The sequence below is a fragment of the Prochlorococcus marinus str. MIT 9515 genome (assembly GCF_000015665.1).
Taxonomy (GTDB): domain Bacteria; phylum Cyanobacteriota; class Cyanobacteriia; order PCC-6307; family Cyanobiaceae; genus Prochlorococcus_A; species Prochlorococcus_A marinus_P.
Map to the genome: position 1 here is coordinate 1147871 of NC_008817.1, position 115343 is coordinate 1263213.

Below are 115343 nucleotides of genomic sequence, written 5' to 3' on the forward strand. Positions count from 1 at the left end.
CCATGAAAATGAGATTGCACAATCTGAATCAGCTAATAATAAAAAGCTTGCAAACTATTGGCTTCATAATGGGATGGTCAATGTAAATGGGCAAAAGATGAGCAAATCTTTGAAAAACTTTACGACCATTAGAGATTTATTAGATTCAGGGACAAGTCCAATGACCTTAAGATATTTTGTTTTAACCGTGAACTATAGAAAGCCACTCGATTTCACTGATGAGGCTTTGAAAAGTGCCTCCGAAGCATGGAAAACAATTAATGTCGCACTTTCTTTTTTCGATATTACTAAAAAAGAAAATCTATCGATTGAGGTAAACGAAACGAATGAATTTGTTGAAGAAAAATATAAAGAAAAAATCAATTATGAAATATCTCAAAAAAAGATAAAATTTACTAATGCTTTAAATAACGACCTCAATACAGCAGGAGCAATTGCAATTATTTATGAATTAGCTAAGCCACTAAAAAACTTTATAAACCAATTCCAAAGAATTAAAAATCTTGACATTAATACTAATGAAAAATTTCATCTTAGAGAAACATTAAAAACATTAGAAGAACTTACCCAAGTGCTTGGATTAAAAAAAGAAGAAATAATAATCGAAAACAAAATCACCGAAGAACAAATAATATCGCTTATTAATAAAAGATTGATCGCAAAAAAGGGAAGAGATTATGCAGAAGCCGATAAAATAAGAAATTCATTAAAGGAAAAAGGCATAGAACTTATAGATCAATCCACTGAGCTAACAACATGGGTTAGGCTCTAAATTTTAAGAAAAAACCCAATTTAAAATTTTTATTTTTTAAATTCACCTTTAAGTGGGAAAATATTATAAATATTAGAGAAAATTGAAATACATCACTGTACTTGGTTCAACAGGTTCAATAGGAACACAAACTCTGGAAATAGTAAGAGAACTTCCCAACAAATTCAAAGTGGTGGCTCTTTCAGCAGGGAGAAATATAGACTTATTGACGGAGCAAGTTAGTCAGCATAAACCAGAAGTAATTGCTATCGACGATGAAAATCTTTTAACAGATTTAAAAAATAATATTAACAATTTAGGAATAAGTAATCCTCCAATAGTTTTAGGTGGCCGAGAGGCAATTAATTCAGTCGCAGCATGGGATTCTGCTGATACCGTAATTACTGGGATAGTAGGATGTGCTGGACTTATTCCGACGATGTCAGCAATTAAGGCCAGTAAAAATATTGCTCTTGCCAATAAAGAAACATTAATTGCAGCGGGCTCAGTTGTTATTCCTGCTTTAAAGGAAAACAAAAGTAGACTTTTGCCTGCAGACTCTGAGCATTCAGCTATATTTCAATGCATACAAGGATTACCTAATTATGAAAATGCCGATTTTGTAACAGGTCAAATCCCAAATGGTTTAAAAGCTATTCATTTAACAGCCTCAGGAGGTGCTTTTAGAGATTGGGCAGTAGAAGATTTAAAAAATGTCACAGTAGAAGATGCAACTTCTCATCCAAATTGGAGTATGGGGAGAAAAATAACTGTAGATTCTGCCACTCTTATGAACAAAGGATTAGAAGTTATTGAAGCACATTATCTATTTGGTACACCCTACCAAAATATTGAAATTGTCATACATCCTCAGAGTATCATTCATTCAATGATTGAGATGGAAGATTCTTCTGTCTTAGCTCAATTAGGATGGCCTGATATGAAACTCCCAATTCTATATGCAATGAGTTGGCCAGAAAGATTCAGAACCAATTGGAAAAGATTTAATTTAACTGAGATTGGCCAACTTACATTTAAAAAACCAGATGAAGTAAAATATCCATGTATGGGACTTGCCTACTCAGCTGGAAAATGTTCAGGAACTATGCCTGCAGTTCTAAATGCTGCAAATGAAATGGCTGTAGATCAATTTCTTAAAGAAAAAATTTCTTTTCAAGAAATCCCTACTTTTATAAATAAGACTTGTGAAGCACATATTAATAAACTCAACTTAAATCCAAATTTAGAAGATATTCTAGAGGTCGATAATTGGGCAAGGATTTTTGTTCAAGAAGAAATCAAAAAAGGTAAAAAATATATAAATGTAGAATAAATCAAAATCTAATGATGGATACAAAAACAGCTATTTTTGGTAGAAGAACTATTCATGCCTTTAATTCCAACAAAGTACCCGAGAAATTAATTTTTGATGCTATAAATGCTGCAAATCAAGCTCCCTGTCATAAATTAACTTTTCCTTGGAGATTTTATTCCATTAGTAAAAGTAAAAGAAAAGAAATTTTAAAACTCGCAATTGATATTAAATCTTCACAAAAATCATTAAATGAAAATTCCAAAAAAATTATTAGAGATAAATTCCTAAATCCCTCACATTTGATAATTTCAACTCAAATTTTGAATAACGATAAATTAATTGAGAAGGAGGATTATGCTGCTTGTTCATGCGCTATCCAAAATTTAGCAATATCCCTTTCTTCAAATGGGGTGAGTATAAAGTGGTCCACAGGAGAAATTATAAGAAGTAAAGAAATATATAGCATAGTTAATATTGATTCTGAATCAGAAGAAATAATAGGATTCATTTGGGTAGGATATGGCAAAATAGGTCCGAAAATTACAAGACCATTGATAAATGAGATTTATAAACAAATTTAAAAATTAAATTTCAATAAAACTTTTAATAATTGAGAACCTTGAGAAGTAAAAAAAAATATATTTGAGAGCAATAAAAGTCAAGATCAATATCTCAAACCTTGCTAATTATATCTATAGATAAACAAGTAAATATGAACTCTAGGAACTATAAACAATCAAAAAAGGAACTTAAATCTTGGGCTGAATTTATATTGGAAGAGATAAAAGATAGACCAGAAGATTATGAAGATATTGATAGGGAAGAAGATTTTTGATATTAAATTTAATCTTCTTAAAGAATATATTTATCAATAATCAAATTTTTCAACTCTCATTTCATTAATGAGAATCCAATCGAAAAGTATTTTTCTTCTTTTCTTTTTTTTTTCGGTTTTTTTTTTTTTGAAAAATAACTTTAAAGATATTTGTATTATTCAAATACTTAAAAGCCAATTCTTAACTGCTTCATCAGACCAACAACCATAATCTGAATGAAAACCGTTATGTCCTCCTTTATTAGTAATTAGAATATTGAATTTATCTAATGATTCATCCAAAGAATTTTTCAAATTTAAAGTAGATTTATAAGGAACCCAAGGATCGTTTCTAGCATGTATTAAAAGAGTAGGAGGAAGATTCCCCATTAATTTTTTAATTCTAAATATTGGGGAAGCTTTATAATAATAATCTTCTAAAGATTTAAAGCCCCAACTTGGTGCAGTAAATTTAGCATCAAATTCTCCTATCGTTTTTAAACCTTTAATTGTTTTGCTCAATTTACTTTTAGACCGAAGATTTCCTTCATTTTGATATCCATCCCATAATTGTTTTTTTAAACGTTGCATTAACCATTTTTGATATAAAAGATTTCTAGGCCTTTCTATACAATTGCTACATGAAATCAAATCTAAAGGGCTGCTCACACAGGCTAATCCATCTATTAATTTTTTACTATTAGTTGAGCGATAGTCTAGACAGGCATTAAGAAGAATTGTTCCGCCAAGAGATAACCCAACTCCAAATATTGGAATATCCTCTTTATTATCAAAAAAATCTTTTAACTCGTTATTAAGAATTCTTTTAAAAAAGTTAAGTGCCGAAATAATATCATTCGAACATCTTGCGGAATAATTTCCTTTTGCTAAATATCTTGCTGAACCAGCTCCTCTTAGATTTAATTTAAGAACTCCAAATCCATTTTTTACTAATTTTCTAGCAATTCTTTTTAAACCAAAACGCTTAGTAGACCCCCCTAATCCATGAGTAATAATTACAATCCCTCTTAAATAATCAAAGTCTTCTGGCAACTCCAATAACCCCAAAAGATAATCACCCTCAAATTTTTCTGAGAGAATATTATTTATTGGTAAAAGGATTTTTTTATTTGTTTTTGCCTGAACAACATCAAAAACGAATGTATCTCTTAAAGTTTGTAGATCTCCTCCTAACCAAGGGAAAGCCTCATTAAAAGGGTATTTCTTTAAATAATCAGAGAAATTCAAACTAGATATTACTATTTATCACCAACGCCAAGATCCTTTAATTCTGAAATCAACTCACTTAATACTTTTTTTGCATCCCCAAATACCATTGAGGTATTAGGTAAATCAAATAAATCATTTTTAATGCCCGAATAACCTGCACTCATTCCTCTTTTGATAACAAATACAGTTCTTGCTTCTTGTACATCAAGAACAGGCATTCCATACAGAGGAGAACTTTTATCATTTTTTGCCTGAGGATTAACTACATCATTTGCACCTAAAACTAAAACAACATCTGTTGCTGGGAATTCCGGATTAACAATATCCATTTCTTTAAGCTGTTCATAAGGAACATCAGCTTCTGCTAGTAAAACATTCATATGTCCTGGCATTCTGCCTGCTACTGGATGAATTGCGTATACAACTTCTATTCCATTCTGTTCTAGCTTTTTTGTTACTTCTCTCAAGGTATGTTGAGCTTGAGCGACAGCAAGACCATAACCTGGAACGACTATTACCCTATTTGCAGCCTCTAATGTTAAGGCGCATTCTTCAACACTACAAGAAGTTATATTTGTGTATTCACTTGATCCAGAAGAAGAAATACTTTGCTGGGATAAAGTACCTCCAAAAAGGACAGAAATCAGAGACCTATTCATCCCTTTGCACATTACCTGAGTTAAAATTAAACCGGCCGCTCCTACCATTGCACCAGCGACAATCAAAAGCTGACTATCTACAACGAAACCTGCAGCTGCAGCTGCAATACCTGAATAGCTATTTAATAAAGATATGACAACAGGCATATCTGCTCCACCAATCGGCAACGTAACCCCAATCCCTAAAAGAGTAGAGGCTATAACTAAAAGCCAAATCGAACTAATGTTACCGCTTATTAAATATATGAAAGCTACAAATGAAGTCACCCCAAAAACAATATTTACAAAATGCCTAGCTTTAACCTGAGTCCATCTTGGTGTGGACAGCCAACCTTGTAATTTTGCCATAGCCACAATTGAGCCTGAAAATGTAATGGCTCCAACAAATATTGAAACTGAAATTGAAACATTATTAATAAAAGGCTCTAAAGATCCTGCTTTTGCTAATTCATTAAAAGGGAATAAAAAGGCACCAATAGCTACTAATAGAGAAGACATTCCACCAAAACCATTGAACAGAGCTACAGTCTCTGGCATTGATGTCATTGGAACCTTCTTAGCAAGCAAAGTTCCAAATAAACTACCTACTAGAGATCCAACAATGATCCATATCCATGATTGAGCGGGGATTCCAGAAGTACCTAAGTAGTAAGAGAGCAAACCTACAACTGAAAGAAACATAGCAAATGCTGCTAATATGTTGGCTTCTCTTGCAGACCTGACTTTTGATAACCCCTTTATTCCAAGTGCTAGTAAAAGAACAGCTAGAAGATCTATGACGAATTTAATAATATCAGGAAGATTCATATCAATTAATTATTTATTTTTTGTAGGTTTGCGACTAAACATGGCAAGCATTCTGTCAGTAACAAAAAAACCACCTACAACATTGAAAAGAGCAAATCCAAGAGATATTGATCCGATTATTAATAATGGACTATTTGGCTCTGCTTTTATAATTGCAGTTAATGCTGCCAACATTGTTATTCCTGAAATGGCATTTGCTCCGCTCATTAAAGGGGTATGAAGAGTTGGAGGTACCTTTCCTATCAACTCCAAACCTAATAAACTTCCAAGCAATAAAACCCAGAGCAAGCTATCAAAATTCATAATTCAATTAAAACCTCAATTTTCAAAAACTTTGTTTTGAAGGATCACTCCTTCATCACTTAATAAACAGCCAGAGATTAATTCATCATCTTTGTCTAAATTAATTACACCATCTTTTATGAAAGGTGTAATCAAGGATGTTAGGTTCTTAGCATAAAGTGTACTTGCATCATATGGAACAGATGAGGGCAATTCACCAGCCCCTATAAGCTTTACACCATTCCTAATAATAGTTTCATTTGATTTTGTTCCTTCACAATTACCTCCTTGGGATACGGCTAGATCAATTACTACTGCACCAGATCGCATATTTGCAATCATATGAGAATCAATTAAAACTGGAGCTTTTTTACCTAAGACTTGTGCCGTACAAACAGCAACATCAGCTTCAGATAAATATTTAGTTAAGGTAGCCTTTTGTTTAGAAAGGAATTCAGGCGTAACAGCTTTTGCATAACCACCTGATTCCCCTGGTTTTTCGTCGATTTCAGGAAGTTCTATAAATCTTGCTCCTAGAGACTCAACTTGTTCTTTTACAGCTGGTCTAATATCCGACACGAACACAATAGCTCCAAGTCTTTTTGCAGTAGCAACTGCCTGCAATCCTGCAACCCCTCCACCAAGAACAACAACTTTCGCAGGCTGTATGGTTCCGGCTGCAGTCATCAGCATTGGAAAATATCTATCAAGTTCACTTGCTGCCAAAAGAACTGCTTTATATCCTGCGATATTGGCTTGAGAAGAAAGTACATCAGAGGATTGAGCTCTACTAATCCTTGGGAGTAATTCCATTGATAAAGCCGAGATCTTTTTACTAGTTATAGTTTTTTGAAGTTGTTTATTGGAATATGGATTTAAAAGGCCTAGCAGAATAGCACCTCTTTTTAACTTGCCTAAATTAGATTCAGAAGGCGTTTGAACACAAAAAACAACATCGGTATTCTCCCAAATATTTGCATTAGATTCAGTAACAATTTGACCTCCAGATTCTTTGTATAAAGTGTCATTAAACCCTGATAGTTCTCCTGCTGAACTTTCTACAAAAACTTCGCATCCAAGACTTTTTAATTTTTTCACAGCTCCTGGAGTGGCTGAAACTCTTCTCTCTCCAGAGACTGTTTCGATAGGAATGAGTATCTTTGTCAATTTCTATTATTTTTTTAAACATACTTAAGATAATTTGAATAAAGTCAAAAGTCTTGGAGTTTGAGTTTTGTTAAAAAAATATTTTCTTTTTTTTAAATCATGGCTATGAAAAATATATAAGTATTAACAATCAAATGAGCATAAAAGCTATCGAATGCCCAGACGGAGTTTGTCATAGTCATCATGGAGGCCATGCTGTTCCAAGACAAACTATGCAAAGAAATTTGGAAAAGCATGGGAAAGACTGGTGTGAAAAACTAGCCGAAAGAATTTATGAAATGTCAGTTGACACTTATTCTCAAACAGTGATGCCTAGCCTTCATTCATCAGGGTGGCAAAGAAGACATTTAGATTGGGAATTTAAATTAGCCGAAAATGATTCCGAACCTGATGAAGCTCTTGTTGAAGGAATCATCAATGCTACTGAAAGTTTTCTTAGAAGTAGTGAGGTCCATAGATTATTTATACAAGAACTTGTACAGGGTACATTTGAAGAGGCAAATGATAAAAAAATAATTTCTAAAGCTATAAAGTCTATTATCGAAGAGGAAATAGTTATTTCATTAAGAGAAAAAAAAGAAATTCTTTTAAAAAAAATATCTTCAAAATTAGTTTCAGAAGAAAAAGTTAGCGAGGAACTGGCAATCAATTCTGCTAAAGAAGGATTTGACGAAGTTGAAAGGTTACTTGTGAATCATACAGAGGCAGTTTAGAACCAATTCTTTATATTTTTTTTATATTTAAAGCAATTTCAAAGTCAAATATTAACTAATTATTAAATTATTGTTTGGAAGTACAAAGTTGTAACTTATAAGACAATGTTTAAAGCAATCTTTATGCTTACCTATAGTCAATTCCAAATGGGAAATGTCTAAATTTTTAAGAAAAAGAATTGATGTAGCAACTTGTTGGGCAACCAACAGAATATCAGTAATGGATACTCTTGAAAAATACGAGGACAGTTATGCCATCGCAGAAGAATTTAGAGAATGGATATTGCATATTGGCGAAGAAAATGAAAACCTTAAAAATTCTGTATTGAATTTCCCTAATGAATTAAAAGAATTATTAGATCAAAAAATAAATGAGAAATTAATCGAGTGAAATCCGACCTTCATAAATAGAGACTATTGATTAACATTGTAAATATTTGATATTTAAAATGGAAATGATAAAAAAAGAAGAAAACATTGAAAATTTAGTAATAATAGGTTCTGGTCCTGCGGGTTATACAGCAGCAATATACGCTGCTCGTGCAAATCTACAACCTCTCTTGGTTACTGGGTTTAATTCTGGAGGGATTCCCGGGGGGCAATTAATGACAACTACTTTTGTTGAAAACTTTCCCGGTTTTCCCGATGGGGTATTAGGACCTGAATTAATGGACTTAATGAAAGCTCAAGCTGAAAGATGGGGGACTAATTTATATGAGAGTGATGTAATTTCAATTGATACAAGTAAACGTCCTTTTGAGCTGAAAACCCTAGAAGGGATTATTAAAACAAATTCAATTATTATTGCAACTGGAGCAAGTGCCAATAGGTTGGGGGTGATAAATGAAGATAAATTTTGGAGCAAAGGCATAAGTGCGTGCGCAATTTGTGACGGGGCAACGCCACAATTTAGAAATGAAGAACTAGCAGTTATTGGAGGGGGAGATTCTGCATGTGAAGAAGCGGCATATCTTACAAAATATGGCAGCAAAGTTCATTTACTAGTTAGATCTGAAAAATTAAGAGCTAGTGCCGCAATGATAGATAGAGTAAAAGGCAACTCAAAGATCGAAATTCATTGGAACACAAAAGTAGAAAAAGCAATTGGGACTGATTGGCTTGACAAGATTGAAGCTATTAACACAGAAAAAGGCTACGTCGAGATTAAAGTTAAAGGACTTTTTTATGCTATTGGACACACTCCTAATACAAAGTTTTTGGACAATAAAATTGAATTAGACAAAAAAGGATATATTGCTTGTAAATCAGGTAGACCAGAAACTTCTATAGATGGAATATATGCAGCTGGAGATGTAGTAGATTCTGAATGGCGACAAGGAGTTACAGCTGCTGGGACAGGTTGTATGGCAGCATTGGCTGCTGAGCGATGGTTAGCAGAGAAAAATTTATCAAAAATAATTATTAGAGAAAAAGCCGAACCAGAAAAAACATTGCCTTCTTCGAGTTTTAATGAAGAGGAGACAGATGAAAACACTTTCGATTTAAACTCTAAATGGCAAAAAGGTAGTTATGCACTTAGGAAACTTTATCATGAGAGCAATAAACCAATTCTAGTTATTTTCAGCTCTCCAAGCTGTGGACCTTGTCATGTTTTAAAACCGCAACTTAAAAGAGTGATCAATGAATTTGATGGGGCTGTTCAGGGTATAGAAATTGATATTGATAAAGATCAAGAAATTGCTAAACAAGCCGGAATAAATGGAACTCCGACAATACAGCTATTTAAAGAAAAATTACTTAAAAAACAGTGGCAAGGAGTTAAGCAACGTAGTGAATTCAAAGAAGCAATACAAAACATCATCTAAGAAATTTTAATTATTTATTTCCTTCTTACATTATTTTTAGAATTTCCGGATCTCGGGCCTCCTCCACCTGCATTTCTCTCTCGATAAGTAATCCTACCTCTTGTTAAATCATAAAGGCTTATTTCTACAAGTACTTTATCTCCTGCTAATAACTTAATTCTAAATTTAGTTAACTTACCTGCCGCTCGGCATAAACATTGGTGACCCTCAGGTTGCTCTAAAGTAACCAAATAAAATCCATTACCTTGTTCTTTTTCTATTACGCCAGATGTTTCGATCATTAAATAAATTTTTTTCTAAATTAATATTATCAGAAAAGAATAAACAAAATTTATCTCGTGATAATTACATCAGTTGAATTGAGTTAATTGCAAAGATTTTAAATTTATATGAAAAATTTGATCTCATTAATTATTTGAAGCTGACCGTAATAAAAATTTGCTTTCGCAATTTTTTCAGGATCTTCTAGTTCATCAAAAAACATGAATCCTAAACTCTCCCATAAAGATGAGCCGCAAACATTATTAAGTTCGCTTGTTGCTTCTTTAGCAATATTATTTAGTTTACGTTCCAGATTTTTAGATTTAGAAATTGACATCAATAAATTAATTATGTAGTACAAATATACTACATAATTCACTTAATGCAACTTTAGAATGGAAGTCTCTTTTTTTCCTCGATATTTAGATCCGCTTCCATTTCTTTAAGCCTTTTTAAAATCTGTTGATAATAATCTTTAATGTAGCTTTCAAGAGAAGTAACTTCTTCTTTCTTTAGATCTAATATCTCATAAGTATTGCTCATGTCAGAATCTAATGCGACTCCACTACTAGTGACTTCAGCGAAGGCCAATCTCTCAGAGACATTTAATGCATCTTGAAAAAAGGAAACTATGTTCTGAGTTGCTTTTATTAAAAAGGGTGAAACTCTAAAAATTTTTGCCGTTTTATTACTATATTTTTCACATAAAGAAATGACTTCTTCAGAATCCCAAGCCTTAGGTCCAACTAGAGGTAGTGAAAGCTTGTAAGATTTTGGGTTATTTACTGAAGCAACAATGATTTTAGCCATATCTTGCGTGTTCATGTATGCGATTTTAGTTGGTGTGCCGCTCATCCAGACGGCTTGACTATCAAGCACAGGAATAGCAAATTGGCTAATAACACCTTGCATAAAAGCAGCGCATTGAAAAATTGTATAGTCGAAATTAGATTTCTCTAGAAGTTTTTCAGTACAATACTTGACATCCATTAAAGGTACATTTCTAAACTTTTCTGTTAATAAAATCGAGAGAAAAATTACCCTTTTTATTTTTTTCGACTCACAAGCATTAAAGAGGTTAAGCTTCCCATCCCAATCAGTCTCATATATACTTTTAGAATCTTCGGGTCTTCCAGTTGCGCTATCGATAACTACTTCAATATCTTGTAAAGCATAATCTATATCACCAGAATTAAGTAAGTTCCCCTTTGTAAGTTCACATCCCCATTCTTGAAGGAAAGAAGCTTTCCTTGGATTTCTAACAAAGCACCTTACTTCATGTCCGTCTTCAACAGCTTGCTTTGCTATCTGTCTTCCAAGAGTTCCAGTTGCACCTACTAAGAGAATCTTCATACTTAACGATGTACTTAACTTTTCGAGATTAACTCACTTTATGTGGTATTCGTGAGAATCAATCCCCTTGAAATTTTAATAATAATGCACCACCAACCAATCCAATTGGTATCAAAATCCAAAAAACAGCGGCGATACTAAAAATTTCTTTAGCCATAGGAAACTTAATCAATTATTATAATTTAACGTTTAATTGCATTTTTTTGTAAAAAAAATTACCAATGCAAATATCTTTAAATTATTTAAGAGGGGAATAAAGGTTTATTTGTATGAACTCTACCTATTTATCAGAAGCAGGAGAAGAATCTAATTACTGGAATTGGAATGGATTCAAAATTTTTTGGAGTGTTAAAGGGAAAGAAAATACACATCCTATGATTTTGCTTCACGGATTTGGCGCAAGCAGTAAACATTGGAGAAACAATTCTTGCTACTTTGCAAAAAAAGGATATTCTGTTTACTCAATAGATTTAATTGGATTTGGAAATTCAGCTCAACCGGGGATAAGTGAGATCGAAAAATTAGATAATGGAGTTTGGTGTAATCAGGTCAGTGATTTTATTAAACAAGTAATAAGACCACAGACTTCTAAAAAGATTGTTTTAATAGGAAATTCTTTAGGATCTCTAGTAGCTTTGACATGTGCAGTCTATTTGAAAAATGAAATACTTTCTGTTGTGGCATCCCCTCTTCCGGATCCTTTATTAATCAGGAAAAAAGAGCCGAAAATTAATTTAATTTTTGAAAAATTCAAAACCAACCTTATAAAAATATTTTTTAAATTATTTCCTTTAGAAATATTTTTATTTTTAATAAATAAATTAGGAATAATAAAATTAGGGCTCAATGCTGCCTATTTTAAAAAGGATAACGTAGACAAAGAATTGATTGATATTGTAAGAAAGCCGGTTTTAAGAAAGACTGCTGCCAGATCACTTAGAGCTATGTGTATAGGAATGTTAACAAGGGGAAATAAGTTAAAGGCAACTTACCTTTTAGAACAACTAAGTTATACAAAAAAAGTTCCTTTTTTATTGTTGTGGGGAGAAAAAGATAATTTCATACCTTTGTTTCTTGGTAAAAAGATTGCAAATTTCCATAGATGGGTAGAATTAAAAATAATACCTAATTCAGGCCATTGTGTTCATGATGAAGATCCTTCATTATTTAATAAAATTTCTCATGAATGGATTAGAGACTTAAAAACCTTTTAAAATATGAAACATACATTATCAGTGCTTGTTGAAGACGAATCAGGAGCCTTGAGTAGAATCTCGGGACTTTTTGCTAGAAGGGGTTTTAATATCGATAGTCTTGCTGTTGGTCCTGCCGAAACTAAAGGGAGTTCTAGACTAACAATGGTTGTAGAAGGTGATAATGAAACCCTTCAACAAATGACAAAACAACTTAACAAATTATTTAATGTTCTTGGAGTCGTAGATTTCACAAACCTTGCTGCTGTTGAAAGAGAATTAATGCTTCTAAAAGTTTCATCTAAAGAAGATACAAGAAGTCATATTTTGGATATCGTTCAAATATTTAGAGCAAAAGTGGTAGATGTGTCAGATATTGCTCTAACACTTGAAGTGGTAGGAGATCCAGGAAAATTAGTTGCTTTAGAAAAACTGCTTGAACCATATGGAATTCTGGAAATTGCAAGGACAGGTAAAGTCGCTCTTAAACGGTCATCAGGAGTAAACACTGAAATGTTAAAAACAAATAAATACTCTCTAGACATTTAATTAAAAATAACGATTTCATAAATCAAATCTTTTTTATCTAATTTCTGTAATATTTCGATTCCTTTTACAACTTTTCCAAAAATGGAGTACCTTCCATCTAATTCAGGAAATTTATTAGTCACAAAGAAAAACTCAGTTGAGGATGAATAACTTTTTCCATTTTTTACCATAGCTAGTGATCCATTTTCAAAAAAATTCTTAAGTTCAAAAATTTCAGCAGGATTAAGAATTTGGTATTTGTATTTTGGTTCAATTTCTTTTTTTAATTTTATTTCCAATGGAATATTTAGTCTAAGTTTATTTAAATTATGATTTTCCTTTTTGTAGTTACTTTCTGAATAAATACCTGAATGTATCATTTGAACTTGAGGATAATTGATTATTTTGTAGAACTTTTTATTTTGATAAATATTATTTTTTATATTTTCAACAAAATTATTTACCGTAACTGGATGTGTTTCTCCAAATAGTTTCACATCAAAATCACCTTTTGAAGTTTTGAAAGAAACTCTTTGGTTCTTTTTTATACAGTTTAAATTAAGCTTTTTACAATAATAATTTGAATCAAAAGAACTTCTATAACTGCAACTTGTAATTAAAAACAAAAACACTTTAAAAATCAAAAGTGTTTTTAATAAATAAAATCTTCCTATTTCAAACCCTCCAAATTTACATTTAAAAATTTAGCTAATCTTGCACCTTCCTCCTCAACTTGAAGTAGTGGTTTTAATTCACCTGCTCCGCTTAGAGGAAGTGCTTTTTTTCTCCCTTTAAGAACTAGTGCGATTCTTCTTCTTGGATTAAATCCCTCACTAATATCAAGTTTTACAGATTTAATTTCATCGAAATTTAGTTTGACTTCAATATCCTTAAATAATCCTTTTCTTTTAATCTCAACAGATTGGGAAACTTTATCAAAAGAGTTGTAACCTGAACCGAAGTTTATAAAGACCAAATACCATAAATATATATTTAACAAATTAGCTATTACTCCATAAGCCCCCATTATTATTCCTTGAGGTATAAAAAGTAAGGATGAAGGATTACCTAAAGGCAATAAGTCTCTTCCTGTGTAACTAGATATCGAAGCCAAGATAAAACCTATACCACCAATGGTTAACATTCCACCGATAAGGTAATTTGATATTTTTCTTGACCCATTAATTTGTTGTTCAATTTTATTGAAAGAAGAAAGATTTGATTCCATAATATTTTTATCCTAAAGGCACATTTTATTAATTTAACAAATCACCTGAAGTATTATTACTTATTTTCAAAGCAAAAAGTCAGGAAAGCTTTACAAGGCGTTTCATATATACAAATATTTCCCCACTTTACTATCAATCTTTGTTAAAGTCGCAACGTATCCCGAAGCTAAAAACGATTTCTCATGACGATCGCCGTTGGAAGCGCACCACAAAGAGGATGGTTTGATGTCCTTGATGATTGGTTAAAGCGCGACCGGTTTGTATTTATTGGTTGGTCCGGACTTCTTCTTTTACCTTGTGCATATCTTGCAATAGGTGGATGGTTTGTCGGAACAACATTTGTCACCTCTTGGTACACACATGGAGTTGCAAGCTCCTACCTTGAAGGTTGTAACTTTTTAACAGCAGCTGTAAGTACCCCTGGAGATGCCATGGGACACAGTCTTCTGTTTTTATGGGGCCCTGAAGCCCAAGGAAGTTTCGTAAGATGGCTACAACTTGGTGGTCTTTGGAACTTTGTTGCATTACATGGAGTATTTGGCCTTATAGGCTTTATGCTTCGTCAATTTGAAATTGCCGGTCTTGTAGGAATTAGACCTTATAACGCCTTAGCTTTTTCAGCTGTAATTGCAGTATTTACAAGTATTTTCCTTATCTATCCTTTAGGACAGCATAGTTGGTTCTTCGCTCCTTCATTTGGAGTCGCAGCAATCTTCAGATATATTCTGTTCATTCAAGGTTTTCATAATATTACTTTAAACCCATTTCACATGATGGGTGTTGCTGGAATCCTAGGAGGAGCACTTCTTTGTGCTATTCATGGAGCTACAGTACAAAATACATTGTATGAAGATACAAGTATTTACACAGATGGTAAGGTTCAAAGTTCAACTTTTAGAGCTTTCGATCCTACTCAGGAAGAAGAAACCTATTCAATGATTACAGCGAATAGATTTTGGAGCCAAATTTTTGGTATTGCTTTTTCTAACAAGCGTTTCCTTCACTTCTTGATGTTATTCGTACCTGTAATGGGTATGTGGACATCTTCAATAGGTATTGTTGGTTTAGCACTTAACTTGAGAGCTTATGATTTCGTAAGTCAAGAGATACGTGCTGCAGAAGATCCTGAATTTGAAACTTTCTACACAAAGAATATACTTTTGAACGAAGGTATGCGAGCATGGATGTCTTCTGTGGATCAACCACACGAAAATTTTGTATTCCCTGAGGAGGTTCTTCCACGTGGAAACGCCCTTTAATAATTTATTAAGAGCTCCAAACCAAAGTATCGAGGAAACTGGATACGCTTGGTACGTAGGCAACGCCAGATTAATTAATTTGTCTGGACGTTTATTAGGAGCTCACATTGCTCACTCTGGACTTATAGTCTTTTGGGCGGGAGCAATGATGCTTTTCGAGGTTAATCATTTTACATTTGATAAACCTATGTGGGAGCAAGGTTTAATCTGTATGCCACACGTTGCGATGTTTGGTTACGGAATAGGACCTGGTGGTGAAGTAACAGACATCATGCCTTTCTTTCAGGCAGGTGTGGTTCATCTTATTGCTTCAGCTGTTCTTGGTTTTGGAGGTATCTACCATTCATTAGCTGGACCCGAAAAGCTTGAAGAAGATTTTCCTTTCTTTTCTACGGATTGGAGAGATAAAAATCAAATGACCAATATTCTTGGATATCATTTGATTGTTTTAGGAGTAGGTGCATTAGCTTGGTCAGTAAACTGGTGTTTTATTGGCGGTGCTTATGATACATGGGCTCCTGGAGGAGGAGAAGTAAGACTTGTCAACCCAACACTTGATCCTAGAGTTATCCTTGGTTATCTTTTCAGGTCACCTTGGGGCGGCGCTGGTTCAATAATTGGTGTCAACTCAATAGAAGATATTGTTGGGGGTCATGTCTACGTTGGTATAACCGCAATAATTGGAGGTATCTTCCACATCTTCACTAAGCCATTTGGCTGGGCGAGAAGAGCATTCATATGGAATGGTGAAGGACTTTTAAGTTATGCACTTGGTGGAATATGTGTTGCAAGTTTTATTGCATCCACTTTCATTTGGTTTAACAACACTGCTTATCCCTCAGAATTCTATGGTCCAACAAATGCTGAAGCTTCACAGGCACAAAGCTTTACTTTCTTAGTGAGAGACCAAAGAATTGGAGCCAACGTAGGTTCAACAATGGGACCAACAGGATTAGGTAAATACCTCATGAGATCTCCTACTGGTGAGATTATATTTGGTGGTGAAACAATGAGATTTTGGGACTTCAGAGGACCATGGTTAGAACCTCTTAGAGGACCTAACGGATTGAGTCTTGAGAAGATTCAGAACGATATTCAGCCTTGGCAAGTAAGAAGAGCTGCTGAATATATGACTCATGCTCCTAACGCATCTATCAACTCAGTTGGTGGTATCATTACTGAGCCTAACGCTGTAAATTTTGTTAACCTAAGACAATGGTTAGCTGCAGCACAATTCTTCCTAGGATGGTTTACTTTCATTGGTCACCTTTGGCATGCTGGTCGTGCTAGAGCTGCCGCAGCCGGTTTCGAAAAAGGAATCGACAGAAAGAGTGAACCTGCTCTAGAAATGCCTGACATTGATTAATTTAATCAAATTTCTAAAGACCCTTGCAAAGGGTCTTTTTTTTTGTGCAGAAAATTCATTGTTTAATTAAATTATTTCTTAGCCACGGCAAACTTAAACCCATAACATTACTAAAACATCCTTCTATCTTCTCTATGTATTTACCTCCTCTTCCCTCTAAAGCAAACCCTCCCGCACAATGAAGTGGTTCAAGAGAATCTACATAAATTTTTATCTCATCATCATTTAAATTAGAGAAATAAACTTTAGAGCTTACTGTTTTTTTTATTGTTTTAGTAACTCTAATTACTTTTGAAGTTAAATTAAAATTACCAAAAATTAGTGTATGGCCCGTATGTAAGAAACCAAACCCTCCAGACATTCTTCTCCATCTATTGAATGCCTCTTCTTTGTTTAATGGTTTTCCGAAAGCTGTTCCTTTAAATTCAAAGATTGAATCACAACCAAGAATTTCGACTGAACTATAATTAAATTCTTCTGACAATTCTATTTCTTTCATACCAAGAACTAGGCTGTTAGCTTTTTGAAAAGATAATTCCAATGCCATATTAGATATATCATTCTCTTTGATTAAAGATTCATCAAAATTACTTGGAATTTGAATAAATTTGATATGAGAATTTTCTAGTAATTTCTTTCTAGATCGAGAAGCAGAGGCTAGAATTAACACAAATTTTTTATTAAATTATACTTTAAATTAAAGATTATTAAATTAATAATTTAATATCAATAACGAATGGAATTCACAGAAAACTATAATCCGAAAAATAAACCAATTATGGTTTTAGGAACTTCTAGTGGAGCTGGTAAATCATTAACAGTCACTGCAATATGCAGGATATTGAAAAAACTTGGTGAAGAGCCAATACCTTTTAAAGGACAAAATATGAGTAACAATGCTTGGGTTGATTCTAATGGTGGAGAAATGGCATATTCACAAGCATTACAAGCATTTTCTTGCGGGATTAATCCTTCTTCCGAAATGAATCCTATTTTATTAAAACCACAGGGTGATTCTACAAGTGAAGTCATTCATTTAGGAAAAAGTGTAGGGATTTCAACAGCAAAAGATTACTACAAAGATTGGTTTATGCCGGGATGGGAAGTTATTAAAAAAAGTATAAATATCATTTATGAGAAAAACAAAAATTGCCGATTAATCATTGAGGGGGCCGGAAGTCCTGTAGAAATGAACTTAATTCATAGGGATCTAACTAACTTAAGAGTTGCAAAGTATTTAGACGCGAGTTGTATTTTAGTAACGGATATTGAAAGAGGAGGCGTATTTGCACAAATAATAGGAACTCTTGAGTTAATGAAACCTGAAGAAAGAAAGCTCATAAAAGGGATATTAATAAATAGATTTAGAGGAGACCTTTCTTTATTTAAAGAAGGTAAAAAATGGATAGAAGATAAAACTAAAATTCCTGTTTTAGGAATAATTCCTTGGTTAAACGATAAATTCCCTCCAGAAGATTCTTTAGATTTGTTAGAAAGAAAATCTTATTTGAGTAATCCTGAAATAAAAGTTGGGATTATAAAATTACCATCTATAAGTAATTTTTCAGATTTTGATCCATTAGAAAATGAAAATTCCATATTAATAGAATGGATCAGTGAAGCCCAAAACTTGAATCAATTTGATTTTATTATTATTCCTGGAAGTAAACAGACTATAAAAGATCAACTATTTCTTAATGAGTCTGGATTGTCAAAAGAGATTAAAAACTATTCACACAATAATGGCAATATTTTCGGAATTTGTGGAGGTCTACAAATGTTGGGAACAGTTCTAGAAGACCCATTTTTTAAAGAAGGCTCAAATTTTAATTCAGATCAATCAATTAAGGGGATTGGATTACTACCTTTAAAAACAACTTTTCTTAAACATAAAATAACAAGACAAATTCACTCTGAATCAATTTGGCCGAACTCAACAAAAATCATTGGATTTGAGATACATAATGGAATTACTAAATTAGATAGTAGTCATCTTGATACTTTAAAAACAAATCATATATTTAAAGATTTCGATCTTGGATGGTATAAAGAGAATAGAGAGGGAGGGACTATTGCGGGAACATACATTCATGGGATTTTTGAAAATGATGAATGGAGAGATCACTATATAAATTTAATTAGAAAGACTAAAAACAAACTGACATTAGACAAGAAATCAAGATCATATAAAATGAAACGAGAATCTATTATTAACAATTTAGCGAACGAATTTAATAATCATTTCAATATTTCATTGCTATTAAATTGACAAACTCTAAAATTAAAATCACTTGGCCAAATAATATTGATACATATGCCTATGATGGAGACGATTGGTTTCTAATTGCTGAAAAGGTAGGTTTGGAAATCCCGACTGGCTGTCTAACAGGGAGTTGTGGTGCCTGTGAAATAGATGTCAATGGGGGAACAGTGAGGCCTTGTATAAGTAGTATAAAAAAGAATAAAGAATCTACATTAAAAGTTTCATTTACTACTGACCCATTCTGGTGAAACTAGATTATCTAAAATATAAAATTCAACTTAATGCCAAATCGATATACTTTATCCTCAAGAAGCTGTCCAATATCCTGAACACCTGCTGCATTGGAATAATATAAATCAATTGATTTTCCTGGTCGGAAAGAATATCTTAATCCTAATGAGGAGCTGAAATCTTGTTCATTTTTCAATGAAGTATTTATTTCAGGAATAAGCTGCAAATTATCTAATAAATTAATATAACTTGAGATACCAACCGCCCCAAAAGTTTCTATCTCACTAAAAAAGTATTTTGGACTAATATTAAAAACAACCTTATCATTAATTCTTATAGTATTTATTAATTCAGTGATTAGGTAACCTTGATTAGTCTTTTCATTACTTCCAAAGGATGTTCTAAATGTCATCCAAAAAGGATCAAAATTTTGTGGACTAAGAATTAATAATTTACCTCCTACTCTATAATTAAAATTGTTCTTGCTCAAAAATGTCCTTTGCAGACTTGAATGTTTATTATCAACTAAACTCACACCATCAAAAGATCCAGCACTTAGTTCTAATTGAAATATATTTGATAAAGAATAACCATAAAATCCAAACAAATTACCTTTTGAGTCATAATTCAAATTTATTTGTGAAGTCCCCTCATTAGGTATCAAAGCATTGCTGACCGTGATTCCACCAAAATTAAGTAATCTATTTCTTTTATTGAGAGACTGCGTGAATATATCTTTATCCTTATCTTTACCTTTATTTCTATAATCATTAAGGTTTTCTATATTAGGTTTTAAGTCAATTTCATTTTGAAAATAACTTTCATCATCCTTATATGATTTCCAAATAATCTTTTCTAGATTATTTGAATTTTTTTCTTGAACTTTCTCCCATCTAATTGAATTTATTTCGCGAGACTCTTTTTTATCTTTTTCTGCAAAAACAACCAAAGAATTTAATAATTGAGTAAATATAAAGATAAAAAAAAATAACCTCATTTAGAAAAATCTTCGACTTATCAATTTAACCCTTTAATAATACTCCTTATAAACTATATCTATCAATTCAACTTAGAAATCAAATAGCCGTAGGCACTCGAACCGCTCCAGCCAACAAATTTGTCCATCTCGAAGTGTATATCCCTTTTAAATTCATATGAATCAACTATTTGCAAACTATCTGATTTTTTTATACAACCATCAGAAAACACTTCTAAAGATTTTCGTTGTTCTTCATTATTTAGTTGCAGTGGTTCACTATGACCATAAATAAAAGCCAAATTTGTAGATGTGATCCTATTATTTATACTACATTCTTTTCCTACTACTGAGCTCCATTCTTTGTCCCCATGAGTCCAATAGAGTGACCATAAATCATGCTGGCCTATTGTAGAAGGATATATGTTACTTTTATCAGCCATTTGATATAATTTTTCTCTTTGATAGTTGGTATAATTCACCGAATTTGTAGAAACAAAAAGTCCTATCGTAAAAAAGAGTGATAAAGAAATAGGCAGCAAAAATTTAAAATTCCAAAAATTATAAAAAGCCTGATCACAAAGGTATACAAAATAGGTAATTACTGGTATCCAAAAACATGGAAACAAATAAATATTATGTCTAGATGGAGCGAAGGCATAATTTCCTTTAAATGAAAAAGATATTGTAATTAATAAAACACTAAAAATAATTAGGGCAACAATTCTTGACAATTTTGTGACTCTAAATAAGAAAACAAATGATGGTATAACAAAAAGAAATAACACAAAAGATGAAAAGCCTTGTCCGTTTCTAAATGGATAGATCGATAGAGAAGCTAATCTGGATATTGCATGAACTAGATGTATAAAATTTGTGTTCAATGAATAACTCTGTAGATCCAACTTATATAAAAGTCCATCACCATAGGCCCATTGAGCTGTACCTTCATTTTGGCTAATTATAGAAATTAATTTAAAGTAGTGATATTTCGAAAAACCCAATAAAAGCGAAATGGAAAATGTTATTCCTAAAGTTGAATAGAATTTTGGTTTTTTGTTGATAAAAATAACAGAATTTTTTCGATATATTTTTTTAATAATTTTCAAGGGTTGTTTTTCAGTGAATAAAAAATAAAAACTTGCTAGCAATATGCCAAGATATAAAAATATAGTTTGAAATCCCAACAACGAAGAAAGCCATATGATTAATAATGTGTAAAGCAGTGGAATATCAAATGTTTTATTGGAAAAGGTTTGATTACTACCATTGATCTTAATTTGGTAAGTATAAAAAGAGGTAAATAAAGATAAACAAATCAAAGTACTTATTGCAGGGAGCTGATATGGCATATAGGAACTTGCATGTAACATCAATTCCGGATTAAAACATACGATTAAGATCGATAAAAAATCAATTAAGTATCTAATTCTTTGGAAATTTTTAATTCTAATTTTATCTTTAAAAGAATAAAAAATAGTTGTTATGTTATTACTCAAAAGGTATGCTGTTAAGACTGCACTTATAAATCCAACCACTAAAGTGGCAAATCTAGTCCAATCCAAACCAAACTTTAAGAATGGAATAGTTAGAGGAAGATAGATAAACCCCCATAAAGGTGGATAAGTGCCCCAACCTTCTCTACATGTTTTTAGAGTTGCTTGTAATAGATTTATAGGTTTGATACTTTGAAAGTCTATTGGGTAGGCAATCTGTGAGGAAAGCGGGAAATTATTACTTGATTCAAATGAATTTATTTTTTTAATAACATCAAAAAAAGTACCATAATCATCTACATTTCTCCAGCTTGAAGGACCAATTATTAGCCAAAACAAAAAAGAAAAAACAGCTAGCAAATAAAAGATTAAAGATGGTTTCCAAAAACTAAATTTTATAGAGTTAAAGTAATTGACTAAATTCTCTTTATTAGATTTACTTATCATCTTCTGGATAAAAATAACACTCATATTATAAGTATGCACTTACGAAGGCAATTACTTGTTTTCTAAAAATTAGAAAACTATATATATCTGATAAATATCCTTACAATTTAAAAAATATTAACTCTGCTTTCAAATAATTTTCAGCAAATTAATTATCTAAATAAAGTTGTTTGATGTTTCTCTTTTTTTAAGAAGATCCTTTTCCAAACCTTTTAAAATAAAAAATAATGATTATATTTGATTATTTTATTTAGAAACTACCGACATTAAAAAGAAGAGAGGGTGTAAGTTGAGAAAATTTCAATAGAAACCCTCATTAACTCAATGACATTTATATTTTTATAAAACATTCAAATTCTCCGAAGAGTTTTTGAGAAAAGAAGGTTTGACATTGTCTAAAATCTCTTGACAAAAGAAAAAATCTTTGTGAAGAAAATAGAAAAATAAAAGTTAATGCTTTTATTTAAAACTATTTTGACCCTATTAGAATGCCCCGAAAGAGTCAGACAATATAGAAAAACGGAGAGGGTGGGATTCGAACCCACGAACAGTCTCCTGTTAAACGATTTCGAGTCGTTCGCTTTCGACCACTCAGCCACCTCTCCGTAATTAAATGCTAAATGAAATAAGGTATAAAAATAATGGATATCATATTCTTTAATCCCAACCAGCTTCTCTCATCATTCTAATAGCTATTGAATTATTATTTCCAAGGTCCTCAACAGTTACCTTATCAGGAGTGAATTCGCCAAAGTTTTTAACAATCTGATTTTGATTAACCTCTTTTAATGGATGTTCGAAAGTAGGAGCGGCTAATCCTTTACTTCCTTCAGGAGAAGCTAAAAACTCTAGAAGTTTAACGGCTTCAGCTTTATTTGTGGCATATTTAGCAACTCCTCCCGCACTAATATTTACATGTGCTGGATTAGGGGTAATAACAGTTGTTTTTCTGGCGTACAAAGTATCTCTTCTACCATTTACACCGGCAAGCATTCTTGCGACATAGTAATGATTAACTATTCCAACTCCACATTTCTTTTTCGAAACGGCTCTAACTATTGAAATATCGCCAGGGAAAAAAGGTTGGGAAACATTAGAAATCATTCCGTTTAACCATGTTTTTGTAGCCTCTTGCCCCTTATTAACAATTTGATTTGCAACGAGGGATTGATTATATGGACTCTTTCTATTCCTTAGACACACTTTACCTTTTAAAGCGGGGTCTGCTAGATCTGTATAATCCTTTATTTTGCTTACATCTACAACTTTAGGGTTAACAACCATAACCCTGACTCTTCTTGTCAATGCATACCATTCTTTCCCAGGATCTTTTAATCCAACGGGGACATCATTTTCTAGGCTAGATGATTCAATTTTTTGAAGCAAGCCTGCTTTAGCAGCATTAGTTATTCTGGCCGCATCAACAAGTAAAATCAAATCAGCCTGAGAGTTTTTCCCTTCTCTTCTTAATCTCTCTATGAGAGATATTCCTGCAGCTTCAATAAGCCGAACTTTAATTCCAGTCTCCTCTGCAAATTTTTTATAAACATTCCTGTCAGTATTGTAATGTCTGCCTGAGTAAATCTTGACTTCCCTTTCTGAGGAATTAACAGGAGCAATAACATTAAAAAGAAATGTACATGTTAATGCTGAGTAGAGCAATTTCTTGAGTTTTTGCACTTTTTCTAAATAGTATCTATCGTTACTTTATATATATTAAAAGCACAAGAATTCTAAAAGATATTTTCTTTACCTCATCTTGTATCATTTCTTATAATCAAAATGAATTTTTTAACTTATAAGCTACTAAATTTAGAAGAATTAAAGATATTAAAACTAAATTTAAATAAGCAAAATGAACTTTGGGAAAGTGGCAAAATGACCGCCGGTAGTCAGGCATCAAAAGTCAAAGAAAATTTGCAATTAAATAGGAATTCTGAAATTTCAAAAAAATATTCTCAATTAATCAGAAAAAAAATCATCACTAACCCATTAATTAAAAGTTTTGCTTTACCAAAGACAATCCATGGAATCATGTTTACAAAATCATTACAAAACATGCATTATGGAAGACACATTGACAATCCTTTTATGTCCTCAGGCAGGTCGGATTTATCTTTTACAATTTCATTAACTAACAAAGCCGATTACCAGGGTGGTGAATTAGTAATCGAAACACTAAATTCAGAAAAAAAATTAAAGCTAGATGCTGGAGAGATAATAATCTATCCAAGCACATACCTGCATTCCGTAAAAAAAGTTAAAAATGGTGAAAGATTAGTATGCGTAGGCTGGATTGAAAGTTATGTTAAGTCAATTGAGGAAAGAGAATATTTATTTGACCTTGATGCTGGAGCGAAGGGTTTATTAGCCAAATATGGGAGGTCCGACGAACTTGACAATATTTTTAAGTCTTATTCAAACTTATTGAGATTACTAGGTAACTAAAGAAACATTTTATACATCTCGTAGAAAAAAGCTCTCAATATCTGTACTATATAAATAGTACGGATATTTTACCTTAAATGCCCAAAAGAAGTTCAATAGCATTATTTATAGCAGCATCAAGTGTATTAGCTATCAATACTGCAGATTCTAATTCTATTAAAGCAGGAGAAAATGATTTAGGAGGATTAAAAGAATGGAACACTGATATGAGTGTTGATGCTGATTTTATTCTAGATAAAGAAGCTCAAAAGTTAGCAGATGAAGCCAAAAAATCTAGTTTGTGTATTCCTATTGGGGAAGGAGAGAATTGTTGGTAAATATAATAAACTTTAAAAAAAACCGCTAATTAAAGCGGTTTTAGAAATAAAAAAACACCTTTTAAGGTGTTTTTTTTGTATTTAAAGATTTTTTAACATAGCACTTAAATGATCTCAGCCCTGTTTAACGGCACTACCAGCTCTATCGGATCCACCGAATATTGCAGGAGTAACGTTAACATAACTCGGACAAATAAAGCAAAAAAATCATATAATCGTCTCCCTATTGGGGAAAGAGATGATTATTGATAAATATAAATAAACTTAAAAAAAAAAAAACCGCTTATTAAAGCGGTTTTAGTAAATAAAACACCGTTTAAGGCATTCTAAATTTTGAGTTAGAACTTAAAGGTTGTTTCAACAACAGCACCTAAATGATCTCTACCCTGTCTACCGGCACTACCAGCTCTATCGGATCCACCGAATATTGCAGGAGTAACGTTAACAGAATCATTAACTTGATAAGAATAATAAGCTTCCCAAGCTATAGGATCAACAGTTGTTTCGTCTTCTCTTGTTTGAGGCTGACCAAAAGCAACTCCAATTTTATCATCAGGAGTAAATGTATCTTCCCATGTTAAACCTACGAAATAAGCCGTAGTATTAGAGTTGGTAGTAGCATCTGTTTCTGAGGTGTCATAACCTAGAGAGATTGAAGGGGTCGCCTTACCAGCATCTTCAGGTCTCCACCAGCCTCTCAAACCGATGTTTGAACTATTACCACCGTTTGGTCTTAATTTACCAAATGGAGTTGTGTAATATGAGTCAGTCCAGCCGTTATACTTCATGTTAAGAATTACAGAAGCAGAGTAGGTTGGCTGTGTATATCCAATTTGAGTAGCCCAACTAGTAGCAGATTCGTTAGTTCCCCAACCACTGGTAGAATCGCCTTCTTTACTTACAACGTTTGAACTGATTGCAAAACCGTTATCAGCTTTGTAAGCCCAACCAAATCCAGGGTTAGTACTTGCACCGTAAGCTGCTCCGTTACCACCTAGTGTAAATTGCTTAGTTATAGGCTGGTATATGGATGGAGTAGTCGCATGCATATAGTAGTTTTCAATTTTTGGACCAATCCAAACTGTGTGTTTTTCACCAACAGGGAATGTGTACCAAATTTTGTCAACTTTTATAGCGTCGGCATTACCTTTAGATGAAGACAAATATGTTCCATATGTATAAGAAGTTTGCCAACCAGTTGCATTACCAGTTTTCAACCTAACATAAAGATTATCATCACCTGTAAAACTTGTATTGAGGTTACCCTGCCACATGTATGTAGCTAAAGTACCTTCAGTTTCTCCTGTTTCTTCAACATTTAATGCACCAACAGTGAAGATTACTTTACCGTCAAGTGTTGTTGTCTCAGAAAAGGAACCAGCCTCATAATCATTTTGAATAGCTTCAATACCGTCAACACGTCCTTTTAGTGTTGCAAGTTCTTCGTTAACTTCATTAACGAAAGTTTCACTGTCGAATAAACTTGTAGCAGATGATTTGTTACTACTGTTGTAGTCATTCATCCCCTCAAGGTTCAACACGTCAGAAGCTTGAGCAGCCATAGGAGCAATTAAGCCTACAGAAGCTGTAGCAACTAACATTTTTTGGAAGAGTTTCATTTTACCTCACACGAAAAATGCCCATAATAATGGGTATAGTAATTGTATCGAGGGTAACATTTTTAAGTAGGATTAATAGATTCACTTCTATGTAGCAAATGATACGGAGCTTATTTCAGATGCTTTCTAATCAAATTATTTTTTTAATAAAGGAAATTTCAAAGACTCTCTTTCAATTATCCAAGAGGATGCCACTTCTCTAGCTAATTTTCGAATCTTTTCAATATATTGCGCACGATCAGTAACTGAAATCACTCCTCTAGCATCAAGCAAATTAAAGCAATGACTGCATTTTAATACAAAATCCAGAGCAGGAAAAGTAAGTTTTTTATCAAGAAGAGATACAGCTTCTTCTTGATATATTGAAAATAGTTTCCTCATGTTTTCGGGATTTGATGCTCTAAAGTTAAATTCGCATTGATTTTTTTCAAATTGAAGCCAAATATCGCTGTAGTTGAAATCTTTATTCCAATCTAAATCCCAAATACTTTCTTTATCTTGCAAAAACGTCGCAATTCTCTCTAGTCCGTAAGTTATCTCAATGGGAATTGGATTACAGTCAACCCCCCCACATTGTTGAAAATAAGTAAATTGTGTTACCTCCATCCCATCCAACCAGACTTCCCAGCCCACTCCCCATGCGCCAAGGGTAGGGGACTCCCAATTATCTTCTACAAATCTTATGTCGTGTTCCTTAGGGTTAATACCTAAAAACTCTAAAGAAGATAAATATTTCTCTTGAATTCTATCAGGAGATGGTTTAATGATTACTTGATATTGAAAATAATGTTGAGCCCTGTTTGGGTTATCTCCAAATCTTCCATCAGTAGGTCTTCTACATGGCTCAGCATACGCAACACTCCAAGGCTCGGGCCCAATTGCTCTAAGGAAAGTATGCGGGTTCATAGTTCCTGCACCTTTTTCAGTGTCATAAGGTTGCATAATCAAACAACCTTCTTCAGACCAGAATTTATTTAAATTTTGAATTATATCTTGAAAAAACATTAAATTAAAAATTGTCTAGGTTACATCAATGCCAAAGAATATAATAACAAAACCACTTAAAAGAAAAAATAAATTTTTTGAAAATTCTTATTTCTGTTTCTGAAAATATTTTTTATTTTCAGCTGTCATAAGTAAGTAAAAAATAATGCCAAATAAACCTAGAAAAGTTATCATCAACTCAAATGTCTGAAGAAGTTCTCCCGATAAGAAAGTCTCGAATTGCAAAATCGTTGATAAAAACATAAATCAGAGATTAATTAGGTAAAAAAATCTAATGGCAATGGTCCAAAAGTACTAGACTCTTCAGAATCCTCGTCATACTGACATGTTAATAAAATTCCCTCTCCAAGACCATTTTCAGGTCTAATGTAAACATTTCCAGTTTTTTGATTACCTTTTAAAAAAACACTTCCATCAGAATATAAGGAATCTACATCCCTAAATGTAATTGAGGAGTATTTTTTAGAAATTGACTTCAAGGCCTTAATAGCTAAAGAATCGCAAGGTGCCATTATTCCTATTGTTATCCAATCAGCATCAAGAATATTTTGTTCTAGCTCTTTTAATAATTTTTTTATTTGACTTTTTCTTAAATGAGGTGCTGATTTAAGATTATTTAAGTCATTTAAAGAATTTATAACCATTTGTTAGAAAAATTTAAAGCTATCAAAACTGTTCAAATTTCTTCTAATGAATTATTTTTATCCCTTAACTCCGATGAAGTAAAGATAGTATTGAAAAAATTTAAGCAGCAAAATTCTTTTTTTGGTAATCACTTGGTAAATGAATAGTTTTATTTTTAAAAACTCTTCTTGAAGACAAATATGCTAAATCATATGAACTTATTCCATTTGCATATGGATTGAAGAGTGTTCTCTTTGACCTAGCTTTTTTACCCCTTTTCAATTCATTCATATAATTTAAAGAGTTAATAAATAATCTAACTTTTTTTATTAGATTGTCTAGTTTTTTTTACAAAAAATCTTGAAAAAGTAACTACTCAAGCCCAAAATTGAAATTCAAGGTTTAGATTAAACCAAATTCAATTTACATTTTGGAAGTTTTAAATAATTATCAAAGGCAAAAAAATGATGAGAGTAATGATGAAGAATTTTACTATTCTCCAAAATTTGTTTATCATTTAGACTCAAATTTCAGGAACTATTTAACTTCTCTTTATAAAAATGAGATTAAGGATTCCTCAACTATTCTTGATTTAATGTCTAGTTGGGATAGTTATCTCCCTTCAGAAAAAATTTATAAAAAAGTAATTGGACACGGATTAAACAAAGAAGAACTCGAGAGTAACAAGGCTCTAAACTCTTATTGGACTCAAAACTTTAATGTTAATCAAGATATACCATTGGAGAGCGGAAGTGTAGATTGTTGTTTAATGGTTGCGGCATGGCAATATTTACAATACCCAGAAAAACTCACAAAAGAAATTGCAAGAATTCTGAGTAATAGAGGCAAAATTATAGTTTCTTTTTCAAATAGAGCCTTTTGGCATAAAGCCCCAAACATATGGACTTCTTCAACAGAAGAAGAGAGACTTAAGTACGTTAGAAAAGTATTAATTACAAATGGATTCACTGAACCAAGAATAATAAAAAAATTTAATGGTCAAACTTTTAATCTCTTTACTTTCCTTAAAAATGATCCCTTTTATTGTTTGATTGCTACTAAAGAGAAACTATAAGTTACTTCCTTGACGACCAACTCTGATAATATTTAAATTAATAGCCTAACTTTTAAATAATGTTTATTATTGGATAGTTAAAAAAAATCAATGGGTTCTAAAAGAGAAAAATATCCTGAAAAATGTCCATGGGATCTTGGCCCTAAACAACATTTAGCAAAAGAAGAAAACTGGACTTTAAGATTAGGAGAGGCAAATGTATGTTTTAGCAAAAATAAACTCGATAATAATTACTTTCACGTAATTAGCAATGAAAATGAAGAGCAAATTCTCGCTTTCAGAGCTAGGCTTCTTTATCAAAAATTACTCGATAAAGGATTTAGGTTGGTAGAGTGATGCTTTTAAATTAACTTAGCAAGCAGAGATCTTCAAAAATAAATTTTTGTATTTCTTCTTCTTGGTTTTCATTTAAGTATTTAATGAATCTAGAATTAAGTAACCAAATATCCTTAGAACCAATATTTATAAATGTATCTTCATATTCTAACTTTTTGGTTTTAGCTTTAAAAGTAATTGGATCAATTTGTTGACTCGTATACTTTTTACTTAAGAATCCACTCCCGGTATTTAAGAATTCTTGCACAAAAATTTCTATGATGGTCCCGTGAATTTTTCTATAAACCATATTTATACAATTATTTTTGATTCTATATTTGTCCCCCTCTGATTTACCTGAGACTATCATTTCAATTCCACTATTTGAATCTTTAATCAAATTAAAGTTATTTTTTGAGTGAATTTCTTCAAAATTTCTTTTTACTCGATGTATAGCAACTTCAAATAATTGCGAGGAAATACTTTTGACTATATCTTGATCATCAATATTCTGAATATCAGGTTTAAAATCTTTCCCTAAAAAGAACTCACCCTCATAGGAATTACTATTTACAGAGAAAACGCATTTACCTGAATAGCCTCCAAAGTCAGGATTCCAAGTGTACCTTTTTTCATAAGCTTTTTGAAAAATTTCTTTGCAATCTAATTCCGACATTATAAAAAAAAAGCAAGTTTAATTATGATATTACAAAAAAAAACCCTCTATTAAAAATAGAGGGGAATTAATTTAGTTAATAAAACTAATTTTGTGTAATTTTTGTATTTTCCATATTGTCAAACGCTTGACCAATTTTCTTGAAATCAAATCCCATAGCTCTTAAAGCATGCCATAAATGTCCTTGTAAGAAAAAGAATCCTAAATAGAAGTGAGTATTGGCAAGCCATGCTCTTGAACTATATGCTCCGGATCCTAAATCAACAGTGTCAGTAAAATAAGGAGCAAATTCAAATGAAAGCTTTAAAGGTTCCCCATAAAGATCTACTGGATAAATAGTAGTGTTTGAAGCACACCAGAAAGCTGCTACAAATGCCATATAAGAAACTCCAACTACTGAGTAAGAAAGAATAGCCTCAGCACCTAATAATCCTTTACCCTTGAATTCTGTATATTCTCCAAATTGTTTTGTACAAATATGGAAAACTCCTCCAATAATTTCTAGGAATGCTAAGAAAGCATGACCACCCATAATATCTTCTAGACTATCAATTTTAAGGAAATCAAACTGATGATTCCAAATAGCAGCGATATCTAAATTGTAGACAACTTGTCGTGTTGAACCAATAGCAGGATCGTAAATACCATGAATACGAGCCCATTCAACAAACATTATTGCTCCAAGGCCCAAGAAAATAAGATGATGACCAAGTATGAAAGTCAACTTATCAGGATCATCCCACTCAAAGTCAAATTTTTGAGGCTTACTATTCTCTGGATAATCACCAAGATCACCTGCAAATTTATTGGAATGAAGTAATCCACCAGCACCTAATACTGCTGAGAAGATTAGATGCAATGTGCAAATTACAACAATACCGTATGGTTCTGTAATAACTCCATTTTCAATTCCTCCAATCCCAATACCCGCTAGATGTGGTAATACAATTGCTTTTTGAGCACCCATAGGAATGCTGGCGTCATAACGAGCTAATTCAAATAATCCAAAAGCCCCTGCCCAGAACATCATTAGTCCTGCATGAGCAGCATGAGCAGCTATGAATTTACCTGAACGGCCAACAACACCAGAATTTCCTGCGTACCAGTCATAGGTAACATCAGATTTTCCGTAGTTTTGTAACACTTGATTTAAATAAACAGCAAATTGAGCTTATTGCCAATTCGGCTATTTTTTACAAGATCTTTACAGGTCTTAATTATTTATGTAAAAAAAACATGCTTCGAAAGAACAAATGTTACAAAAAAAAAGGAAATATCTTTAAAGTTTTACCCCAGAGAAGGGATTTCACCTTTTAATTGAGAAGCCCATGTTTCTAGGCGAGAATCTGTTAAATCAGATTCACTATCTTCGTCAAGTGGCAAGCCACAAAAGCTTTCACCTATTACACTCTTTGACTCATCAAATGTATAGGAAGACTTGTCAACGTAGCCAACCATATCAGCACCTGCTTTTGTGAAATAGCTATGAAGTTCTTCCATTGCATCGCAATAGTTTTCAGTGTAGGTAGATGAATCTCCTAAGCCAAAAATAGCTACTTTCTTACCAGACAAACTTAGCTCTCCAATATCCTCAAGTATTGAATCCCAAGCAGTTCCGGATCTTTCCTCATCGGCTCCGGTATTCCATGTAGGGATACCGCAAATGATCCCATCAAGCCCTTCAAATTCTGAAAGGTCATCAACATCAGATACATCCTTAGGTGATTCTGCTGAAGAAATAAAGTTGTGAAGACGATCAGCTACGTCTTCTGTTTTTCCAGTTGTAGTTGCGTAATAAATTCCTACAGTCATAACTTCAAATTGTTTACCTTAAAATAATAAAATCAAAATACGTTAAATTAATTTTTTTACAAACTTTTTCATGTAAAATTTTATACAAATTTACGTATGAAATAGTTTCTACCAGAAATTGAACTCGTTCCGCTCCTAAGCATGATTAATAAAAATCAAAAAAACATTCTTAATAAGCTAATTGAAGATTTTAATTTTTCCAGCTCAAAAAAATATAAATTAATTTCAATATTTGGACTTTTAGGCGATTTTGATAGTTTTGAATATGCAATTAATTTAAAAAATTTTATAGACGATAATCAAAATACAGATGTAGATATTTTTGCAATCGCAATTGGAAATAATATTGGGAAAGAAAAATTTTGCAAATTCACAGGATTTCCAAATAATAATTTAGCAGTTGTCAATGATAATAAACTTCACCAAGATCTTATGGTTTCAAAAGGGGTTGATATAGGTTTAGGAGGTTGGATTAATATGTTAATTATGTTATCTGGAATAAATTCACTAAAAACCATTAAGGAGGTTATTAGGGGGTACACAGGTGATAAAAATGCAAAGCAAATTTTTTCTGATGAAGACCAAATAAACTTATTAAATTTAATCAAATTTTCTGGAGTTTTTTTTAAATATACTTTTGGAAACGGTTATTTAAGACCTTTTGAATTAGCTACATATAGATTAAATAACATGATAGAAATTCTTAAGAACTGGAATGACTATATTATTGATAATAAGTATTTACCTCAAAGGGGCGCTTCATTTCTTTTAAATGATCAAGATCAAATTTTATATACATATTTTTCAAATGATGTACTCGGTTATTCTTCTAAAATGGAAGACCCAATTGCTTTTTTAACTGAGAAATGTAGATAATGAACTCTTTGAATATTGAATTTTTCGGATATTTTGCAGCAATTTTAACCACTGCTGCATTTTTACCTCAATTAATTAAAACCCTAAAGACAAAAAAAGCAGAGGATGTTTCTTTAATTACTTTAATAATGTTTATTACTGGAGTAGTTTCTTGGATTATATATGGATATAAGATTTCATCATCACCAATTCTTATTGCAAATATAATTACTCTTATACTTAATTTACTTATCTTGATTTCAAAAATCTATTATTCTAAAAAATAAGTAGGTAGTAATAATTAATCAATCCAAAAGTATGAATTTACTCGAATAATCCATAAATAAAGCGTATTATAAAAATAACGATAATTTAATTTTGAAATCTTCAAAATGCTGGGTTTGGTTTAAGGGAAGTCTAAATGAAGGTGGCTTTTGGAAGGAAGGTTTCAGTTGCACTTTTGATGAAAAGCCCGGAATATTGATAGAAAGCCCTGCATACGTAACCTGTAGAGTTCCAAATTGGCGAGTTCTTACAAAAGAACCTGAAGATTTAAAGAAAACTCCTTTGATTCCAGATAATGCTATTTGGAAAATAATTTAAATTTTATTCCAAAAAAAGCATTACATTACTCTATAAAAGCTAACATTACTTTAATAAAAATAAACTAATACTATTTACGATCTTTTTATAAATATTATTCCTTTCTTATTTTTTGGTTTTTTTATTGGAAAAAGGAAACCAAAACTTTCAGAAACTATTTCTTTACCACTTATTAAATATGGTATTCCTCTGAGCGTAATGGGACTCTTATTAAAAGAGGGAATTGATTTTGATTTAATTAAAACTGCTTTGATTGCTTTTTTTGCAATTGGATTTTTAATAATTCTAATTAATTATTTTTCAATTACTAAAACCATACTTCCTAACTACTCTTTACAATTAGCTGGCTTAATAGGTAATACTTCATTTCTTGGGATCCCTATTGCGCTAGCGCTTCTTCCAACAAGTACTATTAACTTTACTATAGGTTTTGACTTGGGAACAACATTATTTGCTTGGATATTTGGGCCCTACTTATTACAAAAAAAAACTAATAACAATACCGTCCTAAATTTAAAAAAACTTTTAAATGCAATACTAAACAGTCCTGCCTCAAGAGGCATAGTTGGTGTCTTGATTGTATATCTTTTTGGGTTGGAAAACATATTGGGAGATTATCTATGGATTCCAGCAAGAATAGTAATTGTTTTAGCAATAGTTGTTGTTGGAACAAGATTAGGAATAATCACAAATAGCAAAACTAAATTTTTTAATTTGAATAAAGATATTAAATATTCAATAATTTTGAAATTAATTATTTTGCCTCTAATTATATTTATTCTTAGCAAAATACTTAGCTTTAGCTCAAATGAGGTTTCAGCAATGGTTCTTCAGGCAGGAACGCCATCTGCTGTATCAACTATCTTAATGGCTGAAGCTTACAAAAAAAATCAAAAAATTGCAGCCACAATTCTTTTTACAACAACATTAATTTCAATTATTACAATACCCATTTTGGCAAGTTTGATGAGTTTTTCTCAATAAATCAGAAATAAGGTCTCATAAATAAGCAGATATATTCATTGCCAACAACATATTTACTGATTATTGTAAACAATATGTCCGGATAATTACATAATGTCTTAAGATTTAAATTATGAAGTCAGTAAATCCTAAAAATGAATATATCCCCCTAGATCTTAAAATCTCCGTAAGAAGGGACACCTTAAGACTCATTTCAGAAATGGCTCGTGATATGGGGATCAGTATCAATGAGGTTTTCAGTTTTTTAGCTGAAGACTCTGTCGTAGACCTAGAGTTATTAGATAATTTAAACAATGTAGAAATTCCAAATAAATGTAGTTTGAAAGACCTTAAGAATGAAATGCTTAAAAAAAAGCTTTGTTAAAATTTTTCGACTCGTTTTTTTCTCCAGTTAGCCTCAAAACCATCATTTAGCAAATCTATTGATTGAGCATTCAATTCACTTTTTTTGATCCTCCATAGATGATAAATTCCATGAGAACCTAATTTTTGATGTTTCATATTTGACCAATGCTCTTTTTTAGCTGAATATTTATCTATTACAACCAAAAAGTATTCATGTTCATAGTTTGGTTTATCTTGAAAATTAGTCCTTCTTTCAAATTTAAATCTCTCGAACAAATTAATTACTCCCTCCGCAGCACTAGATTCATAAAAAACAATCTGTTTAGTGTAGAAATGCAATGAGGGTTTTCTAATTCCAATCATTGCAAGAGTTTCACCTTCCTCACGAGAATTTAGAATTTGTTTAGAAATATTTCGTAAGGGTAATTGCCTAGAGGTGTCTCCTAATTTCCTAATTGGTGGCATTAAAAAGGCTTGCCCTATAAAGAATATTATTTGAAGATAAATAAGAGTCTTTGGAGATCTTAAGACAAACAAAACAATTCCAATAATTGTAAAGGCAACGAAAAACAATCTTGCCTTAAGTATTATTCCAGTACTCAATAAATTTGAAGCAAGATTTGGCATCTCAGGATCATTTATTGCATCCAACCAAATATTTGATAGAAAGAAGGCTATTGATAACCCAAGCAGAATTAGAAGATTAATAATCCACAAAGATGAAAATACTTTTTTTTGATTTTGAATTTTCGTGTAACTATTACTTACCAAAATTGCCGCTGCTGGAATTGCAGGGAGCCAGTAGCTAGGAAGTTTTGTTGCAGAAATGCTGAAAAAAACAAATACTGAACCTAACCAACATAAACAATAAATAAATAAACTTTCTGAAGGTATGCAACCTTTTTTTAAACTAGTTATTAAGTCTTTATAAGCCTCTAATATTCCGTGAAATAAAAAAGGAGTAAAAGGTAATGATCCTACAACCATTATGTATAAAAAAAACCAAATAGGTTCTGAATGATTATTAACTACTGATGTATATCTCTGGAAATTATGATATCCAAAAAAACTATCCCAAAACGGTTTACCTTCCTTTATCAGCTCTAAAACATACCAAGGTAAACTTATCAAAACTGTAACTAAAACTCCTTTTTTAAGGTTTATTTTGTCAAGCAACTTCTTCCAATTCTTTTGAGTGAACAAAAAAGATGAAATAGTCAAAGTGGCAAGAACAAAAGCTACTGGTCCTTTGGTTAAAATCGCGAGCCCCATAAAAACCCAAGGAGATATACAATTATCTTTTTTATTACTAGCCATTCTTCTCCAAAACAAAAGAAGGCTTATCCCTAAAGTTCCACATAATAAAGCATCACTTACAGCAGTTCTGCTCCAAACGATTATTAATGGAGACAAGGCAAATCCTAAAGAGGCCACTATCGGAGTTGATGATTTTCTTACACCCTTTTGAGGCCAACAATAAATTGTATCCCCAATTATTAGCATCAAAAATAATGAAGCCAATGCTGAAGGAAGTCTTGCTGCAATTGTTCCAAAGCTATCCCATAATTCGTTTTTGGGTAGTGAATAGAACAAGCCCATTAGCCAATATATAAGGGGTGGCTTATCAAAACGTAAAATCCCATTTACTTTTGGGGTTAACCAATCACCTGATTCGCTCATTGCTTTCCCGGCCGCTGCAAAAAGAGGAGGGGTTTCATCCACTAATCCGGTAGAGCCTAAACCGAAAAGAAAAATTATTATTCCAAATACCAAAATTATTAAAAAAGTAAATAACCTTTTTTTAGAGTTAATAAATAATCTTTTTTCAGACTTTAAAAGTATCATTAAATATGATTTTTAAATTGATATTCTTTAATAACTGTATTTAGCCAGTTCACAACTTTACTTGTAAATATATTTGAGGAAGCATTATCCTCAACCCATTTTCTACAATTTTTTCTATCAATCTTATCGATAATATTCAGATAAGAGAGAAGGCTTTCTTTATCATCGGGCTTAGTGAGATAACCTGTTTTGCCATGCTGAATAATTTCACTCGGTCCTCCCCTTTTATAAGTTACGACAGGCACTCCGCAAGCCAATGCCTCAACAACTACATTTCCGTAAGCCTCGTTCCATTTAGGGGTATTAAGTAAAGCTCTGCAAGTACCAAGTTCTTTTTGTAGCTGTTCCGTTTCTAAAAAACCTCTCCATTCTATAGTTCCTTGAGAAAATAATTCCTCAATTTTCTTTGCATATGACTCATCTTGAACTATTCCCCAAACATTAAGTTTTTCACCAATTGCATTTGCTACATAAGCTGCATCCTCTAAACCCTTTTCAGGAGCAACCCTTCCTACCCAGCCCAAAGGGCCGTCCTTACAATCTTGAAAAATATAATTGTCTAATTTAAATCCGTTTCCAATAATAATTGGATTTTTAATAAAAGGATAATCAGAGGCTTGTATCTTTGAATGAAAAGCAAAGTTACGAGGATATTTAGAGTAAACATTTGATATTAAATTACTTATCACAGAACTTTCAGAACCCATACTAATAATATGTGCGATTGGAATATTTATATTTAGAGTCATCCAAATAGGTAACCAATCGTAAGAAAAATTCAAAATTATATCTGATTTCTTTGCAATAGCTATTGCTTTTTCAATCATCCCTGATAAGAGTGAATTATCTGGTATGCATACCGCAGAATAATAATCACGATGTTGCCAACTTTTTTGCTCTTCTCCTTCTACAAAATGTATGTTTGCTTTTTTACTAGTTTCTAACAATTTAGAATTTTTGGGGGCAACTACATCTACGGTATGACCTTTTGCCAGCAGACCACTCACTAATGAATTAAGAGTAAGTTCAACTCCTCCACCTTTCCCACTTCCCAAAAACCCAATAGGAGTACTGATTAAAACTATATTCATTATTAAAATCTATTATCTTGTATCACTTTCTAAATATTAGTCTTTGTATTGGAAAGTTCCCACAAAGACTTTCTCTGGCTTACAAAGAAAACTGAAATCAGAACAAATGCGACTCCTATCCATTGAATGATTGTTAATCTTTCATTTAGATAGAAACCACCACTTAGGAGTGCAAATATCGGAGTTAAAAAAGCAAGAGTGCTAAATCCTGTTATTTCTTTATTATTTGCAAAATAGAAGAATAATCCATATGCCAACGCCCCTCCAAAGATACTTGCAAATGACATTAATCCCCAATCAAGTATTGACCAATTCGGTATTAATTCAAAATTTGTTTGCAAACAATGTTTAATAATCAAAGGAACACTACCTAAAACCATATGCCATCCAGTTACTGCAACTGGATCACTTTTAGTACAAGTAAATCTAATCAAAATTGTTCCTAAGGCCATTGCGAAGGCAGCTCCAAGCATCCACAATTCTCCAACATTAAATGCAATATCGTTAATACTCTTATCAGACATTAACCACCAACTTTCCAAAAGTTCTTTTGGAACTCCTAAAAATATAATTCCACCTAAACCAAAAAGTAATCCTAGCCATCCAATTGGATTAATTAAATTACCAAAAATTGCTCTTGCCAATAGGGCTACCAACAAGGGTTGAGAATCAATCAAAACAGATCCAAGACCAGCCCCTGTCTTTGAGATCCCATATGTTAAAAATAATTGAAAAAAAGTCGCATCTACTATTGTAAAAACCAAGAACCATTTCAAATCGCACTTATAAATTTTTAAATCTCTTTTAGTTAAATATGTTGTAATAAGAACAAGAATCCCTGCAGGCAGCAATCTTAATGACGCGACTAAATCAGCTCCCCCACTAGAAACTAAGGGGGTCATAGCTGCCATTGATGTCCCCCAAAGTGCAAAAGGGAGTATCATTAAAAACCAATTTAGGATTGAATTCATTATGTCTGCTGATAGTCTTTTTAGAGTAGATTTATGATTTGTACCTTAAAAACATGATTTGGCCTTTTAGACGAAAGTCAAAAAAAAGAATGGCTCGCATAGTAATTGATGAGCCAATCACAAGTTCAACCAGAGTTTCTGTCATCAAAGCTTTAAAACAGATTGAAGATAGAGAATTTCCAGCATTAATTCTAAGAATTGACTCTCCAGGAGGTACCGTTGGAGATAGCCAAGAAATATACTCTGCTATTAAACGTCTAAGAGAGAAAGGATGTAAGGTAGTTGCTAGTTTTGGAAACATATCTGCTTCTGGTGGTGTTTACATCGGAGTTGCTTCAAACAAAATTGTAGCTAACCCAGGTACAATTACGGGCTCAATTGGTGTAATAATAAGAGGAAATAATTTATCTGAACTATTGAATAAAATAGGTATCAAGTTTGAAACTGTAAAAAGTGGTATCTATAAAGATATTCTTTCGCCAGATAAACCTTTAAGTGATGAAGGAAGAGAAATCTTACAAGGATTAATAGATGAAAGTTACAAACAATTTACTGAGGCCGTAGCAGAAGGAAGGGATTTACCGGTAGAAGATGTAAAGAAATTTGCCGATGGAAGAATCTTTACTGGAACTCAAGCTAAAAAACTTGGTTTAGTTGATGAAATTGGTGATGAATTTACCGCGAGAGAGCTTGCAGCAGAAATGGTGAAAATCGATCCCAAAATACAACCTGTAACTTTTGGTAAGAAAAAAAAGAAAATACTAGGACTTATCCCTGGTAGTAAAATTATTGAGAAAATTATTCAAAATATATTTTTTGAAGTAAATTCAACTAATAAAATTCTTTGGTTATATAAACCTTAATTTAAATATGAATAAGGATTATCTTGACAGTGAAAATATTACTGCTCTCAGAGGAGCAACAACTTCAAGTGGAAATTCGATAAAAGAGATTGAAAACGCAGTAGTAGAGCTTATTGATGAATTAATTTTGAGAAATAGTTTAGATACAGAAAAGATTTTATCAATAACTTTTACTGTAACTAAAGACTTAAATGCATGTTTTCCAGCTTCTATTGCGAGGAAACGTTTTGGCTTTGACAAAGTTGCATTTTTAGATTGCCAACAAATGTATCTTCCTAATGATGTTGATTTCTGTATTAGGCTAATGGCATTAGTCATTTTACCGACTGGTTCCTCAATAAAACATCCTTACTTGCGAGGAGCTTCGAATTTGAGGACAGATAGATGTTAATCTTTTTAAAAAGTTTTAATGTAAACTTTAAGCAATAAAAAAACAACCCTTTACCCCCGAAAGACAATGAAGAATAAATTCAAAATTTTTAAATTTTTACTACTCACTCCATTCTTTATTTCAATTCCATTTTTGAATAACAGTAAAGTTAATGCAGGATTGGAGTTTCAATGGGATCAAGATTCAGGTTATAGAAGATTAAAATGGCTTCAAAAAGATGGCGAAAGTAGAGCAAGGAATACAATATTTTTCTTTTTAAGACCCACTGATAGAAGAGCGGATCTTTTAAAAATAACCATGACAATACCTAAAAGATTTAAATCAACCATTAAAGAAGAAAAAATAAGTCTTTGCAAAGTAAAAATAGGTGGCTACGATACTCGTACCAAATGTATTACTGAAATACCAGCAGATTTCGAACTTAAAGAAGACAATACTTCACTAGATATTTTTCCGTACAATCCAATACCTAGTAATAAGGACAGTTACGCAATAGTATTTAAAGTATTTAATCCCAAAAGGACTGGTCTTTACCAATTTCATTCTTATGGGCAGTATTTTGGGAAGGATACCGTTTCAAGTTATTTAGGGAGCTCAACTATAGTGATCGATTAAATGATAAATTGTTAAAGAGCACAAAAAAATAATGACTAAAAGAACATTTGGTGGAACATCAAGAAAAAGAAAGCGTGTATCTGGCTTTAGAGTAAGAATGCGTTCTCACACTGGAAGAAGAGTTATTAAGAGCAGAAGAAAAAGAGGGAGAGATAGAATAGCCGTTTAATAAAAATAACCATAATGGCCTTGCCCAAAGCTATGCGTTTAAAAGGTCATAGGACTTTTGATTACATTCATAAAAACTCTGAAAAATATTACGGTAAATTAATGACTTTTAAAATAGCGAGGTCAAATCCAAAAATTCTTATTTCTCATAAAAATTTTAATAGTTTAAATAATTTTAAAATTGCAATCGCTATAAGTAAGAAAGTTTCAAAAAAAGCAGTTGTAAGAAACAAAATCAGGAGACTATTGCAGGATTACTTTTTAAAAAACTTTAGAAAAGATAAGAACCACAAACCTTATTGGTTACTTGTTAACCTTAAGTCAAGTGACTCTTGCAACTATGAATCCAAACTACTGCAAGAATTTCAACACCTAATTTTTAAGTCAGGTCTTTTAAATGATTAACATAAATGAAGAATCCTTTTATGAAGGTGGTCCCGCCAAAAGTGATTTAATAATAAATCTATTTGCTGGTTTAACCCTTCTTGGCCTTCCTTTTACTTTTGCAGCGATAGTTAGAGCCTTGTGGTTGAGATATAAAATCACAAATAAAAGAATAACTATTGATGGCGGCTGGTTTGGGAAAAATAAAACACAAGTATCTTTAAGTAATATTGAAGAGATAAGATCTATCCCTAGAGGTTTTGGATCCTATGGAGATATGGTTCTAATACTTAACGATGGTTCTAAGGTTGAGATGAAATCTTTACCTTTATTCAGAGAAAAACAAAAGTTTATTGAGGAAAATATGATAAAAAGATCACAAACATTGAATCTCAATGAGGTTGAAGGATTTGCTACGAAATCTTGAAAATTTTAATTACAAAAGTGTTTTTATCCTGTAAGATAAAGTTTCAAATAAAATTTTAATTGTCTTAGTATTGTGATCGGGTTCATTTCAGAAAAACTACTAATCCCGATTCTAGATTTTTTCTATGGATTAGTTCCAAGTTACGGATTAGCAATTGTTGCACTAACTGTTGTAATTAGAATTGCGCTATTCCCTCTCAGCGCAGGATCTATAAGAAGCGCTAGAAGAATGAAAATAGCTCAACCTGTAATGCAAAAGAGGCAAGCGGAGATTAAATCAAAATTTTCAGGTGATCCAAAAAAACAACAAGAAGAACTTGGTAAATTAATGAATGAATTTGGTAGCCCTCTTGCAGGTTGTTTACCTTTAATAGTTCAAATGCCTGTTTTATTTGCCTTATTCGCGACACTAAGAGGTTCACCATTTGCAGATGTTCCTTATAATATAAATCTAAAAGTTTTACCCCAAGAACAAATAGCAGCTATTGATCCAAAACCCTATAAATCCCCAAGACATTCTATATTTGTAACAGAAAAGTCCCATTTCCCTGTTGTAGCGACATTACCTAACGGCACAAAACTAGGTTCTGAAGAGTCAGTAAAGATAAACTTGCAGACAACTAATGGTAATAGTTATTCTGAAGTCCTTTCAAAATATGATAATGGCTCAAAATTTCTTCCTACTTGGACAGTTTCAAAAGGTTCAGAAAACATCAAGGTTTCTCAAGATGGTTTAGTTACGGCTATCAAACCTGGTGATGCAACTATAGAAGCTAAAATTCCTGGCCTCGCTGCAAAAAGTGGATTTTTGTTTATAAAAGCTCTTGGTCAGGTTGGATTCTATGTGGATGGTTCAATAAACTGGGATATAGCTACATTAGTTGGGGCTTTCGGATTAACCTTGCTTCTATCACAGGTTTTATCTAGTCAAGGGATGCCTTCAAACGCTCAACAATCTACTGCAAACAAAATTACTCCAGTAATGATTACTGGAATGTTCTTATTTTTCCCTTTACCTGCAGGTGTATTGCTATATATGGTTGTAGCGAACATTTTCCAAGCTTTTCAAACTTTTCTTCTTAATAAAGAAGCTCTTCCATCAAACTTACAAAAAATTCTGGATGAACAATTAATAAATAAAAATAAAGTAATTCCTTCTACTGCCAATGTCTCAGATAAAAGATTACCATTTGAACCTAACAACAAAAAATAATCATATCTCTTATCAAAAATAATGGATTCTTGGAGTAAAAATTTAGAATTACTTATCAAATCAAGAACTCCTTTAATTTGGATAAGAACGAAAGAAGAAGAAAGACTATATAAAATTCTCAATGAATCTTTTAAAAAATTAAACATAAAGAGATTCGTATCATGGGATTGTGTTAATGGAATCAAAGGTTTACTCAATGAAAATGGTAAATTTTCAAACAATCCGCTAGGAGCTCTTAATTGGATAAAAGAACAAACCTCTGAATTACCAACAATATTATTGGTTAAAGACTTTCATAAATTTTATGATGATCCATCTATCAGTAGAACAATAAAAGAATTATCTTTTTCACTTCGAGAAACGAGCAACAACTTAATACTTAGTTCTCATATATTACCCTCATCAGAAGAGCTTGATGATTTAATTACAATAATAAATTTACCTTTACCTGATCTCAATGAATTGACCTATCTTATAAAAAAAATAGCTTTCAATACAGATTCAGATTTAAGCGAACAAGACTTGAACGAACTTGCAATAGCATCAAGTGGTTTAAGTGAAACAAAACTGAAGCAAGTAACTGCTAAAGCTCTTACTCAAAGAGGAAAAATAAGTAAAGATGATATTAAGGACATTCTTGAAGAGAAAAAACAAGTTATTGCCCGAAGCGAAATTTTAGAGTTTTTTGAAAGCAATTCAACCCAAAATGAAGTTGGAGGATTAAAAGTATTAAAGGTCTGGCTTAAACAAAGATATAGAGCTTTTTCAAAAGAGGCCAGAGACTACGGACTTCCAATTCCTAAAGGAGTCTTACTAGTTGGACCTCAAGGGACAGGAAAATCATTAACTGCCAAATCTATTTCTCAAAGTTGGTCAATGCCTCTTCTTAGACTTGATGTGGGAAGATTATTTTCAAGTCTTGTTGGATCAAGTGAAGCAAGAACAAGAGAAACAATTTTAAGAGCAGAAGCCATGTCACCTTGCATTCTTTGGATTGATGAAATAGATAAGGGATTTGGGGGAGATGCGAGAAGTGATGGAGGAACGAGTCAAAGAGTTTTAGCTAGTTTGTTAACTTGGATGGCCGAGAAAGAATCGGCCGTATTCGTTATTGCGACCGCTAATGCAATTGATAAGCTCCCAGCAGAGTTATTAAGGAAAGGTAGATTTGATGAAATATTTTTTCTTGATTTACCGAATTCTGAAGAGAGATTGAGTATCCTTGATTTACATTTAAAAAAAAGAAGACCAAGTTATAATTTTCCCCTTTCAACAATAATTGATCGCACAGAAGGTTATTCTGGAGCGGAACTTGAACAAGCAGTTATTGAAGCTATGCACTTTTCATTTGATGAAAAAAGAGAATTAATGGAAAAAGACTTAATTAAGGCTGTTTCTGAGTTAGTCCCGCTATCAAGAACAGCTAAAGAGCAAATTGATTTCTTGAAACAATGGTCTTCCACAGGGAGAGCACGTTCTGCCTCATAATTTATTTTTAATTTGAAAAATACAAACAAAGTTAGTAATCCCTTACTTAATTAATTTTTCAGCAAAAAGCTCTGATAATTATTTGAGATAAACTATCTTATTAAGAAATAAAAGATTAAAAAAAGAGTGTTAGATCAAAAATTAATAAGAGAAAATCCAACATTTGTGGAAAATAATTTATCCTTAAGAGGTAAATTTTATGATATTCATTCCATACATAAGATTACTGTAGAAAGAAAGGAAATTGATATCAAAATATCAAGCCTACAATCAGAGAGTAAAAAATTAAGCAAAATAATTGGCCAAGAGATAAGAAATCCCAATAATGCTAATTCTCAAGAACTCAATAAATTAAAAGAACAAGGAAATAAATACAGAATAAAAGTTTCAGAATTTGAAGAAAAAAAAAGAATACTAGATCAACAAATCCGAGATGAAATATTAAAACTACCTAATTTCCCAAGTAAAGATGCACCATTTGGAGAAAACGAAAGTAATAATATTCAAATAAAAGAATGGGGAGATCCGCTAAAAAAAGATAATCTTAAAACTCATTGGGAAATAGGTGAAAATTTAAAGCTATTTGATTCCATAAAATCAACAAAAATTGCAAAAAGTCGTTTTATTACTCTTTCAGGCAATGGCGCAAGGCTGGAGAGAGCTTTAATTAATTTTATGCTAGATGTTCATTCAAATAATGGTTATTTAGAGTTAATGCCTCCAGCGTTAGTTAATTCAGAAAGTCTTCAAGGATCAGGTCAACTACCTAAATTTTCAAATGAGAGTTTTAAGTGTGCTAATGATGACTTATGGCTCTCTCCAACAGCAGAAGTACCTCTGACTGCCTTTCATAAAAATGAGATTATTGATCCAAAACTTTTGCCTTTAAAATACGTAGCTTATAGTCCTTGTTTTAGGAGAGAAGCTGGTAGTTATGGAAGGGATACAAAAGGGTTAATAAGACTTCATCAATTTAATAAGGTTGAATTATATTGGTTTAGTGATCCAAATAAATCTTTAGAGGCTCATAAAGAAATAACTGCGGACGCAGAGAGTATTTTAAAAAAACTAAATTTACCATACAGATTAGTAGATATTTGCACTGGAGATTTAGGTTTTTCTTCTAGCAGAACTTTTGATCTTGAGGTTTGGTTACCTAGCAATAAATGTTACAGAGAAATATCTAGTTGCAGTAATTGTCGAGACTTTCAGGCTCGTAGATCATCAATAAGAACAAAAATTGATAAGAAAACTTCATATATCCACACTCTAAATGGAAGTGGTTTAGCTATAGGAAGAACAATGGCAGCAATTCTTGAGAATGGCCAGAGACCTGATGGAAGTGTAAAAATTCCTGATGTTCTTGTTCCATACTTTGGATCATCTTTAATAAAAACTAACTAAAATATAATAATGAATGTTTTAACCTCAATAACAGTATTAGGATTTCTCATTTTTTTTCACGAAATGGGTCATTTTCTTGCGGCAATATTCCAAGGGATATACGTTGATGGGTTTTCTATCGGATTTGGGCCTTCAATAATACAAAAAAAATATAAGGGCATTACTTACTCATTTAGAGCCTTTCCCCTTGGGGGATTTGTTTCTTTTCCAGACGAAGAAATCAATAACATTGATCCAGAGGATCCAAATCTTTTAAAAAATAGGCCAATAACTCAAAGAGTAATAGTTATATCTGCTGGAGTGTTTGCTAACTTACTTCTTGCTTATACAATTCTAATAATAAACGTAACTTCTATTGGAATTCCATACGAGCCAGATCCAGGAATTTTAGTTTTAGCAATTCAACCAGAGAAAGCTGCTTTTAAAGCGGGTTTAGAACCTGGCGATAAAATTTTAAAAATTGATGGAAATGTATTAGGTATTGGCGATCAAGCTGTTTCTACTTTAGTGAGTAAAATTCAAAGTTCATCAGAAGAATCAATATCAATTGAAATTGAGAGAGAAAACTCTAATCAAAGCCTAATTTTGATTCCTCAAAGCATTGAAGGGAAAGGCACAATTGGAGCGCAATTACAGCCAAACATTAAAAAAGAAACAAAAAAAACTAAAAATATCAAAGAACTTTTTCAATATACCAACAAAGAGTTTTCTTCACTATTAATCAAAACAATACAAGGTTATAAGGGATTAATTACAAATTTCTCATCAACAGCTCAACAATTAAGTGGCCCAGTAAAAATTGTGGAAATTGGAGCACAATTATCTGAGCAAGGTGGTACTGGAATATTATTATTTGCTGCCTTGATATCTATAAATTTAGCCGTTTTGAATTCTCTTCCATTACCACTACTTGATGGAGGTCAGCTAGTTTTTACCCTTATTGAAGGATTAAGAGGTAAACCCGTTCCAGTTAAAATCCAAATGGCTGTAACTCAATCAAGTTTTTTTCTTTTGGTAGGACTAAGCGTATTATTAATAATAAGGGATACCAGCCAACTACTAATAGTACAGAGACTGCTAAATCAATAATTTTTTTAATTTTGTTAGCTTAGCTGTTAATATAAATAAATAAATAAATTTAATCAAAAATTTAATGGCAAAAAAATCAATGATTGCTAGAGAGGTAAAACGTAAAAAACTAGTAAAAAAATATGCTGTCAAGAGAAAATCGTTATTAGATGAATTTAATGCTGCAAAAGATCCTATGGAAAGATTAGAAATACATAGAAAAATACAAGGGCTTCCAAGGAACTCAGCTCCTACAAGAATTAGGAATAGATGTTGGGCGACTGGTAAACCAAGAGGTGTTTACAGAGATTTTGGGTTATGCAGAAACCAATTAAGGCTTAGAGCTCATAATGGAGAATTGCCGGGTGTTGTAAAATCTAGCTGGTGATTATAGAAAATTTATAAATTTTGAAAAATTTTTTTTAATTTTTAATTTTGCTTAAAAACAAGTATTACCAACTGATTAAGATTATTACCACGGGTAATCAAAAAATTATTTTAAAACCTTATCTAAATAATTTACTCAATATGTCCCTACGAGATGTAAGAATAAATTGTGTATAGATTTATAATTTAAAAAGTGGAAGGAAAAAATACGTCGATCACGTTTGACGGACGAGAGATACGACTAACTACAGGACTATATGCTCCTCAAGCAAATGGAGCCGTAATGATTGAATGTGGTGACACATCTTTATTAGTTACTGCAACAAAAACAAATAAGAAAGAAGCTGCAGACTTTCTCCCTCTAATATGTGATTACGAGGAGAAATTATATGCTGCAGGAAGAATTCCTGGTGGTTTCATGAGAAGAGAAGGCAGGCCTCCTGAAAGAGCCACTTTAATAGCAAGATTAATAGATAGGCCAATGAGGCCCCTTTTTCCAATATGGATGAGAGATGAGATACAAATAGTTGCTTCTTGCCTTTCACTTGATGAAAGAGTACCTGCTGATGTATTAGCGGTGACTGGAGCATCTCTAGCAACATTATTAGGAGAAATCCCATTTTACGGACCAATGGCTGCCGTGAGAGTTGGATTATTAGGAGATGATTTCATCTTAAATCCAAGTTATAGAGAAATCGAGAAAGGTGATCTTGATATTATTGTCGCAGGGTCCCCTGAAGGAATTGTGATGATTGAAGCAGGTGCAAATCAACTTTCAGAGCAGGATACGATCGAAGCAATAGATTTCGGATACGAGGCAGTAACCGAACTTATCAAAGCTCAAGAAAATCTTCTTAAGGACTTAGGTATTAAACAAGTTAAACCTTCAGAACCAGAAGTAGATAATACTTTAGCTGCATATTTAGAGAAAAACTGCACAAAACCTATTGATTTAGTTTTAAAGAAATTTGATCAATCTAAAGAAGAAAGAGATTTGGAATTAGAAAAAATAAAGCTTGAAGTTCATAGCAAAATCGATTCCCTTAAAGATGACAATCAATTAAAGGTTCTAACTTCAGAAAATGAAAAATTAATTCATTCTGATTTTAAAAAACTAACCAAAAAGTTAATGAGGTCTCAAATCATTAATGATGGTAAAAGAGTCGATGGAAGAGATCTTGACGAAGTTAGAAAGATATCGGCAAAAGCAGGAATACTCCCTAAAAGAGTTCATGGATCTGCCGTATTCCAAAGAGGTCTTACTCAAGTTTTATCAACTACTACACTTGGAACTCCAAGTGACGCACAAGAAATGGATGATTTAAATCCTAGTACTGAGAAAACCTATTTACATCACTACAATTTTCCACCTTACTCCGTTGGAGAAACGAGACCTATGAGAACCCCTGGGAGAAGAGAGATCGGCCATGGGGCTTTAGCAGAAAGAGCAATAATTCCAGTACTCCCAGGGAAGGAAACATTCCCGTATGTTTTAAGAGTAGTTAGCGAAGTATTAAGCTCTAATGGTTCAACCTCAATGGGATCTGTTTGCGGCAGTACACTTTCGTTATTAGATGCTGGTGTTCCATTGAAAGCTCCCGTAAGTGGAACTGCTATGGGTTTAATTAAAGAAGGTAAAGAAGTTCGGATACTTACTGATATTCAGGGAATTGAAGATTTTCTTGGAGATATGGATTTCAAAGTTGCTGGAACTGAAAAAGGAATCACTGCATTACAAATGGATATGAAAATTACAGGATTACCAGTTTCTATAATTTCCGATGCAATAAAAAAAGCTCGCCCAGCAAGACTGCATATTTTAGAAAAAATGCAAGATGCAATTGATAAACCTCAAGAATCATTATCACCTCATGCTCCAAGACTTTTAAGTTTCAGGATTGATCCCGAGCTTATCGGAACAGTTATTGGACCGGGAGGTAGAACTATCAAAGGTATTACTGAAAGGACTAATACCAAAATAGATATTGAAGATGGAGGAATTGTAACTATTGCTTCTCATGATGGAGCGGCTGCTGAAGAAGCTCAAAAAATAATAGAGGGCTTAACACGAAAAGTCCATGAAGGAGAGATCTTCTCAGGAGTAGTAACCAGAATTATTCCAATAGGAGCATTTGTAGAAATTCTTCCTGGGAAAGAAGGCATGGTTCACATTTCGCAATTATCTGAGGCTAGAGTTGAAAGAGTTGAAGATGTTGTAAGGCAAGGAGATGAAGTAACTGTCAGAGTAAGAGAAATTGATAGCAGAGGTAGAATTAACCTTACATTAAGAGGGGTTGCACAAAATGGCGGGATGTCTTACCCAGAACCGACTCCTACTCCAGTAGCTCCACTTAACTAAGTTATAAAAGGGTAAATATCATATTTTTTAATTATTTCTTTTATCTGAAAACAAATTTTTGAGTGCATATTTTTATTATTTGAGGCAATAATTATACCTGCCTGATCAAAATTTGCTTTTTCATAACAAAGTTCCTCATTTTCTAAGTTCGTAACAGCTCCACCAGCTGTTTTTAAAATGACCTCTGGAGCGGCAAAATCCCAATCCTTTGGGGAACTTTTGTCTGGCAAGCTTAAAGAGATATAAATATCACTTTCACCTCTAATTATTGAAGCAATTTTGCAACCAATGCTTCCCATAGTTACAACATTCTTAAAGCAAATTTTATCAATTAAATTCATCAGGGTTGGATTACTATGATTTTTACTTGTTACCAAAGTCATCTCACAAAGACTTTTATTGGGAAATGAATTTAGTTTTAGATTTATATGCTGTCTTCTATCGCACCAAACATTCACACCATTTGATATCCATAATTCGTCTCTTTCTGGAATTAGGACAACTCCCAGAAAAGGTTTATTTTTAAAGTTAAGGGCAAAGTGCATTGCATAATTATCTGTTCCTTGTAGAAAGTCTTTTGTACCATCTAGCGGATCAAGTATCCAAACCCAGTCAGAATTGATATCGCAATTATTAGGATCAGCCTTTGCATTTTCTTCACTTAAATATTTCCAACCGATACTTGGATATTTAGATTGCATTCTTTTAAGAATTAAATCATTTACGTCTAAATCAGCTTTTGTTACAGGATCTTTCTCGTTTCCATTTTTAAGGATATTCTTCTTGTAGTCTGATTTCTTAAGAATTTGCGAATATTGAAGCAAAATATCTGCAGCCTCCCAGCTGAAAATTCTCAGATCATCGATAAGATTATTAATATCAACACCTTCTGGTAATTTAACCACTTAATGAATAATAAATTCTCATTATCGCACAGAAATCAAGAACCAGAAAATGGTGTTTTATATTTAGTTGGAACACCGATAGGTAATTTAAACGATCTCTCATTAAGAGCTATAGATATTCTAAAAAATGTTTGTTTAATTGCCTGTGAAGATACAAGGCAAACAAAAAAGATAATGAGTAAATTTGGAATCAAAAATCATCTTATTAGCTTTAATAAAGATAATTCTTTTAAAAAAATTCCTTCTTTAATAAGTGATCTGATTGCAGGAAAATCTATCGCTGTAGTTAGTGATGCTGGGATGCCAAGTATTTGTGATCCAGGAGAAGATTTAGTTAGCAAAGCGAAGTCCCTTGGAATAGATGTTGTTTGTGTACCTGGTCCATGTGCAGCAATAGCCGCGCTTGTTTCGAGTGGATTGCCATCATCTAAATTCATCTTTGAAGGTTTTCTACCCAAAAAACAAAGTGATAGAAAAAAAATTCTCTTAGAAATTAGTAATAATGAAAAGACCACAATATTATTTGAATCTCCTAAAAGACTTAATAAACTTTTGAGAGAATTAAAAGAGTTCTGCGGAGGTGAAAGAGAGATTCAAGTTTCAAGAGAATTAACGAAGAAATTTGAGGAGCATATAGGAAAAAATATCAATATGGTTTTAGAGTTTTTTGAAGGGAAAACAATTGTCGGGGAAATAACCATTGTTATAAAAGGCATTAATAAAACAAAAAAACTAAACTTTGATGAATCACTTATAAAAAAAGAACTTTATGCATTAATTGATGCAGGTCTAAGTTTGCCAGCAGCTTCAAAATACCTAGCAAAAAAAGAAAATCTTACTCGAAAGATAATTTATAATTTATATTAATATCATAAGAATAAATAATTATGATCAAATGCATAACTTAGTAAAAAAAATATTTTTTTTAGCTACTTTCAATTCTTGTCTTTTTATTATATTAGTTACTGGAATACAAAATAGTAGCAATACCAGTAAGGTTGATTTATTAATAGATAAAACTATATCCTTACCAATTGGATTTATAACTGGAACAAGCTTTATAACTGGTTCTCTTTTTGGAAACCTCCTCACAGTAAATTTTTATAAAAAAAGGAAATAATAATTTACCTTATAATGATATTAGTGTATTAGAAGAAACTATCCTTGTAATTCCTCTAGATATCAAAAGTGGTGCGACAATTCTGAAAACATCAGTATTTGGGACTTTAATAACTTTTTGTTCTTTTGAACAAGAGCGTTTTGCAATTTTTAAATCATAAAATATTTCTATAGTTGTTCTTTTTAATTCCTCTTTAGAAAGGAATTGCCAATCAGGATAATCATTAAGAAGTTTAGTTTGTAATTCAATTTTATTATCAACAATCATGAAAACAACTTTTGGGAAATCTATATCTGAAAGAGGTATTGATGATAAGTCCTTTTGAGTTATGTTATCAATTTCATAATTTAGAGGTGCAACCTCCACAAACTCATTAAAAGTAAAATCTGATTCATCATCCAGAGAAGTAATCTTATTTGCTTCTTCATGGGAAATATCTCTTTTTGAAACTTTCTTAGTAAGTAGATTTTTCTTTTCAATTGAAGATTTCTCTGACCCAATTAATAATCCTTTGGAGATTTTACTTTTATCTATCAAACCTTGATAAGTTTTTTCACCTAGATTTTTCTTTAAATATCTAGAGATTGTTAATTTAGTAGAACAAAATTCGTCTACTATATCATTGATATTCTTTCCATTAATAAATTCTTGGGTTAATTGTTCCTTTTGTTTATCTGAAAGCCTTTTAGCCAAAATGAATAAATTATTTTTTTTAATTCTATATATTAATTTAATATAAATTTATTTTTTCAAAAATGATTTAGGATAACTTTATAAATCGTGACTATAGAAAATAACAGCGCATGGATTAAATATTAATAAAAAGAATTTTATATATAGTATTTAAATTTGAAAAATTACTGGTTGCAAGTGCGAGGCTGTATTAAGATAATAAGGTTATAAATAAAGTTAATTTATTTCTGTTTTTCAAGATTTTGTTAACTGAGTGAAAAGCTGAGTAACTTAAAAACATGAGAAACATTAGCTTCCTTAGCTCAGCTGGATAGAGCAACTGCCTTCTAAGCAGTGGGTCAATGGTTCGAATCCATTAGGAAGCGTGCAAAGATGCCGTAATGTAAAAAATATTTATCTGAAGTTAATTTTTCAAAAACATTTATAAATTCTATTTATCTAAGCGTATTTTAAATAAATAGATTTATTACTCACAAAAGGAAAATAAAATTTCTCCAAATATAAATTATGTAAAATTTATGAGCATATATTTCAGGAATTATCTCTTTTATGAGATTAAAAAAAACCAATTATTTCTCTTCATAATATTGATTTTTTCATGATATATATTTCGTTTATTTCTTGGATATACTGTTTGATTATAAGTCTTAGAGAAATTTAAATAAAGTTCTTTATCCTTATGAACCATCAAATGAAATGGCTGTACATCTTAATGGGCTAATTAAATTGAAATAATTAATAGTATAAGTTTTGTTCAAATATAAATCTTGCAAATTTTGTTCTCAAGTGATTTTTAAATGCCTGAGAAATCATTTTAGAAAAGAAGCAAGATTAATGAATTAGAAAAAAGATTTTCTTTAATTCCAAGATGTTAATTTTACTCATCCCAAACAGGGAAAACGTAATATTACTCTTCAGCATCAACTCATCATTAAACGCTATTAGATATAGCTTCATCTCTTTAATTTAAAACTTTTTAAACTTATATTTGTATTCTTTTTTTGCCCTATAAAACAATTAATACTAAAAAAAGCATCAACTCAACCATACTAAATTAACAAATAACTTATTTTGCCTCTTAACTAAGATTTATCGTTTCACATTTATGTAGATATAAATAATTTAATGTAAGAATAAGTGTTTTTTGTTGAATAATACCAGCAGGATTAAATAAATTTTTAGTAGATAAAGAAGATGGGAAAAAGATAGCTAGATAAATTAACTTTTTATTTAGATGAATACAAATCACTTTTATGAAGCTATATAATTAAACCTATATTAAATTCACAATGAAATATGTATTTTGAAAAAGTATTAATAAATAAAATAAAATTATGAATAAAAAAGCCTTAATTACTGGAGTTACCGGACAAGATGGGAGTTATCTAGTTGAATTTCTTTTAAATAAAAAATACGAAGTACATGGAATAAAGAGGAGAAGTAGTAGCTTAAACACGCGAAGGGTAGATCATCTATATCAAGATCCACATGAAAATAATCCAAGATTTTTTATGCATTATGGTGATCTAACTGACAGTACAAACTTAATAAGACTTATACAAGATATCTCCCCTGATGAAATTTATAATTTAGGTGCTCAAAGTCATGTAGCAGTTAGTTTTGAAACTCCCGAATATACTGCTAATTGCGATGCTTTAGGCACCTTAAGAATATTAGAGGCAGTTCGAGTATTAGGTCTCTCAAAAAAAACAAAAATATATCAAGCCAGCACTAGTGAATTATATGGTTTGGTTCAGGAAACACCTCAAAACGAAAAAACACCTTTCTATCCTAGAAGTCCATATGGTGTTGCAAAATTATATGCTTATTGGATTACGATTAATTATCGAGAAGCATATGGAATGTACGCATGTAACGGGATTCTTTTCAACCATGAAAGCCCTAGGAGAGGAGAAACATTTATCACGAGAAAAATCACAAGAGGGCTTGCGAGAATAGATGCTGGCCTTGAAAAACTTCTTTTCTTGGGAAATCTTAATTCAAAAAGGGATTGGGGACACGCAAGAGACTATGTGGAAATGCAATGGCTAATGCTTCAACAAAAGGAACCAAAAGATTATGTCATATCAACTGGGAGAGCAGAAAGTATAAGAAAATTTGCTGAGATAAGTGCATCTTATCTTGGCTGGAGTGATAAAGGAAAACCTGGGATAATTTGGGAAGGAGAAGGTTTAAATGAAGTGGGAAGAAGAGCTGATACTATGGAAATAGTTATCAAAGTTGACCCCAGATACTTTAGACCAACTGAAGTTGAATTTCTTCTTGGTGAATCAAAAAAAGCATCTCTAGAATTAGGTTGGACTCCAAACACTTCATTAGAAGAATTAGTAAAAGAAATGATAGAATCTGATAAAGAAGAAGCTAGGAAAGACTCTCTATTGAAAAAATCAGGTTTTCAAATAAATAATTCCCAAGAATAAAGATGGTTCATATTAGATGACACTAATAAATAAGGAAGAAAAAATATTTATAGCTGGGGGAAGTGGAATGGTTGGAAGTGCCATAATAAGAAAGTTGAATAATTTAGGATTTAAACATTTAATTTTCCCTAATAGTTCTGAACTTGATCTGAAAGATTCAAATTTAGTTTTTAATTGGTTTAAAAAAAATAAACCGGATATCGTAATTTTCGCGGCTGCTAAAGTTGGAGGAATATTTGCAAATAACACATATCCAGTTGACTTTTTATTAGATAACTTAAAGATTCAAAATAATGTTATTGAAAGTGCTTGGAAAAATAAAGTGAGGAGGTTACTTTTTCTTGGGAGTAGTTGTGTTTATCCAAAAAATTCAAGTCAACCCATAAATGAAGATGAATTACTAAAAAGTTCTCTTGAGAAAACGAACGAATGGTATGCATTAGCAAAGATTAGTGGAATTAAATTATGTCAGGCATTAAGAAAACAGTATGGATTTGATGCAATATCACTTATGCCAACGAATCTCTATGGTAAAGGTGACAATTATCATTCATCTAATAGTCATGTTCTACCAGCTTTACTTGATAGATTCCATTCACACAAACTTGAGCAAAAAAACTATATTGAATGTTGGGGATCTGGAAATCCAAGGAGAGAATTTATGCATGTTGATGACTTGGCAGATGCTTCAATTTTCGCACTGGAAAATTGGGATCCCAATAAAAATGACGCACCTTTAGATCAATCAGGAGAGCCATTAAATTGGCTTAATGTTGGCACAGGAATTGATTTGAGTATAAAAGAGCTTGCCGAGATGATTGCTAGTATCACCTCATTCAAAGGGAAAATCATTTGGAACAAAGATAAACCCGATGGGACATTTAGGAAACTTTTAAACGTTTCAAAATTAGAAAAATTAGGTTGGAGATCAAAAATATCTTTGGAGGAAGGACTACTAATTACGTATAAAGACTATAAAAAAGAATTAAAAGAGAACAAACTTAGAATTAAATAAAAACAATTCCAATTTAACAGAGTTGGGAAATCATTATGAGCATTATTTTTAAAAATTTTTTTTGGAATAACTTTTATAATAATTTTCCAAATTTAAGTATTTTTTGATAGAAATATTTTAAAAGATTGATTCCTATAAATCCTTTTTAAACAGCTATAAATACTGACTGACAAAAAAATTTGGTAACTATGCTGTAAACATTTAAAAATTAGATTTTTATTAATTGAGTTAATAAAAATCTTTGTAGTAATATTTTAATAATGTAGTTTAATATTAATGGAACAAAAAATAATTCCTATAATTTTATGTGGAGGGAAAGGAACTAGATTATGGCCGCTTTCTAGACAGAGTTATCCAAAACAATTTTTAGCTTTGCACGGAGATAAGAATAAGTCCCTTTTACAACAGACTCAGGAGAGAATATCTTTTTTAGAAGGTATTACTGAGCCAATAATAATTTGTAATGAGGAGCATAGATTCTTAGTAGCAGAACAAATGAGAGATATAAATGTAAAACCAAAAGCAATAATACTTGAAAATGAAGGTAAAAATACAGCCCCAGCAATTGCTCTTGGAGCTATAAAAGCTTTAGAAGAAGAGCAAGAAGATCCATTATTGTTAATATTATCTGCGGATCATATAATTAGAGATCTAAATGTTTTCTCAAAAGTTTTACAAAAAGGATGTAAGTCAGCATTAGAAAATAATTTAGTTACATTTGGAATAATTCCTAATCGCCCAGAAACAGGTTATGGATATATAGAAAGTGAATTCGTTCTTGATAAAAATAATATTAAAGGTAGTCGTATTAAAAGATTTATCGAGAAGCCAAACAAAGAATTAGCTCAAAAACTTGTCAAGTCAAATAAATATACTTGGAATAGTGGAATGTTCGTTTTCAAAAATAGCTTAATTATTAAAGAACTCAATAAACATGCACCCTTAGTTTTACGATATTGCAAAAAAGCAATAGGTAGTAGTGTTAGAGATCTTGATTTTATAAGAATTGATGGAGATTCTTTCTCTAAATCTCCTAATATCCCAATAGATATTGCCGTTATGGAAAAAACTAATTTAGGTTTAGTTCTTCCCTTAGATGCAGGATGGAGTGATATTGGTAATTGGGAATCATTATGGGATAACGAAAAGAAAGATTCTTTTGGCAATGTAATTAAAGGTAAAGTTTTTAATGAGGGATCAACTGACTGCTATATCAAAAGTGAGAATAGTCTTTTAGTTACTCTGGGTTTAAAAGATTTAATACTTGTTGAGACTTCTGATGCAATACTTGCTGCTAACAAAAATGAATTAAATAAAATAAAAACAGTATTAAATAAACTTGAAAAAAAAGGATACACGGAGGTCAATACACATAGAAAGATATATCGACCATGGGGTTCATATACTTCTTTAATAGAGAATGAAAAGTGGCTTGTTAAAAGTATTGAAGTCAATCCCGGATCAAAACTCTCCCTACAAATGCATCATCATAGGACTGAACATTGGATAGTAGTGAAAGGAACCGCACAAGTTGAATTAGACAATAGAAGTTTCGTTTTAAGTGAAAATCAAAGTACTTTCATCCCTTTAGGTTCAAAGCATAGATTAAGTAATCCTGGAAAAATTGATTTAACTCTAATTGAAATTCAGAGTGGAGATTATATTGGAGAGGATGATATTGTAAGGTTCAAAGACGATTACGGTAGAATAAATGATTAAAATAAGATTTTTATGGAAGAAAAAATATTAGTCACTGGTTGTGCAGGTTTTATAGGATTTCATGTATGTAAACAATTAATCAAAAAGGGGTTATTTGTTATTGGATTAGACAATCTTAATAATTACTACGATATTAGTTTAAAGAGAGCCCGTTTAAAAGAAATAGAAAATTTTTCAAAAAATAATATTAAGGGAGAATTCTTATTTATAAAAGCAGATTTGAAGGATGAAAAAATTTTAAAAAACATTTCTAAAGTACACTTACCAAAAAAAGTTATTCACCTTGCCGCCCAAGCAGGTGTAAGACACTCAATAGAAAATCCAAGAGCATATATTAATTCAAATTTGGTTGGGTTTGGTAATGTTCTTGAGTTCTGCAAGGATAACCAAGTTGATCACTTGATTTATGCAAGTAGCAGTTCTATTTATGGTGGTAATAAAAAAATTCCATTTTCTGAGAAGGATTTTGTTGACTATCCAGTAAGTCTCTATGCAGCAACAAAAAAATCTAATGAGCTAATGGCCCATTCCTATAGTCATCTTTTTAAACTACCCTCTACTGGAATAAGACTTTTTACAGTTTATGGTCCTTGGGGTAGACCAGATATGGCTCCAATGATCTTTACAAAATCAATTCTCTCCTCAAAGCCAATAAAAATTTTTAATAACGGCGAAATGTTTAGAGATTTTACCTACATTGATGATGTTAGTGAAGCAATACTGAAGCTCCTTCACCTACCACCAAAATATTTAAATGATGACAAAAATTTAAACTCTTCAGAATTACCTGAATTAACTCCACATAGGATTATAAATATTGGAAGTAGTAATCCAATAAACCTATTAGAATTTATAGATATTCTCGAGAGCGAGATTAATATAAAAGCAATAAGAGTATTTGAAAAAATGCAATTAGGAGACGTTAAAAAAACATATGCTGATACTTCTTATATAGAAGATTTAATTAACTACAAACCAAATACCTCATTAAAAAATGGAATAAGGGAATTTGTGAAATGGTATAAAAATTTTTATAAATTATTCTCTTAACCATTCGGGGATAATTTCACAAAGAATTTCAATCATTTTTTTATTATCATTATTTTTTAAATGTATAAATAAATTATCAAGTTTACCTTTTAAGTCATCGAAATCTAAAGATTTCTCAATTGCTTTAAAAATTAATGGATGATCTGTCTTTTGCGATTTCCCATCTATCAATAATTCTTCGTAAAGTTTTTCACCAGAACCTAAACCTCTATAGACAATTTCAATATCACCATCAAGATTTTCTTCATTTTTAATTTTAAGACCATTTAAAAGTATCATTTGTTCTGCAAGCTTTTTTATTTGCATAGGTTTTCCCATATCTAATAGAAAAACTTCTCCTTCCCCTTTTGCTAAGACAGAAGATTGAATAACCAAAGAAGCTGCTTCAGAAAGAGTCATAAAGTATCTTGTAACACTAGGATCTGTAACAGTTACTGGCCCTCCATCTTCTATCTGTTTTTGAAAAATAGGAACTACTGACCCAGATGAACCTAAAACATTCCCAAAACGTACCATAGAAAATACTAATTTTTCTTTATCTATTGAGTTTTTACATTTTTGCGCATAGCTACTTACGATAAGTTCAGATATCCTTTTTGTAACTCCCATAATACTTGTAGGCCTTACTGCCTTATCGGAAGAAATTAAAATAAGTTTATTAGTATTAAATTTATAAGCAAGTTTACAAACATTTAGAGTAGATTTTATGTTATTTTTAATAGCTTCTATTTGATTTTCTTCTAATAAAGTTACATGTTTGTAAGCAGAAGCATGAAACAATATATCAGGATTATGCTTTGTAAAAATATTTTGCATAAATTTATAGTCTGAAGTACTGCCTAATTCACAATAGATTTTTTTATTTTGAAAATTATTTTTAATTAATATATTTTTAAGCTCAAAAAGATTAGGCTCACTAAAATCAACTACAACAAGTTTTGAGGGGTTTAACGAAAGTATTTGTAAACTTAGCTCTTTACCAATAGAACCAGCTGCACCAGTAACTAATGCAACCTTATCTTTAATTCCAGGACCAAGCAAATTTTCCTTAGGAGGAACGATTTTACGAAATAATAGGTCTTCTAAAGATATAGGTTTTAAAAAATCTATTTTGTCTTTTCCATCTTCAATACTATTAATTGAAGGAATTTTCAATATTCTAATTCTAGGCTTTATTATTTTTATTTGTTTTAGAATATTCAACCATTGATTGGAATTAATAGATAAAGTTGAAACAAGTAATTGATCAAAATCTAAATTTGATATTTGCTTTAAAGATTTTACTTTAATCCCATTGATATCTCTGTTTTCTAACTCCGGATTCTCATCAATAAATGCAACAATATTATGCGATCCTGTTAAAAGAATTTGCTGACTTAGTAGAACTTCATTTTGTCCAGTTCCATAAATAGCAATTTTACTAACATTATTTCTAGGGGATATATTGAAAATAGTTATTAAATCCCTTACTAAAACTCTTAATGCGATTGTAAAAGAAGAGCTTAAAAAACATAAAAGTAACCAAAATTTAAAAGTATAAGAATAAAAACCTAATAAATAAAATATGATTTGTATAGATATTATTAATAATGTATTCTTAATTGCTAATTTATAAAAGCCGACACTCGAAGAATATCTAGTAAGGTGCTTGTAATAATTTCCAAAAATCAAATAGATTGAAGTAAAAAAAAGAAAAAACAGAAAGTATTTATACCTAATATTGTAGCTTAAATCTAATAACCATAATGAGGATATATATGAAAAAGTCAAAAGTATAAGATCACTACATATGAAGTAAATTTTTCTATGCTTAATTTTTAAATTCAGTAAATACCTTAATAGGTAACTTATTTTTAAGAATAAAAATCTATTCATTTCAAAAGAAAAATTTCAAGTTAACTTATTATTCATCGCTTCCTCAAAGGACAAGGCATATTTTTTCTCTAAATAATACATTATAATTAGACAAGACAAGATACTTACTATTTCGTAAACAAAATTTAATTTTATGTAAACAATGCCTATTATCGAAATTTGCAATATGTATATTAAAGCAACTTCTTGTTTTGATAATTTTCCTAAATATAGTCTTTGGTAGAGATGTTGTCTATGAGCTTTAAATATGTTTTGCCTTGAAAAAAAGCGCCTGAATATAGTAATTAAAGCGTCTCCGAAAAAGGGGCTTGCAATTAATAATAAGCCTACAATTTCTTTTAAATCATTAAACTGAAGAATATTTGCAACAAAATATACTCCTAAAAAAGTACTTCCTATATCTCCCATAAAAATTTTTGCTGGATTCCAATTCCAATAAATAAAAGTTGCTAATGAGCCTAAAAGGACAATAAGGGATATGTTTGAATTTAATTTATAATTTATTATTAGAAACAAAACAAACATACATCCAGCTACTAATCCATCTGAGCCATCCATAAAGTTCGTAAAATTAATTACTGCAGTAATAAAAATAAGAAGAAAAATTAAAATAAAAATATCTAATATTGGGTTTAATAAAAATAAACTAATATTACTGAATCCTAAAATAAGAAAAGAGGTTAATAATTGAAAAAGATATCTATATTTTGGCGAGACCTTTATTAAATCATCTAATAAACTTATAAATATGAGGGGTATACATAATAAAGATAATGAAACAATACCTTCAAAATTATTAAATGAAGCGAATATTAAATCATAAATTATTAGAGGAACTATAAAAGATAAACCACCGGCACTGGGAATAGGTTTTATATGTAAGCTTCTTTTATTAGGATTATCTAGAAAAAATATTTCAAAAAATTTAATACCATTTTTTAAAATAATATAAGAGGTAAATACACCTAAAAAAAAATATCCTAAATAAATAATATTTACCATATTTACTCGAAATCTTTTGAGAAAGGAAAACTTCTAGGTTTATTTCTCGTAATTTCACATGCCTTCTCGAAGCCAGATAAATCAGAACATATCCTAGATAATGCTGCAAAGGATTTCGGAGAAAAAATCATAACAGGAAGTATAGAAACTAAGAAAATTCTATTTGGGATTTTTAATATAATACATTTCCTAATAGGATCATTTTTATCTGATGCATTCTTTAAAGATTCTAAAATTTCATGATAATTTAAAATAATATCCCCACCCAAATTAATTAAATTATTGCTTACTTTACTTTTTTCTTTTAATAATTTAATCATTAAAAAATAAACAACTTCTGCCAATTGATATGCGTGAATAGGTTGTCTCGTTCCTGAATTAGATGGCAGACAAACTATCTTTAATTTTCTCATTATTAATAAAATTTTTTGAATATTATTATCCTTAATTTTATTTAAAGAACCATAAATCAAAGTTGGTCTAATTATCTGACAATTTATATTAAGATTTTTAGCTATTGACATTACCTTATGTTCAGATCTTAATAACTTTTTTGCTAGATTTCTATCATAATCGTTAGATTCAAATCTCTTGGTTAATGCAGAAGAGGAAGAACAAATAATAATTCCTTTAAGGTTTACCAATTTAAAATTTTGATGATAAAACAAATAATTTAAAAAAGAAGCAAAATGCCATATAGGAGCAAAACTTATTAATATAAATTCTTCATTGTCTAAAGGAGAAAAAGAGTCTGGCTTTTTTAAGTCAAGTTTATAACCTCTTTTTTTGTCTCTGGAAAAAGAGTATATTTTATATTTTGAATTTTGAAAATTAAAGAATTTATAAAAAGCTTCACCTGATAAAGAGGTTTTACCAAATAGATAAATATTCATACTTCATTAAATAATCTTGTTAAGATTCTTCGAATATATCTTAATATATAGGGTACAAAAAAACATATTCCAAATACATTTTTATAGCAATAAAATACTTCTTTCAGCCTTAAAATATTTTTTTGTGAGCTTATACCGTTTGTAGACATATTAACTAATTCTTTATTAAGAACTAATATTGAAATATTATCAATGCAACTAAACTTAAGAAAATAGTCCAAATCTGAAGCAAGTTGTAAATTCTCGGAAAAACTTGACAACTTCTCAAAAGCATTTGCATTAAAAAATGTAGCTTGATGGGGAGGAATCATTCCCAGAAAAAGACTTTTCCTAAATTTTTTTCTATCAAGGGATAATAAAAATTTATTTTCTAAAAAATATGATTTTCTTATTATCCCTTGAGTTTTAAAGTCTATATATTTTCCTCTGCAAATAAGAAGATCATATTTATTTTTATATGAATTTACTTCTGAAATAATATCTCCAAACGTACTTGGAGATATAGCCCAATCATCAGAACCCCAAAAAAGTACTAATTCATTATCTTTTATAGTTTTAAAACCCTGATTCATAGCACCATAAATTCCTTTATGATTTTTCTCTTGTTTAATAACATTTATTCGAGAATCAGATAAACATGAAGTCTCAATCCAATTAAAATGTTTTTTAGTTGAATCTCCATCAATAAATAATAATTTCCAGTCTTTCCAAGTTTGAATTTTTAATGAATTTATCAACTTAGGTAGAATTAAATATGTATTTAAAGTTGGAACAATTATTTTAATTGAGGTTATCATCTTTTAATTTAAAAAGCTTAGCAGGGTTACCTTTATAAATTCCATCTTTTTCTAGTATACCTGAGACTAAAGAACCTAAACATGTCACAGAACCTCTTTTTAAAATAGCTCCTGGGGCAATAATTGATTTTGCAGCTATCCAGCAATCATCCTCAATAACAATTCTTTCCAAAATTAAATTAAATAAATCTTTTTTATAGTTATGATTTCCAGTGCATAAATATACTCCTTGAGAAATACAAACTCTATTGCCAATTTTAACTAAAGCTAAATTATCTATCCATACATCTTCACCAATCCAACAATGATCTCCTATTGATAAATTCCATGGTTCAGAAATTTTTATATTTGTTTTTATTTTTCCTCCTTTTCCAATTTTAGCTCTAAAAATTCTTAAAATTAACTTCCTCCAATATGTTCCAGGAATGTAGCTAGAAAAAAGAGGTTTGCCAAAAAAATCCCAAATTAATTTAACTATTATTATTGAAATACTATTTTTTTTCTTTTCATATAAATTTAAATTTTGAAGTCGCATTATCAATAATTTCCTTATTTTAAATTTATATTAAACATCTTTAATTATTTTAAATATTTACAATTTCATAAGATATCTTCACAAACTGATCTATATAAATCATTTAATTGGGATGTTAAATTAGACCAATTATGATTTATAGAAACATAATTATAGGCAAGTTTTGAAATCTTTTTTTTCTCATTATCATCCATTTTTATTAAATATTTTAAAGATTTAATGATTTCATTTACTGATGGATTAGTTTTTATTGCAGCACCAATATTTAGAGTTTCAGAAAGATTACAATTTTCACTTATTAAGCATGGAATCCCATAAGACATAGCCTCCAAAGCAGCCATAGGTAATCCTTCTGAAAATGAACTTAGAATAAAAGCAGAAGAATTTCGAAATACTTTTTCTTTTTCTAAATCAAAAACTGGTTTTGAAACAATAATTCTTTTTATTAACGATTTATTATCAAATTTTTTAAGTATCTTCAAATTTCCAGAACCCGCAAAGCAAATCCACCAATTTTTGCTATATGAATATTTTGATACAATCTCCCATGCTTTGATTAACTCATTAATACCCTTTTTTTTATGAAATCTGCCTAAAAAAAGTAATACATTTGAATTTCTAGGAATTTTATCTTCCCAAGATTTAGGATATTCATTTAACTTCAATTCTTTCTTTTGAGGCATAAATATACCATTTGAAATTAGATGACATTTCCATGCAGAATTTATTTTTTTTATAGCTTCAAATTCTCCAGATGAAAGTACTTGAATAAATGAACTATTATTTAATGCTTTTTTTTCCCATAAATACCAAGATATTATTTTCTTTAATTGTGATTGATTTAAAGCCCATTTATCCAACATTCCATGTGGAGTAATAACATATGGGATATCTGCTTTTAATAAATCATTAGTAATTCTTGTATGAACTCTCCAAAGACCATGTAAATGAACAATTGTTGGATTGATTTTTAAAATTTCTTTGATTAATTTTTTACGTTTAAAAGGACTTAGAAAAAGATTACTTGCTAACCATTCAACTTTTATTTTAGTTTTTTTTTGTTCTCTTATTAATTGTTCAACAACAGTTGTTATGCCGCCATCTTTGAAGTCATAAGAATAAGATATATGTAAAACTTTCATCATCTATATCTTTTATTCCAAATATTAGAAAAATAATGGAAAGGAATAAAAATTGTAAAATATAAAAAAGTCAATTGAAGTAAATATCCTCTAGTAAACACTATAAACATAAAACTTAGATATAGACTATATTTAATTTGAGCTATTGGATCATTAAAATTTAATAAAAACTCGTTCCATAATTTCTTAAAATAAAGCCCAAGAAAAAAGTTAATTGTTATTAATGCAATCCATCCACCAGCTAAATAATATTCTGCAAATCCAAGATTAGCTGCACCAACCTCCCACAAGAAACCGTCATAAATTGTTCTATAAGCTGTAATCAAATATTCTCCCTTCGGTTTATTTTGCCATAATATTCTCGGGATAGGAAGTGTTAAGGTATTTATAATAGGTTTTATACCTGAATAATTAATTTCCTCAGGTGTTTTATAAATTATTGCAGCAGAAGTATGGAAAACATTAGTATCGAAGGTTGCAGACTTTAATACAAATTCCAAAACTGATTGTTCTGTTACTGAATACTTCCTCGAAAAAAGTTCATAATTCAAACCCGTTCCATAATTTCTAGAAATCTGGATAAATCCAAAAATAAGCAAAGTCGATAAAATTAAACTCAGTAATAATGTAATATCAGGTTTTATTTTTTTATAAAAAAAATAAATTAAAATTAAAGGCAATAATAATAAAAATAATCTATATCTGAAGCCCAAGCTCACATAAAGACTAATTGTTGTTAACAAGTAAAAAACAAATTTAGTTCTTTCTTTAATGCCGTTCAATAAGCATATAAATAATAAAACTATGCCAACTATCAAGAAATTTACTGTTGATGAAATCCAACTAGAAGCAAAACCTCCACCGCCCCCTCCACTAGAAATTTCAGCCAATGTATACAAATTAAGAGCCCTAGAAAGTAAACTTGTTCCATAATTAATAAATTGCAAGAATAGTGAAAATAATATAATTCTTTCCCCCCATTTATGAATAAATAAATAATCTTTAGTTCCAAGTTGATAACCTTTTAATTTATTGATACCAAATTTTTCTTTCTTGAAATATTTTTTAAAATTGAAACCTAATTGAAAAGATAAATACGTTAGTAGAGCTCCTATTAATCCAATTTCATAAAACTCCCTATGATCTACTCCACGATATGAAATTGATCCATCTTGTTGTCCAGATGTAATAATAGGGCCAACCAAACAATAAAAAATTACTAAGGCCCCGAAAAGTGTAGTTGGCTTAAAAAAATTAAACCATTTTTTATCATTATAGTTTTTCAATAATTCCCAGATACAAATTATAAACAGGACTATTAAATAAAATATTTCTGAAGAGTTTAAACTAAAAAGAAAATCTATGAACATATATTAGAAACTAATCTCAATAGTAATGATGAAAAAAGTGATTTCCTAGGATTATTTATTGAAAAAACTATAGATTTTTTTAAGTTCTTTGAGAAAGTATCTAAATCATAATTTTTTAAATTAGTTCTAGCAAGAGAGATCATTTTAAATTGTTCATCTTTTGTTAAATTTTCTACCTTTTTCATATAATTTTGCAATTCGTAGTTGTTGCTTGGATTAAATACAAAACCTGTTTCATTATTTTTTATTAAATCTACTGCACATCCACAATTTTGGCTAACAATGCAAGGTAATCCAGAAGAAATAGCTTCGTTTACAACTAATCCCCAATTATCAAAATAACTTGGGAGTATAAATGCTGAGGCATTTTTATAATATTGAACTAAATCGTTTATCTGTAACCAATTTATGATTTGAATTTTTTCTTGATTTGTTAAACATTCTGCATATTCTTTTAACTTTAAATAAAGATTTCCAGACCCTATTATTTTCAATCCCCAAAGCCCGCCCTCTTTTTGATAATTTGAAAAGCTTTTTATAAGATTAAAAAGATTTTTTCTTTCTAAAAGACGACTTACACATAAAAAATATTTATATTCATTTTGTTTTGATTTTGAAGTTAATTTTTCAAAAAAACAATTATCAACTACATCCCAAGGTTGAAAGATCATTTGATCTTCAATCCCAAGCTTTATTAGATACTCTCTACTTTCTTTTCCTGCTACAAAAGCTGCACTATAACCTCTCAAAATTATTTTTTTTATAATCTCTTTAAGTAAAAATCTTCTTGAATTTCTTTCTGTTTTGATTATTGAATCACTTACAATTATACAAGGTATTTTTTTAGAGTTAGAATACAACAATAATCTTTGATAGCTGCGATCAGCCCATCCTACTGAAATAATTGCATCTGGATTAATTAAAGATATATTTTTTTTATAAAAATAATCTATCTCTTTATTTGAAATATCTTTTTCTGGAAAAATAGATTTTGGAAATTTGATTACTTGATATTTAGGACTATTTGATGGGCTCCATAAATATTCTTTGGATTCAGGTCTTGTCTCAAATACATATAAATCCAAATTATCATTTGCTAGTGATTCAAATCTGGATTGGTGATAGGGTCCAATATTTCTTAAAACTATTATTATTTTCATTCTTTAAAAAGTTTCAACCATTTAGTTTTTACAATTTTTGAATCATATTTTTTTAAATTTTGAGCAGACTTTTCAATATAGTAATCTCTTTTAGTAGAAGAGCTAATTATTTCATTCAGTGAGTTAATCCACAAGTCAACTCTCCCCTTAGGTATGAGAATTCCAGCTTTCCCATCATCCAAAACTTCTCTACAAGCAGGTACATCCGTCGCAATAATAGGTAGTCTGGCTGCCATTGCTTCAATTAAAGCTATACCAAATCCCTCTGATAAGGTTGTTGAAAATGCAAAAATATCTGCCTCAGCTAACATGGCTGGAATATCTAACTTTGAACCTACAAAGATTTTTTTAATATCTAGTCCTAGTTCAGAGGCAATACCTTCAAGGTATGCTCTTTTATTACCATCTCCAACTAAAATCAAATTACATTTTTTATTTATCTTTGCATAGGCTCTTAATAAAGTTTCTTGATCCTTTATTTCATCTAATCTTGCTACCATCATTATAGTTATAGGTGAGTTTATTTTTCTAAATTTGATATTTTTCTGAACTTCATTTTGAAAACTTTTTACATTGATACAGTTTGGTATTACATTAGAAAATATAATATTTTTATTGAAATTTAAAAAAGAATTTTTTATAGCATATGAACATGGAACAAGTTTTACATTTAACATATTAAAAATGCGCATTAAAAAAATTAATTTTAAATTTTTAATAGAAAAGCTCTCAATTAAATTTTGAACACAAATTGCTAAATTATTTACTCCTGCAATTTTTGCTCCTAAAACAACCCAAAGAGAAGTAATGTTATTGAAATAAATAATTACATTATGGGCTTTATTTTTAGAAAATAATTTTATCAAGAAAGCAATAAATAAAATACCCCTCCTCCTTTCAAATGAGATTATATTCAAATTTTTATATTTATTTTTAGTAGAAATATCATTAGAGAAATTATTAATGTTTTTATTCAAATTAATCAAATAATTTTTTTCCATAGGCATTCCCTCTCTAGACATTGTCAAAGCGAGATTTTCTATACCTCCAATTTTAATACCATCTAAAATATGAAAATTTATTGTCATAACATCAAATAATAAAAATAAGCTTCAGCCATTTTTTCTATAGAAAAATTATCAATAGCATATTTTCTTGCTTTTAAACTTTTTTCATAAATACTTTTTGAATCATGAGTCATTTCTGAAACTTTTATTGCTAAATCTTTTGGATCGCCCTCTTTAAAGAAATTTCCATACTTGCCATTTCCTAAGATCTCAAGGCATGAACCAACATTTGAGGCTAATATCGGAATACCAGCTACCATTGCCTCAGCTAGAGCTATTCCAAAGCCCTCATCCTGTTTTGCAGAAAAAACAAAAATGTCTAATTGGGATATTATTTTAGGAATATCTCTTCTTGCTCCCAAAAATTTTATCATTGAATCTATTCCAAGATCTTTTGAAAGTTTTTCTAATTCTTTTCTTTTTGATCCATCTCCGATAATACTTAAAATCACTTTTAATCCATTCTTTTTCATTTCAAATATAGATCTAATTAACGTTTCATGATCTTTATGTTTCTCTAATCTAGCTACCATCCCTAAGTTAATAGTTTTATCAGGTTTAATCTCAAATTTATTTTTTGAATCATAAAATTTATTTAAATCACAACAGTTATAAACTCTGCAAAGGGCTTTATTGGGTAAATAAAAGTGTTTTCTACTAGCTTGCATAATATAATCTGAACAACAAATACATTTTTTAGTGAAAAATCTTCCTAGATGAACAAGTACTCTAAATTTTTGAATTGATTTTTCATAAATCGGTGGATAATTTCCTATATGAGTGCAAATACTCCTAACTCCTGCAAATTTTGCCCCTATCGCTATGAACGCATGCCATCCAAAAGGGAAGCAAAGTATAGCCTTTGGCTTTAATTTAATACATATTTTATAAGTATAGTATGTTAGAAAAAAGTACCTGAAGAATTTATTTTTAAAATCTTTATAAAAATGAACATCAATACTTATTTCTTCAAATTCCTTGAATATCTCTAGAGGATCTTTATCAAAACAAATTATTTCAATTTTTTTTTTCTTTGAGGTCCAATACTCTGCCAAGTTTAAAGCAAGTTGCGGGCAACCTTCAGCAACTAAGGAATTTAGAACTATTAAAATATCACAACTTTTTATTTTACTTTTATCCATACAAATTATTGTATTAATCCTTTTTATATAATTATAAATCAATATTATTTCAATAATTTAATTACTTATATCTTATTTATATCTCAAATGTCTAAACTATCTTTTTTTATATATTTTTTTAAAATCAATCTTTCAAAATCACTTTCAATATCATAAAAAGTTCTAATTTTTGGAGGTCTAAATTCAGACAAAATAACCTTATTGTTTAGTAAATTTGAGAATAAATTTTTCCAATCAATTGGATCAGAAGGCAAAAGAAAGCATCCTAATTGATTATCTAATAATTCCTTAATTCCTCCTAAATTTGTCCCTGCTATAGGTAATCCAGCGGCAAAAGCCTCAAGAATAGTCAAAGGTCCTGTTTCCATCCATATTGAAGGCACAACTCCTAAATCATAATATTGCAATTTATTTAAGAGTTCTTGTTGAGGTATATTACCTAAATAATTAATTCTAAGATCGTTCTTGATTTTTTTTATTAAATTTATAGAATAATTATCCTCCCCCCAGTAAGGGCCATATATATCCAATTTAACGGGTAAATCTTTATTAAGCATTAATATTGCCTCTATTACAATTTCAAGTCCTTTCTCAGGATTACATCTACCCCAAAATACTAATTTCAAAACATCATCTTCCATTGGCAACCTTTTTTTATTACTTAATTTCTGAGGGCCTGCAGTCCTAATAAGATTAATTTTATTTGAACTTATTTTTTGTTTTATAAGCATATTTTTGCACCAATCTGATAAAACATGAATATTATCAGCTTGATTCATTAAATTGATCCACGAAATATGCATATTTGAAGTTAATTTTCTTGAAGTTAATAAACGAGAAATTATATTTTTATAATTTGGAGAGAAAGGCCAACCATTTTGATATGAAATTAATTTTGCTAATAAATATGGTATTCCTTTTGATTTTAATCTGAGAAAAGTACATCTTCTGTCAATTAAATCTCCTGTACAAATATCATGTGATGCATTTAATAAATTACCCATACAACTACATGGTGGGGTATGTAATGAAAATATTAATTTTGCACCAAAAGCTTTTATTACTTCTACATGATTTATCGTTGTTTTACTTCCAAAAGAATGTATATGAACAACATCAGGTTTAAATCTTTTTAGTAGCTCATAAAATCCTGGAACTTCTTTAACAATAAATGAAAACGTATTTAATCTATTATCTTGTAATACGGGATCTAAGAAAATCTTATAATTTTCTAAATTATTTGATTTAAATTTATACCTGTTATTAGATTTATGGCATGCCCATATAACTTCATATTTTTCAGGAAGACTAATTTGTACATTAATTAGTTGTTGGATAAATATTTCAGTTCCTCCTGTCATAAGAGGATAAAAATTATCTGATAAGTGAAGATACCTTATTTTTTGTTTCATAAAAATAATTACATTACAAGTAACTTTATTGATTTTTTTAAGTATCCAAAGAAAAACAGATCTCTTTTTTTAAAGGGGGATTTAATAAATATAATTAGCATCTCTAAAAAAAACTTTATTTTTATTGTTAGTTTCTTGCAAGCCAACATATCAGAATAAGTCTTATGCATTTTTATTTTTAAATCTAATCTTTTAATTTCTAATTTTATTTTGTTTTTTTGATATTTATTATCTGAAAGTTCTGCATATTCCAATCCTATTTTTTTTCTCTCATCAAACAATATTTTTTCGAATTTTGAGGTTTTTGAATTTCCATGAATTCTAAAAAATGCTCCTGTAATATTTAAATAGTTTGGTTTACCAAAATTTTTATATAAATTTATAAAAAACTTATGGTCCATAACATACATTAAGTTTTCATCAAACCAAGGCTTTTTCAAAGAATTGTTCTCCCAAAATACTCCTTGTTGGGCGATAGTCTGGATAGCACAAAACTCCTCAAATGATGAAATTCTTCTTTCAAAATATGTACTATTTTTAATTGAATTTCCAAATAAAACATCAGTATAAATCCATTTAAATTTATTTTTTTTATATTGTTCTGCAATTTTCCAGAGAATATTGTCAATATAAGTGTCATCACTATTTAAATATGAACATATTTGGCCTGAAGCCATTTTAAAACCTTTATTCAAAGCATGAGCTTGTCCATTATCTTTTTCGCTTACAAAGTAATTTATTTTGTTGAAGTATTTTTTTATTATCTTCAAAGTACTATCTGTACTTAATGCATCAATAATGATTAATTCTAAATTTGGATATTTTTGATTAATTATTGATAAAATTGTTTCTTCAATAAACGAACCTTGATTAAAGGAGGGAATAACGACTGAAATTTTAGGATATATATTTTCCATTAAAAAATTATCTCATTATTTTATTATTCATTTAAATCTAAGATTATAAACATTATTAAATTTTTAACAAAAGTTTTTTTGAATCCCATTTTTTTATGGCTTTAATCCTTGATTGCATAGAGAGAGTTTTATTTATATCTTTGAATTATAATCAAGTTTGAAATAACCTATTGATATTTATTAAAATCAACTTATAAATATTATTTTTTATTTTTAACAATATAAAATAAAGCATGTTTTATTTTAGATATTTACGAGGTTGCAAATTATAAATTGTATTCATAAGTCATTATTAAAAAAAGTATCATGTATAAGATTTAGTTTAATTAAAGCTTATTCAAAATAAATACTATTATAATAAAAAATAATGAATTCAAAAATAAGGAAATATCTTTCTAAATAAAAATTTAGAATTTATTATTTCTTATATTTATATTTCTACTATAATTATCAAATAAGAAATTGAATTTAAATGGATATTAAATATTTCACAACTCCTATATTATTAATAGTATGGAGAAGGCCAAAAGAAACAATCGAAGTTATTGATTCTCTCCGTAAAATAAAACCAAAAAAATTATTTATCTCTTGTGATGGGCCTAGATTAGGGAATAGTCAGGAAGCTCTTAAGGTAAAGAAAACTCAAGAAGTATGTAAAGAATTCATAAACTGGGATTGTGAAGTCAAATGGCAAATTAGTGAGACAAATTTAGGTTGTAAAGTTGGAGTAGTTAGTGCAATTAATTGGTTTTTCAATAATGTTCAAGAAGGAATAATACTGGAGGATGATAATGTAGCTCATCCTGATTTTTTTGTATTTTGCAATAATCTTCTTGAAAAATATAGATTAGATAAAAGAGTTTGGTGCATAAGCGGTAGTAATAATCAAGACAATATCATAAGAGGTGAAGGCAGTTACTATTTTGGTAAAATACCATTAATTTGGGGTTGGGCAACTTGGAAGAATAGATGGGATGAATACGATGTTGATATAAAAGATTGGCCTCATATTAAATCTACAAATATTCTTGAAAATACTTTTGAAGACAAAACAGAAAAGGATTATTGGACAAATATATGGGATGATTTTTATAAAACTGGCAATCCAGACACTTGGGATTATTCATGGGTTCTTACTTGTATAAAAAATAGCGCTTTAATAGCTATCCCAAATAAAAACCTAATTAATAATATTGGATTTAATAGTGAAGCTACCCATACTATATGGGAGAAAAAAAATAACACTATTATGAAAAGTTTAGGTGATCGAATAATACATCCAAAATTTTTAGTTTGTGATAAAAAAGCAGAAAAATATCAATTTGATTTTTACTTCGGAGGAAATGCTATTAGATTGAAAAAAAATTTAAGGATGAGAATAAAAAATAAATTAAAAAAATTATTGAAGTTTAAATGAATAATTTAAGACCATAATTTCTTAAGAATAAATAATTATTTAATATACTTATTGTTTATATTTATATAAACTGATAATATTTCAAAACTTATAGTAGGATTTTTCTAAAAATTATCTTAAATAAGATCTTCTTAAAAAGAAATATAAATATTCTAGAGTTTAATTTCAAATTTAAAACAAAGTTGATAACTAGAATATAATCTTAAGATCTAAAATGTATCTAATCATTTATTTTAGTTATTCAAATTTTAATCAATTATTTTAAATAAAGAATAAACAGTTACTACACTTGAAAGAGGTCTTGCAATGGAATCCAAAGAATCCGAGGCTTTAGTTATTAAATTTCTTCTAACTCTTACTACATCTCCATTTTTTAGCAATGGATTACTTGGAGATATTCCCGATTTAAAGTCCAATTTGAACTTTTTATGAGAAGCAGTCCCATCTCTATTAACTCTAAACAAATCAACATTTGTTTTTGAGGATCTACTATTTATTGGTCCACCAGCCTCTAAAATTGATTGTAATAAAGGGGTATTTGAGTCTAACTGCAATCTCCCTGGATTTAATACTTCTCCAATTACACTTATCTTAATTTGATTTGGCGATAAATTATTATAAGTAATGGTTTCAATTCGCTTTGTAGGGTCTACTGTCGATTTTTTTAACTTGATAATATCTCCATCAAAAAGAAAAGGGTTATTATTTCTAGCTCCTTTAAAAATCAGATTAATCAGATTAAGTTTTGAAGTTTTATATTCATTCTTATTGCCAGGTAGCAATCTTGTTAATTCTACTTCTTTAAGATTTGCTGATTGAGTTATACCACCAGCTTTTTGAATTGCCTTTATTAGAGTAGGCATTCCTGAAATACTTGAACCGGAGGAATCAATACCAGATGTAATTCCAGAAATATTTAAAGTATATATACCTGGCCTATCAACCTCACCCAGAACAAAAACCGTCATCGGCCTAGGCTTTATAATTTGAATAGAAACTTCCGGCTCTATTAGTTGTTTCTTAAGCCTTTGTTTAATTTCAGAATTTGCCTCTTTTATAGTTTTTCCTTTCAAAGAAACATCACCTGCCAAAGGAATGTTTATAGTTCCATCATTAAGAATGGTATATGCTCCAGATGATATATCTGAATCCAAAACAGCAAGTCTCAATTCATCACCAGGGCCTAGAATATATGGATCCTCTTGTAAATTAATTTTTTCATTTATATTATCTTCAACTGATTTATTTAATGTCTCACTATGCAAATTTTGTATAGGATTGAAAGGCAATATAGTAGTTATTAGACCTAACTTTAAAAAAAATAATTTTCTTAAAAATTTATTCATTAATAAATATTTTAATGCTTATTTATAAGTAAACAAACCTATTATATGACATAATAAGCCTAATAAAAATCTTTTTTAGTTTTGAATAACACATCCAAAAATAATTCTAATGAAGAAATTAATCCTTCCCAAATACTTAATAATAACGAATCTGAAGAAAAAACTTCTCTTGAATTTCTACTAGACTTGATTTTAAGAAGAAAAAAAATTTTTTTATTAACTTTAATAATATTTTCATCTTTTTCCTTAATTAGAACAACCCGAGAAAAAATTTATAATCCTATATATAAGGGAGAATTTTCAATATTAATAAAGGACCCTATCAAACAAGCTTCATCTATTGCTGGTAGTTCTGAGGGAATGTTATTAGCTAAGAATTTCATGGGTGCTACTAATACAGATCTAGAACAAGATATCCCAACCCTAAGAGAGCTTTTGCTGAGTGAATTAGTTTTATATGATATATCTAAGAAATATAAACTAGATACAAAATCCTTATCACAAAGAATAAATATAAAAAGAGACCCAAGAGCTAAAGGTATTTTAGAATTTAGTTTGACTAGTAAGGATCCTAAAAAAGATAAGTTATTACTAGAGGATCTTAGTGATTTATATGTAAACTATGCTTCATTAAGAACTCAAAAAAAATTATCTAGTGGTTTAGCTTTTCTAAGTAATCAAGAACCAGCAATAAAAATTAAAAACTCTCAATTATTAGAAAAATTAGAAAACTTCAGGAGAAAAAATAATTATGTTGACCCTATTAATCAAGGGGATAGCTTAAAGGTTGATATTAACGAAATTAACCAAGATATTACTCAATTACAACGGAATATTGAAAGATTAAAAAATGTAAAAGAAGACATCGCAAAAGGAAAAGTTGATTCTTCTAGTTATAGAGAATTAGTAGGAGATTCCAAAAGAGGTGCAGCTACTGTAGAAATAACAAACCCAGAAGAAAAATTAAATCTTCAAGTTAAAGAATTAAATGAACAACTTGGGAATGCCCTTCGGGTTTACACTCCAAATTCATCAGTTGTAAGAAATATAAAGGCTAGATTAGATCAATTAAAACCTAAAGTTAAGGAAAAACAATTAAGAGGAGTTGATATTGCTATTCAATCTGCTCAAGATAATATTAAACTTAAAAAATCGACATTATCTGATTTGAATTCTAAATTTGATAATTTACTTACTGAAATTAATGATTATTCTGAAATAATTTTTGAATTAGAAAGCTCGACAGCTAATCTTGGAGGAATAATTTCTGCTAAAGAACAACTTCAGTTAGAGCTTGCACAAGATAGTTCTCCTTGGACTGTAATAAAACCTCCGACTTTTTTAGCAGCTCGAATATACCCTAGTTATTCTCAGGAATTATCTAAATCTTTATTAATAGCGATTTTTGTTGGTTTAGGATTGGCTCTTTTAAGAGATAAATTTGATAATGTTTATCACTCGGCTGAGGAGGTTAGAAATGAATTAAAATATCCATTTTTGGGACATGTTCCTTATGTAGACTATTTTAGCGATATAAGAGAGGAACAAAAATCGATAATCAACGATATTTCCCTAATTAATAATAATGAAAATATAGAATCTTATGATAGATTTTTTTATCAAGAGTCTTTAAGAAATATATATACATCTCTTAGGTTTCTGAATAGTGATAATCCAATAAAAGTTATTACTATGACAAGTTCTATTCCTAAAGAGGGAAAGTCATTAATCAATATATTGTTATCAAAGACTTTAAGTGAAATGGATCTAAAAATATTGCAAATTGATGCTGATTTAAGAAGACCTCAGATTCATTCTCGCTTAGGCTTGAATAACCTTACTGGGTTATCCAATATACTTACAAATCCATCCTTAACACTTGAAGATGTAATACAATCAGTTCCAGGTTTTAAGAACTGGGACGTGATAACTTCAGGCACTAAACCTCCAGATCCTACAAGACTTTTGAATTCGGAAAAAATGAGAACTTTTATCAAGGACATCAAAGAAAGTGATAAATATGATTTAATAGTTTTTGATACACCTCCAGTAATTGGTCTTGCTGATTCATTATTAGTATCTGAAAAATCCGATGGCTTGATTTTATTAGTAAGTACTAATTCAGTAAATAAAAGCTTACCAAAAGAATCTATTAGTAGATCAATAAAAAGTGGCACACACTTTTTAGGCATTATTACTAATGCCATCAAAAAGGAATCTAAAAATGTATTGAAGAACGGCTATGAGGATTATGCATATGCCGCTTATAGTACCTACGGAATTGATCTTAATAACGAAAATTCAGAAAAAACAGAGCAAATATCAAATCTTAATGACAATGATCAATTCAATAAATTAAAAGAACTAATTTTTAAAAATCTAAGAATTATTTTTGATAAAAGCATGAAATGGCTAGATGATTAGAAATGAAAAAAAGATTTAAATTAGACTGGGTTCTAAGTAATGAATTAGCCGTTGGGCCTGCCCCTTTAAAAAAATCTCATTTTGAATATTTAGCTGATAAAAATATAAAATCTATTTTAAATCTATGTAACGAAGAAGAAGCTCCAATCAATGAAGATTTTAAATCCATTTTTAATTTCAAAAGATTCACATTGCCCGATCACAAAGTAAATAAAGAAATTGAAATCCATGAAATAAAAGAAATTATTAACATAATAGAATCATTAAAGACCACTGGTGCAGTATATGTGCACTGTTTCGCAGGTGTTGAGAGATCTCCTCTTATATGTATGGCTTGGCTGATATCAAAGCATAAATTATCACCTCAAAGATCCTTAGATTATTTAATGGAAGTTCATAAAGGTAGTAATCCACTTCCATCACAATATAAATTACTTAGTGATATTTGATTATCAAATTAATAATTAATCCCTTCAGAAAGATATTTTAAGATAAATTTTGAGCCTTGATTATTTAAAAGAAAAAATTTTTTTTAAAAACTTATTATTCATTGATATTTAAAAGATAAATAAAAAATAAGTTCTTATTAATGCAAAATATTATTTATTAGAAATTTTTAAATTGAAATGCTAATATTATTTAAAAGTAAACAAAATTAAAATTTATATTAAACTAATTGAAAATATTATTTTTAACAGAATCATTAAGTACCTCTATGGGAGGTCTTGCGACTGGAATTATTACTTTAGCAATTGGATTAGCAAAGCATATTCCTAACGAAAAACATTTAATACTTGTTCAAGAAGATAATCAAAACTCAAGTTTTGAAGAAGAATATACATTACCAAAAAATCTATCAGTTCTAAAACTTAAAAAATTTGGGCCCAAATTATATCCTTTTGCTTTAGATATGCAAAAAAATATAAATAAGTTCAATCCTGATGTCATATATCTAAAAGGTCTATGGAGGCAAACAAGTTTAGAGGCTTATTATTGGAAGAAAAAAAATCCATCTAAAATTCTAATAATATCTCCTGCAGGTATGTTACAACCATTACCATTAAAAAATAAAAAATTTTTAAAAAAATTAAGCTGGTTTTTAATAGAAAAAAGACTTTTAAAAATAAGTAATGCAATACATTCAGTATCTAAAATCGAAAGAGACTCAATATTAAAAAGTAAAATTCCTGTTAAAAAAAATATTTATATCCCTGAAGGTATGATTATAAATAATAGTAATTTAGATAAAAAAAATATTCTATCAAAGAAACTAGTTTCAATTTCAAGAATAGACCCTATTAAAGGGTTAGAAACTTTGCTTGAATCATGCAAAAATTTAGATTTTAAAGAATGGAAATTTTTTATCTATGGGAATGGAGATATGAAATATATAAACAAAATTAAAAATTTAATTACCAAATATAAATTAGAAGATAAGGTAATTTTAAATGATGCAATATTTGGAATAAACAAAGAAATTGTTCTAAATGATGCATCTGCCTTTATTTTGCCTTCATTTTCAGAATCATTTGGTATTGCAATTGCAGAAGCAATGTCTTTTGGTATACCTGTTTTAACTACAACAAAAACTCCTTGGCAGGTAATTAAAAAAAAGAAATTAGGTTGGTACGTTGAGCCTGAGATTTCAAGCCTAAGAAAAGCGCTTAAAGATCTTTTCAAATGCTCACAAAAAGAATTAGAAGAAATAGGTGCAAGATCAAAATTATATATATCTAAAAGATATGATTACATGACAACATCAAATCAAATGAAAGAAGAAATATTAGCCTTAAGTAAAACTAAATTCTAAATTTTATAATTTTAAATTTTATGAGCAATATAAAAATCAGCATATTAATGCCAGCTTATAATTCAGAGGAATTTATATCTAGATCTATTGAAAGTGTTATAAAGCAAAGTTTTTTAAATTTTGAATTAATTATAGTTGATGATGGGAGTAGAGATGCAACAAAAGAAATTGTTAATATGTACAAACACAATAATAACAAAATTAAGCTTTTCACTAAATCCAACTCTGGTATCACAGAAACATTAAATTTTGGCTTAAAAAAATGTAAAGGAGAATGGATTGCGAGATTAGATAGTGATGATTTATCAAGATTTGATCGATTGGAAAAACAACTTTTAATTGCTGAATCTAATAGAAATACTGGCTTAGTAGGTTCAGACGCCATTTTTATTGATAGCCTTGATAATAATTTATATTCTTTTTCATATCCTTCCACACATAAAGAATTAACAAATAACTTATTATCATGTAAAAAGTTTTTTCCTCACTCAAGTGCCTTTTTTAATCGTGAATTAGTTGAATCAATAGGAGCTTATAGGCAGAGAGCAGGCATTAGTGAAGATTGGGATCTTTGGCTAAGGTTAGCTAGTAAAAGCAAAATAATTAATATCAAAAAACCTCTTTTAAAAATTAGAATTCATGAAAATCGAATCTCAAATAAAAACTCTTTAAAGCAATCATTTGATACGAGATTTGTAATTGTTGCTAATTTACTTAGCACTAAAAAAAATTATGATCCATTAGATTTATTAAGTGATGAAGAATTTATAAATTATAAAAATTATATTGAAATATTTCTCGAGAAATTAGGATTCAGTGATTACCTAAAATTCATCTCATTTTTAAAAAATCCGATTTTAAAAAGAATTATTTTACCAACTTTTTTCTTAAGAAACATCACAAGACCCTTCTATATTTATTCATTTATAAAATTAAAATTCTTTTCTAAAAGTATTCAAATTAAAATTGCCAAAAGTTACTATGATAGATTTATTAGAAATAGCAAATTAATCAAATAAATATAATATATCATCTTTAATATGTTTTTATTAAGCCAATACAAATTGAAATTGTACGGATATTTAAATCAATCATCCTAAAGTAAATAAATAATTATGAAAAAAAAACTATTGCATAATCCAATAAAAGAAAGAGTCTTACTAACTATCTCTGATAATAGTTGTGATTATATTCCAAAAGTTTCAAACGCAGGAAAAATAATTAATGGGTATCAAATTATGCACAACGGATTAAAAATAATTGCTGAAAGTTATAACGGGGAATGGATGGGTGAAATCATAAAAAACCTAAAGGGTCATCATGAACCACAGGAGGAAAAAGCATTTTACGAAATTCTTAAAGATTTAAAAGATGGTTCCAGTATGTTGGAATTAGGATCTAACTGGAGTTATTATTCAATGTGGTTTGCAAAAGAAATAAAGAATTCAATAAATTTAATGTTGGAGCCAGACCAAGAAAAACTACAAAAAGGCCTTAAACATTTTAAGATGAATAATCTAAATTCATTTGCATTTATACAGGGTACTGTCGGTAAGAATTTTGAACATGCAAAAGACTTTCTAGGCACAACATTAGTTCAATATACGGTAGATTACATATTGAACTTCTATAAAATAAAAAAGCTTTCTATTTTACATTCAGATATTCAAGGTGCTGAATTAAATATGCTTAGGGGAGCTAAAAATTCTCTTAAAAATAAGTCTATTGAATATTTATTTATATCAACCCATCATGATGCCATTCATTTATTGTGTAAAGAATTCCTGAAGGAGATGGGTTATTACATAATATGTGAACATTCTTTAAATGAGAGTTCTTCAGCTGATGGACTAATAGTTGCATCAAGCAATAAAAGAGATCAAATAAATATTTTTAAAGTGAAATCCTCAAGTGCATCACTAGTAAAAAAAACTAAGAATTTAATAAGATATTATCAATACAAATTTTTTTCTATAGAGTAATACTTGATGTTTTTAAAAAAAATAAAGAAAAATTTTCCTTTTAGGATAATTTCAAAAAATAAGTTTGATTTTACAGATAGAGGTGGGAAATTCAAGAAATATGAAATATACAATTTATTTAATAAAAAAGAAAAAGAAATCCTATCTAATGAGTTTATAAATTACTCATTTTCTCAGTTAGGTCAAGACTTAATTGCAATAGTATTAGCAGAAGGAAAACAAGAAGGATATTTTGTAGAATTTGGAGCCTGCGATGGTATAAGACATAGTAATACTTTTGCTTTAGAAAAAATATTTAACTGGAATGGTATACTCGCCGAACCTTCAAAAGTTTGGCATGATTCTTTAATAAAGAACAGAAATTGTTTAATTGATAAAAGATGTGTTTATTCAGAAAGTGATCTTCTAATGCCATTTTTTGAAGTGCAAAAAAACAAAAATATTTCTCATGGTGCATCATCTCTTTCCAGATTTGCAAATAATGGGGACTGGGCAAGTAAATTAAGATTAGAAAATTATATAGAATATGAAGTTAAAACTATTTCTTTAAATGATCTTTTAGAAGAAAACAATGCACCAAATAAAATTGATTTCATGTCTATAGATACTGAGGGAAGTGAGTTAGAAATAATAAAGAATTTCAATTTTAATAAATATAAAATAAAATTTCTATGTATTGAACATAATTTTGTAAATAAAACTAGGAAAGAAATAAATCAAATACTTACATTGAATGGTTATAAACAAATATATAAAAAATTATCAGAATTTGATGATTGGTATATATATATAAATTTCTAAATTATTCATATTACTAAGATTTTTTGTTATTAAAACTATCAACTAGACATATACATTTTTGACAAATATAATTTGCCCATACCTGATCATAATGGGTTGTTTTTATATATTTATAATAAAATTCAATTATTTTTTTAATCCTAAATAAATATTCTTTTTTAGTCATAGAATTTAAATATAAGTAAAGTTCTTTATAACTTGAAAAATCACTTTTATTTATAAATGTATAAGGATCTATTTCTTGCGTTATATTTGGACAACCTAAATATACTGGAATACATCCAGCAAACATACTATCAAATATCTTTTCAGTTATGTAACCATTATGCGAACAATTTTCAAAGCATAAAGAAAATTTATAATTAATAAAAGTTTTTAACTTCTTTTCCACAGTTCCTTTATAAAACTGAGGTGTTTTATATAAAAACTTTTTTGCTAAAGGTATTTTATTTAAAGGCCTATATATGCCTCTAAATTGTCTTAAATCCCATCCATATCCATATAAGTCAATTCCTAAATTAGTTTTTTTAAAAAATTCCATTGCTTCCTCCCTTTCCTTATAAAGAGAATATTTATTATTTGAATACTTTTTACTGATTATTGAACAAATATTACCTGATTTTCTCTTATAAATAAGGTTTAAATCTTTCGCATATAACTCTGAACTATTTCCATAACCTATCCAGAATATTTTTTTTTGATCACACAATTCTCGGTTCCAAGTCATCACCAAATCGAATTGATCTAAATAGTATTTAGAGTTGTTCAATTTATTTATAATTGGAGATTCTCTTGCTATAAGAATATTAATTGGAGATCTTTTCTGAGAAAGAGCTTTTTTGTTGACGTCAAAGTAAATAGAAAAAATTGATTCTTCTTGTGAATTGATATCATAAGTTTCTAAAAAAATATTATTTTCTTCTAATTTTTTCTTTAAAATAATGTATTTTTTGGATGTATCATCTCTTTTATTAGAGTCAAAAATCCTATTATTTAGTGCATTATCATAAGTAACTAAAGAAGCCTTCATTAGGAAATATTTTTAAGTAATAATTTTTAAAATAAAAAAATTCATCTATACTCTATCTTCTTATAATGGTTTATAGATAAATATGAAAATAAGATAAATTTTATTGAAGAATTTAAAAGAGAGGCCATAACTACACCATAAAGGCCATAAAAGTATGCTCCAAAGATAGCAAATACTATACCTGATGCATATATATATGAATTAGGCAAAAGCAAAGCTTTTGTCTCTTTTTTTGTTTGAATTAATAAGGTTACAAAACTCGTACTTTCATTGAGAAGTGCCGACATCATCATTGGAACTATTAAATAAGAAACACTTTTATACTTTTCATCTAAAATTATTTGAAATATTTTTTCTCTATAAGTAAACACAATAAATAGTAAAAATAATAAAAATAAAAATATAATTACAAAAATTTTCAGTCCAAGAAAATAAGTTGATTTTAACCTTTTTTGATTATCTCCTGCTTTATCAAAGTAGATAGGTCTTAAATAAGTTGCTAATAGATTTACTAATAAAGAAATTGGTATATATCCAAATTGATAAATTATTGAATAAAATCCTACAGCTTCATCATAATTTGTAAAAAATACAAGTCCCCACTTCTCTACTGCAATTCTTAACCAATTTAATAGTCCTATAGAAATCAAAGGTAATGTAAAAGAACTAATTTTTGATTGCCAATCTATTTTACTTATTTTGTATCTTTCATTAATAAGATAACCTCTCAAAGTTGGAGCTAGAAAATATAATTGAACAATTAAAGTAAAAAGTAAACCAATTAACTGGCCAGAAATTGCCACTGTACTAGAAGGACCAAAAATATTTATAAATATTACAGCTACAAAAAACCTTAAAAAAGTCATTAAACCTTGATGCATTGATACAAGAATTCTCTTCCTAGAAGCATTTTGTAACCCGTTAATAATATTATTAAAGCTATATATAAATCCAAAAGAAATTGATGCTAACACAATAAAAATCGAATTTACATTACCAGAAAAAACTATAAAAATAATTATGGAAAGTGAAATTAAACCTATAAAACTAAAACCTTTAATAATTATGTTTAATACATTAAATAAATAAAAACTTAATTCTTTTTTATCCTTAGCTACTGGGAAAAACCTTGTTATACCATTTGTTAAAGGACCAAAAAAAACACTATAAATGAAACCTCCCATTGTTATTCCTAAAGAAAGTTCACCATATTGACTAGGTGTCAAATATGCAGTTAATATTCTTACTCCTAAAAGTCCGCCTAAAGCAGTAAATAAATACCCTATGCTTATTGAAGATAATTCTTTAATTGAATTATGTATTTTATAAATAATCATTTCTTAATCATATTTATAAATTCAAAACTAATTTATCTGAAAATATTGTCAATTTCAGATGATTTTCCTTAATACTACTATATATTTAGTTTAATTTAACCCTTGGAAAAATCTTTGTTTTTTATTATTAAATAAATTTTTAAATAAGATTTTATAATTTTAGCTCAAGGTGAATTGCCTTTATTTTTATTTTTTATTCTTCTAATAGTTAATATTTGTAAATCTAATAGTGAACTTATTTATAAAAAAATTCATTTAAAAAGTTAAAGGTCATAGAAACTTCGAAAATAATGATAAAATTTATTTCGAGTATATTTGTTTTTTATATTAAAAGTAAACTTATTAAAGGCATATTATAAAAATAAAAAAAAATATGTAAATATATAAAATAACTGACTGTTTTCAAACTTCTTAATGATTTGATAACTTCAATTTACTTAATTAAAAAAAAGGGGGAGGGAAATAGTGGTTTTATTCAAAAAAGAAATGATAAATTTAATTCCATAAATACACTTGATTATTCGATTATTATAAACTTAAATATAAATATCTTTATGAATAATGATTTAAACAAAATTATTAGAAATTTTGAGGAATCATTAATAAAAAATGAACACCGACTTTTATTTAAGTGACCAATTATCCCCATGTTGAGGTCATCTTTTAATAATAAAATGATTTAAAAACGAATTTTATGATAAAAAAGATTCTTATTGTAGCTTTGAAATATAGTTATGGTAATAAAAATTTTGGACCATCTATTAACAAAGGTGCGTTAGAGGATAGTTTAAAAAAAATAGGAATGGTAACAAAAACCATATGGATTGATCAACACAAAAAAGATATTTTAAATAAATTGATAATCCATGAAGCTGAAACATTTAAACCTGATCTGGTTTTTTTTAAATTATTTAAAGACGAGGTTTATGCCAATACATTATTAAAATTAAAAAAAAGATTTAAAACAGTAAATTGGTTTGGAGATGATCCATGGAGATTCGAATCTTTTGCTAAGTATTATGCAAATAAATTTAGTTATGTCATAACTACAGATAAATATAGTACTAATCTTTACAAGAAAATTGGACAAAATAAAGTAATAATTAGTCAACATGCCTCATTCCCTTCAGACATACCATATAAAAAGGTGACTTATCAATATGATGTTTCATTTGTAGGGACAAAAAGTGCTTATAGAGATTGGTTTTGTAAAAAAATTAAGAAATAAAGGAATTAATTGTGAGTGTTTTGGAAAAGGCTGGGAAAATGGTTTGGTTAGCTATAAAAAAATGCAAAATATTTTTAATACTTCAAAAGTTAATTTGAATATTAATAACAGTGTAAATTATGATTTAAGAGTTAATTTTAATAATCCCAAAAATTTAATTGAAGTATTTAAATCATTAATAATTAAAAATAGAAAAATTCATAGTCAAATAAAGGCTAGGAATTTTGAGATACCTTTACATGGAGGTTTTCAGCTTACAGATTATGTTCCTGGTATTGAAGATTATTTTAAAATCGGAGAAGAAATTCTATGTTATAAGGATTTTGAAGATGCATTATCCTTAATTAAATATTTATTAATAAATAAAAAAGAAAGAGAAATAATTAAAAATAATTCTGTTATGAGATCAAGAAAAGAGCATACTTATACCTGTAGAATGAAAAAAATTATTGAGAATATTGCTTCCTATAAATAGAAATAATTGGATTATGAATAGTAATTTAATAAAGAATTTTAAAAAGATTAAATATGAGCCTTTAAATAAAAACTATTTTAATCACAATCTACATAATGACTTTCATTTAATTGCTATGCCTGTGGAAAATAAAAATAAATTAATAATTGAACAAAGAAAATGGAATATAATCAAGTCATTTACCATAGATTGGCAAAATCTAGAACATCATAAAAGAGTATTTGAGATAACTTTTGCAAAAAATTTAATTCTTTATTTAGTTAAAGACCCTAAACCCAAATATGAAGCTGATAATAAAAATTATTCAGAAATTTTTGTAAATAAAAAATCGAAAGAATTTCAAGAAAAATATAAAAGTAACTTTAAAAACTTTTATATCACAAGTAACCCTAGAGATTTTATCGAGAAATTCTTATTAATATTTGGATTTAATGCATTAAAATTTTTAGATATAAAGGAACAAAAATTAGTTAAATTAAAACCCTTAAATAAACCTCTAGGAACTTTCGGATGGAAAAGTTTTAAAGAATTTATATTATTTGCTAATATTTCTTGTGACTGGATAGTACTAAGAAACTTTGAATTTTTACCATTAAATTTTTTTAATAATGATAAAGATATAGATATATTATGCAGAGATAAAGAAAATTTTGCAAATAAATTAAATCTAAAAAAAAGGTCTTGGGGCATATCCTCATATCAAACAATTATAGAGGATAAAATAATACCGGTAGATTTAAGATTTATTGGTGATGAATATTTGGATAAATTATGGCAAAGTAATATTTTAAAAAATAAAATATATCAAAGTAATTTAATACCAAGACCATGTGATTTAGACTATTTTTATAGCTTAATCTATCATTGTAAATTACAAAAGCGCGAAGTCAAAAATATCTATTTGCAAAGACTATATAAACTAAAAAATAAATTAGAAATGAATAATTTAAACAATTCATTTATTTCAAATGACTCAATCACATCAAAATTACTTTCCGAATTCTTAAATAAAAACAAATATACAATAACTAAACCATTTGATATAAATGTAAAAATCAATAAAAGATTTTATAAAATTATAAAAATTTTAATAGAGAAAAGTATTCCCCCAAAGCTACCTATATTTACAAGATTAAGAATTTTATTACCAATTCCTCTTAAAAGTTTTATAGTTAAAATTAAAGACAAGATAAGTTTTAACACAAATAATTTATAATTAAATTTAAAAGATAAATATATTAATAATGAAAAAATTAAAAAGAAATCATTTCAAAAATCTAATTGAACCATTTCTGTATGACCAAATGGATAAAGATTATTATGAATTGTTAGAGATAGAAGCTAAAGATTTAATTACATATAATAGGTTAGATATCATATATAAGCTTGTATATCTAAGAGGTATCAATAATAATAATTATTATTTTACTAAATATTATCTAGATCACATTAAATCTTTTAATTTTGGGAAATTTATTGAGTTTGATAATCCAAATAAAAATAGTAGCTCTAAATTCATAAACGTATTTAAAAATATAGATAAAAATATTCATGAGAACGGTTTTGATGAAAACTTATCTATAATTCCGCTCTCAATGATGGTTCGATTTAATGGATCTCATAGAGTCGCAAGCAGTATTTTTAGGAATAGAAAAGTAAAGTGCATTAAACTATCCTGTAAACCTTTTTCCTATAATTATGAGTTTTTTACGAATCATTTAGTAAATCAAGCCTGGTTAGAAGATATTGTTTTAAATTACATAACTGAAAGTAAAAATTTCTCAGTTGCTTTGATTTGGCCAAGAGCTGATTTAGAAAATAGAATAATAAAAAAATATTTTAATAAAATAATTTATTTTAAAGAAATTAAATTAAGTTTCAGCGCATTAGATCAAGTAGTAAAATCTGTCTACCTAAATGAAAAATGGTTAGGTAGTAAAGAAAAAAACTTTAATGGGTCTATTTTAAAAACAATTCAATGTTATAAAAGGAATAAATCACTTAAATTAATAATATTTGAGAAAAAAAATAATGAAGATATATTCAGAATTAAATCTGAAATTAGAAATCTTTGTAATATTGATAATCATTCAATTCACACTTTAGATACTAAAGAAGAAGCAATTATTATTTCTAGATTATTGTTAAATATAAATTCCATAAAACTTTTAAATAATTACGTTTTCAATAAAGAAAATTACCAATATCTCAATAATTTAGAAAAATCAATTAATAAGATAAATTTATCTAGTAATGATTTCATCATTTCAGATAAATCATCACTCTTTATATATGGGATTAATAAAAATCATACAAAAACCTTATTAGAAATATATGGTCATAAATTAAAAGTAAATGATAAAGCTAATAATGTTATTTTTAAAAAATTAAAAAGTAATTTGAATGATGAAATAATTTATAATCCTGAAAATTATTTCTGGTTTAATAATATAAAATTTATATCAATTAATGGGATTTTCACTCTTTATAAGAACGGAATTTTAGACCTTGATAAAAGAACCCTTTTAAAACTAAGAAGAAAAAATATCAATTCTATTTTTTATTTCTCTCAAAAATCAATAATTTTAACATCTTTCTTAATAGGTATTTTAAAATTTAAAATTGTAAAAATAAGAAATTTTTTAAAACAATTATTGTCTATTAAAATCTAATATTTCTTTAGACAATTTTTAATAATTTCCAAATCTGAAGTTGATAATCCAGGATAATTACCACAATAGAAACTATTTGAAGTTAAAAAATCTGCACCAGGACAAGAGGTTGAATATTTAGAGTATTTTTTATAGAAAGGCTGAAATTGAATATTTCCTGCAATCATTGGTCTTATTTCTACTCCAGCTCCAGAAAATTGGTTAAAGTAAAAATTTTTTATTTCAGCTGATTTGCAAACAACGGGAAAGGCGAATGGAGAAAGAAAATCTTGATGATCGTAATTAATGCTTTGTAAATCTGTATTATCAACAACAACAGAATTAAGGACTAAGTGATTTGAATTTCTTTTTTTGATATTTTCATTTAAATATTTTAATTGATTTAAACCCAAAAAACCTGTTATTTCTGTAGGTCTTAAATTATATCCTAAATCATAAAAACTATACTTAGAGTCAAATTCACTAAGTATATTGTGAGTTTTTCTAATTTTGAACTTTTGATCAGAATTAAGATTACGATCCCAACCATTAGATCTAACCATCCTTAACATTTCTTCTAAATCATTATCATCTGTCGTAACCATGCCACCCTCAATTGTGGACATATGATGAGCCACAAAAAAGGAGAAGGTTGACGCTAAGCCATAATTTCCAGATTTTTTACCAGATACAATACTTCCAAGTGCTTCACAATTATCTTCAATTAAAATAATATTTCTTGCATCACAAATTTCTTTAATCTTATCAAGATCTCCTGTAAAGCCTAAAACATTGGTTAAAAAAATTGCATCTAAATTTAAATTATCAATAACATCTATTATATTTTTAGACATGACATTAAGTGTTTTGGGATCGCAATCTAAAGCTATAGGTTCCATTCCTAATTGAATTATTGGCATTACATTAGTAGACCAAGTAAGAGCCGAGAAACCAACTTTAGAGTTATTTTTTAAGCGCCCTAAATTTTTCAAAGACTGAAGCAGAGCCAAATTAGCACTCCCGCCACTATTAAATAGAATAGAATCTTTTCTACCTTGATATATAGAAAACTCTTTCTCAAATTCAGAGCATTTTATTCCCATACTTAGCTTATTGGAAGATAATATGAATTCAGATAAAGCTAACTTTGTTTTATATTCTTCTATAAATGTATCTTTCATAAGAGGAATCATTGCTTCTTATTATTAATTTCTTCATTTAATTTTAAAGCTTTATATGAATTTATGGTGGAAACTAATCCATCATCCAGATTGATTTTAGGTTTGAAACCAAGTTTTGAAATTTTTGAAACGTCCAGTAATTTGTGCGGTGTTCCATCAGGTTTAGATTCGTCCCAAATAATTTCACCTTCAAACCCAGTAAGACCTGCGATCTTTGATGCAAGTTCACATATCTTGATTTCTTCACCAGAACCAACATTAATATGATCATTTGATTTATATTTTTCTAAAAGCAAAATTATTGCATCTACTGCATCCTCTACATTTAAAAACTCTCTGAAAACTTCACCGCTTCCCCATAATTCTACTTTTCCTATTGAGTTATCAACCGCATCGACAAATTTCCGAACGAGAGAAGACAAGACATGTGAATTTATTAAATCAAAATTATCATTATTCCCATATAGATTGCAAAACATAGGACAAATACATTGTATGTTATATTTTTCTGCATAAAGCTTAGCTAATTTTAAACCTACAATTTTTGCTAACGCATATGGTTCATTTGTAGGTTCTAATAATCCAGTCAAAAGGTAATTCTCCTTTATTGGTTGTTCAGATTCTCTAGGGTAAATGCATGAACTTCCAATAAAAACTAAAGTTTTAGTATTATTTTTAGCAGCAGCATCAATTATATTAGTTTGAATCATAAGGTTGTCATATAGAAATTCGCATTTAAAATTTTGGTTAGCTTGAATCCCTCCAACTTTTGCTGCAGAAAGAATAATTTTATCAGGTTTATGGATACCTATAAAATTATTAACATCAATTTGATTCCTTAAATCGAGATCTTTTTTATCTACCGTAATAACTTCATATATATTTTGATCTTTAAATTTCCTAAGTAATGATGAACCAAGCATTCCATTATGACCGGCAATAAAAATTTTAGTCTTTTGTTTTATAAGCATATTTAGTTTAAATATTTCTTTAATAATTTTAATGATAATGTAGCATTTTAAAAATATTTAATATAGTTAATCAAGTATTTATTTCGTAATATATTTGGATAAATTTAAACTTATCATATATAAAGTAACTTTAAAATTTAAACATATATAATAAGCATTTAATTTAAGAGATTTATAGCAAGAAATAAAAATAAGAAATTTTTGGTATCTATTCTTACTTAGAAATTAAAATTTGATGATTAAAAAAACTAATATAATTAATTTAAATCCTAAAGATTAATTTAAAAGTAAATTCATAATATAAATGAATATGTAAAATAGTTCTAAATAAAGTATTATAATATTTTCAAATAAATTAAATATAAATTTTTATTTTCAAATTTTTATAAATTTTAAAAACTTAATAACTACCAATATAATATAATCATTGTGAATATATAAGATTTTAAATTTGGAAATATCAAAATCTTTTATCGATATAACAGAAAAGATAGGTAAAGATATAAATCTTGTCCAAGGTCCAGGAGGTAACATATCATTTAAAAGTAATGGCTTTATGTACATAAAAGCATCTGGAGAAAAAATGTCTGATGCTAAAAATAAAAATATTTTTGTTAAAACAGATCATAAGAAAATACTATCATCTCTTAAAAATAATGACCCAGATCCAATTAAAAATTGTTGGGATAAGAATTCTCTAATGCGTCCATCAATTGAGACAACTATGCATGCATTAATGCCTCATAAATATGTACTTCATGTTCACTGCGTAAATACTCTTAGCTGGGTAACACAGAAAAATTACCAAAAAAAAATAAAAAACTTTTTACATGGAATTAATTGGAAATCAGTTCCCTATATAAAACCTGGTATTAATTTATCTAATGAAATAAATAAAATCATAAGAGAGTCAATAGTAGATGTAATTTTCTTAGGCAATCATGGGATAGTTGCAGGTGCAGAATCTGCTGAAAGTGTTTTTGAAATAGTTAAAAAAATTTCAGAAAAATTATATATATCTGAATTAGAAAAAATGGAAATTGATTTAAAAAAGTTTAATAAATATCTTTTATGCAGAGAATATAAGTTACCAAAAAATGAATATGTTCATCAAATTGCCTTTTCAAAGATTCATTCTTTAATAGCAACAAAAGGAGATTTATTCCCAGATCAAACTGTTTTTCTAGAAAATGGATTAATCATAATAAATTCCCTTGAGGAACTTACTATGTTATCTAAATCAAGAACTAATAAATTACCTGTTGTATTGATTCCAAATGTAGGGATACTAGTTCCAAGAATATTCAAAGATGTTAATGAAGATACTTTAGTTGGTTTATCAATGATAATTTCAAGATTACCAAAAGATGTCTTGCTAAATTATTTAACAAAGGAAGAAAGAAATGAATTAATTAATTGGGATTTAGAGATTCATAGAAAAACACTCAATAATTAAAAATCATGAAAATACAGCTAGTTATTCCAATGTCCGGTATTGGTAAAAGATTTAAAGATGCAGGTTATACTACCCCAAAACCACTTATAAAAATAAGAGGCAAAGAGATAATAAATCATGTAGTTAATATGTTTGGGGAAATAGAAAGAGTTATTTTCATTTGTAATGAAGAGCATCTTCATGATAAGAAATTAAACCTAAGCAAAATATTAAGTAATCTACATCCAAAAACAACTGTTGTTTCTATTAAGCCGCATAAGAAAGGTCCAATTCATGCTGTTTTAGAAGCCGAATCAATTTTGGAATCCTTGAAACCTACAATAGTTAATTATTGTGATTTCAATTCTTTTTTTAATTTTCCAAATTTTATAAATCATTTAAAAAAAGATCAGCCAGATGGATGTGTTTTTACCTACACAGGTTTTCATCCACATATGTTAAAGAACACAAATTATGCTTATGTGAAAAAATACAAGAATTCCGTTGTTGATATTCAAGAGAAAAAGCCTTTTACTGAAAACCCAATGAATGAAGAAGTCTCAAGCGGGACTTATTACTTTAAATCAGCTAAATTGATGCTTAAATATTTTAAAAAAGCGATTTTATTAGATCTTAAAGTAAATGGAGAGTTTTATGTTTCTATGGCATATAAACCCATGATTAAAGATGGTCTAAAAATAAAAACTTTTCTAATTAATTATTTTATGCAATGGGGAACTCCTTCAGATTTGGAAGATTTCAAATGGTATTCAAATGTTTTCAAAAATATAATTAAAAAAAAGAATAATCATAAAAATATATATGAAGGATGTTTATTAATGCCAATGGCTGGAGAAGGTTCTAGATTTAGAGAAAAAGGATATAAAATCCCTAAACCATTTATTAAAATTTCAGGTTCTGAAATGTATATAAAAGCAATTAAAGATTTACCAAGAATGGAAAATATAAAAATAGTTACAACAGAAAAATTAATTAAAAATAAAAAGCCTTTTTTTAATATTAAAGATAAAAAATTAAATATAAGTATAAAATCTTTAAAAACAAAACCTGAAGGTCAAGCTTGTACTTCTCTAAAAGCTTTTGAAGATAATAGTATCAATTTAGAAAAGCCTTTAATAATAAGTGCTTGTGATATGGGAATTATTTTTGATGAAAAAAAATATCAAAAACTTATCGCCTTACAAGATATAGATATTTTAGTATGGGGATGTAAAGGTTACCCAGGTGCACAACAAAAACCTAATATGTATAGCTGGATATATAAAAATAAAAATGAAAATTATATTTCTAATATTTCAGTAAAGAAAAACCTTTTCAATCCAAGAGAAGATTATGTTTTGATTGGTACATTTACATTTAAGAAAGCGAAGTATTTTGTGCAGTCGGCAGAACTTAGTATTGCTTGTGGAGAAAAAGTAAATGGTGAATATTATGTAGATAATGTAATTAATAAATCTATAGAAATAGGATTAAAAGTAGCAATATTTGAAGTTGATTACTTCATATGTTGGGGGACCCCTAATGAATTAGAAACTTACAATTATTGGGAATCATGTTTTAAAAAATGGACAGATCATCCTTATATGAAAAGATAAACTAATTTAATATTTCTAATTATAAAAATCTTAAAAATATAAAAAAAAATTTAACTAATTAAAAATATTTTAATTATTTTTTATAGAAAAAATTATTTTAATCATTTTAAATAATTATTTAAATAATATGTTTTGTTTATAGCTGTACCTAGATTTTTGCTATATTTGAAAACCATATAACGAGTCTATTAGTTTCTATCGAAATTTAATAATGAAATATTCCATTGTAATACCTTGCTTTAATGAAGAAGGAACAATTGAACTAATACTTGAAAGAACAAAAAATATTTTTATAAAAAATAAAATTGAATTAATTCTTGTCAATAATGGTTCAACAGATAATACAGAAGATATAATATCCAAAATAATAGGAAATTATCCTCATGCAAAATATATTAATTTAGAAAAAAACCTTGGATACGGAGGCGGTATTTTAAAAGGATTAAGCCATTGTAAAGGTGAAATAATTGGTTGGACACATGCTGATCTTCAAACAGATCCACTTGATTGTATAAAAGCATTTAAAGAATATGAAAAAACATCAAAGATACAAAATACTTTTATTAAAGGTAATAGAAAAAATAGACCTATTAGTGACAAATTTTTTACTTTTGGAATGAGTTTATTTGAAACATTATTACTCGGAAAGTTAATTTATGATATAAATGCACAACCAACAATTTTCCCAAAAAAATTTTTTAATTCATGGATTAATCCACCTACAGACTTTTCTTTAGATTTATATTCATATTACTTAGCAAAAAAATATAATTATAAGGTAAAGAGAATAAGTGTTGATTTTCTTAAAAGGATATCAGGTCAATCAAAATGGAATATAAATTTTATTTCAAGGATTAGATTCATATTGCGGACTATTAAATATAGCTTTAAATTAAAGATAAATAAGGTGCTTTAATTTAATTGGAAATAATTGCCCATAGAATAAATACTATTAATCAACTAAAAGATTTAAATAATAATTTTGGAGTTGAGGTTGATATCAGATCTAATGAGAAAAATTTAATAATTGGACATGATCCTTTTTCAAATTACATTAACTTAAAAGACTGGTTATCATTTTATAATCATGGGACTTTAATATTAAATGTAAAAGAAAATGGGTTAGAGGAGGAATTGATTAAAATAATGAAGTCTTTTAGAAAAGAGAATTTTTTCATTCTTGATCAATCGTTCCCGTATATTATAAAAACAATAGAAAATGGTGAAAAAAGATGTGCCATAAGGTTATCAGAATACGAATCTATAAATACTGTTTTATCTTTAAAAGACAAATTAAATTGGGTTTGGATTGACTTCTTTACAAAATTCCCTGTAAATTTTGAAATTTATAAAATCCTAAAAGAACACAATTTTAAATTATGTTTTGTCTCTCCAGAATTGCAAGGACATCAACATTCAAAATGTTTGGATTTAAAAAATTATATCCAATTTAATCAAATGTACTTTGATGCTGTTTGTACTAAGAAAGTTAAATTTTGGGAAGAATGAAAATTTTAAATACACGAAATTCTATTTTTACTTTCTTCTTAGTAATAAAGATATTTTTTATAATTTTGGTCGTTCCGAGTATTCAAGATGTATGGTTTATCGATTTTATAAAAAATTCAATTAATAATCCTAGTTTAGATCCATGGTCTAGTTATTTATCAAATTATGGAGACTCATTAGGATTCCCATATGGTCCAATAATGTTTTTAATATTTATACCTTTATCATTTACTTTTTGGTTTATAGGAATACCTTTTGGTCTAGAAGACTACTTTTTAGGTATTGGTTTTAGATTTAACTTACTTATATTTGATTTAATTTCATTATTAGTTTTATCAAAGTTATTAAATAATAAAAAAGAAATTATCATTTTCTATTGGTTATCTCCATTGATATTTTATGTAACTTATATTTATGGACAATTAGATATTATCCCTACAACAATTGTACTTATCGGATACCTTAAGTTATATAAAAATGAATTTAAAAATAGTGGATACTTTTTTGGTTTAGCAATCGCAACAAAATTAAGTTTTGCTTTGATTATACCTTTTCCAATAATTTATCTTTGGCAAAATAAAAGATTATCTTTTGGTTTTAAACCCTTTATAAAATCTCTTTCTGAAATATTATTAGTATTTGTTTTAACTCCAGTGATATCAAGTGGTTATAGACAAATGGTATTATCAACTCCAGAAAAAGCATCTTTAATATCTTTTAATTTTTCTCTAAACGATGACTTAAAAATATTTATCTTGCCTTTGATATTTATTTTAATTATCTACTCAATCTGGAGATTGAAAAGATCAAATTTCACTTTACTTATTTCGATTACAGGCTTATCTTTTCTTATTTCTACACTAATGATGCCTCCATCTCCAGGTTGGTATTTATGGGCGCTGCCATTTTTAATAATCTATCAAATAAAAACTGATATTAATGGAAAATTACTAATATCATTTTTTACATTTTTGCCAATTATTATAATATTCCCAAATAATATTTTTTCAAAATTAAGTTTTTTGAATTCAAATTATAAATATAATACAATACTTATAAATAGTCTTAATGCAGATTTAATTTATACACTATTTATTAGTTTAGGTATACTTATTGCTATAAGACTTTATAGAGAGTCAATACAAAGCAGTAATTATTACAAACTAAATAAAAGAGCTTTTGTTATAGGAATATCCGGAGGACCATCATCAGGTAAAGATATACTATCAAAATCAATAGTGGATTTACTTGGAGATCACTCTACTTTAGTTTTTAGAGAAAGAGATTATTTTAAATGGAATAAAAATCTAAGTAATACAGAAAAACATAATTCCATTAATATCAAATCAAATGATCTATTAAAATTAAATTCAGACTTGGATTTAATTTCGAATAAAAATGTTCTTAATAGAAAAACTATTAATAACTCCATTACTAAATTCCAAAGCATGAAATCCTTCTCTAAGGATTTTATAGTTGTTAATGGATATCATATTTTTCTGCCCGATGTATTAAATAAATTTTTTAATATAAAAATCTTTTTAGATCCAGAAACTGAACTTAATAAAAATTGGCTTAAAAACAAAAATGACTCTCAACCAAATCCTACCAAAATATCGAACTTCAAAGATTTAAAAAAGTATCAGGATTTATATTCTGAACAAAAAAACTGCTCTGATATAATTTTTTCATTTTCTTACATAAATAAAGAGATATTATCTTACAAAAAAGTTCAAAATTTACCTATAAAAATGGATGTTTTTCTTAAGGATGGCATTTATGCAGAAAACCTATCAAAAGCATTAATTTCTATATGTGGGGTAAAACTAAATTCAAATATCTCAAATACTGATTTTTCAGCAAAACTTTCTATAGAAGGAGATATTTGGCCAGAAGATATAAAATTAGCCGCTACTAGATTGGTTCCTAATCTAGAAGAAATTATAGATTACAATGCAAAATGGCAATCTAATATACTTGGATTAATGCAATTAATAATACTTATGCAAATCGCTTATGTTTTTAAATATAAAATTGAGAATTAAATGACTTTAAAATTAATTAATGATCAAAAGTTTAAGAGACTTCCAAAAGCAATTATATTTGATACGGATAATACTTTATATTCGTACGCACCAGCTAATGAATTAGCTTTAAAATCTGTTTTCACAAAAGCAGAAATATTATTAGATATAAATAGAAATTTATTTGAAGAGAAATTCAAAGAAGCTAGAATTGAAATAAAAAAAAGAATATCTAATCAAGCTAGTTCTCATAGTAGATTACTTTATATTCAGAGAACAATAGAACTTCTAGGATTTAAAACCCAGCTTTTATTAACACTTGACTTGGAGCAAACATACTGGAGAACATTCTTACAATCTTGCAATTTATTTCCTAACGTTAGAGAATTACTTGATAAACTAAATAATTTGAATATACAAACTGCTATAATCACCGACCTTAATTCGCAAATTCAGTTTAGGAAAATAATATTTTTTGGGCTAGAACAATATTTTGATTATGTTGTAACTTCAGAAGAAGCGGGTTCTGATAAACCAAGCAAAGCTCCCTTTGAACTAGCTCTAAAGAAATTGGATTTACTTCCTAATGAATGCTGGATGATCGGAGATAATCTAAATGCAGATATTATAGGTGGCAAAAATTGTGGTTTAACAACTTTATATAAATACGAATCTAAAGATGAAAGTAAAATTTATAAAATTATTCCTGATGCAAGTTTTAATGACTATAGTAAAATTTTAAATCTAATAAAAAAGATGAAAGTTTAATGATTTTATAATATTGTTTTAGGTAACATATCTAATGAATTGTGATAGTGATTATTTTATTATTAATTTAATTTTTCAAAATAATATCTTATTGGAAAATTAATAATATTTCTATATATTTTTGGTTTTTTATTTTAATTAAAAAAAATATTAATATTTACAATAACTGACAAATAAATTTGTTTTACTAAAAAAAACACTTCTTTAATGTAACTTTATAAGTGTTATGTCTAAAAAGATTAAAGGTCAATAAATTTCTATTTGATTAAAATTGAAATCCATGAAAATTATTTCTACTTGTCCATTATGCTTTTGCGAAAATGCAACTCAAATATGGGAAGCTTCCTGTTCAGAACAGGCTTCTCATTTCTTAAGTCCAATAGTTAATAGAAATAAATATGAAACTCTGAAAGATCACATAGAATATTTACAGAAATCATCTTTTGTATCTGTAAATAAATGTTCAGAGTGTAATTTCATATATAGTTTTCCAAATTTTTCAGGTGATAAAAAGTTTTATGATCTTATTTTTTCAGATACTAATAAATATCCTCAGAATAGATGGGAATTTAAAGAGAGTATTGAGATTATTAAAAATTCAAAATTTATAAACCCAAAGATTCTTGAAATAGGTTCAGGAGATGGAGCATTTATCAGGAAATTGGTAAAAAAAGGAATAACAACAAAAAATTCTATTACTGCAATAGAGTATTCTATATTTGGCAAATCAAAAATCCAGGATTTTGGTATTGAATGCCTATCAGTAGATATTAAAGACAATAAAAAGCAACTTCCTCATAAAGAATATGATTTCATATGTCTTTTTCAAGTACTTGAACACTTAGATGATATCCATAAATTAGTAGAAAGATTAAAAAATTTGTTAAGTAAAAATGGAGAACTTTTAATAGCTGTTCCTAATGAAAAAATAATTGAATTTAACGAATCAAATGGTGCCTTACTAGATATGCCTCCAAATCATATTGGAAGATGGTCTAAGAATACTTTTATTAAATATTGCGATCTTAACTATATGTCTCTTGTAGATCATAAAGTTGAGCCTTTTTCCATGAAAAAGTTTCTTATGATGTTTTTTTCTTATCGATTTTTGAGAAAAGCACAAAAGCAGTCTTCAATTGCGGCATATATAAAATATAAAACAAATAAAAAGATCACCCCATTTTTTACAATTATTTTCATTATTACAGACTTCTTCTTTTCGCCAAAAATTTTATTAAAAATAATTTTCTCTGCTGCTAAATTAGGAGGAGAGACACAACTAGCACGTATATCTAAAGTTTGCAATTATCAAAAAATAAACTGGGGCAAATCTTCAAACAAATAAAATAATAGTTCAATATATTCTATAATAAATCAAAAATATAAATATGTTTTTTTGGAGAAAATTATTCCCATATTTGCAAAAGTCAATCCCAAGGAATAGAAATAACCAATTACTTAAGATTTTGGATAAAGTTTCAACAACTTATCACTCCTTATATGAAAATCTTAATTATGATTGTGAATATAATGGAGAGTTATTTTTATTAAATAAATTAAATCAGAGTAATAATCTTAATTGTATATTTGATGTAGGAGCTAATATTGGAAACTATTCTTTGTTAGCAAGAGAGATAAATAAACAATGTTTGATTTTTGCATTTGAACCAGTCCCAAAGACATATATTGATCTAAAAGAAAACGTTTTAAATAAAGACATTAAAACTTTTAATATCGGACTTGGAAGTGATACTAGGGAAGAAATGATGCTGGTTTCAAAAGATAGTAAACTTTCTACATTACTATTAGAAAATAGTAATTTATCAACTAAAGATAATCCTCAATATGTCTCTGTCAAAATAATAAGTGGTGATGAATTTTTAAAAAATAATTATGAACTTAATCAAATTTCATTATTAAAAATAGACACAGAGGGCTATGAATCGGAAGTATTAAAAGGTTTTAGGAGAATAATGCCAAAAGTTAATATCGTCCAATTTGAGTATGGCAAAGCAAATTTATTCTCTAAATATTTTCTTAAAGATTATTTTAATGATTACTCTGATGACTACTATATTGGAAAGCTTTATCCTAATGGAGTTGAATTCTTTGAAAAATACAAATGGGATTTAGATGATTTAATAGGTCCTAATTATATTATGGTCAAAAGGTCTCGTAAAGATTTATATGCTTTACTTTCGATTAAAGTTTAATTTAAATTTTCTATAAAATAATAATAAAAAAAACAGACTTAATAGAAACGTTTATCATTTCATCAAAAAATTCAAGTTTAGTTACCTGAATTAAATAATATTTTCTAAGAAAATAAGAATTTTGTTTTAAACATCATTAAGATTTTTATAGAATTTTTTATTAATATAGAGGAATATTAGTTTTGCCACCAATATATTAATGGAAACTATTTGTCCCATCTGCAAAAAAAATAATTTGGTAAAAGTAGTATCTAATTGTAAAGAAAACATCCGTCTAACTGAAAAATCTTATTCATATGTAAAATGCCTGAATTGTAAAATTATAAGTCTATTTCCAACTCCTGATATCTCAACTATTTCAAACCATTATCAATTTTTAAATAAAGAAAAAGAGAAAAATATTTCAAATAAAAAAACATTAGCCCTTCTTTTTAAGATTAAAGATTATTATCAGAATACAAAAAATATAAAAAATATCCTAAGAAATATTTTGAAATTTGGGGAAGAAGACTTTCCATATTTAAATCGGCTGAGAGGAAAAAAAATTCTTGATCTAGGAGCTGGCAATGGTTTTTTTTCATTAGCAGCAAAAGAAAAAGGTTTTAATGTGATTTCTATAGAACAAAATAAAAGCTCAATTAATTTTGCTAAAAGTATTGGTATAAAAATGATCGCAAGTGATATAAGCTCAAAAATATCTATGGAATACGCTTCAGTTGTTGATAATGTTATATTGAATCACGTTTTTGAGCATATTCTTGAGCCCTTTAATTTCTTATCTATTTTAAGGAATAACATATCAAATCATACTAAAGTTGTTTTGTTTATTCCTAATGCAAATTCTATTTGGAGGTATATTTTTAAGGAAAAATGGTATGGTTGGGACCCACCTATTCATGTGCACTTATATAATAAGAAATCTTTAGAATTAATTATAAGTAATTCAGGTTTTAAAGTTGAATATTTATCTACAATAAATCGTATTGATTCACTTTATGCTGCTTTAATACATTCAGGCAAAAATCCAAGAAATCTAAAATTGATTTTGAGATTTGTTAGCTTTATAATTCAACCAATATTAAAAATATTTAATTTAGCACCTGAATTATTATGTATTATTTCTAAAAAATAGATCAGAATAATATAATAATTCTTATGATTGATACTAAAAATTTTGAAATATTTAGAACCAAAATCAGTCTAAAAAATCATAAAATATAATTCATTACAAATCAAAATAACTATTTAAGATAATAATTTTGCCATGTGGATTAAAATCACTAAATATATTATTTTATCCCTGCCGCATAAAAATAAATCAATAAATATTTGTTCAAATTGTTTTAGTTGATCCTCTCTTATTTTTAACTTTATTTAGATTAATTAAAAAAATATTTACTTTTAATATTTATAAGAAATTTTTTTATTTTTGAATATCAAAACTCCTAATTTTTTAATAGTTCTAAAAGATACTTACCATAAGAACTTGACTTAAGAGCATTTCCAAGTTCTTTAAGTTGAGAATCTTTTATCCAACCTTTACGCCAGGCTACTTCTTCTGGGGATCCGATTTTTAAACCCTGTCTTTTTTCCAAAGCCCTAATATAGTTACTCGCTTCATTTAAAGAATCAAAAGTTCCAGTATCTAGCCATGCCATACCTCTACCCATTATTTCAACATTTAAATTTGATTCTTGCAGAAACAACTTGTTAATTGAAGATATCTCTAATTCTCCTCTAAGAGATGGTTTTATCTTTTTTGCTTTAGAGATGACGGTATCATCATAGAAATAAATTCCTGTTATTGCAAATCTACTTTTTGGATTTGAAGGTTTTTCTTCAATAGAACAGGCCTTGCCTGATTTATTGAAATAAACAACTCCATATCTTTCCGGGTCACTTACAGGGTATGCGAATATTGTTGCTCCATCTTTTTTGAGATTTGCAGATTCTAGTTTAGGTAGAAGTTCATTCCCATGGAATAAATTATCACCAAGTATTAAAACTGATGGGGATCCATTTAGAAACTTTTCCCCAATAATTAAAGCTTGAGCAATTCCCTGTGGTTTTTCCTGAGAAGCATATTCAATATTAATGCCAAGAGATTTTCCATCTCCTAACAATCTCTTAAATGAATTTAAATGATCAGGAGATGAGATTAATAAAATATCATTTATATCAGCCAGCATAAGTGTGGTTAATGGATAATAAATCATAGGCTTATCGTATACCGGCATGAGTTGCTTACTTATAGCTAAAGATATTGGACTTAATCTGGTACCTAAACCTCCAGCAAGAATTATCCCTTTTCTTTTTTTCATTTCTAAATTAATCATTAGTTATATATATCTAAGATTAGTATGTTTCCTAACTAAAAAAAGGTTAAAATATAACTAAATTTATTTTTTTTTATTTATCAACTTTGAAGATCTCAGAAACACCCATAGCTGGAGCATATATTCTGGAAAACGATGTTTATAGAGATAATAGAGGTTCTTTTACTTGTTTTTATATTGAGGATGATTTTAAAAAAAATAATTTGAATACTAAATGGACACAAATAAATAGCTCACTAAGTTTTGATGAAAGAACATTAAGAGGTATACATTTTCAGTATCCCCCCTATTCCCAAATAAAACTAGTTAGGGTAATCCAAGGATCTATTTTTGATGTAATCGTAGATTTAAGGCCGAAATCAAAAACTTTTGGTAAACACTTCTTTTATTTTTTAAATGAAAAAAATAATAAGATGCTTTATATTGCGAATGGTTTTGGACATGGATTCATGACAATGGAAAATAATACAAAGATTATCTACAACGTATCTGCACCCTATAAACCAGAGTATGAAGAAACAATAATATGGAATGATAAATTATTAAATATTCAATGGCCAAATTCTCCATTAAAATTATCTGCCAAAGACTTGAATGGTAAAACATTTAATGAAATCAAACTAGAGATTTTAAATAGAGTATGAAAAATTTAGTATTTATACTCGGGAGTAATGGCTATGTAGGTAGTGCGCTAGTTAAAAAATTCATAAGTAAAGATAACTTTGTGATTGGACTAGGTAGATCGGAAACCTCTAGGCAATATAAAGAAAAATATATAAAAGATTCAAATTTTCACTACTTTTCTTTAAAAGACAAAAATATACTAAGTATAAAATCTCAAATTAAAGACTATGTGAGTGAGTTCAATATGAATTCCATATTTATTAATTCAGCATGGCATGGTGATAAATCACTCTCAGATGGGAACTTATCTGAACAAATTGCAAATATTTATTTATCTAATGACGCAATTAAATTAGCAACAGAAATTAGATGTGATAAATTTTTGTATATTGGAAGTGTTTTTGAAAATTATATTGATAAATTTACTAATAGTAATTGGTATGAACATAAATATAATTTCAAAGATCAATTAAATTATTCTTTAGCAAAAAATATTTGTAGAGATTTTAATAGACTGGTCTCATATTTACAAAAAATTGAATATATTCATTGCTCATTTTCAGTATTTATTGATCAAGATTTAAGTGGCAAAGGATATATACCTTCAACCCTAAAAAAAATATCGAAAGGATTAGAATATAGTGAACCTGAGAATAAGGAACTTTTTGATATTACTTTATTAGATGAAGGTTGTGAGGCTATATATTTGTTAAGTCAGAAGGCCAAAATCAATAAGAATTACTATATTGGTACTTCATTTCCAAAAACATTAAAAGATATATTTATTACTTTTGAAGAAGCAAAATTAAAAAAACATAAAAGTCATGAAATATTATATGAGTCACCTTATAATGATTTATTTTGTATTAATAACCTTGAAAAAGATATCGGTTATAAACCAACAAAAACTTTTAACAAATTTTCCTTTGAATTTTTTAATAAATGAATACTGCCATTGTTTCAGGAGCTACTGGTTTTATTGGCTCAACCTTAGTAAATTATTTACTAAATAATAAATATAAAGTAATAGCATTAGGAAGGAAATCATTTTCAGATATAAAGTTATCTCGTTTAAAACCTCATGAAAATTTAATTTATATAAAAATTGATATGGAAAATATATCAAATTTAAAAAATATCCTTGATAAAAATCATAAAAAATTCATTACGAAAAACTCATTTTTCTACCATTTTGCTTGGGGAGGTGATCACAGCTTATCGGATCTGAAAGTAAAGTCACAGCTAAAAAATGTAATTTGGACTAATGAAGCATTAAATATTTCTGAAGAAATTGGAATTAAAAAATTTATATTTGTTGGCACTATGGAGGAGGAATTTACAAAAAAATATCTTGATCTAAATTATAAAGAAGATAGTTTTTATAACAGACATGTTATTTATGCGCTTGCTAAATTAGCAGCAAGAAAAACTTTAAAAGCTAGTTTCAACAAAAAAAATATTAAAATTATTTTCGCAACTAATTCCCATGTAATGGGTCCGAAAGACGATAGAGATTCTTTTTTGCAAACCACATTGAAAAAAGTTCTTCTTAACGAAGATTTAATTTTAGCTCCGTGTGACCAATATTTTGACGTGATTTCCTCATTAGATTGTGCAAGAGCTTATAGATTAATTGGCGAAAGAGGAAGAAGCTTTGAAAATTATTGGATAGGCTCTGGAAAGCCAAGAATATTAAAAGAATATGTAAAGATTATTGCGCAAATGTATTCATATAAAAAAAGTTTAAATTTTTCTGGATTAAGTATTAATGAAATTCCTCTTAATAAAAATGATTTTTCTATAGAAAATCTTAAAAAAGATACTGGCTTTAATCCATCAATGACCTTTGAAGAGACGGTTAAACTTCTTCAAGAAACAACCTTTGCTAAATTATAAAAAGAATGCAAATTTAGAACCAAGTAGACTCTCATATTTAACTACCTAAATGATAAAGAGGTAAAAAAAAGGCAAGACCTATTTATATAAAAATATACTCACATTTTTCTAAAAAAAATCAAGATATCTATTATTTCAATATATGCATATGAAAAAATTATATTTTAGTGAAATAAAGGTCCATTTATATCATTTGAAAGAATTAATAAAACTTATTTTTTTTCTATAAGATGATAAATAGTGCGCTATATCTTTAAAAAAGAATCTAATTTATATCTAATATCTTCTTTGAAATTTTTGAAGATAATATTTGAGAATCCCTTAGATGGCTAAAAAGATCTTTTGGATACATAAATATTTGTTCTAAGGAACTATTCTCTGGATAATAATCTAAAGAGACATGAAGTACTTTTACAAAATCTGTAAATTGGCTCGCAATATTAAATACTAAATTTGAAATATTATTTGGCATATAAGAAATATTATCTTTAGGCAAATTATGTTGAGCCCAATCATGGGTTACCAAAATTATTTTTATATTCGGATTTTTCTCCTTAGCTTCAAGTACAAAATTAGATAAATTTCTCTCAAAATATCTAACATAATTATTGACACTTGCTCCATTAGGACTAAATTGTTCTCCTATTTGATACGGTAAAATATCTTTATATTCGCAATGTGTTATTCCGGAAATTTTTGATATTTCGAGTTTATTAATTAAAGTTATTAAAGTCCATTTTGAAAAATATTCAAAACCTGATTTACTTCTTTCACCTAATCGAAAATAATTCAAAGTTCTTTTATCGTTATATGCAAAACTATTATTTCTGGTTACACCTTTTAATTTACTTTTATTATCTCTTATTACATAAGGTCTATATCTACAGTAATCATCTCCAATATCAGTTTGATCTAAGAAAATAGTAAGAATATCAGGAATTTCATTATATTCTTTTATTTTTTGTCTGAAAACAAGATTCATTATCAATGGAGACCAAGAAGAAACTCCCATTATTCTTAAGTTCTTTGCCTTTTGATCTAATGCTTTTGTAATGTATAATTTTTCTCTTTCGTTTTGGTTAAGTTTTTCTATCCAAGAATCTCCCATAATCCATATATTTTTATTACCATTGAGTTTTTTATGAACCTCCGAATTATCATCAATAGTTGAATGGTGGAGGTTATTGTAAATATCTTTATTCGTAAAACATCCTTCAACTATATATTTACCAATATTTTCTGATGATGAACTTTCTATATTTTTTTTACATGTTTTAGCCTGATTAGGTAACCAGTTAATTGCAGATGATTTCCATATGTTTCTTGATCTATATCTATATTGTCTAAATTTAATTTCACAGATAATAAATAAAAGTAAGAAAAGTGAAGATACAAAACCTATTGTTATTACTTTTACTAAAAGTATTCTGCTATTACTTTTCATTTTCTTTAAAAATAAATACTAGGGATTAGTTATTTTTTATAAATAAATTTTTAATTTTCAAAGTTCAAGAATAAGAGGAATCTTAAAGTAATAATAAGTATGGAGCCAAGCGGATTCGAACCGCTGACCCCCTGCATGCCATGCAGGTGCTCTACCAACTGAGCTATGGCCCCATGATAATTAAAAAATTAATTACTTAACTATTAACTTAGCAAAATATTAAATTAACTTGTAGTAATTATTTTGATAAAAGTTATTGTATTAATATTTATTAATTAGAAAATATATAAAATAAATTTTTTTAAATAATTTTTATGAAACTATTTTTAAAAGTGTTCAAAAGAAATTTTTAAATATGAAAATATTCATTAGAGAAAAATTCCCAAACTTTTACCAATTTTTATGTTTTATCTGGAAACAAAAAATCAAACCTAAACTGTGGTTAGTTTTTAACAAGCCTAAAGGGACATTGGTTTATGTTGGTTTAAATAAAGGTGACTCGTTCGCTGCAATACATTACAAATTTAAAATTGCGATTGGTTATGAAGCCAATCCTGATCTTTATAAAAAGTTAGTCAAAAAATTTAAACAAAAAAAACATAAAGATTTTCAACTTTGCAGCATCTGACAAAGATTCAGAAGCTATTTTCAATCTATCTGATAATAAAGATAAGGTTTCAAGTTCAATGCATGAATTCTCAAAAAAATATAAGAATCATGTTGGTTTTTCAAAAAAAATTAAAATTAAAACAATTAACCTTGCTAGTCACTTAGAAACTCAAAATATAGACTTCATTGATGAGTATATTTCAGATGCTGAAGGGCACGATCTGACAATATTAAAATCATTAGAGGAATTTGTCTTTACTAATAGAGTAAAAAAAATTCAATGCGAAGTTACAAGAAATAATAAGAGTAATCCACATTTAAATACAAATAACTATGAAGAATCTTTTGATAAATTTCTACCACCTCAATATAAAAAAATCTGTTCTGGATGGGGTTCATTATTGACTGTAGGTAAATTTGATGATGTACCATCTCATTATGAATTTATGGATGTTATTTGGTTAAATCGGATGAACTAAATACTTGATAATTTTTTATAAGGATTCTTAAAATGTTTATGATGTTAAAAAAGTTATTAAAATTCAACAGAAATCTCTAATCAATATAATCTTAGCCTTTATAAAAATTTCAATATTTTTATTATTATGATTTACTTTTTTAAGAAGAAAAAATAGCTGTTTCATTCATGCTAAAATAAAGAATTTTTGAGCACAAATTTTAATATCACTTTACTAAATATTTATTGCAGAATAATAAGCATCAATATACTTTTTAGCAATTATTTTGGAGTCCCAATTATTTTTTGCTTTTAATCTGGCTTGTAATGCAAGTTTTTTATTTCTTTCCTCATCCTCTAAAATCCAATTTATACCATAAGCTAAAGATTTAGGGTCATATGGATCAGCCAAATATCCTGTTTCTTGGTGACTAACTATATCAATTAGACCTCCAATTTTAAATCCAACCACAGGAGTAGCACATGCATGAGCTTCAGAGGCAGTTTGTCCAAAAGCTTCTTGTATTGAAGGAACCACCATTAGATCTGCAGCTGAATAAATAACTCTAAGAGATAAATCGTCTTTAAAAGAACCCAAGAATTCTACTGGCAAATTATTTATAAATTTTTTATTATTATCTTCCCCAAAAACTAAAATTTGAATCCTATTTTCAATATTTTTATAATAAGATTCTTTCAAAATTTTTAATGCCTCTTCTAAGAGATGAGACCCTTTTCTAGTATCTTTAGTCCCACCAATTGCTCCGAATAAAATTACTTTCTTGCTTATATCAATACCAAGTATATTTTTTGCATATGATTTGTTTATAGGTTTCCAATTTTTAGTATTGATTGGATATGGAATTAAATGTATTGGCCAATTTTTCATTAGTGAGCTTTTTTTTACGCACTCAAATAACCAACTAGAGGTTGCTACGATATTCATTGGTTTTGTCCATGATCTTTTTTTTCTCTCCCAGGTCCACTTATTAAGATCAAATCCCTTTTCATCAAAAATCCTACTTTTTGATGAATAATTTTGTCTATATCTAAAATCATTAATTTGTAAGCCATTTTTATTAATAGGAGGATGAGTGTAATGTTCAGCTCCGCAAAAAGGCCATTGGTCATGTAACGTCCAAAAAATTGGCCCTTTTAATTTTCCTACTTCCTCAATTGAGATTGTATTATCTCCTAACCAATGAAGATGGGTTATTTTTTTTAATGATTGATTATTATTTATCTCTTTTAATAATCCAGTATTAGGGTAAGCAATATTATGAGCAGATTGATTAGTTGTTTTTAGATTACTTTTTAAAAATCTTGATATTCTTGGTTGTAATCTTTTCCACAAATATGAATTATTATTTAAACAAGTAACCGTGGGGTCAGAACTATACTTTTTAATCACCTTCATTGAAGAATATACTAAATAATCATTTTTATTATCTTCAATACATCTATGAATTCTATAAGCAGCTCTAGAAGCCCCTCCCACGATATCGTTATTACTTAAATGAACTATAGATAACATTAATGTTATTAGAACATAACTATAATCTTACCTTATCTTCAACAACTAGTGAAATCAAACTGTCCCTTTTGGATTTAAATAATACTATAAATATTTATTTATAAATAGCAAAAATTATTTTCTTACTTTTTATCTCTATAAGACTTTTATTAAATTAGTTATTGTTCTATCCCAAGTAAAATTTTCATATTGTTTTAAAAGTTTTTTTCTTAAACTTATATACTTTTCATAGGGGTTAAAAATATCCATAAGCCAACTATAAACAATTAAAGGGCTTGGATTAGCATCAAATATTTTCCCGAAATTCGATTTTGGCAAAGTTGAAGAAATACCTCCAATATCGTGGCAAATGACAGGAACTCCAAGTATTAGACATTCTCTATTAGATATTCCAAACGCTTCAGCTTTTGAGAAAAGAGTGCCAAAATGCCAAGATTTTAATTCTTCGATAAAAAGATCTAAATTTAAAAACTTATCTATAAATCCAACATACTTCAAGCAGGGGTGGTTAGGTAAAGTATCCTGTTTAGGTCCAATTACCCTAATTTCAAAAGGTATATTATTTTCATTAAAAGTATCCGCTAAATTTATTAAAAAATCCCCACCTTTCCTTTCCCAATCTAGACCTATAAATCCTAATATAATAGGATTATAATCAGAGGGTTTTGGGGGGATTGTAAGCAATTTGCTTCTGTCAATTTCTTTCATATCTAAATTTGCCCCCCCAGGGACAAGAAAAATCTTAGTTTTATCAATTTGATAATCTTTGATTAAAGATTTAATCGCCCAATCTGAACGACAAATTATTTTATTAGCTCTTACATAATTTAATTTCTCTCTATTAATTATTTCTTTTTTATAAGAATTACTTATTAGTTTTGAAAGTTTATATTCATCAAGTATCTGATAAATTGTAGCATCGATATAATAGACTACATCCCATTTTTGGGGCCATGGATAACTGGGCAAAAGTGGATAAATACTTAATATACTTATTTCTTCATCATCTAAATATTTTATTTGCTTAATTAACTTGTTTGTATAAACGGCACTCCATTGAAACCCACGCGGTTTTCCATACTTCAATAATTGAGTAAAATTCCATATTGATTTCCAATATTTTAATTTTTGATAATCAAGACTAATCGCTTTATCAATTAATCCATATTGTTTTGCAGATTTAAAAAAATTATATGGTAATCCGCCATGAGTTGTATATGAATTAGCATCCCCATTGCAAATTAAATATCTTTTTTTTAATTTTGTCATTGAATATTATTATTGATATTTATTAGGATAATCCTTAAAGGGTAGAATCATATCTTTAATAGTAAAAAATTTATTGGAGAAAATTTTTTTTGTATTTAATCAATGGCTAATTTTTCATATAGATTTATATATAAAAAAACATCACCATAAAAACTAATTGTGAAAAATCTATATCTGTTCTATATAAAAGTATATGATCAATAATTTCCTAACATACATCAAAATCATTTTCAAAATCAGCATATTAAATAAGTGAAATTATTAGAGAGAAATTTCAATTCAAAAAGAATCTCAATACCTTTGTAAATATTCTTATTTTTAAGAATTAATATAATACATCCATCATAATTATATTTAGAGAATATCAAGTAATTTCAGATCATAAATCCTTAAAAATAATTTTTGTATATATAAAGTAAAAAAATTTTTAATTATTTTTTCTTAAAATTTTAAATAAAAAAAACTTATAAAAAAATTTGACTACTTGAAAACATAACGTTTTTGGAAAAAATAAGAAATTAATACTAATAAAGGAATAACGACTAATGCTGAAATATTTTTATTTACTCCAAAATAAAACAATAATCTTATAAAAACAAAGTTTAAAATCCAAAGTATGAAGGCTAATGCAAAATACTTTCTAAAGACCAAATTAGTTAGTTTATTTAATTTAAAAACTTTTTTTCCGTACAAATAATAACCAATGATGAAATTTATAATTTGGCTTAAAATTGTTGAAAATAAAATTGGAGTAAAAAATAGAGAGATTTGGAGAACAGCATTGGTAATTAAAAAATTTAAAAAACCAAAAACTAAAAATAATCTTTTTTGTTTATTTATTTGGAGATTGTTTAACATTCTTCATTTGATAAATTTCACTTAAAAAAATGCCTTAATTATTAAACTTCATTTATAGGTCTATTTATTATTATATCCTTCCCAAAGTCCATATATTAAACCCAATATTACTTATTTCTTCTCGATTTAAGCAAATTCGAGTATCAAAAACCCATGCAGGTTTTCTCATGACTTTATAAATACTAATCCAATCTAAATATTTAAAGTCTTCCCAATCAGTCATTACTAAAACTGCATCTGCGCCTTCAGCAGCTCCTAAAGCTGATTTAGATACTGATATTTTTGAGTCTTTAAAATCATCAAATTCTCTTAAAATTTGCTTTTTTTCAACTTTAGGGTCATAAAAATTTAATTCTGCTCCTTCCTTTAAAAACTCTTTAGAGATATTAATACTAGGAGACTCTCTCGTATCATTTGTATTGGCTTTAAATGAAAATCCTAATATTACTAATTTTTTATTTGAAAGAGTACCAAATAAATTCTTTATAACTAATGCAGATATTCTTTTTTGTTGCCATAAATTAATTTGAACTATTTGCTCCCAATATGCAGCAACCTCATTGAGTCCATAATATCTGCATAAATAAACAAGGTTTAAAATATCCTTTTTAAAGCAGCTCCCTCCAAAGCCTGGACCTGCATTAAGAAACTTATTTCCAATTCTAGTATCACTTCCAATAGCCTCTTTTACCTCTTGAATATTAGCTCCAGTTGATTCGCATAGAGCAGAAATAGAATTAACAGAAGATATTCTCTGGGCCAAAAAAGCATTTGCTACTAATTTGGATAATTCAGAACTCCATAAGTTTGTAGTGATAATTTTTTTTGTATCAACCCATTTCTCATATATATTTACCAGCAGATTAATAGCATAATTATCATCCCCTCCAATCAAAACTCTATCAGGATTCTGAAGATCATTTATTGCTGATCCCTCTGCAAGAAATTCGGGGTTTGATAAGATAGAAAAAGTTTTTTTTACGTTTTTATCTAACGATTCATCTGATGAAAGCAAAATATTTTTTATTGTTTCAGCAGTTTTAACAGGTAAAGTACTTTTTTCTACAACAATCGTATGATTTCTTGCAAATTTCGCTATTGTCCTTGTTGAAGATTCAATCCACTTCAAGTCACTCGCATAACCAGCTCCTATACCCTTAGTTTTTGTAGGAGTATTAACTGAAATAAAAATAATATCTGCATTTGCGATATTTTCTTCAACATTTGATGAGAAAAATAGATTTTTACCTCTACACTTTTCAACAATATCCTTCAATCCTGGTTCAAAAACTGGTAACTTAGATAAATCATCAATATTCCAAGAATTTATCCTATCAATATTAATATCTACTACATTGATTATTAAATCTGGACAATTCGCTGCAATTACTGCCATTGTTGGACCTCCAACATAACCAGCTCCAATACAACAGATATTTTTAATATTACTAGTTTTTGTAATATTCATATGATTCTAAACAAACAATTTTCTAAAAATATCAACTTATTATAAGGAAGTTTCATTAATATTAAAATACATGAGAAGAAAATAATAATTACAAAAATATATATTAATAACTTAAGATAAAGACTCGTCAGTTATATAATTCTTTTTGATGATTAAAAAAAATAGAAATTTAATTACTGGTGGGAGTGGTTTTCTCGGCTCACATCTTGCTAACAATTTGCTTAAAAAAGGAGAAGAAGTAATATGTCTCGATAATTTTTTTACAGGTACAAAGAAAAATATACATCATTTGTTAAAAGATCCGAATTTCGAATTAATCAGACATGATGTCACTGAACCAATAAAATTAGAGGTAGACAAAATATGGCATTTAGCTTGTCCAGCCTCACCTATTCATTATCAGTTTAATCCTATTAAAACCACCAAGACAAGTTTTATGGGAACTTATAATATGTTGGGATTAGCAAAACGAATAGGAGCAAAGATTTTATTAGCAAGCACAAGTGAAGTTTATGGTGATCCTTTAGAACATCCACAAACTGAGTCATATAGAGGTTCAGTGAATACTACAGGTATTAGAAGTTGTTATGACGAAGGTAAAAGAGTAGCTGAAACATTATGTTCTGATTATCAAAGAATACATGGAGTTGATGTAAGAATTATGCGGATATTTAATACTTATGGTCCAAATATGAGATCTGATGACGGAAGAGTTGTAAGTAACTTTATTAAACAAGCTCTTAAAAATGAGAAAATAACTCTTTATGGTGAAGGTAAACAAACTAGATCTTTTTGTTATGTTGATGATTTAATAAATGGGATGATACTTTTAATGGAAAGTGATTTTCAAAGCCCAATAAATATTGGCAATCCAAATGAATTTTCAATAAGAGAATTGGCTGATATAGTAAGAGATTTAATAAATCCCAACTTAGAATATGAATTTAAAGAAATGCCTAAAGATGATCCAAAACAACGCAAACCATCCATTTCACTAGCTAAAAGTATCTTAAACTGGGAGCCTAAAGTTGAATTAAAAGAAGGGCTTTTAAAAACAATAGAATGGTTTAAATATAATTTATAAAAAATTTGATTAGTTAATTATGATTTTTAAAATTTAAATTTTTCTCCAAACAGCTAAAAGTTTTCCCTGAAAAACAACTTGGTCTAGGTTCAATTCAATTGGTTCATAAGCTGGATTTGCCGCTTCAAGAAATATTTTAGCTCCTCTCTTAGAAAAATATTTTAAAGTTGTTCCTAGACCAGGAACCATGGCACTTACAATCGTTCCATTTCTTAGACTGTTTGAATCTATAATAGGTTCCATCAAAACCATATCACCATCTGCGATACATGCATCAATCATTGAATCTCCATTAACAGTTAACGCAAAAACATTTTTCTTTTTCAAGACCTCAGAAATATCTAAGTTTTCATTAACATCAGAATAAGTTTCAATTAAGCCTCCTGCCGCAACGGATCCCATAACAGGAATACCCTCTATTACTTCATCTATTAGTTGAAGTGTTCTAGCTTTACCTTCTTGCCATGATATGTAACCCTTTTCTTGCAAATGCTTCAAACGGCTTTGTATTGGAGCTGGAGATTTTAATCCCATCGCCTGCATCATCTGTCTTATTGATGGACTATGTTGAAAATCTTTCATATACTCCTTTATCCACTCATATAGCTCATTTTGAGCATCTGTAAGATTATCTTGAGATGTATTTAACATAAAACAAATATACACTAATACATTTGTACCCTTTTATTGATTAGTTTGCAAGTATTCCTAGTGGAGAAGACAAGATAAAAGGGCTTGTTGAGCATGTAATCTATTTTCTGCTTGATCAAAAATTCTATTTTTTTTACTTTCAAATACTTCATCAGTTATCTCTTTAGATCTATATGCAGGAAGGCAATGAAGGATAATTGCTTCTTTATCAGCCTTCTTTACTAAATCACTATCAATAGTGAATCCATTAAAAACCTTATCTTTCTCTTCCTTTTGTTTTTCTTCTCCCATTGATGACCAAACATCTGTATAAAGAACATTCGCTCCTAAAACAGCAGTATTAGGATCATCAGAGATTTTCAATAAATTCTTATTATTGTATATTTCGTATGCTTTATTGATCACAAAAGAGTTGGGTTCATAACCTTTGGGACAAGCAATTCTAACTTCCACGCCTAATAATGCGCCACATAAAATAAGAGAATTTGCGACATTATTACCATCACCTATAAATGTCAAAACCACATCTTTGAAATCCGTGAATTCCTCTTGAATTGTTAAATAATCAGCTAATGCCTGACATGGATGTTCTAAATCTGTAAGAGCATTAATAACTGGTTTTGTTGACCACTTTGCGTATTCCTCCAAATCTGAATGACTAAATGTTCTAATTGCAATCACATCGCAATATCTGCCTAGAACTCTTGCAGTATCTTTTATTAGTTCTCCCCTTCCGATTTGTGAGGTTGTCGGATTGAGATCGATTGTAGTCCCGCCAAGCCTTGACATTGCGACTTGAAAACTAACTCTTGTACGTGTTGATGATTTATCAAAAATTAAACCTAATACTTTATTTTTTAAATCAACATTTAATTTATTATTTTTAAAATTTTTTGCAAGATCTAAAATATTGATAATTTCATCAGTAGAAAGATCCAAGCTTGATAAAAAGTTTTTGTTAGCAAGCTTGATAGGTTTTATCATTAATAATTCTAATAAAGTCTAGATTCTACTATGCAGGCATTTTAGATTCGGCGAGAAGATTTTTTAAGTCCTCACCTTCAATAACTTCTTCTTGGAGGATTTTTTGGGAAATCGATTCAAGTAAAGGTAAATTATTTCT

At 28.8% G+C, this 115343-nt stretch carries 118 protein-coding genes and 3 tRNA genes (2 of these 121 running past the window's edge); 67 read left to right on the forward strand and 54 right to left on the reverse strand.

Features of this window, described 5'->3' with window-relative positions:
- The 4 genes from cysS to P9515_RS10075 all read left to right on the forward strand — a co-directional run.
- On the forward strand, positions 1–772 hold the 3' portion of the coding sequence (gene cysS / locus P9515_RS06280; RefSeq protein WP_011820611.1) for a cysteine--tRNA ligase. The gene continues 707 nt to the left of window position 1, outside the view; 772 of the gene's 1479 nt are visible here — the last part of the coding sequence; its start codon lies off the left edge, out of view; its stop codon occupies positions 770–772.
- A gap of 82 nt (positions 773–854) precedes the next feature.
- Positions 855–2084 (forward strand): 1-deoxy-D-xylulose-5-phosphate reductoisomerase, encoded by a 1230-nt coding sequence (locus tag P9515_RS06285; protein ID WP_011820612.1) that lies wholly within the window; start codon positions 855–857, stop codon positions 2082–2084.
- Between the two features lie 14 nt (positions 2085–2098).
- Entirely contained in the window at positions 2099–2647 is a 549-nt protein-coding gene (locus tag P9515_RS06290) for a nitroreductase family protein (RefSeq protein WP_041710630.1), read from the forward strand.
- 131 nt (positions 2648–2778) lie between these two features.
- Entirely contained in the window at positions 2779–2901 is a 123-nt protein-coding gene (locus tag P9515_RS10075) for a hypothetical protein (protein ID WP_263969683.1), read from the forward strand.
- Between the two features lie 159 nt (positions 2902–3060).
- On the opposite strand, the gene P9515_RS06295 is transcribed toward P9515_RS10075, so the two are convergent.
- Genes P9515_RS06295 through P9515_RS06310 form a run of 4 tightly spaced genes read right to left on the reverse strand, consistent with a single transcriptional unit; the run spans position 3061 to position 7025 of the window.
- Entirely contained in the window at positions 3061–4128 is a 1068-nt protein-coding gene (locus P9515_RS06295) for a YheT family hydrolase (protein ID WP_011820615.1), read from the reverse strand.
- A gap of 11 nt (positions 4129–4139) precedes the next feature.
- A complete protein-coding gene (locus P9515_RS06300) occupies positions 4140–5576 on the reverse strand; it encodes an NAD(P)(+) transhydrogenase (Re/Si-specific) subunit beta (protein ID WP_011820616.1) in 1437 nt (478 codons plus the stop codon).
- A gap of 9 nt (positions 5577–5585) precedes the next feature.
- Positions 5586–5879, reverse strand: coding sequence for an NAD(P) transhydrogenase subunit alpha part 2 (locus tag P9515_RS06305; protein WP_011820617.1), 294 nt, complete (start codon positions 5877–5879; stop codon positions 5586–5588).
- Positions 5880–5894: 15 nt separating this feature from the next.
- A complete protein-coding gene (locus tag P9515_RS06310; RefSeq protein WP_011820618.1) occupies positions 5895–7025 on the reverse strand; it encodes a Re/Si-specific NAD(P)(+) transhydrogenase subunit alpha in 1131 nt (376 codons plus the stop codon).
- 134 nt (positions 7026–7159) lie between these two features.
- Between P9515_RS06310 and P9515_RS06315 the strand changes: the two genes are divergently transcribed.
- From P9515_RS06315 to trxB, 3 genes are all read left to right on the forward strand, one after another.
- Positions 7160–7738, forward strand: a complete 579-nt coding sequence (locus P9515_RS06315; protein WP_011820619.1) for a hypothetical protein — start codon at positions 7160–7162, stop codon at positions 7736–7738.
- A 154-nt stretch (positions 7739–7892) separates the two neighbouring features.
- Positions 7893–8129 carry a hypothetical protein gene (locus P9515_RS06320; protein ID WP_011820620.1) on the forward strand — a complete coding sequence of 79 codons (237 nt, stop codon included), beginning with the start codon at positions 7893–7895 and terminating at the stop codon, positions 8127–8129.
- A gap of 58 nt (positions 8130–8187) precedes the next feature.
- Entirely contained in the window at positions 8188–9564 is a 1377-nt protein-coding gene (gene trxB / locus P9515_RS06325) for a thioredoxin-disulfide reductase (protein WP_011820621.1), read from the forward strand.
- A 14-nt stretch (positions 9565–9578) separates the two neighbouring features.
- Here trxB and P9515_RS06330 read toward each other — a convergent pair whose 3' ends face one another.
- The 4 genes from P9515_RS06330 to petM all read right to left on the reverse strand — a co-directional run bounded on the left by P9515_RS06330 (position 9579) and on the right by petM (position 11335).
- Positions 9579–9845 (reverse strand): translation initiation factor IF-1, encoded by a 267-nt coding sequence (locus P9515_RS06330; RefSeq protein ID WP_011820622.1) that lies wholly within the window; start codon positions 9843–9845, stop codon positions 9579–9581.
- A gap of 104 nt (positions 9846–9949) precedes the next feature.
- Positions 9950–10162 (reverse strand): hypothetical protein, encoded by a 213-nt coding sequence (locus P9515_RS06335; RefSeq protein WP_011820623.1) that lies wholly within the window; start codon positions 10160–10162, stop codon positions 9950–9952.
- A 53-nt stretch (positions 10163–10215) separates the two neighbouring features.
- Entirely contained in the window at positions 10216–11178 is a 963-nt protein-coding gene (locus P9515_RS06340) for an NAD(P)H-binding protein (RefSeq protein ID WP_011820624.1), read from the reverse strand.
- A 58-nt stretch (positions 11179–11236) separates the two neighbouring features.
- Positions 11237–11335, reverse strand: a complete 99-nt coding sequence (gene petM / locus P9515_RS06345; RefSeq protein ID WP_011132786.1) for a cytochrome b6-f complex subunit PetM — start codon at positions 11333–11335, stop codon at positions 11237–11239.
- 112 nt (positions 11336–11447) lie between these two features.
- Between petM and P9515_RS06350 the strand changes: the two genes are divergently transcribed.
- Both P9515_RS06350 and ilvN read left to right on the forward strand, forming a co-directional pair.
- Positions 11448–12392 carry an alpha/beta fold hydrolase gene (locus P9515_RS06350; protein WP_011820625.1) on the forward strand — a complete coding sequence of 315 codons (945 nt, stop codon included), beginning with the start codon at positions 11448–11450 and terminating at the stop codon, positions 12390–12392.
- A 3-nt stretch (positions 12393–12395) separates the two neighbouring features.
- On the forward strand, positions 12396–12920 hold the full coding sequence (gene ilvN / locus P9515_RS06355; RefSeq protein WP_011820626.1) for an acetolactate synthase small subunit: 525 nt from the start codon (positions 12396–12398) through the stop codon (positions 12918–12920).
- On the opposite strand, the gene P9515_RS06360 is transcribed toward ilvN, so the two are convergent.
- Together P9515_RS06360 and P9515_RS06365 are read right to left on the reverse strand one after the other, a co-directional pair.
- The gene (locus tag P9515_RS06360) at positions 12917–13531 is read right to left on the reverse strand and encodes a peptidylprolyl isomerase (protein WP_225867080.1); all 615 of its coding nucleotides are present in this window, start codon (positions 13529–13531) and stop codon (positions 12917–12919) included. The two genes, ilvN and P9515_RS06360, sit on opposite strands and share 4 nt — an antisense overlap.
- A gap of 38 nt (positions 13532–13569) precedes the next feature.
- The gene (locus P9515_RS06365) at positions 13570–14127 is read right to left on the reverse strand and encodes a photosystem I assembly protein Ycf4 (protein ID WP_011820628.1); all 558 of its coding nucleotides are present in this window, start codon (positions 14125–14127) and stop codon (positions 13570–13572) included.
- Between the two features lie 183 nt (positions 14128–14310).
- Between P9515_RS06365 and psbD the strand changes: the two genes are divergently transcribed.
- Together psbD and psbC are read left to right on the forward strand one after the other, a co-directional pair.
- Positions 14311–15387, forward strand: a complete 1077-nt coding sequence (gene psbD, locus P9515_RS06370) for a photosystem II D2 protein (photosystem q(a) protein) (protein WP_002807316.1) — start codon at positions 14311–14313, stop codon at positions 15385–15387.
- Positions 15371–16753 (forward strand): photosystem II reaction center protein CP43, encoded by a 1383-nt coding sequence (gene psbC / locus P9515_RS06375; protein WP_011820629.1) that lies wholly within the window; start codon positions 15371–15373, stop codon positions 16751–16753. The genes psbD and psbC overlap by 17 nt, the downstream gene beginning before the upstream one ends.
- Before the next feature lie 55 nt (positions 16754–16808).
- On the opposite strand, the gene P9515_RS06380 is transcribed toward psbC, so the two are convergent.
- Positions 16809–17423 (reverse strand): nucleoside triphosphate pyrophosphatase, encoded by a 615-nt coding sequence (locus P9515_RS06380; protein WP_011820630.1) that lies wholly within the window; start codon positions 17421–17423, stop codon positions 16809–16811.
- A 66-nt stretch (positions 17424–17489) separates the two neighbouring features.
- On the opposite strand from P9515_RS06380, the gene P9515_RS06385 reads away from it, so the two are divergent.
- Together P9515_RS06385 and P9515_RS06390 are read left to right on the forward strand one after the other, a co-directional pair.
- On the forward strand, positions 17490–19022 hold the full coding sequence (locus P9515_RS06385; protein WP_011820631.1) for a cobyric acid synthase: 1533 nt from the start codon (positions 17490–17492) through the stop codon (positions 19020–19022).
- Entirely contained in the window at positions 19019–19264 is a 246-nt protein-coding gene (locus P9515_RS06390; protein WP_011820632.1) for a 2Fe-2S iron-sulfur cluster binding domain-containing protein, read from the forward strand. Before P9515_RS06385 ends, P9515_RS06390 begins: the two co-directional genes overlap by 4 nt.
- A gap of 11 nt (positions 19265–19275) precedes the next feature.
- On the opposite strand, the gene P9515_RS06395 is transcribed toward P9515_RS06390, so the two are convergent.
- From P9515_RS06395 to P9515_RS06410, 4 genes are all read right to left on the reverse strand, one after another.
- Positions 19276–20196 (reverse strand): hypothetical protein, encoded by a 921-nt coding sequence (locus tag P9515_RS06395; RefSeq protein WP_225867081.1) that lies wholly within the window; start codon positions 20194–20196, stop codon positions 19276–19278.
- Positions 20197–20306: 110 nt separating this feature from the next.
- Positions 20307–22190 (reverse strand): hypothetical protein, encoded by a 1884-nt coding sequence (locus P9515_RS06400; protein ID WP_041710632.1) that lies wholly within the window; start codon positions 22188–22190, stop codon positions 20307–20309.
- 496 nt (positions 22191–22686) lie between these two features.
- Positions 22687–22771, reverse strand: a tRNA-Ser gene (locus P9515_RS06405).
- A 52-nt stretch (positions 22772–22823) separates the two neighbouring features.
- The gene (locus P9515_RS06410) at positions 22824–23846 is read right to left on the reverse strand and encodes an extracellular solute-binding protein (protein ID WP_011820635.1); all 1023 of its coding nucleotides are present in this window, start codon (positions 23844–23846) and stop codon (positions 22824–22826) included.
- A gap of 102 nt (positions 23847–23948) precedes the next feature.
- Here P9515_RS06410 and P9515_RS06415 point away from each other — a divergent pair, with 102 nt between their 5' ends.
- A complete protein-coding gene (locus tag P9515_RS06415) occupies positions 23949–24614 on the forward strand; it encodes a Fe2+-dependent dioxygenase (protein ID WP_041710633.1) in 666 nt (221 codons plus the stop codon).
- A gap of 77 nt (positions 24615–24691) precedes the next feature.
- Complete coding sequence (locus tag P9515_RS06420) at positions 24692–24931, forward strand: hypothetical protein (RefSeq protein WP_011820637.1); 240 nt, start codon at positions 24692–24694, stop codon at positions 24929–24931.
- A gap of 338 nt (positions 24932–25269) precedes the next feature.
- Here the strand turns inward: P9515_RS06420 and P9515_RS06425 are convergent, their stop codons facing one another.
- The 4 genes from P9515_RS06425 to P9515_RS09810 form a co-directional block, all read right to left on the reverse strand.
- Positions 25270–26550 carry an iron uptake porin gene (locus P9515_RS06425; protein ID WP_011820638.1) on the reverse strand — a complete coding sequence of 427 codons (1281 nt, stop codon included), beginning with the start codon at positions 26548–26550 and terminating at the stop codon, positions 25270–25272.
- A 135-nt stretch (positions 26551–26685) separates the two neighbouring features.
- Positions 26686–27555, reverse strand: a complete 870-nt coding sequence (gene glyQ, locus P9515_RS06430) for a glycine--tRNA ligase subunit alpha (RefSeq protein ID WP_011820639.1) — start codon at positions 27553–27555, stop codon at positions 26686–26688.
- A 257-nt stretch (positions 27556–27812) separates the two neighbouring features.
- The gene (locus tag P9515_RS06435) at positions 27813–28199 is read right to left on the reverse strand and encodes a DUF1824 family protein (protein ID WP_011820641.1); all 387 of its coding nucleotides are present in this window, start codon (positions 28197–28199) and stop codon (positions 27813–27815) included.
- A gap of 100 nt (positions 28200–28299) precedes the next feature.
- Positions 28300–28470, reverse strand: a complete 171-nt coding sequence (locus tag P9515_RS09810) for a hypothetical protein (RefSeq protein WP_011820642.1) — start codon at positions 28468–28470, stop codon at positions 28300–28302.
- Between the two features lie 139 nt (positions 28471–28609).
- Between P9515_RS09810 and P9515_RS06440 the strand changes: the two genes are divergently transcribed.
- Together P9515_RS06440 and P9515_RS06445 are read left to right on the forward strand one after the other, a co-directional pair.
- A complete protein-coding gene (locus P9515_RS06440; protein ID WP_011820643.1) occupies positions 28610–29254 on the forward strand; it encodes a methyltransferase domain-containing protein in 645 nt (214 codons plus the stop codon).
- Between the two features lie 90 nt (positions 29255–29344).
- Positions 29345–29590, forward strand: a complete 246-nt coding sequence (locus P9515_RS06445) for a hypothetical protein (protein ID WP_011820644.1) — start codon at positions 29345–29347, stop codon at positions 29588–29590.
- 10 nt (positions 29591–29600) lie between these two features.
- Here P9515_RS06445 and P9515_RS06450 read toward each other — a convergent pair whose 3' ends face one another.
- The 3 genes from P9515_RS06450 to fldA form a co-directional block, all read right to left on the reverse strand.
- Positions 29601–30245: a DUF3386 domain-containing protein gene (locus tag P9515_RS06450; protein ID WP_011820645.1), complete on the reverse strand. Its 645-nt coding sequence runs from the start codon at positions 30243–30245 to the stop codon at positions 29601–29603.
- 85 nt (positions 30246–30330) lie between these two features.
- Positions 30331–31389, reverse strand: a complete 1059-nt coding sequence (locus P9515_RS06455; protein ID WP_011820646.1) for a chlorophyll a/b binding light-harvesting protein — start codon at positions 31387–31389, stop codon at positions 30331–30333.
- A 143-nt stretch (positions 31390–31532) separates the two neighbouring features.
- Positions 31533–32057 (reverse strand): flavodoxin FldA, encoded by a 525-nt coding sequence (gene fldA, locus P9515_RS06460; RefSeq protein WP_011820647.1) that lies wholly within the window; start codon positions 32055–32057, stop codon positions 31533–31535.
- 141 nt (positions 32058–32198) lie between these two features.
- Between fldA and P9515_RS06465 the strand changes: the two genes are divergently transcribed.
- The 5 genes from P9515_RS06465 (at position 32199) to P9515_RS06485 (ending at position 34863) form a co-directional block, all read left to right on the forward strand.
- Positions 32199–32933, forward strand: coding sequence for an AhpC/TSA family protein (locus tag P9515_RS06465; protein ID WP_011820648.1), 735 nt, complete (start codon positions 32199–32201; stop codon positions 32931–32933).
- The gene (locus tag P9515_RS06470; protein ID WP_011820649.1) at positions 32933–33199 is read left to right on the forward strand and encodes a SemiSWEET family sugar transporter; all 267 of its coding nucleotides are present in this window, start codon (positions 32933–32935) and stop codon (positions 33197–33199) included. Before P9515_RS06465 ends, P9515_RS06470 begins: the two co-directional genes overlap by 1 nt.
- A gap of 91 nt (positions 33200–33290) precedes the next feature.
- Positions 33291–33515 carry a hypothetical protein gene (locus P9515_RS06475; RefSeq protein WP_011820650.1) on the forward strand — a complete coding sequence of 75 codons (225 nt, stop codon included), beginning with the start codon at positions 33291–33293 and terminating at the stop codon, positions 33513–33515.
- A 198-nt stretch (positions 33516–33713) separates the two neighbouring features.
- Entirely contained in the window at positions 33714–34499 is a 786-nt protein-coding gene (locus P9515_RS06480) for an AEC family transporter (RefSeq protein WP_011820651.1), read from the forward strand.
- A gap of 112 nt (positions 34500–34611) precedes the next feature.
- Positions 34612–34863: a hypothetical protein gene (locus tag P9515_RS06485; protein ID WP_011820652.1), complete on the forward strand. Its 252-nt coding sequence runs from the start codon at positions 34612–34614 to the stop codon at positions 34861–34863.
- Here the strand turns inward: P9515_RS06485 and P9515_RS06490 are convergent.
- From P9515_RS06490 to P9515_RS06500, 3 genes are read right to left on the reverse strand one after another with little or no spacing between them, the layout of a single operon-like run.
- On the reverse strand, positions 34860–36689 hold the full coding sequence (locus P9515_RS06490; RefSeq protein ID WP_011820653.1) for an ArnT family glycosyltransferase: 1830 nt from the start codon (positions 36687–36689) through the stop codon (positions 34860–34862). The two genes, P9515_RS06485 and P9515_RS06490, sit on opposite strands and share 4 nt — an antisense overlap.
- Complete coding sequence (locus P9515_RS06495; protein ID WP_011820654.1) at positions 36689–37780, reverse strand: glycosyltransferase family 4 protein; 1092 nt, start codon at positions 37778–37780, stop codon at positions 36689–36691. Before P9515_RS06495 ends, P9515_RS06490 begins: the two co-directional genes overlap by 1 nt.
- 29 nt (positions 37781–37809) lie before the next feature.
- Positions 37810–38751, reverse strand: a complete 942-nt coding sequence (locus P9515_RS06500; RefSeq protein ID WP_011820655.1) for a DMT family transporter — start codon at positions 38749–38751, stop codon at positions 37810–37812.
- A 53-nt stretch (positions 38752–38804) separates the two neighbouring features.
- Between P9515_RS06500 and sppA the strand changes: the two genes are divergently transcribed.
- The 12 genes from sppA (at position 38805) to P9515_RS06560 (ending at position 49517) form a co-directional block, all read left to right on the forward strand.
- Complete coding sequence (gene sppA, locus P9515_RS06505) at positions 38805–39614, forward strand: signal peptide peptidase SppA (RefSeq protein WP_011820656.1); 810 nt, start codon at positions 38805–38807, stop codon at positions 39612–39614.
- 7 nt (positions 39615–39621) lie between these two features.
- Entirely contained in the window at positions 39622–40005 is a 384-nt protein-coding gene (gene aroH / locus P9515_RS06510; protein ID WP_011820657.1) for a chorismate mutase, read from the forward strand.
- 66 nt (positions 40006–40071) lie between these two features.
- On the forward strand, positions 40072–40620 hold the full coding sequence (locus tag P9515_RS06515) for a DUF2808 domain-containing protein (protein ID WP_011820658.1): 549 nt from the start codon (positions 40072–40074) through the stop codon (positions 40618–40620).
- Positions 40621–40651: 31 nt separating this feature from the next.
- Positions 40652–40789 carry a 50S ribosomal protein L34 gene (rpmH, locus tag P9515_RS06520; protein WP_011820659.1) on the forward strand — a complete coding sequence of 46 codons (138 nt, stop codon included), beginning with the start codon at positions 40652–40654 and terminating at the stop codon, positions 40787–40789.
- Between the two features lie 14 nt (positions 40790–40803).
- Positions 40804–41193 (forward strand): ribonuclease P protein component, encoded by a 390-nt coding sequence (gene rnpA, locus P9515_RS06525; RefSeq protein ID WP_011820660.1) that lies wholly within the window; start codon positions 40804–40806, stop codon positions 41191–41193.
- Positions 41186–41599 carry a PH domain-containing protein gene (locus tag P9515_RS06530; protein ID WP_011820661.1) on the forward strand — a complete coding sequence of 138 codons (414 nt, stop codon included), beginning with the start codon at positions 41186–41188 and terminating at the stop codon, positions 41597–41599. Before rnpA ends, P9515_RS06530 begins: the two co-directional genes overlap by 8 nt.
- 72 nt (positions 41600–41671) lie before the next feature.
- On the forward strand, positions 41672–42811 hold the full coding sequence (gene yidC, locus P9515_RS06535; protein WP_011820662.1) for a membrane protein insertase YidC: 1140 nt from the start codon (positions 41672–41674) through the stop codon (positions 42809–42811).
- 21 nt (positions 42812–42832) lie between these two features.
- Positions 42833–44299 carry an AAA family ATPase gene (locus P9515_RS06540; protein WP_011820663.1) on the forward strand — a complete coding sequence of 489 codons (1467 nt, stop codon included), beginning with the start codon at positions 42833–42835 and terminating at the stop codon, positions 44297–44299.
- Positions 44300–44425: 126 nt separating this feature from the next.
- The gene (gene serS, locus P9515_RS06545; RefSeq protein WP_011820664.1) at positions 44426–45703 is read left to right on the forward strand and encodes a serine--tRNA ligase; all 1278 of its coding nucleotides are present in this window, start codon (positions 44426–44428) and stop codon (positions 45701–45703) included.
- 9 nt (positions 45704–45712) lie between these two features.
- Positions 45713–46792 (forward strand): RIP metalloprotease RseP, encoded by a 1080-nt coding sequence (gene rseP, locus P9515_RS06550; RefSeq protein ID WP_011820665.1) that lies wholly within the window; start codon positions 45713–45715, stop codon positions 46790–46792.
- A 64-nt stretch (positions 46793–46856) separates the two neighbouring features.
- Positions 46857–47159 (forward strand): 30S ribosomal protein S14, encoded by a 303-nt coding sequence (gene rpsN / locus P9515_RS06555; RefSeq protein ID WP_041710634.1) that lies wholly within the window; start codon positions 46857–46859, stop codon positions 47157–47159.
- A 192-nt stretch (positions 47160–47351) separates the two neighbouring features.
- On the forward strand, positions 47352–49517 hold the full coding sequence (locus P9515_RS06560; RefSeq protein WP_011820667.1) for a polyribonucleotide nucleotidyltransferase: 2166 nt from the start codon (positions 47352–47354) through the stop codon (positions 49515–49517).
- Here P9515_RS06560 and P9515_RS06565 read toward each other — a convergent pair.
- A complete protein-coding gene (locus tag P9515_RS06565; protein ID WP_011820668.1) occupies positions 49514–50422 on the reverse strand; it encodes a 3'(2'),5'-bisphosphate nucleotidase CysQ in 909 nt (302 codons plus the stop codon). The two genes, P9515_RS06560 and P9515_RS06565, sit on opposite strands and share 4 nt — an antisense overlap.
- 3 nt (positions 50423–50425) lie before the next feature.
- On the opposite strand from P9515_RS06565, the gene rsmI reads away from it, so the two are divergent.
- Positions 50426–51289, forward strand: a complete 864-nt coding sequence (rsmI, locus tag P9515_RS06570) for a 16S rRNA (cytidine(1402)-2'-O)-methyltransferase (protein ID WP_011820669.1) — start codon at positions 50426–50428, stop codon at positions 51287–51289.
- A 28-nt stretch (positions 51290–51317) separates the two neighbouring features.
- Positions 51318–51542, forward strand: a complete 225-nt coding sequence (locus P9515_RS06575) for a hypothetical protein (protein ID WP_011820670.1) — start codon at positions 51318–51320, stop codon at positions 51540–51542.
- Positions 51543–51551: 9 nt separating this feature from the next.
- Here the strand turns inward: P9515_RS06575 and P9515_RS06580 are convergent, their stop codons facing one another.
- The gene (locus P9515_RS06580; RefSeq protein ID WP_011820671.1) at positions 51552–52235 is read right to left on the reverse strand and encodes a hypothetical protein; all 684 of its coding nucleotides are present in this window, start codon (positions 52233–52235) and stop codon (positions 51552–51554) included.
- A 291-nt stretch (positions 52236–52526) separates the two neighbouring features.
- Between P9515_RS06580 and P9515_RS06585 the strand changes: the two genes are divergently transcribed.
- The 5 genes from P9515_RS06585 (at position 52527) to P9515_RS06605 (ending at position 58460) form a co-directional block, all read left to right on the forward strand.
- Positions 52527–52600: transfer RNA gene (locus P9515_RS06585), tRNA-Arg, on the forward strand.
- A gap of 969 nt (positions 52601–53569) precedes the next feature.
- Positions 53570–54676, forward strand: coding sequence for a GDP-mannose 4,6-dehydratase (gmd, locus tag P9515_RS06590; protein ID WP_011820672.1), 1107 nt, complete (start codon positions 53570–53572; stop codon positions 54674–54676).
- A 16-nt stretch (positions 54677–54692) separates the two neighbouring features.
- Positions 54693–55691 carry a GDP-L-fucose synthase family protein gene (locus tag P9515_RS06595; protein WP_011820673.1) on the forward strand — a complete coding sequence of 333 codons (999 nt, stop codon included), beginning with the start codon at positions 54693–54695 and terminating at the stop codon, positions 55689–55691.
- A gap of 276 nt (positions 55692–55967) precedes the next feature.
- Complete coding sequence (locus P9515_RS06600) at positions 55968–57410, forward strand: mannose-1-phosphate guanylyltransferase/mannose-6-phosphate isomerase (protein ID WP_011820674.1); 1443 nt, start codon at positions 55968–55970, stop codon at positions 57408–57410.
- Positions 57411–57422: 12 nt separating this feature from the next.
- Positions 57423–58460: an NAD-dependent epimerase/dehydratase family protein gene (locus tag P9515_RS06605; protein WP_011820675.1), complete on the forward strand. Its 1038-nt coding sequence runs from the start codon at positions 57423–57425 to the stop codon at positions 58458–58460.
- Here P9515_RS06605 and P9515_RS06610 read toward each other — a convergent pair.
- From P9515_RS06610 to P9515_RS09210, 12 genes are all read right to left on the reverse strand, one after another.
- On the reverse strand, positions 58449–60131 hold the full coding sequence (locus P9515_RS06610) for a polysaccharide biosynthesis protein (RefSeq protein WP_049750656.1): 1683 nt from the start codon (positions 60129–60131) through the stop codon (positions 58449–58451). The genes P9515_RS06605 and P9515_RS06610 overlap by 12 nt on opposite strands.
- Before the next feature lie 219 nt (positions 60132–60350).
- Positions 60351–61337 (reverse strand): MraY family glycosyltransferase, encoded by a 987-nt coding sequence (locus P9515_RS06615; RefSeq protein WP_011820677.1) that lies wholly within the window; start codon positions 61335–61337, stop codon positions 60351–60353.
- 2 nt (positions 61338–61339) lie between these two features.
- Positions 61340–62230: an NAD-dependent epimerase/dehydratase family protein gene (locus tag P9515_RS06620; protein ID WP_011820678.1), complete on the reverse strand. Its 891-nt coding sequence runs from the start codon at positions 62228–62230 to the stop codon at positions 61340–61342.
- Positions 62227–63027, reverse strand: a complete 801-nt coding sequence (locus P9515_RS06625) for a glycosyltransferase (protein ID WP_011820679.1) — start codon at positions 63025–63027, stop codon at positions 62227–62229. Before P9515_RS06625 ends, P9515_RS06620 begins: the two co-directional genes overlap by 4 nt.
- Positions 63011–63562, reverse strand: a complete 552-nt coding sequence (locus P9515_RS06630) for an LbetaH domain-containing protein (RefSeq protein ID WP_011820680.1) — start codon at positions 63560–63562, stop codon at positions 63011–63013. The genes P9515_RS06625 and P9515_RS06630 overlap by 17 nt, the downstream gene beginning before the upstream one ends.
- A 65-nt stretch (positions 63563–63627) precedes the next feature.
- Complete coding sequence (locus tag P9515_RS06635) at positions 63628–64704, reverse strand: glycosyltransferase (protein WP_041710635.1); 1077 nt, start codon at positions 64702–64704, stop codon at positions 63628–63630.
- On the reverse strand, positions 64704–65990 hold the full coding sequence (locus tag P9515_RS06640) for a hypothetical protein (RefSeq protein WP_144038783.1): 1287 nt from the start codon (positions 65988–65990) through the stop codon (positions 64704–64706). The genes P9515_RS06635 and P9515_RS06640 overlap by 1 nt, the downstream gene beginning before the upstream one ends.
- A gap of 74 nt (positions 65991–66064) precedes the next feature.
- Entirely contained in the window at positions 66065–67234 is a 1170-nt protein-coding gene (locus P9515_RS06645; protein ID WP_011820683.1) for a glycosyltransferase family 4 protein, read from the reverse strand.
- Entirely contained in the window at positions 67231–68322 is a 1092-nt protein-coding gene (locus P9515_RS06650; protein ID WP_011820684.1) for a glycosyltransferase, read from the reverse strand. Before P9515_RS06650 ends, P9515_RS06645 begins: the two co-directional genes overlap by 4 nt.
- The gene (locus P9515_RS06655; protein WP_011820685.1) at positions 68319–69443 is read right to left on the reverse strand and encodes a glycosyltransferase; all 1125 of its coding nucleotides are present in this window, start codon (positions 69441–69443) and stop codon (positions 68319–68321) included. Before P9515_RS06655 ends, P9515_RS06650 begins: the two co-directional genes overlap by 4 nt.
- 83 nt (positions 69444–69526) lie before the next feature.
- Complete coding sequence (locus P9515_RS06660) at positions 69527–70855, reverse strand: glycosyltransferase (protein ID WP_011820686.1); 1329 nt, start codon at positions 70853–70855, stop codon at positions 69527–69529.
- 8 nt (positions 70856–70863) lie between these two features.
- Positions 70864–71772 carry a glycosyltransferase family 2 protein gene (locus P9515_RS09210; protein ID WP_011820687.1) on the reverse strand — a complete coding sequence of 303 codons (909 nt, stop codon included), beginning with the start codon at positions 71770–71772 and terminating at the stop codon, positions 70864–70866.
- A gap of 472 nt (positions 71773–72244) precedes the next feature.
- Between P9515_RS09210 and P9515_RS06670 the strand changes: the two genes are divergently transcribed.
- Positions 72245–73189 carry a hypothetical protein gene (locus P9515_RS06670; RefSeq protein ID WP_011820688.1) on the forward strand — a complete coding sequence of 315 codons (945 nt, stop codon included), beginning with the start codon at positions 72245–72247 and terminating at the stop codon, positions 73187–73189.
- Between the two features lie 248 nt (positions 73190–73437).
- On the opposite strand, the gene P9515_RS06675 is transcribed toward P9515_RS06670, so the two are convergent.
- Positions 73438–74535 (reverse strand): polysaccharide biosynthesis/export family protein, encoded by a 1098-nt coding sequence (locus tag P9515_RS06675; protein ID WP_011820689.1) that lies wholly within the window; start codon positions 74533–74535, stop codon positions 73438–73440.
- 81 nt (positions 74536–74616) lie between these two features.
- On the opposite strand from P9515_RS06675, the gene P9515_RS06680 reads away from it, so the two are divergent.
- From P9515_RS06680 to P9515_RS06705, 6 genes are all read left to right on the forward strand, one after another.
- Positions 74617–76959 (forward strand): GumC family protein, encoded by a 2343-nt coding sequence (locus P9515_RS06680; protein WP_011820690.1) that lies wholly within the window; start codon positions 74617–74619, stop codon positions 76957–76959.
- Between the two features lie 2 nt (positions 76960–76961).
- Positions 76962–77408 carry a dual specificity protein phosphatase family protein gene (locus P9515_RS06685; protein ID WP_011820691.1) on the forward strand — a complete coding sequence of 149 codons (447 nt, stop codon included), beginning with the start codon at positions 76962–76964 and terminating at the stop codon, positions 77406–77408.
- A 227-nt stretch (positions 77409–77635) separates the two neighbouring features.
- On the forward strand, positions 77636–78769 hold the full coding sequence (locus P9515_RS06690; protein ID WP_144038784.1) for a glycosyltransferase: 1134 nt from the start codon (positions 77636–77638) through the stop codon (positions 78767–78769).
- Positions 78770–78789: 20 nt separating this feature from the next.
- Positions 78790–79788: a glycosyltransferase gene (locus tag P9515_RS06695; RefSeq protein ID WP_011820693.1), complete on the forward strand. Its 999-nt coding sequence runs from the start codon at positions 78790–78792 to the stop codon at positions 79786–79788.
- A gap of 96 nt (positions 79789–79884) precedes the next feature.
- Complete coding sequence (locus tag P9515_RS09215) at positions 79885–80751, forward strand: FkbM family methyltransferase (protein ID WP_011820694.1); 867 nt, start codon at positions 79885–79887, stop codon at positions 80749–80751.
- Positions 80752–80757: 6 nt separating this feature from the next.
- Entirely contained in the window at positions 80758–81552 is a 795-nt protein-coding gene (locus P9515_RS06705; protein ID WP_011820695.1) for an FkbM family methyltransferase, read from the forward strand.
- Positions 81553–81565: 13 nt separating this feature from the next.
- Here the strand turns inward: P9515_RS06705 and P9515_RS09220 are convergent, their stop codons facing one another.
- Together P9515_RS09220 and P9515_RS06715 are read right to left on the reverse strand one after the other, a co-directional pair.
- On the reverse strand, positions 81566–82582 hold the full coding sequence (locus P9515_RS09220) for a glycosyltransferase family 10 domain-containing protein (protein WP_011820696.1): 1017 nt from the start codon (positions 82580–82582) through the stop codon (positions 81566–81568).
- Between the two features lie 41 nt (positions 82583–82623).
- A complete protein-coding gene (locus P9515_RS06715) occupies positions 82624–83919 on the reverse strand; it encodes a lipopolysaccharide biosynthesis protein (RefSeq protein ID WP_011820697.1) in 1296 nt (431 codons plus the stop codon).
- Between the two features lie 694 nt (positions 83920–84613).
- On the opposite strand from P9515_RS06715, the gene P9515_RS09425 reads away from it, so the two are divergent.
- Genes P9515_RS09425 through P9515_RS06735 form a run of 4 tightly spaced genes read left to right on the forward strand, consistent with a single transcriptional unit; the run spans position 84614 to position 88294 of the window.
- Positions 84614–85147 (forward strand): CgeB family protein, encoded by a 534-nt coding sequence (locus P9515_RS09425; protein WP_011820699.1) that lies wholly within the window; start codon positions 84614–84616, stop codon positions 85145–85147.
- Positions 85107–85622 carry a glycosyltransferase family protein gene (locus tag P9515_RS09430; protein WP_011820700.1) on the forward strand — a complete coding sequence of 172 codons (516 nt, stop codon included), beginning with the start codon at positions 85107–85109 and terminating at the stop codon, positions 85620–85622. The genes P9515_RS09425 and P9515_RS09430 overlap by 41 nt, the downstream gene beginning before the upstream one ends.
- Before the next feature lie 13 nt (positions 85623–85635).
- A complete protein-coding gene (locus P9515_RS06730; RefSeq protein ID WP_144038785.1) occupies positions 85636–86838 on the forward strand; it encodes a hypothetical protein in 1203 nt (400 codons plus the stop codon).
- A 28-nt stretch (positions 86839–86866) separates the two neighbouring features.
- Entirely contained in the window at positions 86867–88294 is a 1428-nt protein-coding gene (locus P9515_RS06735) for a hypothetical protein (RefSeq protein ID WP_011820702.1), read from the forward strand.
- On the opposite strand, the gene P9515_RS06740 is transcribed toward P9515_RS06735, so the two are convergent.
- Both P9515_RS06740 and P9515_RS06745 read right to left on the reverse strand, forming a co-directional pair.
- Positions 88291–89454 carry a DegT/DnrJ/EryC1/StrS family aminotransferase gene (locus P9515_RS06740; RefSeq protein WP_144038786.1) on the reverse strand — a complete coding sequence of 388 codons (1164 nt, stop codon included), beginning with the start codon at positions 89452–89454 and terminating at the stop codon, positions 88291–88293. The two genes, P9515_RS06735 and P9515_RS06740, sit on opposite strands and share 4 nt — an antisense overlap.
- Positions 89455–89462: 8 nt before the next feature.
- Complete coding sequence (locus P9515_RS06745) at positions 89463–90425, reverse strand: GDP-L-fucose synthase family protein (protein WP_011820704.1); 963 nt, start codon at positions 90423–90425, stop codon at positions 89463–89465.
- A 451-nt stretch (positions 90426–90876) separates the two neighbouring features.
- On the opposite strand from P9515_RS06745, the gene P9515_RS06750 reads away from it, so the two are divergent.
- From P9515_RS06750 to P9515_RS06790, 9 genes are all read left to right on the forward strand, one after another.
- Positions 90877–91881, forward strand: coding sequence for a class II aldolase/adducin family protein (locus tag P9515_RS06750; protein ID WP_011820705.1), 1005 nt, complete (start codon positions 90877–90879; stop codon positions 91879–91881).
- A gap of 5 nt (positions 91882–91886) precedes the next feature.
- Entirely contained in the window at positions 91887–93476 is a 1590-nt protein-coding gene (locus tag P9515_RS06755) for an NTP transferase domain-containing protein (protein ID WP_011820706.1), read from the forward strand.
- Between the two features lie 211 nt (positions 93477–93687).
- On the forward strand, positions 93688–94392 hold the full coding sequence (locus P9515_RS06760) for a glycosyltransferase family 2 protein (protein WP_011820707.1): 705 nt from the start codon (positions 93688–93690) through the stop codon (positions 94390–94392).
- A 5-nt stretch (positions 94393–94397) separates the two neighbouring features.
- Positions 94398–94985, forward strand: a complete 588-nt coding sequence (locus P9515_RS06765) for a phosphatidylinositol-specific phospholipase C/glycerophosphodiester phosphodiesterase family protein (protein ID WP_011820708.1) — start codon at positions 94398–94400, stop codon at positions 94983–94985.
- A 65-nt stretch (positions 94986–95050) separates the two neighbouring features.
- Positions 95051–97030 carry a hypothetical protein gene (locus P9515_RS06770; protein WP_144038787.1) on the forward strand — a complete coding sequence of 660 codons (1980 nt, stop codon included), beginning with the start codon at positions 95051–95053 and terminating at the stop codon, positions 97028–97030.
- Positions 97031–97777 (forward strand): HAD family hydrolase, encoded by a 747-nt coding sequence (locus tag P9515_RS06775; protein WP_011820710.1) that lies wholly within the window; start codon positions 97031–97033, stop codon positions 97775–97777.
- Positions 97778–98057: 280 nt separating this feature from the next.
- On the forward strand, positions 98058–99122 hold the full coding sequence (locus P9515_RS06780; RefSeq protein WP_011820711.1) for a class I SAM-dependent methyltransferase: 1065 nt from the start codon (positions 98058–98060) through the stop codon (positions 99120–99122).
- Positions 99123–99165: 43 nt separating this feature from the next.
- Positions 99166–99990 (forward strand): FkbM family methyltransferase, encoded by an 825-nt coding sequence (locus P9515_RS06785; protein ID WP_011820712.1) that lies wholly within the window; start codon positions 99166–99168, stop codon positions 99988–99990.
- 199 nt (positions 99991–100189) lie between these two features.
- Positions 100190–101122 carry a class I SAM-dependent methyltransferase gene (locus tag P9515_RS06790; RefSeq protein WP_011820713.1) on the forward strand — a complete coding sequence of 311 codons (933 nt, stop codon included), beginning with the start codon at positions 100190–100192 and terminating at the stop codon, positions 101120–101122.
- 313 nt (positions 101123–101435) lie between these two features.
- Here P9515_RS06790 and rfbA read toward each other — a convergent pair whose 3' ends face one another.
- Positions 101436–102326 (reverse strand): glucose-1-phosphate thymidylyltransferase RfbA, encoded by an 891-nt coding sequence (gene rfbA / locus P9515_RS06795; protein WP_011820714.1) that lies wholly within the window; start codon positions 102324–102326, stop codon positions 101436–101438.
- 86 nt (positions 102327–102412) lie between these two features.
- Between rfbA and rfbC the strand changes: the two genes are divergently transcribed.
- From rfbC to P9515_RS06810, 3 genes are read left to right on the forward strand one after another with little or no spacing between them, the layout of a single operon-like run.
- Positions 102413–102970, forward strand: coding sequence for a dTDP-4-dehydrorhamnose 3,5-epimerase (rfbC, locus tag P9515_RS06800; RefSeq protein WP_011820715.1), 558 nt, complete (start codon positions 102413–102415; stop codon positions 102968–102970).
- Positions 102967–103896, forward strand: coding sequence for an NAD-dependent epimerase/dehydratase family protein (locus P9515_RS06805; RefSeq protein WP_011820716.1), 930 nt, complete (start codon positions 102967–102969; stop codon positions 103894–103896). The genes rfbC and P9515_RS06805 overlap by 4 nt, the downstream gene beginning before the upstream one ends.
- Complete coding sequence (locus P9515_RS06810) at positions 103893–104846, forward strand: NAD-dependent epimerase/dehydratase family protein (RefSeq protein ID WP_011820717.1); 954 nt, start codon at positions 103893–103895, stop codon at positions 104844–104846. Before P9515_RS06805 ends, P9515_RS06810 begins: the two co-directional genes overlap by 4 nt.
- Positions 104847–105111: 265 nt before the next feature.
- Here P9515_RS06810 and P9515_RS06815 read toward each other — a convergent pair whose 3' ends face one another.
- Together P9515_RS06815 and P9515_RS06820 are read right to left on the reverse strand one after the other, a co-directional pair.
- The gene (locus P9515_RS06815; protein ID WP_011820718.1) at positions 105112–106290 is read right to left on the reverse strand and encodes a hypothetical protein; all 1179 of its coding nucleotides are present in this window, start codon (positions 106288–106290) and stop codon (positions 105112–105114) included.
- 100 nt (positions 106291–106390) lie between these two features.
- Positions 106391–106463: transfer RNA gene (locus tag P9515_RS06820), tRNA-Ala, on the reverse strand.
- A 182-nt stretch (positions 106464–106645) separates the two neighbouring features.
- On the opposite strand from P9515_RS06820, the gene P9515_RS06825 reads away from it, so the two are divergent.
- Both P9515_RS06825 and P9515_RS06830 read left to right on the forward strand, forming a co-directional pair.
- Positions 106646–106918 (forward strand): hypothetical protein, encoded by a 273-nt coding sequence (locus P9515_RS06825; protein ID WP_011820719.1) that lies wholly within the window; start codon positions 106646–106648, stop codon positions 106916–106918.
- A 16-nt stretch (positions 106919–106934) separates the two neighbouring features.
- The gene (locus tag P9515_RS06830; RefSeq protein WP_338048813.1) at positions 106935–107378 is read left to right on the forward strand and encodes a hypothetical protein; all 444 of its coding nucleotides are present in this window, start codon (positions 106935–106937) and stop codon (positions 107376–107378) included.
- Positions 107379–107591: 213 nt separating this feature from the next.
- Here the strand turns inward: P9515_RS06830 and P9515_RS06835 are convergent, their stop codons facing one another.
- The 4 genes from P9515_RS06835 to P9515_RS06850 all read right to left on the reverse strand — a co-directional run bounded on the left by P9515_RS06835 (position 107592) and on the right by P9515_RS06850 (position 112485).
- The gene (locus P9515_RS06835; RefSeq protein ID WP_011820721.1) at positions 107592–108890 is read right to left on the reverse strand and encodes a glycosyltransferase; all 1299 of its coding nucleotides are present in this window, start codon (positions 108888–108890) and stop codon (positions 107592–107594) included.
- Between the two features lie 135 nt (positions 108891–109025).
- A complete protein-coding gene (locus tag P9515_RS06840) occupies positions 109026–110159 on the reverse strand; it encodes a glycosyltransferase family 4 protein (RefSeq protein ID WP_011820722.1) in 1134 nt (377 codons plus the stop codon).
- A gap of 480 nt (positions 110160–110639) precedes the next feature.
- Positions 110640–111017 (reverse strand): GtrA family protein, encoded by a 378-nt coding sequence (locus tag P9515_RS10120; protein WP_041710636.1) that lies wholly within the window; start codon positions 111015–111017, stop codon positions 110640–110642.
- 70 nt (positions 111018–111087) lie between these two features.
- Positions 111088–112485, reverse strand: a complete 1398-nt coding sequence (locus P9515_RS06850) for a nucleotide sugar dehydrogenase (RefSeq protein ID WP_011820725.1) — start codon at positions 112483–112485, stop codon at positions 111088–111090.
- Between the two features lie 148 nt (positions 112486–112633).
- Between P9515_RS06850 and P9515_RS06855 the strand changes: the two genes are divergently transcribed.
- A complete protein-coding gene (locus tag P9515_RS06855; protein WP_011820726.1) occupies positions 112634–113569 on the forward strand; it encodes a UDP-glucuronic acid decarboxylase family protein in 936 nt (311 codons plus the stop codon).
- A gap of 33 nt (positions 113570–113602) precedes the next feature.
- Here P9515_RS06855 and lexA read toward each other — a convergent pair whose 3' ends face one another.
- The 3 genes in view from lexA to ftsH are tightly spaced (at most 57 nt apart) and all read right to left on the reverse strand, a layout consistent with a single transcriptional unit that may run on beyond the window.
- On the reverse strand, positions 113603–114220 hold the full coding sequence (lexA, locus tag P9515_RS06860) for a transcriptional repressor LexA (protein ID WP_041710637.1): 618 nt from the start codon (positions 114218–114220) through the stop codon (positions 113603–113605).
- 57 nt (positions 114221–114277) lie between these two features.
- The gene (argF, locus tag P9515_RS06865; protein ID WP_011820728.1) at positions 114278–115204 is read right to left on the reverse strand and encodes an ornithine carbamoyltransferase; all 927 of its coding nucleotides are present in this window, start codon (positions 115202–115204) and stop codon (positions 114278–114280) included.
- 28 nt (positions 115205–115232) lie between these two features.
- On the reverse strand, positions 115233–115343 hold the end of the coding sequence (gene ftsH, locus P9515_RS06870; protein WP_011820729.1) for an ATP-dependent zinc metalloprotease FtsH. The gene runs 1752 nt beyond the window's last position; only the last 111 of its 1863 coding nucleotides appear in the window; its start codon lies beyond the right edge, outside the window — the gene reads right to left on this strand; its stop codon occupies positions 115233–115235.

Bases quoted from the DNA above. Each gene is read 5' to 3' on its own strand.
- P9515_RS06290 (WP_041710630.1), top strand. From the start codon at position 2,099: ATGGATACAAAAACAGCTATTTTTGGTAGAAGAACTATTCATGCCTTT.
- P9515_RS10075 (WP_263969683.1), top strand. From the start codon at position 2,779: ATGAACTCTAGGAACTATAAACAATCAAAAAAGGAACTTAAATCTTGG.
- P9515_RS06300 (WP_011820616.1), bottom strand. From the start codon at position 5,576: ATGAATCTTCCTGATATTATTAAATTCGTCATAGATCTTCTAGCTGTT.
- P9515_RS06305 (WP_011820617.1), bottom strand. From the start codon at position 5,879: ATGAATTTTGATAGCTTGCTCTGGGTTTTATTGCTTGGAAGTTTATTA.
- P9515_RS06315 (WP_011820619.1), top strand. From the start codon at position 7,160: ATGAGCATAAAAGCTATCGAATGCCCAGACGGAGTTTGTCATAGTCAT.
- P9515_RS06320 (WP_011820620.1), top strand. From the start codon at position 7,893: ATGTCTAAATTTTTAAGAAAAAGAATTGATGTAGCAACTTGTTGGGCA.
- trxB (WP_011820621.1), top strand. From the start codon at position 8,188: ATGGAAATGATAAAAAAAGAAGAAAACATTGAAAATTTAGTAATAATA.
- P9515_RS06330 (WP_011820622.1), bottom strand. From the start codon at position 9,845: ATGATCGAAACATCTGGCGTAATAGAAAAAGAACAAGGTAATGGATTT.
- P9515_RS06335 (WP_011820623.1), bottom strand. From the start codon at position 10,162: ATGTCAATTTCTAAATCTAAAAATCTGGAACGTAAACTAAATAATATT.
- P9515_RS06340 (WP_011820624.1), bottom strand. From the start codon at position 11,178: ATGAAGATTCTCTTAGTAGGTGCAACTGGAACTCTTGGAAGACAGATA.
- petM (WP_011132786.1), bottom strand. From the start codon at position 11,335: ATGGCTAAAGAAATTTTTAGTATCGCCGCTGTTTTTTGGATTTTGATA.
- P9515_RS06350 (WP_011820625.1), top strand. From the start codon at position 11,448: ATGAACTCTACCTATTTATCAGAAGCAGGAGAAGAATCTAATTACTGG.
- ilvN (WP_011820626.1), top strand. From the start codon at position 12,396: ATGAAACATACATTATCAGTGCTTGTTGAAGACGAATCAGGAGCCTTG.
- P9515_RS06365 (WP_011820628.1), bottom strand. From the start codon at position 14,127: ATGGAATCAAATCTTTCTTCTTTCAATAAAATTGAACAACAAATTAAT.
- psbD (WP_002807316.1), top strand. From the start codon at position 14,311: ATGACGATCGCCGTTGGAAGCGCACCACAAAGAGGATGGTTTGATGTC.
- P9515_RS06385 (WP_011820631.1), top strand. From the start codon at position 17,490: ATGGAATTCACAGAAAACTATAATCCGAAAAATAAACCAATTATGGTT.
- P9515_RS06400 (WP_041710632.1), bottom strand. From the start codon at position 22,190: ATGAGTGTTATTTTTATCCAGAAGATGATAAGTAAATCTAATAAAGAG.
- P9515_RS06415 (WP_041710633.1), top strand. From the start codon at position 23,949: ATGAATTTTTTAACTTATAAGCTACTAAATTTAGAAGAATTAAAGATA.
- P9515_RS06420 (WP_011820637.1), top strand. From the start codon at position 24,692: ATGCCCAAAAGAAGTTCAATAGCATTATTTATAGCAGCATCAAGTGTA.
- P9515_RS06425 (WP_011820638.1), bottom strand. From the start codon at position 26,550: ATGAAACTCTTCCAAAAAATGTTAGTTGCTACAGCTTCTGTAGGCTTA.
- glyQ (WP_011820639.1), bottom strand. From the start codon at position 27,555: ATGTTTTTTCAAGATATAATTCAAAATTTAAATAAATTCTGGTCTGAA.
- P9515_RS06435 (WP_011820641.1), bottom strand. From the start codon at position 28,199: ATGGTTATAAATTCTTTAAATGACTTAAATAATCTTAAATCAGCACCT.
- P9515_RS09810 (WP_011820642.1), bottom strand. From the start codon at position 28,470: ATGAATGAATTGAAAAGGGGTAAAAAAGCTAGGTCAAAGAGAACACTC.
- P9515_RS06445 (WP_011820644.1), top strand. From the start codon at position 29,345: ATGGGTTCTAAAAGAGAAAAATATCCTGAAAAATGTCCATGGGATCTT.
- P9515_RS06450 (WP_011820645.1), bottom strand. From the start codon at position 30,245: ATGTCGGAATTAGATTGCAAAGAAATTTTTCAAAAAGCTTATGAAAAA.
- fldA (WP_011820647.1), bottom strand. From the start codon at position 32,057: ATGACTGTAGGAATTTATTACGCAACTACAACTGGAAAAACAGAAGAC.
- P9515_RS06465 (WP_011820648.1), top strand. From the start codon at position 32,199: ATGATTAATAAAAATCAAAAAAACATTCTTAATAAGCTAATTGAAGAT.
- P9515_RS06470 (WP_011820649.1), top strand. From the start codon at position 32,933: ATGAACTCTTTGAATATTGAATTTTTCGGATATTTTGCAGCAATTTTA.
- P9515_RS06480 (WP_011820651.1), top strand. From the start codon at position 33,714: ATGGGACTCTTATTAAAAGAGGGAATTGATTTTGATTTAATTAAAACT.
- P9515_RS06485 (WP_011820652.1), top strand. From the start codon at position 34,612: ATGAAGTCAGTAAATCCTAAAAATGAATATATCCCCCTAGATCTTAAA.
- P9515_RS06490 (WP_011820653.1), bottom strand. From the start codon at position 36,689: ATGATACTTTTAAAGTCTGAAAAAAGATTATTTATTAACTCTAAAAAA.
- P9515_RS06495 (WP_011820654.1), bottom strand. From the start codon at position 37,780: ATGAATATAGTTTTAATCAGTACTCCTATTGGGTTTTTGGGAAGTGGG.
- P9515_RS06500 (WP_011820655.1), bottom strand. From the start codon at position 38,751: ATGAATTCAATCCTAAATTGGTTTTTAATGATACTCCCTTTTGCACTT.
- sppA (WP_011820656.1), top strand. From the start codon at position 38,805: ATGATTTGGCCTTTTAGACGAAAGTCAAAAAAAAGAATGGCTCGCATA.
- aroH (WP_011820657.1), top strand. From the start codon at position 39,622: ATGAATAAGGATTATCTTGACAGTGAAAATATTACTGCTCTCAGAGGA.
- P9515_RS06515 (WP_011820658.1), top strand. From the start codon at position 40,072: ATGAAGAATAAATTCAAAATTTTTAAATTTTTACTACTCACTCCATTC.
- rpmH (WP_011820659.1), top strand. From the start codon at position 40,652: ATGACTAAAAGAACATTTGGTGGAACATCAAGAAAAAGAAAGCGTGTA.
- rnpA (WP_011820660.1), top strand. From the start codon at position 40,804: ATGGCCTTGCCCAAAGCTATGCGTTTAAAAGGTCATAGGACTTTTGAT.
- P9515_RS06530 (WP_011820661.1), top strand. From the start codon at position 41,186: ATGATTAACATAAATGAAGAATCCTTTTATGAAGGTGGTCCCGCCAAA.
- P9515_RS06540 (WP_011820663.1), top strand. From the start codon at position 42,833: ATGGATTCTTGGAGTAAAAATTTAGAATTACTTATCAAATCAAGAACT.
- rseP (WP_011820665.1), top strand. From the start codon at position 45,713: ATGAATGTTTTAACCTCAATAACAGTATTAGGATTTCTCATTTTTTTT.
- rpsN (WP_041710634.1), top strand. From the start codon at position 46,857: ATGGCAAAAAAATCAATGATTGCTAGAGAGGTAAAACGTAAAAAACTA.
- rsmI (WP_011820669.1), top strand. From the start codon at position 50,426: ATGAATAATAAATTCTCATTATCGCACAGAAATCAAGAACCAGAAAAT.
- P9515_RS06575 (WP_011820670.1), top strand. From the start codon at position 51,318: ATGCATAACTTAGTAAAAAAAATATTTTTTTTAGCTACTTTCAATTCT.
- gmd (WP_011820672.1), top strand. From the start codon at position 53,570: ATGAATAAAAAAGCCTTAATTACTGGAGTTACCGGACAAGATGGGAGT.
- P9515_RS06595 (WP_011820673.1), top strand. From the start codon at position 54,693: ATGACACTAATAAATAAGGAAGAAAAAATATTTATAGCTGGGGGAAGT.
- P9515_RS06600 (WP_011820674.1), top strand. From the start codon at position 55,968: ATGGAACAAAAAATAATTCCTATAATTTTATGTGGAGGGAAAGGAACT.
- P9515_RS06605 (WP_011820675.1), top strand. From the start codon at position 57,423: ATGGAAGAAAAAATATTAGTCACTGGTTGTGCAGGTTTTATAGGATTT.
- P9515_RS06615 (WP_011820677.1), bottom strand. From the start codon at position 61,337: ATGGTAAATATTATTTATTTAGGATATTTTTTTTTAGGTGTATTTACC.
- P9515_RS06620 (WP_011820678.1), bottom strand. From the start codon at position 62,230: ATGAATATTTATCTATTTGGTAAAACCTCTTTATCAGGTGAAGCTTTT.
- P9515_RS06625 (WP_011820679.1), bottom strand. From the start codon at position 63,027: ATGATAACCTCAATTAAAATAATTGTTCCAACTTTAAATACATATTTA.
- P9515_RS06630 (WP_011820680.1), bottom strand. From the start codon at position 63,562: ATGCGACTTCAAAATTTAAATTTATATGAAAAGAAAAAAAATAGTATT.
- P9515_RS06635 (WP_041710635.1), bottom strand. From the start codon at position 64,704: ATGAAAGTTTTACATATATCTTATTCTTATGACTTCAAAGATGGCGGC.
- P9515_RS06645 (WP_011820683.1), bottom strand. From the start codon at position 67,234: ATGAAAATAATAATAGTTTTAAGAAATATTGGACCCTATCACCAATCC.
- P9515_RS06650 (WP_011820684.1), bottom strand. From the start codon at position 68,322: ATGACAATAAATTTTCATATTTTAGATGGTATTAAAATTGGAGGTATA.
- P9515_RS06655 (WP_011820685.1), bottom strand. From the start codon at position 69,443: ATGGATAAAAGTAAAATAAAAAGTTGTGATATTTTAATAGTTCTAAAT.
- P9515_RS06660 (WP_011820686.1), bottom strand. From the start codon at position 70,855: ATGAAACAAAAAATAAGGTATCTTCACTTATCAGATAATTTTTATCCT.
- P9515_RS09210 (WP_011820687.1), bottom strand. From the start codon at position 71,772: ATGGAAAATATATATCCTAAAATTTCAGTCGTTATTCCCTCCTTTAAT.
- P9515_RS06670 (WP_011820688.1), top strand. From the start codon at position 72,245: ATGGATATTAAATATTTCACAACTCCTATATTATTAATAGTATGGAGA.
- P9515_RS06675 (WP_011820689.1), bottom strand. From the start codon at position 74,535: ATGAATAAATTTTTAAGAAAATTATTTTTTTTAAAGTTAGGTCTAATA.
- P9515_RS06685 (WP_011820691.1), top strand. From the start codon at position 76,962: ATGAAAAAAAGATTTAAATTAGACTGGGTTCTAAGTAATGAATTAGCC.
- P9515_RS06695 (WP_011820693.1), top strand. From the start codon at position 78,790: ATGAGCAATATAAAAATCAGCATATTAATGCCAGCTTATAATTCAGAG.
- P9515_RS09215 (WP_011820694.1), top strand. From the start codon at position 79,885: ATGAAAAAAAAACTATTGCATAATCCAATAAAAGAAAGAGTCTTACTA.
- P9515_RS06705 (WP_011820695.1), top strand. From the start codon at position 80,758: ATGTTTTTAAAAAAAATAAAGAAAAATTTTCCTTTTAGGATAATTTCA.
- P9515_RS09220 (WP_011820696.1), bottom strand. From the start codon at position 82,582: ATGAAGGCTTCTTTAGTTACTTATGATAATGCACTAAATAATAGGATT.
- P9515_RS06715 (WP_011820697.1), bottom strand. From the start codon at position 83,919: ATGATTATTTATAAAATACATAATTCAATTAAAGAATTATCTTCAATA.
- P9515_RS09425 (WP_011820699.1), top strand. From the start codon at position 84,614: ATGATAAAAAAGATTCTTATTGTAGCTTTGAAATATAGTTATGGTAAT.
- P9515_RS06730 (WP_144038785.1), top strand. From the start codon at position 85,636: ATGAATAGTAATTTAATAAAGAATTTTAAAAAGATTAAATATGAGCCT.
- P9515_RS06735 (WP_011820702.1), top strand. From the start codon at position 86,867: ATGAAAAAATTAAAAAGAAATCATTTCAAAAATCTAATTGAACCATTT.
- P9515_RS06740 (WP_144038786.1), bottom strand. From the start codon at position 89,454: ATGAAAGATACATTTATAGAAGAATATAAAACAAAGTTAGCTTTATCT.
- P9515_RS06745 (WP_011820704.1), bottom strand. From the start codon at position 90,425: ATGCTTATAAAACAAAAGACTAAAATTTTTATTGCCGGTCATAATGGA.
- P9515_RS06755 (WP_011820706.1), top strand. From the start codon at position 91,887: ATGAAAATACAGCTAGTTATTCCAATGTCCGGTATTGGTAAAAGATTT.
- P9515_RS06760 (WP_011820707.1), top strand. From the start codon at position 93,688: ATGAAATATTCCATTGTAATACCTTGCTTTAATGAAGAAGGAACAATT.
- P9515_RS06775 (WP_011820710.1), top strand. From the start codon at position 97,031: ATGACTTTAAAATTAATTAATGATCAAAAGTTTAAGAGACTTCCAAAA.
- P9515_RS06780 (WP_011820711.1), top strand. From the start codon at position 98,058: ATGAAAATTATTTCTACTTGTCCATTATGCTTTTGCGAAAATGCAACT.
- P9515_RS06785 (WP_011820712.1), top strand. From the start codon at position 99,166: ATGTTTTTTTGGAGAAAATTATTCCCATATTTGCAAAAGTCAATCCCA.
- P9515_RS06790 (WP_011820713.1), top strand. From the start codon at position 100,190: ATGGAAACTATTTGTCCCATCTGCAAAAAAAATAATTTGGTAAAAGTA.
- rfbA (WP_011820714.1), bottom strand. From the start codon at position 102,326: ATGATTAATTTAGAAATGAAAAAAAGAAAAGGGATAATTCTTGCTGGA.
- P9515_RS06805 (WP_011820716.1), top strand. From the start codon at position 102,967: ATGAAAAATTTAGTATTTATACTCGGGAGTAATGGCTATGTAGGTAGT.
- P9515_RS06810 (WP_011820717.1), top strand. From the start codon at position 103,893: ATGAATACTGCCATTGTTTCAGGAGCTACTGGTTTTATTGGCTCAACC.
- P9515_RS06815 (WP_011820718.1), bottom strand. From the start codon at position 106,290: ATGAAAAGTAATAGCAGAATACTTTTAGTAAAAGTAATAACAATAGGT.
- P9515_RS06825 (WP_011820719.1), top strand. From the start codon at position 106,646: ATGAAAATATTCATTAGAGAAAAATTCCCAAACTTTTACCAATTTTTA.
- P9515_RS06835 (WP_011820721.1), bottom strand. From the start codon at position 108,890: ATGTTATCTATAGTTCATTTAAGTAATAACGATATCGTGGGAGGGGCT.
- P9515_RS06840 (WP_011820722.1), bottom strand. From the start codon at position 110,159: ATGACAAAATTAAAAAAAAGATATTTAATTTGCAATGGGGATGCTAAT.
- P9515_RS10120 (WP_041710636.1), bottom strand. From the start codon at position 111,017: ATGTTAAACAATCTCCAAATAAATAAACAAAAAAGATTATTTTTAGTT.
- P9515_RS06850 (WP_011820725.1), bottom strand. From the start codon at position 112,485: ATGAATATTACAAAAACTAGTAATATTAAAAATATCTGTTGTATTGGA.
- P9515_RS06855 (WP_011820726.1), top strand. From the start codon at position 112,634: ATGATTAAAAAAAATAGAAATTTAATTACTGGTGGGAGTGGTTTTCTC.
- lexA (WP_041710637.1), bottom strand. From the start codon at position 114,220: ATGTTAAATACATCTCAAGATAATCTTACAGATGCTCAAAATGAGCTA.
- argF (WP_011820728.1), bottom strand. From the start codon at position 115,204: ATGATAAAACCTATCAAGCTTGCTAACAAAAACTTTTTATCAAGCTTG.